The 114,857-nt window shown below is 70.0% G+C and carries 107 protein-coding genes and 2 pseudogenes (1 of these 109 running past the window's edge); 48 read left to right on the top strand and 61 right to left on the bottom strand.

What is annotated here, in order from left to right; all coding sequences use genetic code 11:
- A protein-coding gene (locus ACGRHY_RS28270) for an AlbA family DNA-binding domain-containing protein (RefSeq protein ID WP_394638502.1) crosses the window boundary here: on the bottom strand, positions 1-374 show its 5' end (the start). Its footprint begins 910 nt before the window's first position; the window shows 374 of its 1,284 coding nt (coding positions 1-374); its start codon is at positions 372-374; the stop codon falls past the left edge of the window.
- A gap of 457 nt (positions 375-831) precedes the next feature.
- On the opposite strand from ACGRHY_RS28270, the gene ACGRHY_RS28265 reads away from it, so the two are divergent.
- Positions 832-1,104 (top strand): hypothetical protein, encoded by a 273-nt coding sequence (locus tag ACGRHY_RS28265; RefSeq protein ID WP_394638501.1) that lies wholly within the window; start codon positions 832-834, stop codon positions 1,102-1,104.
- Position 1,105: 1 nt separating this feature from the next.
- A complete protein-coding gene (locus tag ACGRHY_RS28260) occupies positions 1,106-2,005 on the top strand; it encodes a helix-turn-helix domain-containing protein (RefSeq protein ID WP_394638500.1) in 900 nt (299 codons plus the stop codon).
- A gap of 387 nt (positions 2,006-2,392) precedes the next feature.
- Here ACGRHY_RS28260 and ACGRHY_RS28255 read toward each other — a convergent pair whose 3' ends face one another.
- From ACGRHY_RS28255 to ACGRHY_RS28190, 14 genes and pseudogenes are all read right to left on the bottom strand, one after another.
- Entirely contained in the window at positions 2,393-4,810 is a 2,418-nt protein-coding gene (locus ACGRHY_RS28255; protein WP_394638499.1) for a DEAD/DEAH box helicase, read from the bottom strand.
- A 32-nt stretch (positions 4,811-4,842) separates the two neighbouring features.
- A complete protein-coding gene (locus ACGRHY_RS28250; RefSeq protein ID WP_394638498.1) occupies positions 4,843-6,111 on the bottom strand; it encodes an AlbA family DNA-binding domain-containing protein in 1,269 nt (422 codons plus the stop codon).
- Positions 6,112-6,449: 338 nt separating this feature from the next.
- Positions 6,450-6,812 carry a hypothetical protein gene (locus ACGRHY_RS28245; RefSeq protein WP_394638497.1) on the bottom strand — a complete coding sequence of 121 codons (363 nt, stop codon included), beginning with the start codon at positions 6,810-6,812 and terminating at the stop codon, positions 6,450-6,452.
- Positions 6,813-7,283: 471 nt separating this feature from the next.
- Positions 7,284-10,034: an RNaseH domain-containing protein gene (locus ACGRHY_RS28240; protein ID WP_394638496.1), complete on the bottom strand. Its 2,751-nt coding sequence runs from the start codon at positions 10,032-10,034 to the stop codon at positions 7,284-7,286.
- On the bottom strand, positions 10,031-13,408 hold the full coding sequence (locus tag ACGRHY_RS28235; RefSeq protein WP_394638495.1) for a hypothetical protein: 3,378 nt from the start codon (positions 13,406-13,408) through the stop codon (positions 10,031-10,033). Before ACGRHY_RS28235 ends, ACGRHY_RS28240 begins: the two co-directional genes overlap by 4 nt.
- Positions 13,405-14,601 (bottom strand): restriction endonuclease-related protein, encoded by a 1,197-nt coding sequence (locus tag ACGRHY_RS28230; RefSeq protein WP_394638494.1) that lies wholly within the window; start codon positions 14,599-14,601, stop codon positions 13,405-13,407. The genes ACGRHY_RS28235 and ACGRHY_RS28230 overlap by 4 nt, the downstream gene beginning before the upstream one ends.
- Before the next feature lie 1,406 nt (positions 14,602-16,007).
- Positions 16,008-16,733 carry an HNH endonuclease family protein gene (locus tag ACGRHY_RS28225; protein WP_394638493.1) on the bottom strand — a complete coding sequence of 242 codons (726 nt, stop codon included), beginning with the start codon at positions 16,731-16,733 and terminating at the stop codon, positions 16,008-16,010.
- 211 nt (positions 16,734-16,944) lie between these two features.
- On the bottom strand, positions 16,945-17,604 hold the full coding sequence (locus ACGRHY_RS28220; RefSeq protein ID WP_394638492.1) for a DUF6417 family protein: 660 nt from the start codon (positions 17,602-17,604) through the stop codon (positions 16,945-16,947).
- 336 nt (positions 17,605-17,940) lie between these two features.
- Positions 17,941-18,684 (bottom strand): ComFC family protein, encoded by a 744-nt coding sequence (locus ACGRHY_RS28215; protein WP_394638491.1) that lies wholly within the window; start codon positions 18,682-18,684, stop codon positions 17,941-17,943.
- A complete protein-coding gene (locus tag ACGRHY_RS28210) occupies positions 18,681-19,646 on the bottom strand; it encodes a DNA-processing protein DprA (RefSeq protein WP_394638490.1) in 966 nt (321 codons plus the stop codon). Before ACGRHY_RS28210 ends, ACGRHY_RS28215 begins: the two co-directional genes overlap by 4 nt.
- A 176-nt stretch (positions 19,647-19,822) precedes the next feature.
- Positions 19,823-21,073: a hypothetical protein gene (locus ACGRHY_RS28205; protein ID WP_394638489.1), complete on the bottom strand. Its 1,251-nt coding sequence runs from the start codon at positions 21,071-21,073 to the stop codon at positions 19,823-19,825.
- A gap of 146 nt (positions 21,074-21,219) precedes the next feature.
- Positions 21,220-21,450 (bottom strand): annotated as a pseudogene (locus ACGRHY_RS28200) (transposase); the annotation flags it as partial.
- A 201-nt stretch (positions 21,451-21,651) separates the two neighbouring features.
- Entirely contained in the window at positions 21,652-22,842 is a 1,191-nt protein-coding gene (locus tag ACGRHY_RS28195) for an ISAs1 family transposase (protein WP_394638488.1), read from the bottom strand.
- A gap of 115 nt (positions 22,843-22,957) precedes the next feature.
- A complete protein-coding gene (locus tag ACGRHY_RS28190) occupies positions 22,958-23,092 on the bottom strand; it encodes a hypothetical protein (protein ID WP_394638487.1) in 135 nt (44 codons plus the stop codon).
- A 400-nt stretch (positions 23,093-23,492) separates the two neighbouring features.
- Here ACGRHY_RS28190 and ACGRHY_RS28185 point away from each other — a divergent pair, with 400 nt between their 5' ends.
- Positions 23,493-23,723, top strand: coding sequence for a DUF397 domain-containing protein (locus ACGRHY_RS28185; protein WP_394638486.1), 231 nt, complete (start codon positions 23,493-23,495; stop codon positions 23,721-23,723).
- Between the two features lie 90 nt (positions 23,724-23,813).
- The gene (locus tag ACGRHY_RS28180) at positions 23,814-24,764 is read left to right on the top strand and encodes a helix-turn-helix domain-containing protein (RefSeq protein WP_394638485.1); all 951 of its coding nucleotides are present in this window, start codon (positions 23,814-23,816) and stop codon (positions 24,762-24,764) included.
- Here ACGRHY_RS28180 and ACGRHY_RS28175 read toward each other — a convergent pair whose 3' ends face one another.
- The 3 genes from ACGRHY_RS28175 to ACGRHY_RS28165 form a co-directional block, all read right to left on the bottom strand.
- The gene (locus tag ACGRHY_RS28175) at positions 24,765-25,586 is read right to left on the bottom strand and encodes an SAM-dependent methyltransferase (protein ID WP_394638484.1); all 822 of its coding nucleotides are present in this window, start codon (positions 25,584-25,586) and stop codon (positions 24,765-24,767) included. It lies immediately after the preceding gene.
- Between the two features lie 170 nt (positions 25,587-25,756).
- Positions 25,757-26,248, bottom strand: a complete 492-nt coding sequence (locus ACGRHY_RS28170; protein ID WP_394638483.1) for a hypothetical protein — start codon at positions 26,246-26,248, stop codon at positions 25,757-25,759.
- Positions 26,249-26,467: 219 nt separating this feature from the next.
- Positions 26,468-26,734 carry a hypothetical protein gene (locus ACGRHY_RS28165; protein WP_394638482.1) on the bottom strand — a complete coding sequence of 89 codons (267 nt, stop codon included), beginning with the start codon at positions 26,732-26,734 and terminating at the stop codon, positions 26,468-26,470.
- Between the two features lie 1,052 nt (positions 26,735-27,786).
- Here ACGRHY_RS28165 and ACGRHY_RS28160 point away from each other — a divergent pair.
- The gene (locus ACGRHY_RS28160; RefSeq protein ID WP_394638481.1) at positions 27,787-28,089 is read left to right on the top strand and encodes a hypothetical protein; all 303 of its coding nucleotides are present in this window, start codon (positions 27,787-27,789) and stop codon (positions 28,087-28,089) included.
- Between the two features lie 18 nt (positions 28,090-28,107).
- Here ACGRHY_RS28160 and ACGRHY_RS28155 read toward each other — a convergent pair whose 3' ends face one another.
- Genes ACGRHY_RS28155 through ACGRHY_RS28145 form a run of 3 tightly spaced genes read right to left on the bottom strand, consistent with a single transcriptional unit; the run spans position 28,108 to position 33,988 of the window.
- Complete coding sequence (locus ACGRHY_RS28155) at positions 28,108-31,185, bottom strand: type I restriction endonuclease subunit R (RefSeq protein ID WP_394638480.1); 3,078 nt, start codon at positions 31,183-31,185, stop codon at positions 28,108-28,110.
- Positions 31,186-31,188: 3 nt separating this feature from the next.
- Positions 31,189-32,409, bottom strand: a complete 1,221-nt coding sequence (locus ACGRHY_RS28150; RefSeq protein ID WP_394638479.1) for a restriction endonuclease subunit S domain-containing protein — start codon at positions 32,407-32,409, stop codon at positions 31,189-31,191.
- A 4-nt stretch (positions 32,410-32,413) separates the two neighbouring features.
- The gene (locus tag ACGRHY_RS28145; RefSeq protein ID WP_394638478.1) at positions 32,414-33,988 is read right to left on the bottom strand and encodes a type I restriction-modification system subunit M; all 1,575 of its coding nucleotides are present in this window, start codon (positions 33,986-33,988) and stop codon (positions 32,414-32,416) included.
- A 1,140-nt stretch (positions 33,989-35,128) separates the two neighbouring features.
- Between ACGRHY_RS28145 and ACGRHY_RS28140 the strand changes: the two genes are divergently transcribed.
- A complete protein-coding gene (locus tag ACGRHY_RS28140; RefSeq protein WP_394638477.1) occupies positions 35,129-36,292 on the top strand; it encodes a methyltransferase domain-containing protein in 1,164 nt (387 codons plus the stop codon).
- Between the two features lie 160 nt (positions 36,293-36,452).
- On the opposite strand, the gene ACGRHY_RS28135 is transcribed toward ACGRHY_RS28140, so the two are convergent.
- Entirely contained in the window at positions 36,453-36,866 is a 414-nt protein-coding gene (locus tag ACGRHY_RS28135; protein WP_394638476.1) for a hypothetical protein, read from the bottom strand.
- 557 nt (positions 36,867-37,423) lie between these two features.
- Here ACGRHY_RS28135 and ACGRHY_RS28130 point away from each other — a divergent pair.
- Genes ACGRHY_RS28130 through ACGRHY_RS28120 form a run of 3 tightly spaced genes read left to right on the top strand, consistent with a single transcriptional unit; the run spans position 37,424 to position 39,338 of the window.
- Positions 37,424-38,029 (top strand): PH domain-containing protein, encoded by a 606-nt coding sequence (locus ACGRHY_RS28130; protein WP_394638475.1) that lies wholly within the window; start codon positions 37,424-37,426, stop codon positions 38,027-38,029.
- On the top strand, positions 38,023-39,060 hold the full coding sequence (locus ACGRHY_RS28125) for an AAA family ATPase (RefSeq protein ID WP_394638474.1): 1,038 nt from the start codon (positions 38,023-38,025) through the stop codon (positions 39,058-39,060). The genes ACGRHY_RS28130 and ACGRHY_RS28125 overlap by 7 nt, the downstream gene beginning before the upstream one ends.
- Positions 39,061-39,113: 53 nt before the next feature.
- The gene (locus tag ACGRHY_RS28120; protein ID WP_394638473.1) at positions 39,114-39,338 is read left to right on the top strand and encodes a hypothetical protein; all 225 of its coding nucleotides are present in this window, start codon (positions 39,114-39,116) and stop codon (positions 39,336-39,338) included.
- A 41-nt stretch (positions 39,339-39,379) separates the two neighbouring features.
- Here the strand turns inward: ACGRHY_RS28120 and ACGRHY_RS28115 are convergent, their stop codons facing one another.
- Positions 39,380-40,252, bottom strand: a complete 873-nt coding sequence (locus tag ACGRHY_RS28115) for an IS3 family transposase (protein WP_394638570.1) — start codon at positions 40,250-40,252, stop codon at positions 39,380-39,382.
- A gap of 17 nt (positions 40,253-40,269) precedes the next feature.
- The gene (locus ACGRHY_RS28110; protein WP_394638472.1) at positions 40,270-40,557 is read right to left on the bottom strand and encodes a transposase; all 288 of its coding nucleotides are present in this window, start codon (positions 40,555-40,557) and stop codon (positions 40,270-40,272) included.
- 148 nt (positions 40,558-40,705) lie between these two features.
- On the opposite strand from ACGRHY_RS28110, the gene ACGRHY_RS28105 reads away from it, so the two are divergent.
- A complete protein-coding gene (locus tag ACGRHY_RS28105) occupies positions 40,706-41,197 on the top strand; it encodes a hypothetical protein (protein WP_394638471.1) in 492 nt (163 codons plus the stop codon).
- On the opposite strand, the gene ACGRHY_RS28100 is transcribed toward ACGRHY_RS28105, so the two are convergent.
- The 7 genes from ACGRHY_RS28100 to ACGRHY_RS28070 form a co-directional block, all read right to left on the bottom strand.
- Positions 41,143-41,460 (bottom strand): hypothetical protein, encoded by a 318-nt coding sequence (locus ACGRHY_RS28100; protein ID WP_394638470.1) that lies wholly within the window; start codon positions 41,458-41,460, stop codon positions 41,143-41,145. The genes ACGRHY_RS28105 and ACGRHY_RS28100 overlap by 55 nt on opposite strands.
- A gap of 456 nt (positions 41,461-41,916) precedes the next feature.
- A complete protein-coding gene (locus ACGRHY_RS28095) occupies positions 41,917-42,447 on the bottom strand; it encodes a GNAT family N-acetyltransferase (protein ID WP_328336574.1) in 531 nt (176 codons plus the stop codon).
- A gap of 208 nt (positions 42,448-42,655) precedes the next feature.
- Positions 42,656-43,480, bottom strand: a complete 825-nt coding sequence (gene istB, locus ACGRHY_RS28090; RefSeq protein ID WP_394638469.1) for an IS21-like element helper ATPase IstB — start codon at positions 43,478-43,480, stop codon at positions 42,656-42,658.
- Positions 43,477-45,114 carry an IS21 family transposase gene (gene istA / locus ACGRHY_RS28085; protein ID WP_394638468.1) on the bottom strand — a complete coding sequence of 546 codons (1,638 nt, stop codon included), beginning with the start codon at positions 45,112-45,114 and terminating at the stop codon, positions 43,477-43,479. Before istA ends, istB begins: the two co-directional genes overlap by 4 nt.
- A 206-nt stretch (positions 45,115-45,320) precedes the next feature.
- A complete protein-coding gene (locus tag ACGRHY_RS28080) occupies positions 45,321-45,851 on the bottom strand; it encodes a hypothetical protein (protein ID WP_394638467.1) in 531 nt (176 codons plus the stop codon).
- Positions 45,852-45,920: 69 nt separating this feature from the next.
- Entirely contained in the window at positions 45,921-46,139 is a 219-nt protein-coding gene (locus ACGRHY_RS28075) for a hypothetical protein (protein ID WP_394638466.1), read from the bottom strand.
- 113 nt (positions 46,140-46,252) lie between these two features.
- A complete protein-coding gene (locus ACGRHY_RS28070) occupies positions 46,253-46,468 on the bottom strand; it encodes a hypothetical protein (RefSeq protein ID WP_394638465.1) in 216 nt (71 codons plus the stop codon).
- An 802-nt stretch (positions 46,469-47,270) separates the two neighbouring features.
- On the opposite strand from ACGRHY_RS28070, the gene ACGRHY_RS28065 reads away from it, so the two are divergent.
- The 5 genes from ACGRHY_RS28065 (at position 47,271) to ACGRHY_RS28045 (ending at position 52,102) form a co-directional block, all read left to right on the top strand.
- Positions 47,271-48,266 (top strand): DUF932 domain-containing protein, encoded by a 996-nt coding sequence (locus ACGRHY_RS28065; protein WP_394638464.1) that lies wholly within the window; start codon positions 47,271-47,273, stop codon positions 48,264-48,266.
- Positions 48,267-48,363: 97 nt separating this feature from the next.
- Complete coding sequence (locus ACGRHY_RS28060) at positions 48,364-48,918, top strand: hypothetical protein (RefSeq protein WP_394638463.1); 555 nt, start codon at positions 48,364-48,366, stop codon at positions 48,916-48,918.
- A 540-nt stretch (positions 48,919-49,458) separates the two neighbouring features.
- A complete protein-coding gene (locus ACGRHY_RS28055; protein ID WP_394638462.1) occupies positions 49,459-50,085 on the top strand; it encodes a hypothetical protein in 627 nt (208 codons plus the stop codon).
- 256 nt (positions 50,086-50,341) lie between these two features.
- Positions 50,342-51,199 carry a hypothetical protein gene (locus ACGRHY_RS28050; protein WP_394638461.1) on the top strand — a complete coding sequence of 286 codons (858 nt, stop codon included), beginning with the start codon at positions 50,342-50,344 and terminating at the stop codon, positions 51,197-51,199.
- Between the two features lie 255 nt (positions 51,200-51,454).
- Positions 51,455-52,102, top strand: a complete 648-nt coding sequence (locus ACGRHY_RS28045; protein ID WP_394638460.1) for a hypothetical protein — start codon at positions 51,455-51,457, stop codon at positions 52,100-52,102.
- Between the two features lie 615 nt (positions 52,103-52,717).
- On the opposite strand, the gene ACGRHY_RS28040 is transcribed toward ACGRHY_RS28045, so the two are convergent.
- Positions 52,718-53,956 (bottom strand): MFS transporter, encoded by a 1,239-nt coding sequence (locus ACGRHY_RS28040; RefSeq protein WP_394638459.1) that lies wholly within the window; start codon positions 53,954-53,956, stop codon positions 52,718-52,720.
- A 630-nt stretch (positions 53,957-54,586) separates the two neighbouring features.
- Between ACGRHY_RS28040 and ACGRHY_RS28035 the strand changes: the two genes are divergently transcribed.
- Genes ACGRHY_RS28035 through ACGRHY_RS28025 form a run of 3 tightly spaced genes read left to right on the top strand, consistent with a single transcriptional unit; the run spans position 54,587 to position 57,357 of the window.
- The gene (locus tag ACGRHY_RS28035; RefSeq protein WP_394638458.1) at positions 54,587-55,186 is read left to right on the top strand and encodes a hypothetical protein; all 600 of its coding nucleotides are present in this window, start codon (positions 54,587-54,589) and stop codon (positions 55,184-55,186) included.
- A 40-nt stretch (positions 55,187-55,226) separates the two neighbouring features.
- Positions 55,227-56,507, top strand: coding sequence for a hypothetical protein (locus tag ACGRHY_RS28030; RefSeq protein ID WP_394638457.1), 1,281 nt, complete (start codon positions 55,227-55,229; stop codon positions 56,505-56,507).
- Between the two features lie 22 nt (positions 56,508-56,529).
- Positions 56,530-57,357 (top strand): hypothetical protein, encoded by an 828-nt coding sequence (locus tag ACGRHY_RS28025; RefSeq protein WP_394638456.1) that lies wholly within the window; start codon positions 56,530-56,532, stop codon positions 57,355-57,357.
- 79 nt (positions 57,358-57,436) lie between these two features.
- On the opposite strand, the gene ACGRHY_RS28020 is transcribed toward ACGRHY_RS28025, so the two are convergent.
- Positions 57,437-58,117: a nuclease-related domain-containing protein gene (locus ACGRHY_RS28020; RefSeq protein ID WP_394638455.1), complete on the bottom strand. Its 681-nt coding sequence runs from the start codon at positions 58,115-58,117 to the stop codon at positions 57,437-57,439.
- 435 nt (positions 58,118-58,552) lie between these two features.
- On the opposite strand from ACGRHY_RS28020, the gene ACGRHY_RS28015 reads away from it, so the two are divergent.
- Together ACGRHY_RS28015 and ACGRHY_RS28010 are read left to right on the top strand one after the other, a co-directional pair.
- A complete protein-coding gene (locus ACGRHY_RS28015) occupies positions 58,553-59,401 on the top strand; it encodes an IS5 family transposase (protein ID WP_394638454.1) in 849 nt (282 codons plus the stop codon).
- Entirely contained in the window at positions 59,398-59,796 is a 399-nt protein-coding gene (locus tag ACGRHY_RS28010; protein WP_394638453.1) for a hypothetical protein, read from the top strand. The genes ACGRHY_RS28015 and ACGRHY_RS28010 overlap by 4 nt, the downstream gene beginning before the upstream one ends.
- Before the next feature lie 425 nt (positions 59,797-60,221).
- Here ACGRHY_RS28010 and ACGRHY_RS28005 read toward each other — a convergent pair whose 3' ends face one another.
- From ACGRHY_RS28005 to ACGRHY_RS27975, 7 genes are all read right to left on the bottom strand, one after another.
- Positions 60,222-60,956, bottom strand: coding sequence for a hypothetical protein (locus ACGRHY_RS28005; RefSeq protein ID WP_394638452.1), 735 nt, complete (start codon positions 60,954-60,956; stop codon positions 60,222-60,224).
- A 38-nt stretch (positions 60,957-60,994) separates the two neighbouring features.
- Positions 60,995-63,148 (bottom strand): Mucin-19, encoded by a 2,154-nt coding sequence (locus ACGRHY_RS28000; RefSeq protein ID WP_394638451.1) that lies wholly within the window; start codon positions 63,146-63,148, stop codon positions 60,995-60,997.
- A gap of 3 nt (positions 63,149-63,151) precedes the next feature.
- A complete protein-coding gene (locus ACGRHY_RS27995) occupies positions 63,152-63,715 on the bottom strand; it encodes a hypothetical protein (protein ID WP_394638450.1) in 564 nt (187 codons plus the stop codon).
- Between the two features lie 130 nt (positions 63,716-63,845).
- On the bottom strand, positions 63,846-64,304 hold the full coding sequence (locus tag ACGRHY_RS27990) for a hypothetical protein (protein ID WP_394638449.1): 459 nt from the start codon (positions 64,302-64,304) through the stop codon (positions 63,846-63,848).
- Between the two features lie 118 nt (positions 64,305-64,422).
- Positions 64,423-65,223, bottom strand: a complete 801-nt coding sequence (locus ACGRHY_RS27985; RefSeq protein ID WP_394638448.1) for a DciA family protein — start codon at positions 65,221-65,223, stop codon at positions 64,423-64,425.
- A gap of 9 nt (positions 65,224-65,232) precedes the next feature.
- Positions 65,233-66,615, bottom strand: coding sequence for a helix-turn-helix domain-containing protein (locus tag ACGRHY_RS27980; protein ID WP_394638447.1), 1,383 nt, complete (start codon positions 66,613-66,615; stop codon positions 65,233-65,235).
- A gap of 125 nt (positions 66,616-66,740) precedes the next feature.
- Positions 66,741-67,157, bottom strand: a complete 417-nt coding sequence (locus ACGRHY_RS27975; protein WP_394638446.1) for a hypothetical protein — start codon at positions 67,155-67,157, stop codon at positions 66,741-66,743.
- A gap of 621 nt (positions 67,158-67,778) precedes the next feature.
- Here ACGRHY_RS27975 and ACGRHY_RS27970 point away from each other — a divergent pair.
- Positions 67,779-68,660 carry a helix-turn-helix domain-containing protein gene (locus ACGRHY_RS27970; RefSeq protein ID WP_394638445.1) on the top strand — a complete coding sequence of 294 codons (882 nt, stop codon included), beginning with the start codon at positions 67,779-67,781 and terminating at the stop codon, positions 68,658-68,660.
- A gap of 5 nt (positions 68,661-68,665) precedes the next feature.
- On the opposite strand, the gene ACGRHY_RS27965 is transcribed toward ACGRHY_RS27970, so the two are convergent.
- The 3 genes from ACGRHY_RS27965 to ACGRHY_RS27955 are packed head-to-tail and all read right to left on the bottom strand — an operon-like array spanning position 68,666 to position 71,034.
- Complete coding sequence (locus ACGRHY_RS27965; protein WP_394638444.1) at positions 68,666-69,265, bottom strand: phosphatase PAP2 family protein; 600 nt, start codon at positions 69,263-69,265, stop codon at positions 68,666-68,668.
- Positions 69,262-70,485: an MAB_1171c family putative transporter gene (locus ACGRHY_RS27960; RefSeq protein WP_394638443.1), complete on the bottom strand. Its 1,224-nt coding sequence runs from the start codon at positions 70,483-70,485 to the stop codon at positions 69,262-69,264. Before ACGRHY_RS27960 ends, ACGRHY_RS27965 begins: the two co-directional genes overlap by 4 nt.
- 12 nt (positions 70,486-70,497) lie before the next feature.
- Positions 70,498-71,034: a hypothetical protein gene (locus ACGRHY_RS27955; protein ID WP_394638442.1), complete on the bottom strand. Its 537-nt coding sequence runs from the start codon at positions 71,032-71,034 to the stop codon at positions 70,498-70,500.
- A gap of 815 nt (positions 71,035-71,849) precedes the next feature.
- On the opposite strand from ACGRHY_RS27955, the gene ACGRHY_RS27950 reads away from it, so the two are divergent.
- The 4 genes from ACGRHY_RS27950 to ACGRHY_RS27935 all read left to right on the top strand — a co-directional run bounded on the left by ACGRHY_RS27950 (position 71,850) and on the right by ACGRHY_RS27935 (position 75,678).
- Positions 71,850-72,335 (top strand): helix-turn-helix domain-containing protein, encoded by a 486-nt coding sequence (locus tag ACGRHY_RS27950; protein ID WP_394638441.1) that lies wholly within the window; start codon positions 71,850-71,852, stop codon positions 72,333-72,335.
- 50 nt (positions 72,336-72,385) lie between these two features.
- Positions 72,386-72,892 (top strand): ImmA/IrrE family metallo-endopeptidase, encoded by a 507-nt coding sequence (locus tag ACGRHY_RS27945; protein WP_394638440.1) that lies wholly within the window; start codon positions 72,386-72,388, stop codon positions 72,890-72,892.
- 6 nt (positions 72,893-72,898) lie between these two features.
- Positions 72,899-74,107 (top strand): MAB_1171c family putative transporter, encoded by a 1,209-nt coding sequence (locus ACGRHY_RS27940; RefSeq protein ID WP_394638439.1) that lies wholly within the window; start codon positions 72,899-72,901, stop codon positions 74,105-74,107.
- A gap of 95 nt (positions 74,108-74,202) precedes the next feature.
- On the top strand, positions 74,203-75,678 hold the full coding sequence (locus ACGRHY_RS27935) for an amidase (RefSeq protein ID WP_394638438.1): 1,476 nt from the start codon (positions 74,203-74,205) through the stop codon (positions 75,676-75,678).
- Between the two features lie 196 nt (positions 75,679-75,874).
- On the opposite strand, the gene ACGRHY_RS27930 is transcribed toward ACGRHY_RS27935, so the two are convergent.
- The 17 genes and pseudogenes from ACGRHY_RS27930 to ACGRHY_RS27850 all read right to left on the bottom strand — a co-directional run bounded on the left by ACGRHY_RS27930 (position 75,875) and on the right by ACGRHY_RS27850 (position 90,827).
- Complete coding sequence (locus tag ACGRHY_RS27930; RefSeq protein ID WP_394638437.1) at positions 75,875-76,093, bottom strand: hypothetical protein; 219 nt, start codon at positions 76,091-76,093, stop codon at positions 75,875-75,877.
- Between the two features lie 13 nt (positions 76,094-76,106).
- A complete protein-coding gene (locus ACGRHY_RS27925; protein ID WP_394638436.1) occupies positions 76,107-76,532 on the bottom strand; it encodes a DUF3592 domain-containing protein in 426 nt (141 codons plus the stop codon).
- A 19-nt stretch (positions 76,533-76,551) separates the two neighbouring features.
- Positions 76,552-77,130 carry a hypothetical protein gene (locus tag ACGRHY_RS27920; protein WP_394638435.1) on the bottom strand — a complete coding sequence of 193 codons (579 nt, stop codon included), beginning with the start codon at positions 77,128-77,130 and terminating at the stop codon, positions 76,552-76,554.
- 424 nt (positions 77,131-77,554) lie between these two features.
- Positions 77,555-77,965 carry a hypothetical protein gene (locus tag ACGRHY_RS27915; RefSeq protein ID WP_394638434.1) on the bottom strand — a complete coding sequence of 137 codons (411 nt, stop codon included), beginning with the start codon at positions 77,963-77,965 and terminating at the stop codon, positions 77,555-77,557.
- Positions 77,962-78,621 carry a hypothetical protein gene (locus ACGRHY_RS27910; protein ID WP_394638433.1) on the bottom strand — a complete coding sequence of 220 codons (660 nt, stop codon included), beginning with the start codon at positions 78,619-78,621 and terminating at the stop codon, positions 77,962-77,964. Before ACGRHY_RS27910 ends, ACGRHY_RS27915 begins: the two co-directional genes overlap by 4 nt.
- 1,103 nt (positions 78,622-79,724) lie before the next feature.
- Positions 79,725-80,072, bottom strand: coding sequence for a hypothetical protein (locus tag ACGRHY_RS27905; protein ID WP_394638432.1), 348 nt, complete (start codon positions 80,070-80,072; stop codon positions 79,725-79,727).
- Between the two features lie 570 nt (positions 80,073-80,642).
- Positions 80,643-81,314, bottom strand: coding sequence for a hypothetical protein (locus ACGRHY_RS27900; protein ID WP_394638431.1), 672 nt, complete (start codon positions 81,312-81,314; stop codon positions 80,643-80,645).
- 239 nt (positions 81,315-81,553) lie between these two features.
- Positions 81,554-82,162, bottom strand: coding sequence for a hypothetical protein (locus tag ACGRHY_RS27895; RefSeq protein WP_394638430.1), 609 nt, complete (start codon positions 82,160-82,162; stop codon positions 81,554-81,556).
- Positions 82,163-82,260: 98 nt separating this feature from the next.
- Positions 82,261-82,563, bottom strand: a complete 303-nt coding sequence (locus tag ACGRHY_RS27890; protein ID WP_394638429.1) for a hypothetical protein — start codon at positions 82,561-82,563, stop codon at positions 82,261-82,263.
- Between the two features lie 7 nt (positions 82,564-82,570).
- Positions 82,571-85,000 (bottom strand): DNA translocase FtsK, encoded by a 2,430-nt coding sequence (locus ACGRHY_RS27885; RefSeq protein WP_394638428.1) that lies wholly within the window; start codon positions 84,998-85,000, stop codon positions 82,571-82,573.
- 102 nt (positions 85,001-85,102) lie between these two features.
- Positions 85,103-86,464: a hypothetical protein gene (locus ACGRHY_RS27880; RefSeq protein ID WP_394638427.1), complete on the bottom strand. Its 1,362-nt coding sequence runs from the start codon at positions 86,462-86,464 to the stop codon at positions 85,103-85,105.
- A 967-nt stretch (positions 86,465-87,431) separates the two neighbouring features.
- A complete protein-coding gene (locus tag ACGRHY_RS27875; protein ID WP_394638426.1) occupies positions 87,432-89,168 on the bottom strand; it encodes a DUF2637 domain-containing protein in 1,737 nt (578 codons plus the stop codon).
- Positions 89,165-89,359 carry a hypothetical protein gene (locus ACGRHY_RS27870; protein WP_394638425.1) on the bottom strand — a complete coding sequence of 65 codons (195 nt, stop codon included), beginning with the start codon at positions 89,357-89,359 and terminating at the stop codon, positions 89,165-89,167. Before ACGRHY_RS27870 ends, ACGRHY_RS27875 begins: the two co-directional genes overlap by 4 nt.
- Positions 89,360-89,594: 235 nt before the next feature.
- Positions 89,595-89,789 carry a hypothetical protein gene (locus tag ACGRHY_RS27865; RefSeq protein WP_394638424.1) on the bottom strand — a complete coding sequence of 65 codons (195 nt, stop codon included), beginning with the start codon at positions 89,787-89,789 and terminating at the stop codon, positions 89,595-89,597.
- Positions 89,790-89,835: 46 nt separating this feature from the next.
- Positions 89,836-90,095, bottom strand: a pseudogene (locus tag ACGRHY_RS27860) (WhiB family transcriptional regulator).
- Between the two features lie 130 nt (positions 90,096-90,225).
- Positions 90,226-90,708 carry an ATP-binding protein gene (locus ACGRHY_RS27855; protein WP_394638423.1) on the bottom strand — a complete coding sequence of 161 codons (483 nt, stop codon included), beginning with the start codon at positions 90,706-90,708 and terminating at the stop codon, positions 90,226-90,228.
- Positions 90,705-90,827: a hypothetical protein gene (locus ACGRHY_RS27850; RefSeq protein WP_394638422.1), complete on the bottom strand. Its 123-nt coding sequence runs from the start codon at positions 90,825-90,827 to the stop codon at positions 90,705-90,707. The genes ACGRHY_RS27855 and ACGRHY_RS27850 overlap by 4 nt, the downstream gene beginning before the upstream one ends.
- Before the next feature lie 726 nt (positions 90,828-91,553).
- Here ACGRHY_RS27850 and ACGRHY_RS27845 point away from each other — a divergent pair.
- The 4 genes from ACGRHY_RS27845 (at position 91,554) to ACGRHY_RS27830 (ending at position 95,155) form a co-directional block, all read left to right on the top strand.
- Positions 91,554-92,042, top strand: a complete 489-nt coding sequence (locus tag ACGRHY_RS27845; RefSeq protein ID WP_394638421.1) for a winged helix-turn-helix domain-containing protein — start codon at positions 91,554-91,556, stop codon at positions 92,040-92,042.
- Between the two features lie 29 nt (positions 92,043-92,071).
- Positions 92,072-92,923, top strand: coding sequence for a DUF5919 domain-containing protein (locus ACGRHY_RS27840; protein ID WP_394638420.1), 852 nt, complete (start codon positions 92,072-92,074; stop codon positions 92,921-92,923).
- Positions 92,920-93,717 carry an inositol monophosphatase family protein gene (locus ACGRHY_RS27835; RefSeq protein WP_394638419.1) on the top strand — a complete coding sequence of 266 codons (798 nt, stop codon included), beginning with the start codon at positions 92,920-92,922 and terminating at the stop codon, positions 93,715-93,717. The genes ACGRHY_RS27840 and ACGRHY_RS27835 overlap by 4 nt, the downstream gene beginning before the upstream one ends.
- Before the next feature lie 280 nt (positions 93,718-93,997).
- Positions 93,998-95,155 carry a methyltransferase domain-containing protein gene (locus ACGRHY_RS27830; protein ID WP_394638418.1) on the top strand — a complete coding sequence of 386 codons (1,158 nt, stop codon included), beginning with the start codon at positions 93,998-94,000 and terminating at the stop codon, positions 95,153-95,155.
- A 245-nt stretch (positions 95,156-95,400) separates the two neighbouring features.
- Here the strand turns inward: ACGRHY_RS27830 and ACGRHY_RS27825 are convergent, their stop codons facing one another.
- The gene (locus ACGRHY_RS27825) at positions 95,401-95,601 is read right to left on the bottom strand and encodes a hypothetical protein (protein WP_394638417.1); all 201 of its coding nucleotides are present in this window, start codon (positions 95,599-95,601) and stop codon (positions 95,401-95,403) included.
- Between the two features lie 489 nt (positions 95,602-96,090).
- On the opposite strand from ACGRHY_RS27825, the gene ACGRHY_RS27820 reads away from it, so the two are divergent.
- The 19 genes from ACGRHY_RS27820 to ACGRHY_RS27730 all read left to right on the top strand — a co-directional run bounded on the left by ACGRHY_RS27820 (position 96,091) and on the right by ACGRHY_RS27730 (position 113,863).
- Complete coding sequence (locus tag ACGRHY_RS27820; RefSeq protein ID WP_394638416.1) at positions 96,091-97,320, top strand: helix-turn-helix domain-containing protein; 1,230 nt, start codon at positions 96,091-96,093, stop codon at positions 97,318-97,320.
- Between the two features lie 115 nt (positions 97,321-97,435).
- Entirely contained in the window at positions 97,436-97,789 is a 354-nt protein-coding gene (locus ACGRHY_RS27815) for a DUF6415 family natural product biosynthesis protein (RefSeq protein WP_394638415.1), read from the top strand.
- Positions 97,786-99,117 (top strand): SAM-dependent methyltransferase, encoded by a 1,332-nt coding sequence (locus ACGRHY_RS27810; RefSeq protein ID WP_394638414.1) that lies wholly within the window; start codon positions 97,786-97,788, stop codon positions 99,115-99,117. The genes ACGRHY_RS27815 and ACGRHY_RS27810 overlap by 4 nt, the downstream gene beginning before the upstream one ends.
- Positions 99,118-99,253: 136 nt before the next feature.
- Positions 99,254-100,546: an ATP-binding protein gene (locus ACGRHY_RS27805; protein WP_394638413.1), complete on the top strand. Its 1,293-nt coding sequence runs from the start codon at positions 99,254-99,256 to the stop codon at positions 100,544-100,546.
- Positions 100,543-100,965, top strand: a complete 423-nt coding sequence (locus ACGRHY_RS27800; protein WP_394638412.1) for a roadblock/LC7 domain-containing protein — start codon at positions 100,543-100,545, stop codon at positions 100,963-100,965. Before ACGRHY_RS27805 ends, ACGRHY_RS27800 begins: the two co-directional genes overlap by 4 nt.
- A complete protein-coding gene (locus tag ACGRHY_RS27795; RefSeq protein WP_394638411.1) occupies positions 100,962-101,342 on the top strand; it encodes a DUF742 domain-containing protein in 381 nt (126 codons plus the stop codon). Before ACGRHY_RS27800 ends, ACGRHY_RS27795 begins: the two co-directional genes overlap by 4 nt.
- Positions 101,320-101,922 (top strand): GTP-binding protein, encoded by a 603-nt coding sequence (locus ACGRHY_RS27790; RefSeq protein WP_394638569.1) that lies wholly within the window; start codon positions 101,320-101,322, stop codon positions 101,920-101,922. The genes ACGRHY_RS27795 and ACGRHY_RS27790 overlap by 23 nt, the downstream gene beginning before the upstream one ends.
- A complete protein-coding gene (locus ACGRHY_RS27785) occupies positions 101,919-103,214 on the top strand; it encodes a cytochrome P450 family protein (protein WP_394638410.1) in 1,296 nt (431 codons plus the stop codon). Before ACGRHY_RS27790 ends, ACGRHY_RS27785 begins: the two co-directional genes overlap by 4 nt.
- Positions 103,211-104,479, top strand: coding sequence for a cytochrome P450 family protein (locus tag ACGRHY_RS27780; protein ID WP_394638409.1), 1,269 nt, complete (start codon positions 103,211-103,213; stop codon positions 104,477-104,479). Before ACGRHY_RS27785 ends, ACGRHY_RS27780 begins: the two co-directional genes overlap by 4 nt.
- Positions 104,476-104,892 (top strand): hypothetical protein, encoded by a 417-nt coding sequence (locus ACGRHY_RS27775; RefSeq protein ID WP_394638408.1) that lies wholly within the window; start codon positions 104,476-104,478, stop codon positions 104,890-104,892. The genes ACGRHY_RS27780 and ACGRHY_RS27775 overlap by 4 nt, the downstream gene beginning before the upstream one ends.
- Before the next feature lie 71 nt (positions 104,893-104,963).
- Entirely contained in the window at positions 104,964-105,764 is an 801-nt protein-coding gene (locus ACGRHY_RS27770) for an STAS domain-containing protein (RefSeq protein ID WP_394638407.1), read from the top strand.
- Positions 105,761-106,816, top strand: coding sequence for a Scr1 family TA system antitoxin-like transcriptional regulator (locus ACGRHY_RS27765; protein WP_394638406.1), 1,056 nt, complete (start codon positions 105,761-105,763; stop codon positions 106,814-106,816). Before ACGRHY_RS27770 ends, ACGRHY_RS27765 begins: the two co-directional genes overlap by 4 nt.
- Complete coding sequence (locus ACGRHY_RS27760) at positions 106,813-107,673, top strand: SAM-dependent methyltransferase (protein ID WP_394638405.1); 861 nt, start codon at positions 106,813-106,815, stop codon at positions 107,671-107,673. Before ACGRHY_RS27765 ends, ACGRHY_RS27760 begins: the two co-directional genes overlap by 4 nt.
- 75 nt (positions 107,674-107,748) lie before the next feature.
- Positions 107,749-108,660 (top strand): endonuclease/exonuclease/phosphatase family protein, encoded by a 912-nt coding sequence (locus ACGRHY_RS27755; protein WP_394638404.1) that lies wholly within the window; start codon positions 107,749-107,751, stop codon positions 108,658-108,660.
- Positions 108,661-108,814: 154 nt separating this feature from the next.
- Positions 108,815-109,855 carry a thymidylate synthase gene (locus ACGRHY_RS27750; RefSeq protein WP_394638403.1) on the top strand — a complete coding sequence of 347 codons (1,041 nt, stop codon included), beginning with the start codon at positions 108,815-108,817 and terminating at the stop codon, positions 109,853-109,855.
- A gap of 161 nt (positions 109,856-110,016) precedes the next feature.
- The gene (locus tag ACGRHY_RS27745; RefSeq protein WP_394638402.1) at positions 110,017-110,442 is read left to right on the top strand and encodes a hypothetical protein; all 426 of its coding nucleotides are present in this window, start codon (positions 110,017-110,019) and stop codon (positions 110,440-110,442) included.
- Between the two features lie 42 nt (positions 110,443-110,484).
- A complete protein-coding gene (locus tag ACGRHY_RS27740) occupies positions 110,485-111,330 on the top strand; it encodes a hypothetical protein (protein WP_394638401.1) in 846 nt (281 codons plus the stop codon).
- 1,371 nt (positions 111,331-112,701) lie between these two features.
- A complete protein-coding gene (locus ACGRHY_RS27735; RefSeq protein ID WP_394638400.1) occupies positions 112,702-112,875 on the top strand; it encodes a hypothetical protein in 174 nt (57 codons plus the stop codon).
- Between the two features lie 214 nt (positions 112,876-113,089).
- On the top strand, positions 113,090-113,863 hold the full coding sequence (locus ACGRHY_RS27730; protein WP_394638568.1) for an aldo/keto reductase: 774 nt from the start codon (positions 113,090-113,092) through the stop codon (positions 113,861-113,863).
- Positions 113,864-114,857 lie beyond the last annotated feature (994 nt).

Raw genomic sequence — 114,857 nt, 5'->3', positions numbered from 1 at the left:
AGCACGCTAGTGGCGCGGTCGGCCGAGGTGAGGACCGTGAAGGTGAGGTCGGGCAGGTAGGGCTGGACGTGGTTGCGGACCCACTGGGCGTACTGCTCGATGTTCACCTCGTCTGGGTCGATTCCGACCAGCTCGCACGTGGCATCCCGCACGCCGAAGATGATCAGGCCGCCGCGGGTGTTGGCCATCGCGGCGACGTCCTTGGCCAGTTCGTTCCAGCGGCCCTCCCGCGGGGGCTGAGGAAGCTGTTCCTTCCAGTCCAGGTCGTCGGATTCCGCCAGCCGGTCGGCAGCGGCCTTGGCTACCATGCCGAAGTCCAGGGGGCCGGGCGCAGCCCCGAGGTGCTCATGCAGTCGTGTCCAGGAGCGGGCCATGGCCGGCACCCTACGGCGCGGCACTGACAGCGCCGGCCGGCCGAGGCGAAGGCGCATCCCTGGCTCACCGCCGGTTGGGGTACTGCGGACCGGCGGCCCGCACGAGGGTGGCGAGTTGTCCGTGCTGTTTATCCGTGGTGACCGGCAGGGCGTGTGGGGCGGACCGGGCGGTCTCGAGGGGTGTGGCTGAGGGTGCTACCGCTTCGGGCCTGGCGAATTGGATAAAGAGACGGAATTCCGTGTCCGCACTGCCGCTGACCTGCGGTGGGGCGAGTTGAAGGCCTCGCGCGACGACGGTACGTCCGTGTGGACACAGGTGTCGGAATGCGTGTGATCGGCCTGGCCCGCCGGGCTGGTCAGGTGCCACGATCGAGGCCTCGCCAAGGGCTGCGGGCGCTTCGCCCCCAACAGTCGTGCGGCGAGCTGCGTCTGTTGTGCCATCAGTTCGAGGAGCATCATGTTCGTCTTCTCCGCCCGCCTGGCCACGGCCGGTGCGGTCGTCGCGGTGACTGCCGAGTGCGGCATCGCGTACCCGCTCGCCGACCGTCTCCCGGCCGGCGACGCCGTCGTCATCGTCATCGTCGTCCTGGCCGTCACCGCGCTGGCCGCGACCGGCCACGAGGTGCCCGCCGTGCTGGGGGTGCTGGCGGCCGCGGCCGCCGGCCAGCTGGCGCGGGCCCGGCCGGGGCTGCCCCTGGACGTGCGCCGCGCGTTCGTCGGGGCGCTCTGAGATGGCCGGCCGACCGCTCGGCCCCATCCCGGCCAGCACGCCCCCCGAGCTGCGGGCTCTCGTCGTGCGGCTGCGCGACGCCAAGGAGGCCTCGGGCAAGACCTTCGAGGCGCTCGCCAAGGATGGCGGGGTCTCGGAGAGCGTCGTACGCCGCGCCCTCGCAGGTAAGGGGGTGCCCCCGCTGGAGACCGTGAAAGCCATCACCCACGCCTGCGGCCGCACGGTGGACGACATGGCACGGGCGTGGCATGCCGCGAAGGCGGAGGAGGTCCTGCCGGGCACGCGGGAGCTGGGCCCGAAGATGGTCAGCTCGCGTGCCGAGCTCGTCGAGTCGATGATCTACATGAGGATCACGGGCGGGTATCCGCCGCTGCACCAGCTCGAGAAGGACGCGGGCAGCGACGAGAACGGCCGGACGCGCTTGCCCCACTCGACGCTCCATAAGGTCCTGAAGGGACGGATACCTCCCACCGAGACGCTGTTCACCGCCTTCATGGAAGCCCTGTCCGTGCCCGCCGCCGACAGCCAAAACTGGCTGGATGCCCATCGCCGCCTCTTCGCCGACGCCCCCGCGCGGCGCCCCTTTGGACAGCCGCCTCCCGTCGTACGCGACGAGCCGCCTGCAATCACCTCGTGTGAGGCGGCCGAACGCGCACTCCCACGCATGGAGCGCGACGAGGAGATCAAACGGAAGACCGGACAGCTGAAGGAGCCGGACGACTACGAACTCCTCGGCCTCGGCTACCTCAACGCCCCCGCGCCCGACTTCCTATGGCCGGAGTACGACGAAGACGAGCTCGCCGCCTTGGAGGCCGAGGCAGCAGCCCAGCAGCCCGCTCAGCAGCATGTCGACCTGCGTGAGAAGCTGCGCGCCATCATCGACCGCAGCGCCCCGGCCTGACCCCCGGGCACGGACAGCCACCTCGCACCAGCCGGCCTCAGCACAGCGGCTCCCAGCCGCATGCCAGCGCCGCGCGGCTCGGCGAAGGTGCGGGCAGCATGTCGAGGGTGTGCCGGGCTGGCCCCCGCGGGCGGCCCGGAGACACCGGTCGGCACGTCTGCGTCGACCGTGAGAGGGATCCATCAGCGACCTGCGCTCCTATCAGCTCGACGACACCGCTCACAGCCTGCGCAACAACGACACCCCCTGCGGCGCCTGACGGCCACCCGAAGAGGGACGGGCCGATATGCCGCCTGCGCCCCCGGCCGTCCAGGTGGTGCGCGTCCGGCGGCGCGCGGAGGTCCACCGGTAGATCGGCGGAGGGCGTCACCCAAGTCGGGGCAGGGTTTACGCCAGGACGGCCGGGACGACGTCCTCGGCTGTCCAGTCCCCCTCGAACAGGGCAGCGATCAGGCGTACATGGTCCTCGGGAAGCTGGCCAGCACGGTGCTTGGTACGGGCCTTGGCGAGCCAGGCGCCGAGGTTGACGGTGTCGCCGTCGACGCGGATCGTCTCGCGGGCGGCGGGGGCGCGGCCTTCGCGGTGCAGGAAGAGATCCAAGAGCTGGACGGTTTGGGCGAAGGTGCGGCGGGCCCGGCGGGCGGGGGCGAGCGGGTTGGCTTCGGGGGTGAGGCCCAGGGCGGTCATCAACTGCTGCTGACCGTCGGCGAGGGCGTGCCAGGTGGTGAGCTGGCGGGCCAGCCAGGAGCCGATCCTCACCCCGGCCAGGGTCGTGTCGCGGGTGAGCGCGGCCGGGTCGGCGCCGGAGGCGAGATGGGCGCGCAGCAGGTGGTATTTGCGGTGCCAGTCCGCGCCGTGCGGCAGGCGCCAGTCCGGTGCGAGGGCGGTGAGGGCGTCGGCGCGGGCGGCATCGAGGGTGTTCCTGGCGGCGAGGTGGCGCTGCTCGGCGAGCCAGGCGCCGACAGGGGTGGTGGCGGGAGCGGCGAGGTGACCGTGCGCGGCGTGGTAGTCGGCTGCTTGGGTGAGGCGGGCGCGCCAGGCGGCGTCGTGCTTGTCCCAGATCATGCCCAGCGCGTCGAGTTCGGCGATCCAGTCCGCCTCGAGGCGGCCGGCCCTGCGGGCGTCGCGCAGGGTGGTGATGAAGGTGCCGAGACGAAAGCCGGTGGGGTCGGTGTGGTCGGCGGGGACGTCGAGGTGGCCGTAGTGGTCGCGGTAGGCCTGGGCGGCAGCCAGCCCGAGGCGGCGGGAGCGGGAGACGCCTTGGTCGCGGGGGTCGAAGGAGGCCAAATCCATGGCGCGGGCGATGCGTTCGGGGTGGACGGTGAAGTCGAAGTGCCAGCGGCGTTCGATGACGGTGCTGGTCTCCTTCGGCAGGCGGTTGGCCTTGTCCGGGAGGCGCTCGAGGATGCGGTGGTCGTGGCTGGCCAGGGCGCAGGCGATCGCCCACACCGGCTCGTAAGGGGTGCCGAGGATGTTCTCGCCGTCGGCGCCGGACGGAACGTAGACGGGCACGATCAGCGAGGCGGTCTTGCCGGAGACGTCCAGGCGCAGGGCGCGGCCGAGGGCCTGGACGCAGCGGATGACGCTGCGGGTGGGGTCGGCGAAGACGACGGCATCCACGCTGGGGATGTCGACGCCCTCGGCGATCAGCCGGGAGTTGGCGAGGATCGCGCAGTCGGCGGCGGCGAACGCGGTGAAGGTGTCGGCGCGCTGGGCGGGGGTGTGCTCGCCGTGGGCGAAGAACAGCTGCGGGGTGAGGTCCGGGACGAGGCCGGGGTCGGTGCGGGCCAGCAGACGCAGCGTGTGCGGGAGCTCGCGGGCGAAGCGGCGGGCGTCGGAGACGAGGTTGAAGTAGACCAGCACCTTGTTCAGGCGGTGCTCGGTCATGGCGCGCAGCACCGCAAGGTGCAGGGCGGTGGTGCGCAGCGCGCTGTCCGGCTCCTCGCCGCTGCCGTCGCCGGGAGGGCGGGCGGTGGGGAGGTTGAGGCGGCGGCGCAGGTCGGCGTCGGTGAGGGTGGGCACCACGATGCGGTAGTCCGCTGCCCGGCCGTCGGCCACTGCCTGTGCGAGGGGATACTCGAAGATTTTTTTGCCGTACACCTGTTCGTTGTCCATGGAGTTGGCGAACGCGTCGACGCCCCGCCCCGCGGCGGGGCGGCGGCGTGGGCGGGCGGTGTCGGCGGACTCGGCCAGCTCGGGGGCGGCGAAGATACGGGGGGTGGCGGTCATGTAGAGGCGGCGGTCCGCGCGGATGCGTCCGTTGTCGTTGACGATCGCCCACTTCTTGTCCGCCCGGCCGGCGATGCGGTGCGCCTCGTCCATGACCGCCAGGTCGAAGGCGGGGACGTCATCGCGGGTGCGCTGGGCGGTTTCGACCTTGGGCAGGGAGTCGTAGGTGCAGATCACCGTCAGCGCCGCGAGTGCCCCCTCGCCCGCCGCGGCCAGGGCCGCGGCCAGCCCGGCCGCGTCCCCGGTGGAGCCGACCCCGGCGGCGGCCAGGTCCGGGCGGGCGCAGGCGTCCATCGAGGAGACGATCACCATCGGCTCGCGGCGGTGGTCGGCGCGCCAGGCCAGCGCGGTCTGCGCCGCCAGGTCCAGGGTGGGCACCGTGAACAGCACCAGACGCGCCCCCAGCTCCTCGCCGATCCGGCTCGCGACCAGGGTCTTGCCCGTCCCCGTGGCCGCCACGTACAGCCCGCGGCTGCCCGGGCGGCGCAGATGCCGTACGGCCGCATCTCTGCCCCGGATCTGGTCCGGGCGCAGCACCGCCCGCTCCGGTCGGGCGGGGAGGTCCACCAGGTCCATGGTCGGTGTCGTCCTTACCGGGTGAGCGGGGGTCAGGGGGCGGTCGGCGGGGCGTCCTGGAGGAGGGCGGTGTAGCGGTGGTGGGTGTCCAGGGAGCGCAGGAGGGGGCCGGTCAGGCGGGCGGTGACCGCGCCGGGGGTGGAGGTGATCTCCGCCCAGGTGGCGAGGGTGGCCTCTTCGTAGGTGTCCTGGTCGTAGCGGGCCGTCGGTCCGTCCAGGGGCCGGGTGTTCTGCTGCTGGATGGGGCGGCGGCCGCGGAGGCGGGTGGCGCCCACCGCGAGCGCCCAGTTTCCGCGGTAGCCGGCCTCGGCGGCCGCGGCCTGGACCAGGGCCAGCAGGCGCCGGGTGAGGTTGACCACGGCCGCGTCCAGCAGGATCTGCTCGCCGGAGGGCAGCTGGTCTGACAGGCGGCTGGAGAAGAGGCGCAGGCCGCCGTCCTCGAAGACCTGGACCTCGATGACGTCTGGGTCGTGGCCGTCGCGCGGGGCGTTGTAGATGCGGCCTTCTCCCAGGGCGGGGCTGGCCTTGGCCACGCCGCGGGCGCGGCGGTGCCCGTTGGTGGCGTGGGTGAGGCCGGGGGCGACCTGCACGTCGCGCAGCAGGGTCTCCAGCCCGGGTGTGGAGGCGTTCTGGATGAAGTGCCACAGGCGGGTGTTCCAGTTCGGGTCGCTGGTCAGGTCCAGCAGCATGTCGCGCCGCCCGGCGGCCGGCTGGGCCAGGAGGAACAGGTGCGACTGGTCGCCCGCCCCGGCCAGGGGGTCGCGGCCGATCTCCTCGCGCAGCAGGGCCAGGGCGTCGTCTTCGGCGGTGCGGCGCCGCTGGTGCAGGCGGACGACGTCGGCGTCGGCCAGGGGGTGCTTGGTCTTGTCGCCGCGGCCGAAGTAGCGGCCGTCGACCATGTGGGGGGCGGCGGGGCTGGGCGGGATGTGCACGATGAGGTAGCCGCGGGCGGGGTCGGTCTCGGAGGGGATGGGGTCGGTGAGTACCGGCAGCGGCGGGTCGGGCAGGGTGCGGGCGATGTTCTCCACCCGTTCGGCCAGGCCCGCCAGCGGCTGGGGGGCGAGGGTGAGGGTGCGGTGCTCGGTGTCCTCGGCGACGCCGATCAGCAGGGTGCCGCCGTCGACGGCGAAGGAGGCCAGGTCCCGGGCGAGTTCCTTGTTGGAGCTCTTGCCCGCTGCCAGGGCCTCCTTGGCGTCCAGGTGGTGCGACTCGCTGATCAGGCCCTGTTCCAGGGCGGCGCGCAGGTCGGCTTCGGTCTTCGGCGCCCAGCGGGGGGTGTCGGGTGAGAGGTAGATCGACATCGGCCGGGCCTTCCTCACGAACGGGTCGGCGCTGTGCGCCCGGACCGGCACGGTAGCGGACCGCACCGATAACACCGCCGGGACCGTTGCGGCACAGGCCCCCTCCCCCGTTCCTGCCGGCCGCCCCCCGCCGGTGCGGGGGCAGGTGAGAGGGGCGCCGGTCTCCGCCAGGGGGTTACCAGTTCCCGGTGCTGTCGCGCCACGCCGTCCCCAGCGCGGTGAACTCCTCCAGCCTCTCGGCCGGAAGGCCGTGGGGGCGCTGCTGCCGCACCTCGGCTGCCCCAGGTGCGGGGTCCGGCAGCGGGGAGGGCTAGCAGGCGGCACTGCACCTGGCCGGGTCACCGGTCTGCCGTGCTCCGTGGAGACGTTCGTATCCGGTGCAGCCACCGTCGGCAGGTCTCGGCGGTGACCGGTTCGAACAGCTCCGGGGTGGAGATCTCGAGCAGGAACTGCGTCAGCAGGTCCTGGTGCGCCTCGTCGATGTCGACTTCCTCCTGGAAGTGCACCGCCTGGGCCCAGGCGGTGAGCTGGTCCGGGCCGGCCAGTCCGGCGAGGGTCTTCTCCAGGGCGGCGGCGGCGTGGCCGCGGGTGAAGGCGGCGGGAGTCGACGCCCTGTAGCGCCGGGCCGCCCGGAGAAGCGCGGGCAGTTCACCACGCCAGTACAGGAGATCCTCGGTAGGGCTGCATCGGTCGGCGTCCACGGCTCCCATCCTGGCCCAGCACACCAGCCGGCAGGTTTCCGCCACCGGTGGGGCCCGCGCCGGGGCAGGCCGGTGGTCAGGGCCCGGGGAGCCGTCCGGCCGAAGAGGGGTGGGCGGGGTCAGGTCCTGTTCCAGCGGTAGAAGAGCTGTTCTCCCGGTCCGGCGCCCAGGCCGATCGGGCGGCCGGTAAGGACGTATCCGATGTCGGTGCTCCGGCCGGGCGGGAGCACGGTGAAGCCGGAGCGGGCGTAGAAGGGCCCCAGCGCGCGGCCGACGTCGAGCTGCCCGTAACAGCATCATGAAATCCAGCTGCCAGTACACCTGGACGCAGCGCGTGAGCAGAGGGCCACCCCGAGTCCCTGGCCCCGGGTGTCCTCGGCGACCGCGAGTGCCTTGATCTTGGCGTACTTCAGCATCGCCAGCAGGGCGTGCTGCTCTTGACGCCCTCTCCCCCTTCAGAGGGAGAGAACATCAAGTGTCAGTGGTCCCAGACGGGTGGATGGACTCTCCCGGTGCTGTGCGGCTGCGCCGATAGTAGGGGTGATCTGTGTCGATTTGCCTTGCCAGGCGGAGGGGGGTGGGTTCGATTTGGCGGCCGTCCCAGCCGACGCCTTGGTTGATGAGGACGACGCCCGTCTTTCCGATGAGGTCGGCGTCAGCGTCGTCCGAGGTGGGAATGACGGTGAGGCGCACGGCCGTGTGCGCGTATCCGTTCTTTCCTTGTCTCTTTTCAGCTTGTGGGGTGAATCGCGAGAAGTCCGCGCCGAATCGGCCTGGGGGGCCTGCGGCCCAGGGGCGGGGCACGGTGACGAGGAGGAAGTCGGGGAGGTAGCTCGTGCCGTCGTCCGACACGAGTTGGAAGGGGGCTTCGGTGGTCTTGGTGCGGCGCCATACTCCGGTTTTTCCCCGGATGTAGGCGCCGGTTGGTCGTCCGATGCGTTCGAGGTCGTTGATGGTGCGGACGACGGCGAGTGGTCGTTGGGCTCGGGGGAGGCCGTGGCCGGGCAGCCAGGAGGCGGGACGGGGAGAGGCTGCGGGGGGCTGCTGTGCGAGGTTTTCGTCGCGGAGGCCCGCCCAGATGTACTCGGTGGTATCGCCGTTCACGTAGATGACCATGGGGCCGGGGAGAGGCAGTTGGGTGCGGGCGGTGATGAGCGCGGCTTCGGTGATCTGCGCCGCTGCCGAGGCCTGGTGGCTTTCGTCGCCGATGGTGGGGAAGTCACAGACGTCGAGTCCGAGGTTGGTCGAGTGGACGGCAAGGCGCGTTTGCCGGTAGGGCTCCCACTGTGAGGTGACGGGCGAGTAGGCCCATGCGGTCCATGGCTCGTTCGGGCCTGCGACCGGCCGGATGGCTGTGAGGGTGATGGTGAGGGGGGCGGGTTTGGTGTTCCGCTGGCCGTATCGGTGCGGCTGGGCGTGTCGGCGGACGTGGATGCCGATGTGCCACCAGGGGTGGAGTGGGAGGTTGCCGAACGCGGTGCCGAGGCGGTGGTCGATGACTCCGAGGCCGCGGAGGGCGTCGCGGAGCGCGTTCTCCGTCGCGTTGGCCAGTCCGCTCTCTCGTGCTTCGGTCGCCTTCTTGATGTAGTACGGCGAGCAGGGTTCGCCGTTCTTCTTGAGCGTGGGCACGGGGGGTGGGGCCTGTTTGATGTATTGGGAGCTGACGTTGAGCCGGGCCAGCGCTGCTTTGGAGGGCCACTTGCCGTCCTCGGCCTCTGCCCTTTCCTTCTCTTCGGGGGTGGGGTACTTGCGGGTGGGGTCCCATTGCGTCTCGCAGAGGGTGGTGATGACCCGGCCTTCTTCGCGGAAGGGGTCGAGGAGGTCGGCGAGCTGCTGTTGCCGGTGCTCTGCGGTGGCGGGGCCGTGGGCGAGGGCGCCTGCCTTGTCCTGGAGGAAGAGCACGTCCACGCGGCCGGGGATGACGTCGGGCTGCACGCATCCGTCGGGGGCGGTGAAGTCGTCGCCCAGGTGCCATTGGCGTGCGATCTCGCGTTGGATCCGTGAGCGGACTTCGTCGGTGTGCCACAGCACCGCCAGGAGCAGGCGGTCGATGCCGGCGGCGTCCAGTGCGGGGGGCAGGTGCTGGAGGAGGATCGGGCCGCTGATGCGTACACCGGTCCTGGTCGTGGGGACTGACAGGCCGGGTACCTCGATGTACACGGGGGTCTTGTCCCGGTAGCGCTCGCAGTGCTGGTCGATGTGCTCCTCGATCCGGCGGAACATCTCCATTCCGTGGCCGCGGCCCAGGCCGGGCGTGGTGGTGTTCTCGGGAGCCACGGCCCGCACCGCTCCCAGCTCGGCCGTGGCCGCGATGGCGTTCTCCTGGAGTGTCTCGGGGAAGGGCGGCACCCGGCGGGTCAGCCGCGGTAGTCCGGCCAGGCGTCGGCTGGCGGCCACGGTGGGCACGTTCAGGCGCCGTTTCCAGGGCGGCCCGTCGGTGTGGGCAGCGACGGCGAGGGGCTGGTCGGGGTTGGAGAGCAGGACCGTGGCGACCCCGTACCAGCGGGTGGCCAGCAGGGTGGTGACGGCGGTGACGGTGACGGCGTGGCGCGTGGAGTGTCCCGACGCCGCGGTGCCGATCTTGATGCGGGGAAGCAGGCGGCGTACCCGTCCCTCGGCATCCGGTGCGCTGGGCAGTTCGTGGCCGATGGCGGCGAGGGTGCCGTCGGTGCACAGCGTGAAACGGATCGGTTCCCTGCCGCCGAGCTGCCATGGGATGGTGGCCAGGGCCTCGGCCAAGCGCCAGCGGGCCAGTTCGCCCGGCCACCAGCTCGCCGCGCGCCGCCCGGCCACATGGCGCGGCAGGGCGGGGTAGGGCAGGGCGGGGGCGGCGGCGATCAGGTCGGCCAGGCGCCGGACGGCTTGGGATCCCGGCCCGTTGGGAAGGACGGCCTGCCCCCAGGCGAGGAAGACATCCCGACGGTCCTGGTCGGGCATCTCAGCACCGGTGAGCAGCTGCACCTGTCCGCTGCCGGCATCCCAGCGGGCCCAGGTGCCCGCGACGGCGCGCAGGATGGCTTCCAGTGCGTGGTAAGGCGGTTGGACGTCCTGCTTTCTGTCGCCGATCCGTTGTTTGTAGGCGTGGCGCAGGTCGTGCCACAGCTCGTGGGCGGCCGGGCCGGGGCGGTAGGCGAAGACGGTGCCCAGGACGTCGGGGTGGGTGCGGTACTGCAGCAGGCCGGCGCGCTTGCGGTGTTCGTCGCCGGGCGGGCATGCGGTCATGCGGCCACTCCGAAGTGGTCGGGGTATCCCTTGCGCAGCCCGGTGAGCAGGTGGGGGGCCTGGGCGTAGTGCAAGAACTCCTCGGCGGTGTGGCCGTAGGTGCGGCCGGTGCCGGCGAGTTCCTGTGGGCTGTAGCTCTCGTACAGTTCGCGGACGAGGGTGGGCAGATCGGTGTTCCAGGTGGTGTCGTGGAAGGCGCCGTCGATGAGGTGCAGTTCGACGTGGGTCTGGCCACGTCGGCCGCGTCCGGCGAGTTGGATGCACTGCCCCAGGAGCGTGGCGATCAGTTCGCAGCGCAGGTCGTTGGGGAGGGCGGTGAAGCGCTTGGGGGCGGCGAGGATGGCCCCCAGGCGGGTGCGGGCCGTTGCGCGGATGGCGGCCAGGCGGGCGGCGGGGGTGCCGCGGCGGGGTGTGGAGCGCCAGGCGCAGGCGGCGATGCTGGCGGACAGGGCGGCGGGTTCGTCGACCGGCATGACCGGGCGGATGGCGAGGCCGATCAGGGTGATGGCGGATTCGCGTTTGCCCGAGGGGGCTGTGGTGAGGATGTTCAGGCCTCGTTCGGTGCGGGGCAGGGGGGAGATGAGCACGTCGCCGCCCCGGTCGGCGAGCTGGGAGAACTGGTCGCGGGTGACCAGGGTGACGGCGTCGGGTACCGGCGGCAGGTCGGGGTCGTCCCTATCCGGGGTGGCCACGAAGATGTTCAGCTTCCGGCCGAGTGCGAGGGCGGCCTCGTACAGGGCGGCGGCGAACAGGCGGGCTTGGGCGTAGGAGTTGACGGCGATCAGAGCGCGGGCGCGGTGGGCCGTGGCGGTGTCGGTCGCCAGGCGTTGGAGGTCTTTTACCAGGGTCGGTGCGTAGCCGCGCGCGAGGGCGGCGACGTGGTGGGCGCGCTCGCGGTAGGGCGTGCTGCCCACGGCCAGGGGGAGGTTGTCGGCGGTGGGGGTGCTGCGGAAGATACTCAGTCCGCCGCGCTGGGCGTCGGGCATGGCCCATTGCGGTTCGGCCAGCAGGTGGGTGCGTGCGGCTCGCGGGAGGTATCCGGTGGCCGACATCCCCAGGACGACCCGGCGGTGGCCGGCCAGCGCCAGGGACACGATGTCGCCCAGGTAGGCGGTCTCGGTGTGCGGGTCGCCGCGCAGGACCTCCATGAGCAGGCGCGGCTTCGCGGTGGGGTCGTCGAGGCCTTCGAAGCGGAAGCCGCTGATCTGCCGGCCCAGTGGCCCGAAGGGCACGACGTTGCCGGTGTCGCGGTGGCCGATCGTGTCGGCGAGGGTGGAGGCGCCGTCGATGGCGTGCCCGGCGAGTTCTCCGGCTCGGTCGGCGAGGTCGAAGAGGGTGTGGTTCAGCGCGCTCAGCCACGCTTTCATCATCACCGCGTGGAACACGCCACCCGCGAGGACCGGGATGGGTGGTTCGTGGGGTGGATCTTCGTCGTTGCGGTCACCGTCGGCTGCGGGCGGAGGCCGTCGGCTTTCCTGCGGGGGGTGTGCGCGGTCCTTGGCGAGTTGCCTGACGGCTTTCTCGATGACCGTCCGCAGTTCTTCCTTGACCGCATCGAGTTCCCACCGGCCGCTCTCATCCAGGCTCAGCATTCTCTGCAGCAGGTCGGGGATGGGGCGGAGCCGTCCGGTCAGGGCGGCGGGTGGGAGGCGGTCTTCGGGCCGGGTGGCGACCGGCGGCAGGAGTGCCTGCAGTTGGTCCATCTGCTGCGCGCCGGCGGTGGCGTCACTGTCGACTCCGATGAGGTTCTCCAGCAGTTCCCGGTCCCAGCGGTGGGGCTGGTACCAGCGTCGCCGGTCCCGCAGGATCTGCCGCATCCGGCGCGGGTCCTTCCCGGCGGCCAACGCCCGGGCCTGGCCGGTCTCGGTGCAGATCTCGCCGCTGCCGACCAGGTCGAGGAGCTGCTCGGCGAGCCAGACGGCTCGGGTGAGTGGCCCGCGTACCTCCACTCGCAGGGCCGCGGGGGCGCGGTGGACGTTGTCGCGGGCCTGGCGCAGAGCTGTGTTCGGTTCGCCGCTGGATGCCAGCACCAGGCTCTGTGAGGATTCGAAGCCCCTGGACTGGTAGGCGTCGACCTCGTCGATGATCACCAGGTGGGCGCGGCGCAGCAGCAACTCCCGCACACTCATCTGCCGGCGCATCTCACCGTCGACGAGCACGGGGATCTTGACCATGCCGCGCTGGAAGCAGGCGTGCGTGGTCACGATGATCTGGGCGGAGCAGGCGGCACGGATGTGTGAGAACTTGTCGCACCGGTTCACATACGGGCACAGCGCCGCCCCTTGTGGTCTGGTGGGGTCGGCGTGGCGCAGGCTCGCGCACGGTTCCCTTCCGGTGCCGAATCGGTCGTGTCCGTCCAGCTGGGCTGCGGCCGCGCAGCCGTAGCCGGCTTCGGCCAGCCGGTCCATGAGCTCGTCCGGCATCTGCGACAGGGGCGTGTGGTCATCGACGGCCTTGTGCGCGGTCTGCAGCGTGAACTCGTGGCGGCTGCCGGGTGCGATCAGCGGTGTGGCCGCGACATCCAGCCTCAGCGCTGTCAGCTCCCGGCGCAGCGTCGCCACCTCGGCGAAGACGTCGGCGTTGTCGCTGACCAGCAGAGCAACGGTGTGGCCCTGCCGGGCGAGCTGCGTGGCCTGGGCGCGGGCGAAGACGTTCTTGCCCACCCCGGTCGGTGCGCTCAGGTGACGCATCGGCCCCGGGTTCATCCGGACTGAGGACTGCGGCACTTTCGTGCCCGTGCCCATCGTGCCGCTCAGCAGGAGGCCGACTTGGTGCTCGCGGAAGGCGGGGCCTTCCATCGCCGCGTCGGTTGTGCGGGTGAGCCACCCCAGCACGTTCGGATCGAGGGGGATCGGCCCCGTGGCGTCCGCGGTGGTGACCACGGGCGGCACATAGCCTGCGCCGGCCGTGTCGAAGGCGAGCTGGATCGGTCCCCGGGGGCTCGCGGCCACCCAGCCGCCGCCAGCGGCCATCTCGATGCGTACCTTCCGCTCCTCGGGGACCAGCAGCCGGTCCGCCGAGGTCAGCGGGTGCTGGCCGTGTCGCGGGTGGACCTCCAGCATGCGCCCGTCTTCGCGGGCACCGGGGGCGTAGCGGTGCACGACCGGGTCGTCCCACTGCTGGTCGAACCCTTTGCGGACCCGCCGCTGCAGGGAGGCCAGGTCGGCCTCCCCGCGTGAGCGTTGGGCGACGAGCCGGCCGAGGCGCTGCTGCTCGTCGTACGGCAGGCGGTCCCACCGCGGCCACACCCGCGCGGCCTGCCCCGACAGCAGGACGTGCGCGTCGGCGAGCCGGACCACCGCCCGACCTGCGGTGTCCTTGGCCGGGAAGTAGTGCTCGGCCAGGGCGAGTGCTGCGGCCAGGACCCGGCTCATGCCGCGCTCACCTCGTCGGTCAGCGTCACATCGGTGATCACCCGGGCGCCGTGCGGGCCCAGCACACGTGTGAGGACCTTGGTGTATCCGCCCAGGTGCTCGGGGATGACCACAGTCAGCCCTGCGCACCCCTCGGAGTCCTCTCGCATCCGCTGCGCGATGCCCTGCGGGTCCGCCCAGGTCTTGACATCAACACGCCAGACGGCGCCGTTCTTCGTGATGTGCAGGTCGTAGCTGTCGCCGTACGGCCACAGACGCACCTGCGCGCCAGCCTCCTCGGCGCGTTCTTTCAACTCGATCTCCAGCAGGCCTGGCAGGACGATCCACTGCCACAGCCCGTACGACAGGGCGACCCGTCCCTCCACCGGCTGCAACTGCGGCGCGTGGCGGATCTCCCCGCCGGCGGGGTCGAGCCGCCACTGCCCGTCCTGGGAGGTCATCGCGAACCGGGCGCCGCGTTCGGTGTGCCGGACGTCCTCGCACCGCAGGTCGGCAGCATGGTGGCCCCGGGGGACGGCGCGCATGGTCCACCGGCACAGCGGGCACGGGGCCCACCATCCGGCGAACTGCCGCATCGGCGAGATGGCCGTGTACACCCCGAGGTCAGCCAGTTGCGCGTGCCGGGCCAGGGCGCGCCGTGCCATCACGGGCGTGGTGACCAGCGCTTCTCGGCCTTCGGTGTACGCGGTGAAGCCGGCCTGTCGGAGTGTTTGGAACACCGCGTGCTGCACCACCTCGGCCGTGATGCGTGACAGCCGTGCGCCCGTCGGGAGCTTGCCGAGCGCCCGCAGCACGCTGTGTACGTGTCGCAGATCCGCTCCCATTCCGGGCACCTGCTGGGCCGGGGCCGAAGCTTCCATCGCCAGCCGCGCCAGAACCGGTGCCGCGGTGCCGTCGTCCTCGAGCAGCCGCACGTCCCAGATCCTCGACCACGATCCCGGCCCGGGTAGCAGCTCGCCGACCGGGGCCCGGCGCAACCGGCCCAGGAAGTCGGGGAAGGACGCGGCCCTCCCCGATACGCCGCACGCGCGCAGGTAGCGGCCGTAGCACTCCATCAGCAGCCGAGCCCGGGCACGCACATCCCCGCCCGGAGTGCACCACGTCATCGCCGCGATGACACACGCATCCAGGGCGTCCTGTTGTTCCGGGTCCAGTTCCCCGAGCTCGGCGGGAACGACATCAGCAGTAAGCACAGGAGTTCCTCACCCGTTGACGGGCCGTCGGGCACTCGACGGCCTCCCATTATGGAGGAAAAGATCATCATTGTGTGCTTTTGCGTGTTCGGGGAAGCGGCGGCGCGCCGCTGTGAAGCGCGGGATGGCCTGGTAGAAGAGGACCACGTCGACGGCAGGGGACGACAGGTGGGCGAATGGACGTGTGAGGCATGCGGGCGTCCTGTGGCACAGGCCGAGGGAGTAACGACGGCCGCCGCGGTACGGGCCCACGCCCGGCAGGCAGGGCACGGTCAAGCGAGTGTGCGGCGTGTGACGCCCTCAGGCGCAGTGCATCGCTGGCGTACCGAAGCCGAGCGGGAGCGGGAACGGGAGAAAGCCGAGGAGCGTGCGCTGCGGGCTGAGGAACGGCGCCGTTGGGCGGAGTTACGGACGGAGGGACAGGGACGGCGGACGAACCGGATCGCGTCCCCGAAGCGCTCGGCCCTGCCGGTGGCCCCGACGCCTCCCCACGTATGGCCTGCGCTAGGTGGCCTATGCGCGGTCGTTCTGGGGTTCATTCTGCTTGAGGTGGGCGGCGAAGCCGGACGGTGCGCAAGACACTCGGGCAGCGAGAGCAACCACATGTTCGCGTTCGAATCATGTTCCCACGCCTTGGGGAACGCCTCCGCGTTCGAGGTCTTCGCTGGCCGCGTAGGGGGCTGGGTACTGCTCGCGGGCATCATGTCCCTGGTCATAGCGGTGGTGCTGTGGGTACGGCACCACATTGCACCGGGAGACCGAATGCAGTTCAGCATCGTCGTACTGTTGGCAGTCATCTCCACCGGAAGACAGCTCAGGCGCAACGCACGCGGCTCATCATCCTCGGCGCAACGGCGACGCGCTCCCCGTGGTCGCGGGTACGGCGACGGCGATGTGAATGATGACGGTGGCTATTGGTGACCAGCGCAGGCACGACGACTGAACTGTCCCGAGCGCTGGGGAACCCGGTGGTGCGCCCAGCGGACGGATCAAGGTCTGAGCAGTACGTCGAGGCCCGGCTACCGCCACGGGTTGCCGGGCCTCCGCACGCCGTCAGTCTGAGAAACTCAGCGGCTGGAGCGCTCATCCACGCTGAGATAAGACCGCCAGCCGTCCCCCCGGGACTCGGAGGCCGGTGGGCGAACTCGACGGAATCGATGCCGGTGAACCCCGCCAGCGCCGAGGTGCGGTGGACGCCGCCATAGAAGCAGATCTCCTGCAGGCCAGCGGCTGCTTCCCGGGTGCGTCGACCTCTCGGCCGTGATCGCACCGATTGAGGCTCTTCCGTACGGCCGGCTTCCGCGCCCGCAGTCACACCCACCGCGGGGCTGCAGTGCGGAACCGTTGACCGGTCCCGTCCTGGGACCAGGCACAGCGCAGGCCTGCCTGCTTCGGACCGGCGAAGGTCAGGGGGCGGGGGTGTAGGAGAGGCGGGTGTCGGGGCAGTCGGCGGCGAGGTCTTCCAGCGCCGACCGTTCGGCGGTGTCGGCGGTCAGGGACCAGCGGAGCTTGGTCGCGACCCAGTCGGCCGCATAGTCACAGTGCGTGTCGGTGGCCGGGGGAAGCCATTCGGCCGGGTCCTGGTCGCCCTTGGAGCGGTTGGTGGAGGCGGTGACCGCGATCAGGGCGTAGTCGGCGTCCAGGTCGTTGGCGAAGGCCTCACGCCGCTGGGCGTCCCAGGCAGAGGCGCCCGAGTCCCAGGCCTCGGCCAGGGGGACTGTGTGGTCGATGTCGAGACGGGCGGGGTCGGTGACGGTCTGCTGGTCGTAAGGAGAGTGCCAGCGGCCGCCGGTCAGCGCACACCCCTCGCCCTGCTTGGGGGGCTCGGTCGCTTCGGCGAGCAGGACCTCCCGCCGGGTATCGCAGCCATCCTGGTCGGTGTCGCTCCAGTGGCGGAACTTCTCCCGCTCGTAGCCGTCGCGGGACTCTGGCGCGGTCTCCAGCCGGGCGAGGGCCTCGGCCAGTCCCAGCCCCTCCCCCGCCCCGCCGGTGTCCGAGGTGGCGGGTGCGGTGGCCGGCGCGGACGGTTTGGCGTCATCGACCACCCCGCCCGGTTCAATACCGCACCCGGCCACCGCCAGCAGCAGCGCGGCGGTGGCGGGCAGAACGGACAGGCGGCGGGGTGAAAGCACGTCACATCTCCAGGACACGGGCAGTTTTGGCTGCCTTATCGTCCCAGAGCACCCTGGTGGCTCTCCATCCCGCATCCCGCGGTGGTCGGCCTGCCGCGAGGCGCTGTGCGCACCCGGCCAAGCCGAGCTGGCCCAGGTTAGGTCGAGCCGAATCGGGCCGGGCGTGCCGGTCTTGAGCGGTGGCGCGCCCGGGGGCTTCGGCCGCCGGTGGTCATTCCAGGGCCGCCGCGTCGACCGTCGCGGGCCCGGCGGTCGGGACGGCGACCGTGGTGGTGGGGTGGGGATGGGTGAGGCCGCAAGTGCGGTGCAGGCGGTTGCGGGCGGTCACCTGCCCGGCCAGCGCCTCCAGATGGACGGCGTGGGCCAGGCCCGCGAGGCCGGTGTCGTCGAGCTGGAGGCGCCAGCGGTTGGTGGCGGTGTCGTAGTGGGCCTCGATCAGGGCCTCCCATAGGGTGCCGGCCGCCGCCGGGGCGGCGGCCAGGCCGGGCAGGAGGTGGGTGTAGCGGCGCAGCAGGAGCATCTCGTGCGGCTGGAGGGCGACCTCTTGGTAGGCGGGGTCGGCCGCCTTCGTCGTCCAGGCCGGGCACGGCCGGTCGGCGTTGGTGCGGTGGTGGTGCCAGGCCAGCGCGTCCATGCCTTCGGGGGTGATGCGGGCGGCCCGGGCCTCGGGCGGGCGGGCGGTGTGGGCGCGCAGGACCTCGTGTGCGGGGACGGTGCGGCACAGCCCCATCCATTCCAGCGCCCGCACCGCCCGCTCCTCCAGGGGGCCGCCCACCGGCAGCCAGGCTTGCCGCACCGTCTCCCCCGCCCGCTCCGCAGCAGCGAGATGCTCCAGCACCGCCCACTGCCCGCCGGTGATCTTGTCGGTCATCCCCGCCCGCTCTCCTTCCTCGCCGACACGGTGGGGCCGCTGCCCCGAGCCCACCCGGGGGATCATGGCCCACCACGCACCGGCCGGGTGGTGTTTTCGCCCGTACACCACCTGTACAACTCCCACCTGTCCGCGCCGTCACGCCGCACCACGGCAAGGTGGCGGTCAGGCAGTCACCCGGCGTGGCCGTCTTCTCGTGGCAGACCTTGCGGGCCGGGCGACCGCCGGTGCCAGGCGCTCCACAAGAGAGGCCGGATACTGCCGTCAACGGGTGCACTCATCAGTCCGACGTGACGGCTGGGAGTGAGTCGACAGACCCGCTCACGACGGGTGAGGTCATCCACTCCAGGGGACTCTTGCGAGAACGAGTCCCCGGACGTCGGCAGCACCGGTCGCCCGGAGCCGGCGCGCGACGTACTGGAGTTGCGATCCGCTGGTGAAGACATCGTCCACGAGGAGGATGGTGGCCCCCTTGATGTCGCCGGTGTCTCCGGTCCAGGTCAGCGCGGCGGCATGCGCGACTGCGGCCGCACGCTTCTCGTCCAAAGTCCGGTTCGCGGACCGGGGCGTCTCGGCATGCTTTACCAGCCGGTGGTCGCCTGGCGGGCTGAGCGGGAAAGCTCGGGTCATGTCCTCTGTGTAGGCGGCGTCCATGATCGCCTCAATGTGCTGGAGAGGCTGGCGGCCCGTGTGGGTGGGGTTGCCGACGACGTGGTCGACACCTCGCATGGCCTCGGGGTGGCTTTCCATCCAGCCGACGAGGAGCCGACCGAAGATCATCGCCCAGCTGGCCTTTCCTTCGTACTTCAGTCTGTGGATCTTGTCGCGCAGGGCTCCGGAGTACATGGCCACCGCGTCGACGCGGGAGAACCCTCGCTCGGTTTCCGGCAGCGCGCACACCCGGTTGCCGCACTGCCTGCCGGGCGTGAGGGCCTGGGAGCAGACCGAGCAATGGGGCTCGGCGACGGGCTGGAGGGTGCGGCCGGCACAGCCGGAGCACAGGCGGGCGGTGCCGGTGACGGCGTAGGCGCACACTGGGCAGTCGGGGAAGCCTGCCGGGTCGGGGAGGCCTGCCGTCACAGGTCGGTCAGGGCGAGCTGCTGGCGCTGCTGTCCGGCGGCCTGGATGTCCGCGGCCTGGCCGAGGCGGTCGGTGATGTCGCTGGAGGCGGTGACCAGGATCGCCCGGTCCTCGTCCAGCATCTTCTTGGCCCAGGGTTGGGTCTCGGCGAGGGAGCGGATCAGGAAGACCAGCTTGCCGTGCTCGGCGGCCAGGCGGGCCTGCATCTTGGCGCCCGACGTGCTGGAGGCCTCGATGACGACACTGCCCAGGGTGGTGCCGGAGGTGACGATGTTGCGGCGCGGGAAGGTGTACCTCGCCGGGGGGCTCTTCGGCCAGAACTGGCTCAGCAGCGCTCCGCCGGAGGCGAGGATCGCCTTGGCAAGCGGCCGGTTCTCGGCCGGGTAGATCGGGGCGGCGATGCCGGTGCCCATGATGGCGAAGGTCCGGCCGCGCGCGGTGAGGGTGGCCTGGTGGGCGGCTGCGTCGATGCCCTTGGCGAGGCCGCTGGCGATCACGACGTCGTGCTCGACGAGCTCGCGGGCCATCCGGGCGGCCCGGCGCAGCCCGGCCTCGGAGGCTTGGCGGGTGCCGACGATGGCAATGGAGCGGGCATCGCGCTGGTCGAGCTCGCCGCGGTAGAAGAGGAACGGCGGCAGGTTGCCGATCACCCTGAGGTTTGCCGGGTAGTCCTTGTCCAGGACCGTGACCAGGCGCGCGCCGGCCTTGCCGGCCGCGGCCAGCTCGTCGTCGACGCGGGCGCGGGCGTCGTCCAGGCCTGTGGCTAGGGCCTGCTGCAGCAGGGGCCGGTTCTTCGTCGCGGCACGCGAGTCCTCGCGCACTTGTCCGTCCATGAGCGCGGCCAAGCCCTCAGGGCTCTGGGCGCTGCGGGCGAGCAGGCTCCAGTCGAGGGTGGCGTCGCCGGTGCGCAGCGCGCACAGGGTTAGCAGATCGTGCTGCTCAGCGGTGATATCGAGGTCCATCAGGGTTGTCCTTCTACTCGTGGCCCCGGGATGTTCGAAGGATGAAGCGAGGTACTCGGGCCACTTCCATCATGGCGTACGCGGTCCGCGTACGGGAGGCAAGGGCACGGTCGACTCGATCCTCGGTACCGGTCGCCCGGGCCGCGCCGGCTCCGAAGGCCGGACAGCGGGCAAGATCATTCGGTGCTCTGCGCGGCGGCGATGAAGTGGGACATCGTGGCCTTCAGAGCGTCGTCGGGGCCCGGGCCTGCGGCTCCGGTGACGGGCGTCGTCACGAAGTTCGTGGCGGCCAGGTGGTAGCTGACCTGGAAGGGGTCGATCGTCGTGCCGGGTCGCAGCTGGTAGGCGGTGTGGCGGGAGGCGCCGTACTTGCCGATGGTCAGGGCGATGACCTGCTCCGCCTTGGCGCTGGTCAGGAGGATACGGGCCCATTCGATGGACTTGCCTTCGGTGGTGAAGTCGTCGAAGACGATCACGGTCTTGCCTTTGAGCCTGCCCTTGTACTTGGGGTTGATCCGGACGGTGCGGGCCTGGGCGCCGATCGAGATGTCCGCCGTGCTCACCTCGCCGCGGCTCCTCCTCCACCGCTCCAGGCTGGTGTCGGGGGCCTGGCCGGTGCGCTCGAGGAGGTCTTCGCGGTAGTAGGAGCCGACCATGACCTTCGCCTTGGTGAGGAAGCCGGCGAGCTGCTGGCTGACCTGGCCCGGGGAGCTGCTGGGGTAGACGCAGAAGAGGCTGCGGTGGGGCAGGGTGCCGTCGAGGTAGGCGGAGGAGAGCAGCCGCAGCATCAGGATGTCGCGGGCGTCCTGGGTGCCGACGGTGATGCTGCGGCCGCGGGTGAAGACGTCCTGGAGCTCGAAGGTCCGGCCGGAGGCCTGAGGGAAGCGCACGTTGGGAGGCAGCAGCGAGCGAATCTTGAAGGAGCGGGTGTCATCGTTGTGGCTGAAGGCCCAGCGAGGCTCGTCCAGGAGGAAGTGCTCCAGGAGCTCACCGACATCGGTCGGCTGGTCCGCCGACAGGGTGATCATGCCCTTCGCGTTCCGCACATGGTTGGCCCAGCGGGCGAAGACGTGGACGACGCCGGCGTTGATGCCGGTACGCCAGTCCAGCTCGGAGGTCCCCACGATGACGAGCTGGTTTGCGCGCAACTTGAGGCGGTCGGCGACCGTCAGCAGCCAGGCTGCGCCGCCGCGGGCCGGCTGGCCGGGGATGTCGTCACGGCACAGGTGGAGGGCGGGCGCGGGCAGACCCGCGGCCCTCATGGCAGCTTCGGCGTCGAGGGAGTCAGTCGTGAGCAGCACGAAGGAGATGCCGTGTTCGCCGAGCCACTGCAGGAAGTCAGCGATCCCTTCGTAGGCGCGCCCGGGCGAGCGCAGGATCGCCTTGTAGTCGATCGCGACCGCGCGCACCGTGTTCTTCTCGTCCATCGCCGCCCCCACTGCCGTGCCATGGTCATCAGCTGACCCTCTTGCCATGATCTCAGCCGGTCTGACCGCGCACCTGAGGTTCCCAAATTTCCCGGCTCCAGCTCCCGTGGCAGACGGCCTTGCGGCCCCGCAACGTGGCCGAGGCGTCAAGCACGGGGGTGTGTCAATTTGCTGGCTCTGTCTCGCATTCGGTGGCGAAGAAGGGTGAAGCCCGCTCGTCCGTGCATCTGGCGCGCGATCCGCTTGGTCTTGGTGTTGACGCCTTCGGTGGGGCCGTTGTTGTACGGCAGTGTGAGCGTGGCGATCACGGTGTCACAGTCTCGGCCCAGGCTTCGGGTGAAGGCATGCAGATGGGGCAGATCGACTGCGCTGGCCTGGGGCCGAGGCCTGTGAAAGCGTCGGCAGATGGGGGCGGGCTACGGGGTGTTGGTGGTCAGGGAGATGTGCGGGCCGCTCTGGCGGCTGGTGAGCTCCGGTTTCGGCGCCTCGGTGGGTAGGCCTCCAAGCCATCAGCGCCATGAGGGTGACGGCCATGGTGCCCAGGGCTTCGGCGTAGTCGCGTGACGCCCGGTTTGTGATCACCCGAGGCCGAGGACTGCGAGGGGCCGTCGGGGGTCGCGGGCGTTGTGCCGGAGGCTGGCCGCGATGTTCTTCACTCCGGCTGTCCGGAGGGCGCCGATGGCGAGGTTGCGCCAGGTGGCCATCGCGCGGGGTGCGCTGCCGGTCCGTACTTGGGAGGCGTCTTCGGCGAAGGTGGTGTCGCGGACGTGGTGCAGGGCCTCGATGGTCCAGTGATCGCGGACGAGTCGGGCGAGCTGGGACGGGGTGACCTGCCCGGCGGTGAGGCTGGTGACGGCGTAGACCGTCTTGACGGTGCTCTTGCCGGTCTTGCGGTCGGTGCGGCGGCGCTTGATCTGGACAGCCTGGCGGGCTCCGGGAAAGAGGAGGTTGTTCACGGTGGCGACCTTGATCCGGCGGATCTCCGAGCGGCCGTGGCCGACACCCTTGGTGCGGCCCTGGAGCGGGATGTCCTTCCAGGGAAGGGACTTGAGCTGTCTGCGGAGCTTCCTCTGATTGCCCTTGACGATCACGATGTAGTGCGCTGCACGGCCCAGAAGGTAGTCGGCGTGTTCGCGCTGGGTGTGCATGGCGTCGCTGGTGACCACGGTGCCGGCCAGGTCGGCGACGGTGTCCAGCAGCGGCTGGAAGCACGTGATCTCGTTGGTCTTCTCACCGACGTCCAACTGGGCAAGGGCGAGGCCGGTGGTGTGCTCCAGCGCGGCGAGCAGATGGATCTTCCGGTCGTTCGCCCTGGCCGCGCCGCGCAGGCTCTTGCCGTCGACCGCCAGACCGCGCAGCCTGGTGGCTCCGGTCGTCTTCGGCCGGCGGTCCGCGAGCCAGCTCCCGACAGCCAGGTCCAGCGCATCGCCGTCGATGCGGGCCAGCAGCCTGCGGACCGTGGTCTCGGCGGGCAGGGCCCGCCCGGGCAGAAGCGGATCGGGGTCGGCACCGACCCGTTCCAGCACATGTGCAGGGGCATCGGCGATCCACTCGCCAACCGCCAGCAGTGAGGTCGCTCCGGCCAGCACCGCGCACGCGGTGAGCGCGAGCACGACGGACAGGCGGTGGCGCACCCCGCGCGGATCACGCGGGTCCGGCACCTCGGCCAGCCTTTCCAGCAGGCCCGGGACCTCTGAGGGTCCGACCTGCGGCTTCTCGCGCAGTTGATCAAGGGCGGGCGGGATCAGCGATGATGCGTCGGCAGGCACGGTCTTCCACTCGGATCACGGGACGTAGAGAACTCCATGATCTTGGAAGCCGTGCCTGTCACGTTCCGGCCCCGCCACTCACCTGACGGATCACCACGAACCGGGCGTCACGCGACTACGCCGAAGCTCTGCCATGGTGCCCGGCAGCCAGGGCGTGGGCGGCGCGCAGCCCGTAGCCGGACAGCGCCCAGTACCCGGTCAGCAGAGCCTGCTCGGTGCGGGAGGTGTCGTCGGTGTCGTGGCGGCGCATCTCGCACTCGCCGTCGGCCCGCGAGGCCAGGAGGCGTGCCCGTCAACTTCGCGCATTGCGCGAGCGTGCCAGACGCTGCCGCTGTTTACCCATTCTCACCGGACCGCCCCCCGGATGCGTGACGGAAGATCCTCCATGGAACAAGTCCGGCCATTTTTTGACACGCCAGCCAGAAGCCTTTGAAGGCTCATGCGATAATCGTACTAATGTTTTTCCCTCCACTGGGAACGCCCATTTGAGGGACACCGCCGCCGACCCCGCTGCGCCTAGAATTCCAACCATTCTCACGAGTCTGTGAAAATTTCACGGCAGTGTGAAAACAGGACCATGCATTGAGATCAGGAAGGTCGGCGGCCAGGTGTTGCCGTCGCCCGAGGCGGAAGGCAGGTATGACGCGTTCATGATCCACAACGGTATGGCGGCCGATGAGATGACCGGAGCGCTGTGGGTGAAGGCGACCGCGAGCGATGCGTTGAACGACTGCGTCGAGCTTGCACGAGTCGGCGAAAACGAGATCGCGGTGCGTAACTCTCGGTTTCCCGGCGGGCCCGCGCTCGTCTTCACACGCTCGGAGGTCGCAGCGTTCATCGACGGGGCGAGCAAGGGGGAGTTCAACGAGATGACTGTCTGAAATGAACAGGTCGGTACTTGCCTTCGGACCCGTGAGCCGTCCACGCTGAGCGCGCGGTGGGAAACTGCCGCCGACACGCAAGGAGTTCACATGTCCGGTCGGATTCTGGCCCTGGTGGGCCAGGAGGGGCAGACGCCGCCGTCCACGCCGAGGGCCGCAGCACAGCTCATCGGAGCTCTGCTGCGGCACCTGCGTGTTCAGCAGGGTCTGAACCAGGGTGACGTCGCCGGCAGGGTCCCGGGCATCGGATCGGTGCCGACACTGAGCCGCTACGAGAACGCCACCGTCGACCAGAGGGCGGAACGTATCTTCGCGCTACTCCGTCACTACTCGGCCTCGGAGGAGATCCTGCGGGAGGTGGAGGTGTTGATGCGGCAGTCCCAGGGACGGCAGTGGTGGTCCAGCTTCTCCGATGTCGCCGGGGAGGTGCTCACCACCCTGTTCGCTCTGGAGTCCACCTCCAAGGTCATCCGGACCTACCAGGAGCTCAATGTCCCCGGGATGCTGCAGACCGCTTACTACGCGCGGGCCCTGATGGAGGACTACTTCCGCGCGCAGCACAATCCCGAGATACGGCAGAAGAACTTGGCCACGGTCGGCCGCCGCCTGGAGTTGCGGTGCCGGCGGCAGCACCTGCTCGACCAGCCCGACGCTCCCGTCTTCCAGGCTCTGATCGCAGAATCGGTTCTGGCCAAGGAACTGGGCGGTGCCCAGGTCATGCGGGAGCAGCTGCGGCAGCTGTACAGCCTGGCGGAGAACAAGCCCAACGTGCACATCCGCATCCTGCCGGGCTCCGCGATGCGGCAGAACTCTCCCATGCACCCGGCGATGACGCTGCTCAAACCGCATGACAGCGAGACCGGCCGGACCGTCTACCTGGAACACAAGAACCGCGGCGGCGAGTTCCTGGCCGACCCGAGCGACGTGGAGACCTACCAGGCGTCGATGGACGACTGGTGGGATCGGGCGCTGCCGAAGCAGGAGACCATGGAATGCCTGCAGAGGTACATCGACCGGCTCGCCGCCGAGCCCCAGGCATAGTCATCCGATACGGGCGACCCCGCCGTACTCGATCCACTCCTGGGTCCGCTGCCGGGGAGCGAGGTCGCTGTCCGGCAGCCAGCGCGAGACATCGACCGGCCTGTCGGCCTCCAGCAACTGGAGTCCCTCGAAGAACTCGCCGACCCTGTCCACCGACCGGACCTCTCCCCAGGCGCCGCCGGTGATGTCCTGCATGAACTCGGTGAGACCGCGGCGGATTTCGGGGTCGTCACTGGCCAAATGCGAGATCACCAGATAGCTGCCGGGCGGAAGCCGGTCGGCGACCTTGCGTACCAGCCCCCACGGATCGTCCTCGTCGCGGATGCAGTGGAGCACCGACACGAACAGAGCCGCCACCGGCCTGCCGTCCCGCAGCAAACGCTTCGCTTCCGGACTGCGGAAGATCTCGTCGGTCTCGCGCATGTCGGCGTTGAGGACGGCTGTGGTACTTGGATCCTCCGCCAGCATCATCCGCCCGTGGGCGAGAACGATGGGGTCGTTGTCGATGTACACGACCTGGCTTGTGGGGTCGATCTCCTGTGCGACCTGGTGCACGTTGGGCCGCGTCGGTAGTCCGGAACCGTGGTCCAGGAACCGCCGCACGCCGCAGTCGCGTGCGAGGTATCGCACGGCGCGGACCAGAAAGGCCCGGTTGACCCGTGCCAGCTCACGTGTGCTGGGAGCAAGGCGAAGCAATTCGTCGCACGCGTCCCGGTCGACCTGGTAATTGTCCGTGCCGCCCAGGAGGAAATCGTACATTCTGGCAATGCTGGGCTTGCTGAGGTCAAGGATGAGGCGCTCCCCATGCTCGCGGCCGCGCACGCCCCTCTTGGGCGCTGCGGATCTCCAGAGGCAGAGATCCCATGCTAGAAGGGCGCTTCACCTCAGGGCTACCCCCGCCCACCAGCGAACGAAACACTCCGAAGCAAATCAACCGCGCCCGCAGGACCGAGCGCCCCGGCGCACACCTCCGGCACTCGACAAAGGCATATTCACGCGGCGGCGGGAGAGGTGAGATTACTCAAGGCGCGGTTGCGTAGTAGTTCGAATTGCGCTTCCGGCAGCCCCATCGCACGACCGGCCTGCTCGTTCGACAGGCCCAGTTTGTAGCGCAGAACAAGTGCATCCGCCTCGAGTCGGTCGAGCAAGCGGTGCAGCCTGCGGACGGAATCCGTCTGCCAGGGAGCTGTTTCCACCGACAGAAGGTTCCAGGCGAGTGCAGCCGGCGAGCTACTGCCCAGCGCTGTGTGCCAGTGCGCGGCGAGGCCGCACAGCGCGACCACGGCGAGCTCGCCGCCCCGCTGGAGGGATCCTGCGGCAACTGCGCCAAAGCGCCGATACACCGGCCAGCGGTCATGGCAGAAAGCGGCATAGGAGACAGGCAGGCTTGGTGTTCCCCCGCCAAGGGGAACCGCCAACTCCGGGTGCCACTCGCCAAGTTCGACATCAGCGCGCAGCCGGGAAGGACTGTGGCGCATCAGCATGTCGCCTAACCTCGCAGATGTAGAGGGAATGCCGGTGTGATGCCGCCCGCAGGCGGCATCACACCGGAGAAGATCCGCCCCGGCCCGGCTCGGAGGCGGGACCGGAGTCGGCCGGGTTGCCGGATACCTCGCCAACCGAGCCGGCACACAGCCCGCACCCGGACCCCGCCTCCCACAAGGAAAAGGAGCCCGGGCACGTATCAGGACATGCCTGATGCATCAGACGACATGGCGAACCCTCAGATAGGAGACCGCGCTGCGGTCGGACCACGCGGCGACCGTCATCGTCATCAAAGCCTCGAGCGAGACAGCCTCCGGCCGCACGACCGCCGCCACGGCGACGCCGGCGACGAGCACCGAACCGAATCGGAGCGTCAGCAAAAAGATGCCGGCAACAGTAGTTTGCAGAACAGCCGACAGCGGAATGCTAGCCTCGGGCGCTGCCGGAATCATGCTTGCGAGCTTCCGGCGAACGTGCTCAATCATTCTCGTACTCCTCGGTGTGCGAATGAGTGGGCACGGAGGAGAAGGGCTCCGACGCTGACGCCAACCAACTCGGAGCCCTTCTCCGTGCCCGTTCGCACACTAGTAGCGCTGCCCGACTCCGGCACGGGCCGACAATCGTGAAAGCGGAGCCGGGAACTCCCCATGGAACACCGCGGCCGGCCCTGCTGCGCAGCATTTTCCAACCGATCCGGTCCACCAGCGGAAACCAAACCGCCAGCTTCGGTCGACACCGATCAGCAACAACGAAGCACTCCTGAAAACCACATCCGCCCCTGTCCGAAGAAGCCCCCCATTCGGGTGAAGGTGCCCGCAGCGGCAGCACCCGCACTGCAAACCCGCCAGCCGCCCCGTCCATCTACTGAAGTCGAATTCGCGGTGTCATCTGAACTGACGGTCCTTGATCCCTGCGGCATGCCGGTGAGACGCGGTACCCAGGCGCCCCGGCCACCGAGCGGCAGGGGCTCCGGGAACGGTTACGGCTCCAGGCGGCCGAGCGGTTCACCTGGGGCGAGACGAACGCGGGGATCGCCCATGAGCTGCGGATCAGCGCGCGGTCGGTGCGGTCTCCACCCACACCGGCAAGCACCCCCAGCCCTCGGACCGGGCACAGCGCCCTCCGGCCCGCTGTGACGGCTTGCCCAGGCGGTACCGTCCGGGCCCACTGCCACTACCGCCAAGGCCGTCGCCGGTACCGGCCGATAGCCTGACCGGCATGAGTGGCGGCATCGCGTGGATGGGCGCACACCACCACACTCCTCCATCGGCCGGGCCCGGCATGCTCGGCCGTATCTCGCTGACCCTGGCTCGAGGCGTGGAGACGGACGAGTTCCTCATCAACCTGGGCGCCGACCTTGACGAGCTCGCCGCGCGCACCCCGTGCGGGCGGCTGCGCGTACCGGCCGGGCAGCCGGGCCGGCCCTCCCCTGGCCTCAACCGTGCCATGTACGGCGCGTGCGGTGCGTGGACGTACGTGCTGGAAGACTGGGGCACGGCGACCTGGGCGACCGACTTACCAGGGCAAGGTGGAGTCGATGCTTCCCCGCGAGGGCGAGGAGTTCCTCTGCCTGACCGCCAACCGCTTCAGCCCTCCGGCCCAGATCATCCATGCGCCCGGTGCCCGCGCGTACCGGGCCGACTTCGGCACCGACACCGGGCAGGGATCGACCCTCGATACCGCCCTCGGCGCCGCGGGAGCGGTGTTCCCGTCGATGCCCGAGACCGGTGGCGCAGCGGTCGCGATGCTCCTCGCCCTCTTGCTCACCCTTGGGTCCGGCCAGCCGCCAGCTCCCGCCGCACCGCCTGCGGCTCCGGCTCCGGTCAAGTCCGCCCGGTAGGCGACCATCGGCCCACTGTCAGTCGACGAGGTAGTGGGCTTCGATGTAGGCGACGGTGGAGTCGTACGGCTCCCCCACTGGTTTCAGGGCGTAGCGGCGGAAGACCGCGGCGGTGGCGCGGCGGACGCCGCGGTTGCGGGCTTCGGCGTTGTCCCAGGAGCGGGCAAGGGTGTGGGTGACCACTTGGTCGATCTCTTCGGCCAGGTTCCTCTCGGTGATGGTGAGGCCGGGGGGTGCGTGGTCGTGGATGATCCGCGACAGGACGCCTATGTGGTCGTCGTCCAGGACGACGGGTTCGTCGGGGTGTTTTCCGGCGTCGACGATGGCGCGGGCGACCCGGAGGGCTTCGGCGAGGAAGTTCAGGGCGTCCTGGGCGTTCTGGATGAGGCGTTCCCGCAGTTGTCTGATCCGCTCGGCGAGGGCGGTGTACTTCGCGGAGTTTGGGTCGATGTCCTTGTCGAGGGCGGCCTTGATGTGGTCCAGGATCTCGGCCGCGGATGGCGGCCTGTTGTCTTCGTCATCGTTCTTGCTGGTTTTGGGGCGGACGAGGGCGAGGAGTTCTTTGAGGATGGCGATGCCCTGGGCGTCCAGGACGAGGGGGTCTTCCTGGGAGGCGACCACGGAGAAGGAGTGGACGTGGGCGTTGATGATGTCCAGGACCATCGGCCCGAGCTCGCTGAGGCGTTCCTTGCGCTCCTGATCGGAGGACTTTTTGAACAGGGTGGTGTAGACGGAGCCGAACAGGGCGAAGCCGTCGCGGTACTTGGCGGTCCGCTTGTCGGTGTTGATCAGTGGGTACAGGCGGGCCAGGAGGCGGTAGTCCTGGGCGAACACCTCGGCGGCGCCGGGGTGGGTGTCCAGGAAGGTGTTGATGGCCCGCACGGACTGGTAGCCGTGGGCGGTGGGGTCGAGGCCGTCCACGTCCGCGAGGAGGTCTTCGAGGCGGGCGAAGGTGGTGCGGAACTCGGCGACCAGCTCGGTCAGGTCGGTGACGAACCCGCCGCCCCTGCCCGCCGCTCCTGGCGTGGTGGGGTCGGTGACGGCTCGCTGGACCTCTTCGGCCAGGCCGATGTAGTCCACGACCACGCCGGTGGTCTTCACGAACCCGGTCGGGGAGATCCAGGTGCGGTTCGGGCGGGTGATCGTCTGGAACAGGGTGTGGGCTTTGAGCGGCTTGTCCAGGTAGAGGACGCCCTCGTTGGGGGCGTCGAACCCGGTCATCAGCTTCGCGGTCACCACCAGGAAGCACAACGGATCATCCGGGGCGAGGAACCGCCGCTTCTGCTCCTCCTCCTCGGCCTCCGAGAGGCGGAAGGGCCGCAGAGCGGGGTCTTCGTCCTTGGCGTCGGAGACGGAGATGTTGACCTCGGCGGTGATCCGGTCGTGCTGGCCGACCTCGGCGAGGACCTGGGAGACCTCGAAGCCGGCCAGCAGCTCGTTGATCTTGTCCGTGTAGGCCACGGCCAGCTCACGGTTGTAGGCGACGACCTGGGCCTTGAGTCCGTTGCGGTAGGCGCCGGCCAGGTAGTGGTCCACGATGTGCTGGCAGACCGCGTGGATGCGGTCGGGGTTGGCGAACACCGACGTGAGGCGCCCGAACTTGCGGGACAAGGTCTCGCGGTCGGGGTCGTCGAGGTCGAAGTCGTCGGCGAACTGGTCGAATTCGGCCTGCAGCGCCTGGTCGTCCATCTCGAAGGCGACCGGGTGCGGTTCCAGCATCACCGGGACGGTCGCCTCGTCCCGCAGGGACCGGGTGACCGAGTAGCGGTGCATCACCCGGCCCGGGTCGCTCTCCTCGCCGAAGAGGGCGAAGGTGTCGGTGGCGAGGTTGCGGACGGGGGTGCCGGTCATGCCGAAGAACCTCGCGTGCGGCAGCGCCGCGCGCATCTGCCCGGCCAGCGACGTCGACCGGGCGGACTGGGTGCGGTGGGCCTCGTCGACCAGCACGATGATGTTGCCCCGCGCCGACAGGTCTTTGCCGGCGCCGGCGAACTTGTGGACGGTGGTGGAGATGACACCACGCACATCATCGGCGAGCAGGGAGCGCAGCTCGGCGCTGGTGGCGGGCTGGTGGAAGTAGGCGTCCCCCATCGCGGAGGTGAACACCCCGGAGGTCTGCCGGACCAGCTGGGTGCGGTCGGACAGCAGGATGATCGTGGGTGACTCGGTGCGGGTGTCGGCCAGCAGCAGCGAGGCGGCGAACACCATCAGCAGCGTCTTCCCCGACCCCTGGTGGTGCCAGATCAGGCCCTTCGACCCGCCGTCCAGGACCCGCTGGTGGATCAGGTGCGCGGCCTCCATCTGCGGGTAGCGGGGCAGGTACTTCTTGTCCACCCCGCCCCCGGAGGTGTCGAACAGGACGAAGTTGGCGAGCATGTCCAAGACCGTGGCCGGGTTGAGCAGCAGCTCGATGGAGCGCTGCACGTCGGTCTGCCCGGACAGGTTCTCGTCGTCCGCGGTGGAGCGGAACGGCTGCCACAGGTTGGTGGGCGCGCCGGCGGCCCCGAACCGCAGCTTCAGCCCATCACAGGCGACGGCGAAGACGTTGGGGGTGAAGAACCACGGGTACTCGGCGGCGTACACGTCGTTGATCTCCCGGGCGGCATCGGCCCACCCGGACTTCGCGGTCGGCGATTTCACCTCCACCACCACCAGCGGCAGCCCGTTGACCCAGTACACCAGGTCGAACCGGCGGGAGGTCTTGCCCGGCACGGTGATGGTCACCTCGTCCGAGACGATCAGGGTGTTGGCGGCCGGGTCCTCGAGGTCGATGACCTTCAGCGCGTGCCACACCCCGTCACGGTCGCGGAACTCCTTCCGCCCGCGCAGCAGGCGCAGCACCTGCTCATTGGCCCGCACCAGCCCGCCCTCGACAGCGTTGACCGTGGCGACGATCTCCGCGACCACCGCGTCCACGTCGAACCCCCCGACCACCTCCGGGTTCAGCCGGACAATGGCCTCCCGCAACTGACCGACGATGACCGTCTGCGTCGTCTCACGCGGCAGTAACCGGCCCGCCGTGAAACCCCACCCCATCGGAAGGGACCACTGGATCACCAGATTCTGGAACTCACGCTCCCGAACACCCCCCGCCACCACTCACGCCCCCAGCTCGGCAGACTCAACCTCGACAGTCCCGTCCAGCAAACCCGACAGCAGCCCCGCCCGCACAGAACGAAGACGGGCAACCTCGGCCCGGATCGCCGCGACGACCTCGCTCACCGCATCGAGTTCTGCCGCAATGCGCTCCTGGTCGGCGAGACTCGGGAGTCGCACTGGCATGCGGGCCGCCCGCTTGGCTCCGATGTGCTTGATGTTGGTTCCGCCTGCGACCTCACGAAATTGCCCGGACTCGTATGCCCACAGACACCAGTGCTTGACGAACGCCGGAATGCTGACGCCTTCGACGGCGCGGTAGCGGAGCAGAGTGTTTTGGAAGCAGATCGGAGCGGATATTTCACCCCGCCACATGGCTGGCATTCCGACTGCTGTCTCGCTCGCGCTCCCTTCAGAGACGAGGACATCTCCGTACCGAAGCCCGAAGCTCTCACGCTCGATTGGGTTGAAGTCCATCTCAAGTATGTCGGAGAGGTCGAGAGTTCCATAGCCGACATTGGCAGACCGGAGGTAGGGAGTCATGTACGGGCCGGTGGCACGTTGTGGTGAGCGCTGGCGTCCCATCATGATGCAGAATGCCTCGTCCGCTCGGATTTCATCGGTGGAACCGTATGCCATCAAGTCGGCACGAAGGCGACGAAGAACGTCTCGCATCGCATTCGCCTCGGTGTCGAGCGCGGTGATCTGGTCATCGACCGCACCGACGACCTCGACGATCCGCTCCTGCAGCGGCAGTGGCGGAATGTCCATGACGATGTTGAGGAAGTCAGCGGGCTTTACCCGCTCACGCCTGCCTCCCATACCCTTGGACGCTCCTTGAAGGGCTTCCCACATGTGCCGCGTCGTAGTGAGAATGCGAAAGAATTCGGGGTCCGCTTCGGGTGCGAAGGTGAAGGTGGGGAACTCCTGTGAAGCGAACATTTCTGGCAGGTCGTCAGGCGTGACGGTAATCGCGCCCTCGAATGCCTTGAGTCGACTGTAGACGAGCACACCTGGGCCGATCCGGTTGAGTTTCTTGTAGGAGGTCGCTTTCCCGGCGACAGGATCGCGGTAGAGCAGCCCTCGCCCCCTGTTCAGCACTCCCACGGTTGGGTACGTCTGTTCCGGGTCCACGTCTACGGTCTTCACGTTCAGCTTGAGGAATCGTGACAGGGGTGCTCGAACCCAGCCTTTCGCCGTGTTAACGACCTGCTCGCTTTGCACCGCGTTACTCATTGAAGCCCTCGATCCCGGCGGCGGCGAGTACGGCGAGCATGCGCTGCTCGGTCTTCTGTCGCTCGGCGCGGGCAAGGTTGTACGCATCAATGAGGGTGCCGAGGTCTTCGGCCTCGGCGGCGGCCTGCTTGATGTAGCGGCCGATGTTGAGGTCGTACCCGTTTGCCGCGATCTCCGTGGTGGGCACGAAGCGTGCGGCCAGGCTGCCCTCTCCGTCGGGGTCTGCCGGGTTGCCGTCGGCGTCGAAGTCCGAGTGGTAGGCGGTCACCACATCGGCGATGTCGGCTTCGGTGAGGATGTTGCGGTTCTTGGCCTTGGTGAACCGCTGGGAGGCGTCGATGAACAGCACGCCGTCCTTCCGCTCCGGGACCTTGGTGCCGGGGGCGCGGAATACCAGGATCGCCGTGGGGATGGAGGTCGAGTAGAAGAGGTTGGGCGGCAGCCCGATCACGGCTTCCAGGAGGTCGTCGTCCAGGGCGCGGCGGCGGATGGCGGCTTCCTGGCCGCCGCGGAAGAGGACGCCGTGGGGCAGGACGACGCCGGCGCGGCCCTTCTGCGGGTCCATGCTGGCGATCATATGCTGGACGAATGCCCAGTCCGCCGAGGACTGCGGGGCGACGCCGCCGATGGCGCGGGGGTCGTTGGTCCAGGGCTTCCACTTCAGGGAGTAGGGCGGGTTGGCGAGGATCACGTCGAACTGCGCGACGGACCCGTCCGGCTTTGTGAAGCGGGGGTCCTTCAGGGTGTCGGCGACCTCGATCTGGAACTGGGTGAGGTTGTGCATGAAGAGGTTCATGCGGGCGACACCGGCGGTGTCGGAGACGGCTTCCTGCCCGTACAGGCTGAGGGTGTAGCCGCGTCCGCCGCGGGTCTTGAGGAGGTTCGCGGAGGCGATGAGCATGCCGCCCGATCCGCAGGTGGGGTCGTATACCGACTCGAAGGCCTTGGGGTCGAGGATCTCGACGATCAGCTCGACGACCTCGCGCGGGGTGAAGAACTGGCCGGCGCGGGTGCCGGAGCCGTCGGAGAACCGCTTCAGCAGGTACTCGTAGGCATCGCCGAGCACGTCGTGGGAGAGGTTGCCCTCGTGCATCTTCGGGGTGCGGTCCATCGCCTGCATGACCGCGGCCAGGACCTCGGGCGGCAGGACCTCTTCGGAGGTCCAGGTCATGGAGCCGAACAGGCGGGAGAACTTGTCGGGGTTGGCCGTCTCGATGGCTTGCAGGGAGGAGCGGACCCGTTGGCCGAGGCCGGGCTGGGTGATGGTGGCGAGGATGGATGACCAGGAGGCGCGGCGCTCGGCGGCGGTGCCGGGGTAGATGAGCGGGATCTCGAAGCTCTGGTAGTCGCGGTACTCGATCTCGCGGGCTTCCTGTGGGGAGAGGCCGTCCAGGCCCGCGTTCTCGGCCAGGAACTCCTGGTGGCGGTGCTCCCAGGTGTCCGACAGGTACTTCCAGAACATCAGCGGGAAGACGACCGAGGCGTACTGCGCTTCGGGCATCGCCACGCGCAACTCGTCGGCGGCGTCCCACAACCGGCTCTCGATCTCCTGCTGCGTCACTGCCATCAGTCGGGGGTGTCCTTGCTCGTCAAAAAAAGGGGGCGGCGGCCCGAGGGCCGTGGTGTTCCTGCTGTCGCCCTGCTCCGGGAACACGCCGGCGCGGGCACGCGGGACGTGGCGTCCTCGGCGGGAGCGACTCGCCAACGGTATCCCCCTCCAGGACCATGGGACATAGTGAACGGTCCAACTAGAGGACGCAGCACACAGCAGTACCCCCGGTTGTTGATCTTCTCCCCCGCTACATCGGTCTGCCCATCGGAGTCACGCCGCCACGCTCCCGGACCAGGTGCGCGCCACGGTGACTGTCCTGCCATGTCAGGGCTCAACGACCGCGCTGGTCTCGGTGGCCGACCGCCGCGATCGAAGCCCTGTCCGCGAGCGTCGTCGCGATGTAACCGACAAGACCTGCGGGGCGCCGGACACCGTCGTCACCGTGCCTCTGGCAGAACCTGTACACGGCGGGACGGAGCCTGGGCTATGGTCGTGGCCTTCTACCGCTGCATCGCTGAAGTAACCAGGCCCGCCAGCGAGGTGCCGACGACAGGTCAACCGTGTACAAGGGTGGTCTTTGGCCCCTTTGGAACCCCGTCTCCTCCCCTGCGACCTGGCCGTTTACCAATGTCTCTCATGGGGACAGTTGTGGCGGCGGAAGGCTGAAGGTGGGGACGGATCTAGGCACGGTGATGCTGCTGGTCTTGCTGGATGCCTTGGGCTCGTGGGTGGCGTTCGTTATCGGCGAAGCAGGACTGCTCCAGCTGGTCGGCGCGGCGGCCGTTGCTCTGAAGGTATACCTCCTTCACTCGCTGACACTGGCCGTGGCGTACTGCATGGCGGGCTGGTTGTCGCTCTCCTGCAGGACCCGTAGGGCGTTGTGTGGTGCTACGGAGCCTGGTGGGGATTGCGCTTCTTGTGCCGGTACACGGCAATGCGGCGGAGGTTTTTCGGTCAGATCGCCGGGTGCGGCGGACTCGGGCATCGGGAGTGGACCATGATGGAGTGTCACTTATTCGATACGGGAGGTTACCGTGAGTGATCACCGGAAGCCGGAGCCCGACCCCGGGCAGGGCACTCCGCCGCCGGGGAACGCCGACGGGCAGGTGCCCACCCCGCCGCCGGGCAGCGGCAAGCACAAGAAGGACTGACCCGGTGCGCCTCGACGAGCGGTCCGCCCATCTGGCCGAGGCCATGGCGGAGCGTGGTCTGTGGCCCGAGCGCTCGCCGTGGATCCGCCGGGCCGTCGGCGCTCTGCCCCGGCACCGGTTCGCCCCCGACCGGCTGTGGTCCTGGGACGGGTCCGCCGGTGTCTACGTGCCGGTGGACCGGGCGGCCGATCCGGGGCGGTGGGCGGCCGAGGTCTACGCCGGGCCGGACGCCCCGGCCGTCATCCAGATCACCGGCGGCCGGGCGTCTTCGAGTCTGTCGTGTCCGGCGGTCGTGGTGGACATGCTCGACTCGTTGCTGCTGGAACCCGGCCGACGGGTGCTGGAGCTGGGGACGGGCACCGGCTGGAACACCGCGCTGCTCGCCCACCGCGCCGGCCCGGACCGAGTCACCTCCGTCGAGGTCGACCCGCAACTGGCGGCCGCGGCCCGCGAGCGGCTGGCCGCGGCCGGCACCAGGGTGGAGGTGCGAGTCGGGGACGGTACGGCCGGGTGGCCGCAGGGCGCGCCGTATGACCGGGTGATCGCCACCTATGCGGTCGAGGAAGTTCCGTGGGCGTGGGTGGAACAGACCCGGCCCGGCGGTCGGATCGTCACCCCCTGGGGCCGCCTGGGCCACGTCGCACTCACCATCGCCCCCGATGGGCGGTCGGCGTCGGGGTGGGTGCAGGGTCTGGCCCAGTTCATGCCCGCCCGCGGCACCGACCCAGGCGCACCGTTCCACCACGTCCGCGACCGGCAACCCCCCGACATCGAGGGCCCCTTCCCCCGCGCCCTGGGGCCGCTGACCGGGCCGGAGCGAGGGCACCTGCTGTTCGCCCTGCGCGTGCTGCTGCCCGACATCCACGTCACCGCCGGGGCCGGGCAGGCGGGGACGGTGGTGTGGCTGCACGACGGCCACACCTCCTGGGCCACCCTCACCCCCCGCACAGGAACCGACGCCGGCCCGGACGCGGACGTAGTGGCCCGCCAGGGCGGGCCCCGCCGCCTGGCCGACGAAGTACTGCGCGCCTGGACGGTGTGGGAGGAACGCGGAGCGCCGGTGCTGTACGACTTCGGCCTCACCCGCACACCGAACGAGCAGTGGGTCTGGAGCGGCGACCCGGACGGCCCCCGTTGGCAGCCGATGGCCCCCGCGGCGGTGCGCTGACCTCCGCGGGCGGGCGGGCCCGTGGCCGGGCGGTTTCTGTGCCGCCGCCTGGATTCGTCGCCTTCCGGCAGCCCAGCGGTCGAGGAGGGTGGCTTTGCTGCTCCCGGCGCGTAGGTGCCGGTTGCCGGGGTAGCAGCAGGGCCGCCGTGCGGTGCCGGTCCTAGACGGTGGGGTTAGAGGTCGGCTTGGGGGTACCGACGAGCTGGATCAGCGGTTCTGGGTTCCCGTGCAGGGCGGTGTGGAGCGCGGCGGCCAGGTGGCGGGCTCGTGCTTCGTCCGGCACGCCGTAGAGGGTGATGTGGACCGGGCCCGGTGATGAGCCGGAGTCGATTGCGCGGTCGCGTACTAGGTGAGTGACGGCCGTGCGGATGGCCTCGCTGGTCGCGTCATCGAGGGTGTGGCGCGGCGCGGCGGTGAGAGTGTCGGCGCGCACCGTCCACGCTCGGCCGCTGCGCTCGACTGCGATGAATACCGCCGACTGGGTCCGGGCGGCCCGGTAGGCGGTGTTGAAGGCGTCGGTTGCGGTGACGTCGGGGACCTGCGGGGCGGGGCAGGGGATCGGCAGTGGGCGCATGGGGGCATGGTGCCAGGAGGCAGGGGTTTCTGGCATCGGTGTCTCCCGGAGGGCCCGCCATCGGCCCCGCCCCTCGGGGCGGGGCTGCCAGGGCTGAGCCCACACGGGCCACGAGTCGGCCTCATCCGCACGCTGCGGTGGTTGGGATACCACCGGATAGCGGTGCCGTTGATGGTGATGGAGGAGCTGGTTGCCCAACCCCAGGTCCTTCTGCGACGGAGAGCACTCTCGGGTCGCTTCTCACCGTCCATCCCGAACCCGGCGTTAGTGGTGTGATGAATCGGAACATTGCTGAGCAGCTCATGTCGTCTCCGCCCGGGGTCAAGCGTTCCGGAGGAGATCGCCGAGATCATCGCCTCCTAGCAGAGGTGCGGCCTCGGCAGCCTATTTCTGCGAACGCGGGTGAACAGCCGTCTTCAGGCGCCGGCGGCAAGGGCAGCATGAGGGACTGCGTCTGAGCCGTCCCCTGGTCGCTTCTGCGGCCCAGGGGTCCGAGCGGGAGTGTGCTGCCCGGGGTGGCGGGTGGCGGTTCGGTTTCGATTCCACGGGAGGGACGCATGCGGTTCATCGTGTTGGGTGACGGCGAGCGGGTGCAGGGCGGGCCTCGAGCCTGTCTTCTGGTGCCGCGGCGGGACGCTGGGGATGACGGCTACATGACGCTGTACCGCCTGTGGTTCCGGGACGGTGGCGGGGCGGTTGTCGAGCTGGGGTCGGTCAAGATCGGCTATGCCGATCTGCTCCGGGGGGAATGGCCGCTGGAGGCGGGGGAGTTTCCCCGTCTGGAGGGACTGGGGCGCCGGCTGTACTGGTTCTCGGTGGGACAGAACGATCTCTACTACGAGAACATTCGGCGGCTCGGCCCTCGGGTGGGCAGGGAGATCCTGGACGGTCTGTGCGATATCGCGCTGAGCCCGGGGCGCTTCGGGCAGGCGGTGCAGTGGGACGTGACTCAGACGTCGTTGCTGCGCAGCGTCGAGCCGCAGACGGTAGAGGTGCAGTTCCGGCGGATCGCCCAGGGCGGTACCCGGCTTACCGCGTACCGCTTCGACTACGTCGCCTCCTTGGCGGACACCGGACAGGAAGACGAGGACGGGTCCGGGCGGTGGCGGCTGTCGTTCTCCGTCACCCCTCATGCGCAGCCCCCACCAACGTGCATGTGCTGATCGGCCGCAACGGGGTGGGCAAGACCACCCTGCTCGGTGATATCGCCGCGGCGGTGGTCGGCTGGCAGGAGCAGCGGGAGGGAGCCGGGGAGATTGTCTGGTCCGGCGGGGCGGCTGGGGCGTTCACCAACCTGGTCTTTGTGACGTTCAGTGCTTTCGATCCGGCCCGCAAGCAGGAGGAGGACGAGGTCGGGTTGCCCGGCTGGGACGCGGACAAGGACGTCAGCGGTGGTCAGGAGGCGCCGCCGGCCGAGGCCGGTCCTGCACCGGTGTCCTTCACCTACGTGGGTCTGGCCACGGTGGACGAGTTGGGGCGCCCCACGCGGGAGCGCAAGACGCGTAAGGAGTTGAGCGAGGAGTTCGGCCGGAGCGTGGAGGAGGTGGTGGCCGCCGAGCGGGTCGGCCGGTGGATCACCGCGCTGGACACGCTCGGCAGCGACCCGTATTTCTGTCACTCCCCCGTCCACGTCTTCGCCCGGGGTCTGGCGACGCGCGGGGCGTTCTGTGAGGAAGACCTGACCACTGCGCGGGAGATCTTCTCCGCGCTGAGTTCGGGGCATGCGATCGTGCTGCTGACGCTGACCCGGCTGGTGGAGACCGCCGCCGAGCAGTCGCTGGTGCTCATCGACGAACCCGAGGCTCATCTGCATCCGCCGCTGCTGGCCTCCTTCGTCAAGGCGCTGTCGGATCTGCTCACCGACCGCAACGCGGTCGCGGTGCTGAGCACCCATTCCCCGGTGGTCCTGCAGGAGGTCCCGCGCTCGTGCGTGTGGAAGATCGGCCACTGGGACCGCCGCCGGCCCGAGCGGCCCGCGATCGAAACCTATGGGGAGAACGTTGGGGTCCTCACCCATGAGGTGTTCGGGCTGGAGGTCCGGCAGTCAGGCTTCCACGCCGAGATCGAACAAGCCGTGGGCGAGCTGGACACCTACGAGGAGGTGCTGGACCGCTTCGGCGGGCAGCTCGGCGGAGAGGCCAAGGGGTTGGTGCGGATCCTGCTGGCGCACCGGGCCGCGCGGGGAGGGGCCTGATGTGGCCGCTGGATCCCCCGGTGATCTCTGCCCGCTCCAGTTACGAAACCTGCGTGGGCGGCACCCGGGATCCCGGTCGGCGCGGGCGGCTGCTGGCCGCCGCCGACCATGTCGCCGACGCAGGTGAGCGCTTCCGGGACGCGGCCCGGGAGGGTCTGCTGCACGCACTGTGCAGCGCGGCCTTCGCCGTGCCGGGCATCCCAGCCGCCGATGTGGTGGCGTGGGCGTATGAGAACGGCATGGTCGGCGCCAAAGCCGGCCGGGCCTTGTACGAATGAGGGGCCTCGCGTTTTCCGGACAGGTAATTTAGCCGGTTATTTCATGCGGCGAGGCGGAGTCGTTCATGCTCGGCGCGTGCTTCTCGTGGCGGGCGATAACCGATCGCCGAGTGAAGACGCTTGCGATTATACCAGAACTCGATATACCGAATAATGTCCCGCCGGGCCTCCGCTCGGGTGTGATACGTCACGCGTGACACACGTTCGTTCTTCAGGGCGCCGAAGAACGATTCGGCCATGGCGTTGTCAAAACAGATTCCGGTCCGGCCGGCCGAGCGCCGCAACCCGAGTCTCCCGAGGACCTTCCCGTACTCGGCCGACATGTAGTTGCTGCCGCGGTCGGAGTGAAATATCGCGCCCTTTGCGAGCTTCCTGTTGCGGGCCGCGTTCCGGATCGCCCGGGATATCAGCGGTGTCTGGTAGTGGTTGTCCATGGCGTAGCCGATGATCTCTTTGGTGCAGCAGTCGATGACGGTCGCCAGATAGAGCCACCCCTCACCGGTCGGAATGTAGGTGATGTCGCCGACGAGTTTTTCTCCGGGCGCGTCGGCGGTGAAGTCGCGCCCGACGAGGTTCGGCACCGGGCCCGGCGCCGTCCGGGTCAGCGCCCACCGCTTCGGCCTCGGTTGGCAGGGCACCAGGCCCGACTCCCGCATCAGCCGGCGGACCAGTTCCGGGCCGGCGGCGACGCCCCAGCGCAGCAGCTGGGCACGGACGCGCCGGTAGCCGTAGGTGCCGTCGGACATCTCGAACGCTTTGGTAATGAGGAGCCGCAGTTCCTCGCGCCGCTGGGCGGTCGCGGAATCGGGCCGGTTTCGCCAGTCGTAGTAGCCGGAGGTGGATATGCCGAGTTGTCTGCACATGAACTCGACGGAGTAGGCGTACTCCGCGTTTCCGAGTCGCATCGTTTCGATGAACTCGTACTTGCTCGCTACCGGGGATCCTTCGCGAAGTACGCTGCGGCTTTTTTCAGGAAGGCGACTTCCATCTCCAGCTCACGGTTACGGCGTTCGAGTTCCTTCAGTCGGGCCCGGTCGTCCACCGGCAGCGGGCCATCCTGCCGTCCGTTCTCGCGCTCGTGCTGGCGCACCCAGGTGCGCAGCGTCTCCGGGTTCATCTCGAGTTCCCGGGCCACATGTGCGATGGGCTTGCTGGATTTCAGCGCCAGCTGGACCGCTTCTTCACGGAACTCTGGCGAGTACGGACTTGGACGTGCCACGTGCTTCTTCCCTCGATTCCCTACAGGACAACCCTATTGGGTCCCTGTCCGGGATCTTCGGGGCCCCTCAGAACGGCTGCTGGCGGCTCCGCAGGACGAGCGGTGCCCGCTGTGCGGCCACGGCGTGGTGCGCACTCTCGATCACGTCATGCCCAAGAAGGTGTTCCCCGCGTTGTGTGTCGATCCACTGAATCTGGTGCCGGCCTGCGCCGACTGCAACCGGGCCAAGGGGGAAGCGGTGCCCTCGAGCGCGGAGACCACGCCGCTACACCCCTATCTGGACCGTATCGATCACGATTCCTGGCTCAATGCGCGGGTGGTGCACGGCGATCCTCTCTGGCTGGAGTTCTTCGTCAACCCTCCGCCGACGTGGGACCGGGTCCTCATAGGCCGGGCCCAGTACCACTTCGAGCTGTTCGGGCTGGGCCGGCTCTTCGCGACCCAGGCCAACCGCACGCTGAGCGGTATCCGCGGCCAGCTCACCGCCATGCTGGAGGCCGGAGGCGCCCAGGTGGTGCGCGCCTACCTGACGGGCGAGGCCGCGACCCGTCTGGCCGACCGGCCCAATGGCTGGGAAGGCGTCACCTACCGTGCCCTGGCCGGGGACGACCGGTTCTGCAGCGGCACCTTCCGTGCATAAAGCCCATCGGCTGCCGCCCCGCTCGGCCCCGGCCACGCACAGGTGTCGATCGCCTCCCTGATCGGGATGCGTTCGTCGGTGCGCTCGGGCCGGGCGTGCAGGCGCTGGGTGATCTCGGCGGTCCGGATGACGCCGGTCTCGGGGTCCGGCTCCCGGTAGGGGCGCAGCTCGAACTGGTGGTGGCCTGGTGCGCGGTGTCCGCACGCGGCGGGAACGTAGCCGGCCTGCGCGGCGGTTTCGGCGAACTGCTCGACAGTGATCACGGAGGTCTCCCGGATGTCGGTCGGCGGCCGCCCGGCGGTGTCGCCCGTGGTGGGCGGGGGCCGCCTGTTTGTGGCAACTTCAATTGGCCCCACTCCGGCACTGGAGTTGGCCCCACTCGCTGGCCCTGACCGGTCGCGTGGGGTGCGTCAACCTCGCTCCGGCAAGTTGATTTGGCCCCACCCCGAACGAGTGGGTTCCCTGGCCGTGGGGAGGGGCCGGAGCGGTAGCGTGAAGCACATCGGATCCGGACTGGACGACGGGCCCCGACAGCCCGCCGGACCACAGGATCTCGACCGTGTTCGATCCGGGACCGACGGATTCTCCGATCTGTGGTGGACGACGAGGACGGGCATTGGCACGACCGGCGGAGAACGGCTCGTGCCTAACCGGGCCGAGGCCGGCGCCCCGCATGGGCGTCGGCCTCGGTTCTTGAAGCGGGTGGGGTCAGCTTGTTTTTAACCTCGGGAAGCCGGAGCCGGATGTTCCCAGGTGAGCAAGTCGTAGGTCCGTCCCTTGTCGGTGACTGTCTCGGGTTTGACGTCGGTGAGGCGGAAGCCTGCGGATCGGGCGACGGCGATGCTGGGGTGGTTGTCGGGCTCGATCTCGAGGATCACCCGGGTTAGGCCCGCGGTGTGGTGCGCGTACTCGGTCATGGTTCGAAGTGCTCGCGCTGCGAGGTGCTGGCCTCGGTGGGCGGCGCCCACGATGTAGCCGATGCCACCAGTGGTCAGGTTGAGTAGGACTTCTCCCATGGCCTGTTGCCCGTCGGTGGTGATGGCCAGGTGGATGCGTTCGTGTTCGCGCCGTGCCTGGTGCGCGCTGTGCAAGTACCGCCGTGCGGCGGCCTGGTCGAACGGCGACGCCAAGGGGGTCCGGTAGGCGACGTCGGGGTCGTCGAACAGTTCTTGCAGGAGGGCGAGGTCGTCGCTCGTCCATTCCCGGAGCAACAGGCCGTGAGCGGTGAGCCGGAGGGGATGCATGTCCATGGGCCCGTCATTCTGCCCTGAAGTCGATTGCTCGTTCGGGTGATCACGGGACTGGCGGGCGGTCTTTGGCTGATCCTGTAACCCGCACCTGATCAATGTGGGGGATGGGTCTGCTGCATCATGCTGCCCAGCGCGAGACGCTCGCGGTGGCGTCGTGCGGCGAGACTGAAGCCCCGCGCAACTTGGCATGCGGGGCTCAGACACCTTTTCAGGACTTGCGGTGCTTCTCCTGGGTCTTCTTGAAGCGGAAGCTGTCGGTGCCGGTCTCGACGATGTGCGCGTTGAAGGTCACCCGGTCCACGATCGCCGCGCAGAGCCGGGGATCGGTGAACGTCTGCTTCCATTCCGAGAACGGGGCGTTCGAGGCGATGGCGATCGCGCGTCGTTCCTCGCGTTCGGTGAACACCTGGAACAGCAGCTTCGCCCCGGCCTTGTCCAGGTCGAGGTAGCCGAACTCGTCCAGACAGAGCAGGTCAACGCGTCCGTAGCGGGCGAGGGTGCGGCCGAGCTTCTTCTCGTCCGCCGCCTCGGCAAGCTCGTTGACCAGGTTCGCTGTGGTCGTGTAGCGGACCCGCATCCCGGCCTCGGCGATCGCGGTCCCGATGCCGATCAGCAGGTGTGACTTGCCGGTGCCGGAGTCCCCGATCAGGCAGAGCGGCAGGCTGGCCTTCACCCAGGCGGGGTCGGCCAGGGTGCTGACCTGCTCGGGGGTCACGTTCGGGTTCTTCTCGAACTCGAAATCCTCCAGCCGCTTGGGGCGGGGGAAGTTCGCCTCCCTGACCAGCCTGGTCTTCTTCCGCTCTTCGCGCTGGAGACACTCGGCTTCCAGCAGGTCGGCCAGGAAGTCCTTGTAGCTGGCCCGCTCCTTCAGCGCCGTGCCCGCGATCTCCTCCCAGCGTGAGCGAATCGTGGGCAGGTGAAGGGCCCGGCAGGCTTCGTCGATCACGGTCTCGACGGCGCCGGCGGCAGAGGCGTCCTTGCGAGGCCCAGGGACTCGCTCACCGACGTCGAAGAGGGCGGTGCTGTCGTTCATGCGGAACCTTTCGGAAGACGGGTCAGGAGCTGGTCATAGACGTCCACCGACGGCGGGGGACGGTTGTCCTCGGGCAGTTCGGGCCGGCGGGTGGGAAGCGTCAGCAGCTGCCCGCCGGGAATGTCCGCCCAGGGCGGAGGATCGTTCTCGTCGTCCTCCGGCTCAGGGTCGCGGGCGGCGGACTCGGCCTTGCGGGCCTCAATGGCCACCACGTCCGGGCTGACCGACCCGGCCTTGATCGCGGCCGACATTCCGACCTGGACCGCCTCGGAGGGCATCCGCCGGTGCAGCAGCAGGACCTCGATCAGGGCCCGGGTGCCGGCCGCGTCCCCGTGCGCCTTCAGGGCGGCGGCCCAGAACGCCTCATGGATGGCCGTGAAGGAGCCCTCGGCCCGTGCGGCGGCCAGCGCGGTCGACCCGGCCATGGCACCCGGTTTGACCAGCAGGATCTCCAGGTAGTGGTCCAGCACGTCGCGATATCCGTAGCGTTTGGTCAGCCGCGGATGCCGGGCGACGATGTTCCGGCGCTCGAAGACCAGCAGCTCGTTGCCCCGCAGCAGAACGCGTACCCTCTCGCCGATGAATCGGGCGGGCACCGAGTAGTGGGACTGGCGGACGGTGATCCGGCTGGTCCGGTCGACCTTCGGAGTCAGCGTGATGCCGCACTCGAAGTCCTCGGTCGGTAGCGGGGCCAGTTCTTCGGCCTCGATACGGAAGTTGAAGCCGATCGAGGTCAGTTTCCCGCGCAGGATCCGCTCGTCCTCCGCCTCGTCGATCGTGGCGATGCGGGCGTTCAGCTCCTCCAGCGACGGGACGTCGGGGACCGGGACCAGGTGGGCCCGGCGGAAGCGTCCGCCTTCCTGCTCGACCCCGCCCTTCTCGTGGGCGCCTTCCTCACCGGGAATGCAGTAGAAGGCATCGAACCCATAGTGCGAGCGGAAGGTGGTCCACCGCTCTGATTCCACCCGGTTACGGCCGGTGCAGACCTGCCGGACCGCGGGCTTGAGGTTGTCGTAGCGGATGTGCTTGGTCGGGACACCGCCCAGCACCCGGAATGCTGCCGCATGGCCTTCCAGGAACGATTCCTGGGCCTGTGAAGCGAACACCCGGTGGACGGCCTTGCCCGAATGCGACAGCCGCAGCGTGAACAGATGGCACTTGACCACCTCGCCGGCCACTCGCACCCACACGTCGGCGAAGTCGACCTCGGCTTCCTCGCCGGGCAGGTGTGCTTGGGGCACCATTCCCTCCAGATGCTGGCGGCCCTCACGGTCCTCTGCCACGATCTCCGGCCGCCGTTTGCGGACGTAGTTACGCAGAGTGGAATACGACGCCAGGTCGAAGTCGTGCTCCTCGGCCAGACGCTTCTGGATCCGCTCGATGGTGTGCTTCTGCTTCCGCGGGGCCTTCAGGTCGGCCCGCAGCATCGCGTCGATCCACCCGGTGGCCGGGTCCAAGATGCGGAACTGCCGTTGGCCGGATTTGCGCGGCGGCGGGATCGCGGAGGCCATGGCCTGCCGGACGGTTCGGCGGTGAACGCCGTACTTCGCCGCCAGGGCCCGCTGCGAGATCGACGGATCGAGGCGGACGTCCCGACGGATCTGTTCGAACAGCTCGACACGCGAAACACGCAACCCGGCCTCCCGACACGGCCATGACCCACAGCACGGCCTCCGACATGACCGTGAACGACGGACACACCCTGTCGGGATCGGGCAGACAGCCCAGACCATTCACTCGGACGAGGGCATGTCGTCTCAGAGCTGCACAGGTGGGGCCAAATCAAATGCCGATCAACTGGGGCCAGACCAGAGTGCCGGAGTGGGGCCAGCGAAACCTGTCACAAACAGCCGCCGCACGCGGTCTCGGCGAGGGCGGTCCGGCTGGGTGCTCCTGCGGTCTGCGGCTCCCTGCGATAGGGGCTGATGGCGGCCAGGGCGCGCGCCGCAACGGGGACGGGCAGGACGAAGTCGCCGTCGATGGTGGTGTCGGGGTGAACGGTCAGCCGTTGGGTGCGCCGGTGGCGGCGCGCGGTGAACTCGCCGGGGCTGGGCGGGCGGCCCAGGGAGGTCTCGGTGATGAACGGAGTGATGTGCACTTGGGCGTGGTGGCACAGCTCGCGCATCACAGCGGCTGGCAGACCGCGCGCCTGCAGGTACAGGCGGTCGGTCTCGTCGCCGAGGTGGGCCGAGACGTTCCCGCCGCCGGGCAGGTCGCAGGCCAGGTGCCGGTGGGGTTCGACATCACCGTGGCGCGGGCGCAGGGTGGGCAGGGCCGAGCGCAGCAGGGTGGCCGTGGCCAGCCGACAGGCGTCGCGGGAGACACGCCAGGCTTCCTCGGCCGTGGACAGAAGGTCGGAGACAGGGGTCATGGGGCGCCTTTCGCAGGAGGCTGGATCGGGGAGAAGGAAAGGGCTGACGCCGGGCGCTGCCGGTAGCGGTCAGCCTTCGTCGAGTCGGGTCATCGTGGGGGTGCCGTCGACGAGGACGGCCCGCCAGTCGTCTCCGAGCGTCACGTCGTTCGCGCACTGGTGGCACAGGTCGTCGATGTCCACCTGCTCGGTGGCCAGCTCGGCGATCTCGTACGGGTCGGTTGCGTCGGTCTCGACGACCACGACAGTCTCCGCCGCCGTGGTCACCGGCACGCGGTACCAGGCCAAAGAAGTCACCTCCTCGTCATCGCCGCTCCCGGCATGGCCGGGGGCGGCACAGGGGAAGGGGTTGCCCGGCCGCCACGCGACGGCCGGGCAGGAGCGGGTTGCGGCCGCCGGGGTCACAGCTTCTTGACCTCGTCACCGGCGGCGAGGCAGAGCATCAGGCTGCGGTCGTTGTGCGGGGCGTCCCAGTCGGCGGCGAGCTGACGCAGTTGCGGGTGCGGATTCCAGTGGGTGACGGTGCCGGTCGCCCCGGCGGGCAGCGGGTCGTGGTCGTCGGTGCACTTGATGACCTGGATGCGGTCGCCGGGCTCGAACTCCTCCGGCTTCTTCACGGTGGCTCCTTCGGAAGTGCGGGGGGCGGCAGGGCCAAACATCTTATCGACTCTTAAGACAATACATGAAGGTGCACGCGAAAGCAGCCTTAAGAGCCACTCTGGAGTGATGGGCCGATCATGGCGCACGGACAGCGGCATTACCGGCTCGCAAGGAGGCCGACACGAGCGGCCGTAGCGGAGAGAGACCCCGGAGGGGCCGGCAGAGCGTACCCGGTGGCACGCATCCACGCCCGGTGGCCCTGGCGGTCAGCCTTGAGGTCGACATGGCCGGGGGCGGGTCAGGCGCAGCAGGCATCGCCAAGCACTGGGACCCGGATCCCACGAACATCGAGAGGCCCGACGAGGAACCCGGCGGCGACCGCGAGCGGACCGTATGGCGGCTCGGGCGGCATGCACAGAGCGGCGTGCCCTCAGGTGCTGCTCACGGGGGAAGCCGCACCTGAGGAGCACTGCCGTGCCAACGTATCTCGCCCCCAGGGCATCTATCGCACATTTTCGCCAAACCGGCGCGGAGCGGTGCGGCGACGGAATGGAGAGGCTCCTGGTCAGTGCCACGCGGACGCACTGCCACCCGCGGGCCGGCCGCGCCGGGGTCGGCTGCGACGGCACTGCGGGCGAGCTTCGATGAGCCGCCCCCCCCCAGTGGCGCCGACCTGCCTACTTGCCCAGCCGCGCGCGGGGTCGGCCAAACCCCTCTACGAATCTTAAGGCTTGCATTCTGGCGCAGCGCTATGTATAGTCTTAAGAGTCAACAGGGCGGAGCTGGTCCGCCACCCGACAACGGACTGGGAGAGTTATCTTGTCGCACGGCCTTGAGATCCACGCTGACGGTTCGGCTTCCTTCGTCTCCGCCCGCCTGGACGCATGGCACCGGCTCGGCACCGTCACGACGGGCGCCCTCACGGCCGAGGAGGCACTCGAAAAGGCGTTCCTCTCCAACTGGAACGTCCGCAAGGTCGGCGGGGTCCACGCGTACGAGATCACCGAGCACGGCGTCACCAAGATCGAGTCGGACGACTACTTCACGGTCCGGACCAACCCCAAGACCGGCATGACCGAGCGCCTGGGCACCGTCAAGGAGAAGTACAGGCCGGTGCAGAACGAGGAGCACTGCGAACTGCTGAACCTGCTGGTCGATGAGTCGGGCGCGCACTTCGAGACTGCCGGGTCGCTGCGCGGCGGCCGGAGCGTCTTCGTCACGATGAAGCTGCCGAAGGCCATCTCGATCGCCGGAGCGGACGACATCGACCTGTACCTGGCGGGTCTCAACAGCCACGACGGATCGTCGGCCTTCCGCTTCAACGTCTCCCCCACCCGGATCGTCTGCGCCAACACCCAGCACATGGCGATCTCCAATGCCGTCTCGCACTACCCCGTGCGTCACACCGCCGGTGCCAAGGCGAAGATCGCCGAGGCCCGCAAGGCGCTCGGGATGGTCTGGGAGTACGCCGTGGCGTTCGAGCGCGAAGCCGAGAAGATGATCAACGAGACGCTGAGCCTCGGCGCGTTCGAGCGGGTCTGCGAGGAGGTCTGGGGTCCTCTGGAGCCGAACCCGAGCGTGCGCACCCGGAACAACCACACCCGCCGCATGAACACTCTGCGCCACCTCTTCGAGAACGCCGACACCCAGGCCAACATCCGGGGCACCCGCTGGGCCGGTTTCCAGGCCATCGGCGAGTACCTGGACCACTACGCCCCCGCCAAGGACGCCGAGGTCCGCGCCCACCGCGTCCTGACCTCTTCGGACATCACGAAGAAGAAGCAGGCGGCGTACGAGCTGCTGATGGCCGCCTGACCGGACTCGGAGCCTCCGGCCGGTCCGCCCCGCGGTGGCGGACCGGCCGGGCCCGCCCCTCTCCCCCTTTCCATCGCCAAGGAGCGCACCGCCCCGCATGACCGCAACGCACGTGAACGGTCTCGCCGTCGTTGAAGACCAGCCCGCCCGGTCCGGCATCAGCCGGCCCGGGGTGAACGTGGTACTCGAACAGACCCGGCATCTGTTGCTCGCCGACGGCTCCGAGGTGTACGGCTGCCTGCATTGCAACTACACCTCCGAGAACAAGCACTCCATCAGGCCGCACCTGAAGAAGCACAAGAACAGGGCCGAACCGCGCAACCCGGTAAAGCGCCGCAGCAGCGTGACCGCCGCCGAACCGCCGAACCACCGCGAGGCGGCTCGCCCGCCGCGCCGTGCTTCGGAGACGTCCGGCCCGGCCGCGCGTGACCTCGCTTCCTTGAACCTGGGCCAGCTCGTCGAACGCGCTCAGCTGGCGGAGCGGATGCGCAGCCAGCGCGACACCGCCCGCACAGAGGCTGCGGCCGCCCGGCGTACGGCGGAAAACTGGAAGGAAAAGGCCGCCGACTACCGGAAGCAGTGGCTGGAGGCGAAGAACCGCGCCGAGCGGGCAGAGAAGCGGCTCGCAGCGCTCCGCGCATTGCTGCGGTAGGCCGAAGTTGGCTGCCACTCCTGGTGGTTGCCGTGCAACCCGCGCGGCGCGACAAACACACTAGTTCCGGCTCTTAAGACTTGCATTCGCCGCCGACATTCCATATAGTCTTAAGAGTCAGATACGCTGCCGCTCTCAAGGAGGTATGCAGCATGCACCGGCAGGCCAACCGCGCCCGCACCGCAGCTGTGCAGAACCGGCGCCGCTCCAACGCCGCAGGCACGCACGCCAGTGGCCCTCGGCGCGCCCGTGGCCGCAGGAACGCTCGCCGGGCGGCCATTCGCGACTCCGCCGCCGATTGAGCGCCCGGCGACTCGCCGATACCTGCTCTCACCGCAGCACGTCGCCGGTGGGGCGTCAGAGGTCTTCACGGCCACGATGGGCGGCTGCGGCCGTGATGACGCATCCGCTGGCACCGGCCGGCCTTGGGCGCCAGGCGCGGCAGCCGGGACACACCAAAGCCATGCGGGGCGTCCCGCTCCCGGCCGCCGCGCTCGCCCTGCCCGTTAGCGCCTTCCCCCTCTACTCGTCTGGAGTTCCATGCCCCCTCCCGCCCTCGCTGCCTCCGCCTCCTGGCAGCCGCTCACCCGCGTCGACGGCGGTCTGCTCCGATCGCCCGCCTACCGCATGAACGTCGCCGGCAGCAACGGATACCCCTACTGGGTGATCTCCCGCGCCAACCTGCTGGCACGGGTGAAGCAGTACGCATGGGACCAGGGCGGCTCGGCCGTCTGCAACCCGGGCACCGACACCGTGCGCTACCGGGGCAAGGCCAGGAACGCCGACACCTGGGAGTTCCAGCCGGCGCCGGCCCGCAGCGGGGACGCGGAATGCTGCACGTGCGGCCAGTACGCGCGGGAGCACGGGAACCTCTTGGAACTGTCGTGCGGCGACTTCCGCCTGGCCGACCCGCCCCACGACTCGGCCGACATGCCGATCCTGCCGTACAGGACGCGGCGGTTCGTCGTGCTCCACGGCGACGAGGTTCTGGACAACGTGGAGTTGCCGGTGCACGACCGACCGTTGGAACGGTTCTGCGTTCGCCGTGTGATGGAGAGGACTGGCCCGCACACGCCCGGCACCGTCTACCTGTACTTGCAGCCCGGTGAGATGCGGTCCCCCCGCTGGACCGGTGACGCGCGTCTGCGCGGCACTTGGGGGAACTGACGGCCCCCGGCCCCTTCCGCTCCCGGGCGTGAGCACCGCCCACCGCGGTCCCGTCCGGCCGCCCGCCGCGTGGTCTGCCAACGCGGAAGATCATCCGCGCGACCGCCTTGGCGACCGGACAGGAGCCGCCCCGCCGACCGCCGCCGATCGCCAAGGCCGGGGAGGATCCGCCCGGCCCCGCCCTGTCCCCCATGCAGCCGAAGTGGGCCCGCATGCTCACCCCCTCTTCTTGTCCATCCCCCTTGAGGAGCACCTCGTGCCTGTCTTTCTCGCCCAGCCCAGCTACGGCCCTGGCGGCCCGGACGGCCAGGGCTGGAACCGGCTGTCCCTGTGCGCGCATTTCGACGAGCGCCACCAGTGCGGGCTGCTGCCGACCACCTACGCGACCTTGTACGAGTCCATGACCGGTCGGCAGGGGTGGGGCGACTTCGAGCGCTGCCCGAAACTCGCTCCCGGCCACTGCCCCGCCTGCCCCGTCCAGCGCGGCCACCTCGAGCACCAGGGCATCGCCTGGCCCTCGGGCACACCGCTGCTCCTGGTCCGCGTCTGCCCTCTGCCGCCGACCCCCGAGGCGATGTTCGCCGACCCGATGGCCGGGCGCAGCATGCTGCATCTGCACTCCTGGCAGGGCGACGCTGTGGACGTTGAGGCCGACTGGCAGACGGTCCGCAACACCCCTGGTATCCGCCTGGGTCGCGCCTTCTGGGACCGGCAGGGGCAGGCGTTCTGGCTGGTGCGCAACAACCCCGCCGCAAAGTCCGCGACCGTCCGCAGCAGACGGTACAAGACCCATGTCCGCCACGCGCTGTACGGCGGCGAGGGGAAGCCGCGCCTAGCGCTGCTGACCTGCCATGACCGTTGCACGCACTCGGCCGACGATCTCCAGCACCTGGCCGCCGATCTCGCCGACCGCTCGTCCAGCCACGTGTCGGCATCCGCCCCCGTCCTCCCCAGGCGACTTCCCGGTGCTCCCGGCATCGACTTCCGGCAGGAGAGCGGGCGGGCCGCGATCCAGCGTCACGGCAGCACGGCCCACCTCAGCTGGGACGTGCCGGACGACGCGATCGTCATGACCGCCCTGGCAGCCCATGCCGTCCGCCTCACCTCGGCCTGACCGACATCGACAGTCCCTCAGTTCCACCCCATCTCATTCACGAAGGAGCATCGTTTGTCCATGAGGACCTGGCATCAGCAGTCTCCGAGGGATTCTGCCGCCGGAGGCGCCCCCTCCGGCCCGGCCAAGCCGCGAAGCATCTGCCGTCGCTGCCGACACCCCATCGATCGCTTCAAGGGGCTGTGGTGGTCCGGTGACGATGACTTCCTGTGTCCAAACGGTGAGCGCCAGCACGCCCCTTCCCGGGAGCCGCGCGTGTCGGGCCTCGACGAGCAGTTGGCCGCCGTGGTCGACCGCATCGCGCGGACGAGTGACAGCGCCGCTCTTGCCGACCTTGTGTGCAGAGCCGCTGACCTCTTCGCCGCGCTGGAGGGCCACGGCACCGTCGGTGAGGTGCCGGAGGCCTTCGCGGCCACGATGGCAGCCGTGGCCGCGACGTCACACCTGCCGACGCTGGCCGACCTTGCGCGCCGGGCGCGGCAGTTGTGGAAAGACCCGGCCACCGTCGCGGGCGATTCTGCCTGTGCGTTCGTCGGCTGCCTGCCCGAGTACGCCCACCACCCGGCCGTCGTGGCGGCCTCCGCCGCCGCCCGCCGGGCGGGCATCCCGCTTGCGGTGTTCCGCCATGACTGGCGTGACGCCTACGGCCAGCACGGCGCCCAGGGCCTGTATCTCTCTCCCAGCGGGGAGCGCGGTGTCGAGGCTTTCTGGTGCATCGACGGCAGGGACAACGAACGGGCGCTCGGGCGCAGCCGCATTACGCGCGACCGCGCGACGCGCAACACCGCCCTGATGACCGTGCACGACACCCTCGTCGCATCCGGCTGGAGCGTGTACGTCAAGCAGAGCACGAACACGGCCACCCGCCGGATCCTGAGCATCCCGGCTACCCTCCCGCGGTGATGACCAGGCGCGAGCCGCGGCCTCGTGCGGCAGGAGCACGGAAGCCGATCAGCGGTGCGGGCAGGGACGTGCTCTCACCTGGAGGGCTGGTGCGCGCTCCCTCAACCGGCGAACTGCACCTTCTGGCGGTCGGGGAACCGCCACCGCGCGCTCTGACAGCCGATGTCCAGCTGCTGTGCAGCGGCCGCGGGCCGACGGTGCCGGCCGTGCGCCCGTACTCCGGCCCGTTCGACGAGTACAGGACCTGCCGTACCTGTCTGGCCGTCGCACGCGGTGAACCGCCCCAGGCTCGCGGAGTGCCCCAGCAGCTACCGGGTAGTGAACCCGCTCTCCCTGAGGGGCGTGCTCCCCTGCGGCTGCCTCTGGAGCACCGCGGCCGGCCGGTGGCCTGGGGTCCTTGGAAGGACATGCCGTGGATGTCGCACGTTCCCCGGCACTGCGAGGTGTGCGCCGACCCCGGGCCGGTGCAGTGGGCGCATGGAACCAGCAACCAGCCGCCCGCCCGGTACTTCGCAGTTTGTTACGCCGTGTGCGGTCACGCTCAGGCTTTCGCCTATCGGGCCGATGGCAGCCCGGTGCCGATCTGGGCGCAGCGTAGAGGCCGGCGGTGATTACTCAGGTCGTAGAAGCCCGTGCGATGCCGCGCTGCCGGGGCGCGCGGACGGCGCGGGCCAGTGGCCAGCACAAGGCGGCGCCTAGCGCACCGGTGGCGAGATGCGACGCACCGACCAGGTCGGGGCCGCCTTGTTCGAGGGCGAGAGTGGCCAGCATCGGCGCGACGACAACGGCGCCGGCCAGGGTCGTGCCCCAGACACCGGCGTACAGGCCGTGAGCGCCGGGAGGAGCTATGCGCATCAGGATGTCGCCTGCGGCAACGAACGCGATGATCTCGCCCGGAACGACCAGGGCCGCGGACAGACTGAATCCGATCACGGTCGAGGCAAGGGCCGCGGAAGCCATACTCGTGCCCAGGACGAGCGCGCTGCCGGCAAGCAGGCCGGTCATGGGTTGCCCGTTCCCCGCTCGTCTGCTGAGCCAGCGGTTCATGAAGGGTGAGAGAGCCAGGACAGCGACCGCGTTGGCTCCTTGCGCCCAGCCGTAGTCCGCAGCACTCATACCCGCCTGGGTCATCAGCAGGGGGAGGCTGGAGAACAGGCCTGCGGCGGCGGTGAGGGTCGCCAGACTCACCGTCAGCAGGAGCCACAGCCGGCGGTCGCGCAATGCGGTCTGCAGGGGCGTTCGGTTGGAGCGGACACCTTGGGGGTCGACATGGGTCCAGGCGATGAACGCGCACACCGCGCAGGCGGCGGCGTTGGCCCACAGCAGGCCTGGTATGCCAATGGGGTCGGCAAGCAGGCCACCGCTGGCGCCGGCGATAGCGGCGGCGACGTTGACGGCGAAGTTTCGGTGCGCGTTGACGGCGGCACGGGACTCGTCGTCGGGATATCGCGCCGCGATGGCCGCTGAGAAGACCGGGCGGGTGGCGTCGTAGACGACGCCTGCGACGCAGGCGGCGGCCATGACGCTGTTCGTCTCTTGGGCTTGGGCAAGGAGAGCCAGGGTGAGGGCGGCCAGCGCCATTGCGGTGACCAGGGTGTCACGGCGGCCGATGCGGTCGGCGAGCCATCCCCACAGGACGGAACCGATGAGCCAGCCGACACCGAAGCCGGTGAGGGTCATGCCGATGGCTTGAGGGTCCAGGTTGAGGGCGTCGAGGTGGTAGGGGAGGAATGGGTAGCAGAAGCCGATGGCTCTGGCGATGAACGTTGCCGCCAGCAGCGCGCGGATTTCGGCGGGCCAGGTCGTCAGACGAAGGGCTGCTGGGCCCGCTGGATGGTGAGCGGTGGTGGTCACTTCGCTCCAACAGGTGTCGGATATCGGTACCTCGCGGGCGCCGTGGAAAGGTGCGCGGGTTGGTGCCAGCCACGCCGAGAGGCCAGTTGCTGAGGTGTGGCTTACGTCGGTGATGGGTGCCGCTCACTCGAAGGCGGCGCCAAAGGACGCTAGGACGGTTTGCCTGTGGATAGATTTCGCCGTCGTCTGCTCCGTAGAGAGGGAGCGGCGGAGGGCGGCAACCCGACATCAGCCGGTTCTTAAGACTTGCGCTAACGAATCCCATGACGCATGGTCTTAAGAGTCAATAAGTGGGTTGCCTCGAAGGAAGGAGTCAGCGTGACGGCCGTGGCCAGTTTCAAGGCCACTGCGGCTGACGGCCCGTTGCGAGACCTCCCTCTGGGCTGCCCGGTGGCACGTCGCCGCCCTGCGGGAAACCGACCTCGTCGAGGACGGCCTGACCCACTGACCCACCGGACTGCCGCCACAAACGCGGCGCTCCAAGTCGCGCCCCTGCCTGGGTGCGGCGCAGCGGCTGGCTCTCCCCTGCCAGCCAGTCGGTGCCCATCGGCCCGCCCGCGTACTCCCCCTCCTCGGCGCGGGCGGGCCATGGCCACACGCCCGCCCCCTACACGGCAAAGGCTTCATGGCATGCACGACGACCGCTGCGCAAAGCGCGACCTGGGCCGCTTCGGCCTGCTGCAGATGACCTCATCGGCCGACTCGGCCACCGGCGCCGTGCGCTACTGGTTCACCGCTCCGCACATGCGAGGAAGCGTCGTCCTCGTCCCGGCTCTGCTGTTCGCCGACCCCACCCGGCCGGAGAAGTGTCCCTGCGACCTGTACATCTTCGCTCGCCTGGACGGCCCCGGACGCCCCGAGCGCCCACTCACCGTCAACGGCATCGAGCTCGTCGGCCGCAGCGCCGTCCGCACCGACGCACTCGACCAGATCAAGACCTTCCGACTCGGCAAGACAGGAGTTCCCGAACAGCTCCCTCCACGCTCCCGCCTCCTTGCCCGCGCCGTCCTAGGCGCAGCCGCCGAGCACTGGAGCAAGCGGAGCGACCGCGACGTCCTCGACGCCCTGGCCGTGCGCTCGACGGCACAGCACTTCCTCGGCCGTTACGAAGCAGAGCTTGAACGGCGGGAAGAGGCCGTCCGCCGCGCGCAGCAGGCCCTGGCCGACACTCGCCTGCGCCTCAGCACCCTGCGCGGCCTCATCGAATCCGCAGAAGCCGTCTCGCGGTAGTTCCCGTCCGCAGATCGAATCCCCCGCTCCCAGGAGACCCTTGACCTTCCAGAACGTCGCCGCCCGAGCTGACCTACCCCTGCCGGGCATTGGCACTCTCGCCGCCCGTGTAACCGTCCTCGAGCACGGCTGCGTCCGCTACGTGGTGCATGGCCCTCACATCCGCGGCACCTTCGTCCTCATCCCCGAGCACTTCCGTGACGGGACCATCCTGCCCAGCACCGTGCGTGTGCAGTACGGCGACGGCACCGGGCCGTGCGGCTACGCCGAGCACCGGCCGGACGAGCCCGTCATCTACGGCGTTCGCCTGCACGGCTGGACCGGCGGTATCGATCCCGCCAACGTGCCCAACGGATACTTCCTCGGCCGATACGCCACCAGTCTCCGCGCAGGCGGCGTGCACCGGGAACTGACCAGCGCCGTGCGTCGGCGTACAGAGGCGGTGATTCGCTCGGTCACCAGACACTGGCGCAACTTGCCGCACCTTCACGATCTGCTCACGGCCGCCGCCCGCCCGAACGCCAAGGCTCTGGCCAGCCACGAGGCCGACCTCGCCGCCCAGGCCAAGGCTGAGGTGGCTGAACTGCGGCAGGCCCGTGCTCGCGCCTGCCACCAGCTGAACGTCATCACCGGCATCATCCGACGCGCCCCGCGGCCGACGCTCGCCCCTGACCCTTCCCCTGTGCGTCTGCCGCTGGTCGACAGCCGGAAACGCCCCATGGGCACCGTGACGGTGCGGGAGGTGGCTGTCAACGACGACGTGGCCGGAGCCGTGGTCTACGAGGTGCACGGCGCCCGCGTGCATGGCCGGTTCACCGTCGGACGGGACATCTACCGGCCGCTTCCGATGCCCGAAGGGATCTGGGTGGCCTACGGCCATGCCCGGCAGCGGTACTTCGAGTACGAGCGCTCCCATGAGCCGACCGTCAACGGTGTGCGGCTCGACGGCGAATGGAACCGCAGCACCACCGATGGTCTGACCGCGGCGACGCCCGCCGACCTGCCGGCCCACGTACGCCTCACCCGGACGACGGGGCACTCCGCTCCTGCGGCCACGGCACGCCGCGCCTCAGCCGTACTGCGCGCCCTCGCTCTTCACTACCTCAGGCGCCCGGACGTCGAGGCCCTGCGCTTGGCAGCCGCTCAAGACCACGCTCCCCCACATCTTGGGAACACCCGCACCGAGATCCGCGACCTGCGCCGCCAGCAGGAAGCCGCCGAGCGGCGTGTCCGCCGGCACCTCGCGCGGGAGGAGCAGTACCGCGCCCTGCTGACCGCCGACGCTGCGGCCTCGTCCCGCCCGCAGACCTCCGCTGCCTGACACCCACCACTCGAAGGAGACCATGCACCCCACCGAAGAGATGCAGCACGTGCATGACCACTACGACGCCCTCGGCCGCGCCCTGGCCGAGGTCCTCAACCACCGCAATATCCAGGGAGGCGGCTGGACACACGAAGCCAGCTGGAACATCCACGGCTCCGTGTCCCTCTCCCATCCGGCGGAGCTGGGCTTCTTGCTCCACCGCACGAACACCCACCGCAGGGGCGATGCAGGCCGGCGCCTGACCATCGACGGCGTCTACCCGAGCTGCTGGGGTGGGCCGCGGGCCGCCTCCATCACCGTCGGCATGAACCGCCCCGTGCCCCGGATCGCGGACGAGATCGTGCGACGTCTCCTGCCCGACTACCTGACGACAGTCCAGGAAGCCCTGGCCCAGTTGCGCGTCGACGAGGAACACCGCCGGGCCCGTGCCGCCATGAACCGGCGCATGGAAGCCATCCTCCCGGGGCTGGGCTCCGCAGGTGGGCCGCGCCATCCGGAGCCAGACCGGACCCGCTCCTACTGGCATGGCGGCCGGTACGGCCTGAGGCCCCGGTCAGCGGTCGCCTCCGGGAGCGTGGCGCTGAACGCTGATGCGTCACACATGGACATGAAGCTCAGCGGTGTCCCGGCAGATCTCGCGCTCACCATCCTGGCGCTGCTCGCCTCCACTCCCGTACCGGAGGGCACCGTTGCGGCTGGCACGTTGCCGGCGGAGCGGAAAACCCTACCTTCCGTCAGCCGGGCCGTCTGCGGGGAGGGCATCAGCAAGTCGCCGGCCGGCCGGCAACACGCAGGCGCCACGCTCAGCATCGACGCCGATTCTGCGGCCCGGGCGCATCCGGCCTAGGCCGGATGCGCTTGCCCGGCCGTCTGGGCGCTTCGGCCGCCGGCACGGTTGGTGCATGGTGGGCCGGAGCCAAGCCGCTCTACGCGGACGTCGCAGGCGGGAGCCGGGTGTCCGCAACGCGAGCGGTCTCGCGGACCACCTCGCGGTTCCACCCGGGAGCGGGCGGGAGCGAGCGAATGTAGCGGCGCAGCTTGCTGGCCTGGACGATGGTGACGTCGCCGAGGTGGATACGGCCGCCGGGCACGCGGGCTCCGTGGACGGCGATGACGGCCCGGACCGGCCAGCCAAGGATCCGCTGTGCCTGATCGGCTTCCCAGCGCACAGTGGCCACCGCCCGACCTTGGGGGAACCTGCCGTACCAGAGCTGCCCGTCCGGTGCGAGGCGCACCTGGGACTTGGTGGAGGTCCAGTTCTTGGTGTCCACGTAGACGGGGCCGGTGCGGCCGATGACGAGATGGTCGAGGTTGGCGCGAGAGCGCGGTATCGCCCGGTCGTGGAGGACTTCGTAGTGGTGCAGCCAAGTCAGAGGAGCGAGTATACGGGCCGTACGTCGTTCGCCGGCCGCTCCGGTGGACCAGGAGTTCACGCCGCTTCGATACACCTGGCGCAGTCCGGTGACCAGCGCCGCGGTCGTGGCTGCGGCTCCTGCGGTGGCCCCCAGGGCCTGGGTGATGAGGAGACCGATCGCAAGAGCGGCGATTCCGGCGATCGGAAGAGCTATCAGGGGCCGGTTGTGTCCGGTGCGGCGCTGACGTGCCATCTGCTGAGCGCTGGCGCCAGCTTTGTTACGGCGGCGGGCCTTGTTCAACGGCGATCCCCCTCGTTGACAGTGTTCCTCGGACCGTACGGCGGCGGACCTGTGGACAGATTTCGCTGCCCGGCCCCAGCAGCGACCGAAGCGACTGGCGCCAGGGGCGTAGCCATCGATTCCGGTCGCTGCCCGGACTCGTGACAGGAGTGCCAGGATCCACCATTTCGAGGTTTTCAACGCATTCCTTCAGGCCCTGGTATTCAGTGCCGGTTGACGAGCAGGCCGCCTCAATCAGTGACTCTTAAAACAATACAAGGCGACACGCTTCGCGTCTAGCCCTAAGAGGGCGGTTCGTGAGTGTTTGAGTGGTTCCGCCGTCGCCTGATGGTGTGAGTGTGAGCGGAACCTGTCGGCCCGAGGCCGCTGATCTGTTGATGTGATGAGGTGAATGGACGCAAGCCGTACCCGAGTGACTTATCGGACGAGCAGTGGTCGTTGATCGAGCCGGTGATCACCGCGTGGAAGGACCGGCACCGCTCGGTCAGCGGCCACCAGGGCAGATACTCGATGCGGGAGATCGTCAACGCGATCCTCTACCAGAGCCGGACCGGCTGTCAGTGGGCCTACCTCCCGCACGACCTGCCGCCGAAGAGCGCGACGTACTACTACTTCGCCACCTGGCGCGACGACGGAACCGACCAGGTCATCCATGAACTGCTGCGCTGCCAGGTCCGCGAGCGGGCCCGCCGGTTAGAGGACCCGACCCTGGTGGTGCTGGACACCCAGAGCGTCCACGTGGCTGCCGGGGTCCCCTCCTCCACGACCGGCCTCGATCCGGCCAAGCGGGTGCCGGGCCGCAAACGGGGCCTGGCCGTGGACGTGCTGGGTCTGGTCATCGCGGTTGTCGTGCTGGCCGCGAACACGCACGACAACGCCGCGGGTATCGCCCTGCTGAACCAGGTCGCCGCGCACACCGGCGGCACCGTCGAGAAAGCCCTGGTCGATCAGGGCTTCAAGAACCAGGTCGTCGCGCATGGCGTCGGCCTGGGCATCGACGTGGAGATCGTCGAGCGCAACCCGCAGGACACCGGCTTCGTGCCGCAGCCGAAGCGGTGGAGGGTCGAGCAGACCTACGGGATCTTGATACTGCACCGGCGCCTGGTCCGCGACTACGAGCACCATCCCGCTTCCTCCGCCTCCCGCGTCTACTGGGCCATGACCCACGTCATGGCCCGCCAGCTCACCGGCGCGAACACTCCCACCTGGCGCGATGCGCAGGCGGTGACCGCGTGAACCTCCGGCCCCTGCTCGACGCGCTGGACCTCCAGGAGGATGCCGCCCGGGCCCTGGCTGACGACCTGCGAGGACAGATCGGCGAACTGCAGGGCCGGCTGCGGGAGGCCGAGACCCACCTCGAACACCTGGCGATCACCCGGAAGACCGTCACCGGCCTTGCCGACCGGCTCCCGGCCGGTCCACCGGACCTGCCCGAGCACCCGGACTACCCCCGCATCCTCGCCGTCTTCCACGAGGCCACCGGCCCGCTGCGGGCCCGTGACGTCTGCGAAGCCCTCGATCATGAGCTGCTGCCGAAGAACGTCGAAGGCACCCGCGCCAAGCTGAAACGTCTGGTCAAACTCGGCATCCTCACCGAGATCGACGCCGGCAGCTTCGCCAGGAAGCAGTAGCCGACGAACACGTGATCAGCAGCCCTGCCCTAACCTCACTTCGAAACGGACATCAACTCACGAACTGCCCTCTAAGAGACAACCAGGGGTTGCGGGGGTCGTTCCCCGCACAGACGGGACACCCGCGGGCTTCGGTGGACTTGCCGACGAAGCAGGCGGTGGGGTACTGCCAACCGTTCAGCTCGCCCCTGCGGAGGTGGGCGCCAGCGGAGTCGCTGGTAGCGCGAGATGGTGGCGTTCGAGGCCAGCCCTTCCTCATGACGTGCGACCACGGAGAGCCGCGGTCTCCTCGGGGAGGGGTTCCCTGAGAGGTTGAGGGGTGCCGTGAGGCTGACCTGCGGCGCATTGCCTTCAGGCAATGGGACACCGCCGGACACGGCCAGCATCGCAGGGAGGCCTGACAGGCGCGGAAGCGGAGTTCGGGATCAGCTACCGGCCTTCCATCCCCTGAGCTCGAGGTGGGTGATCTTTGATCCCTCGGCGAGGCGGCCGGTTTCCACCATCCATTCGGCGATGGCCGCGGCGACGTCTCCCCCGTTGCGGGTCACGCGTTGCTGCCACTCGCGGGCGTTGAGGCCGGTGCCCCCGTTGCCGTAGCTGCGTTCCTCGGTTCCGTCGGGACGCTGGACAACGTGGCTGGCGGCGAGCGGCCCTGGGTATTCACGGTCGGCGGCGAGGAGGAAGCGGCCCTTGGAGGCTCGGATGGTGAAGGCGATGGAGCCGCCGGCGTCCGCGGCGGAGTCGACGATGGGTTTGAGCCGGGAGGCTCCAGAGGAGATGTGCTGCCGGCCGGCGCGGGCGATGCCGGAGGTCCACCGGTTATCGGTGGCGTGCTGGACGGAGTCCTTGCCCCTGACTCGGGCTTCGCGTCCGGACTTGGTGCGGCGCCGGGTGACGTACTGGCCGGCGAGGTTCCTGAGGGATTCGGGATCACGCGGACCGCCAGCCTGGACCTCTTGGACAACGGCGTGCAGAGCTTCCACATAAGCCTGCCCGGATCCGGGGCCACGGGTGTAGAAGTGGCTGACGATCGCGGAGTTGCGCCCCAGGATCGTGGCGACCTGGCGCTTGCTGAAGCCCTCTTCAAGGAGGATGTTGGTCAGGCGGGCGGCTTCGCTGGGGGCCGCGTTGTTCCGGCGGCTGCGCCTGCGCGGGGGCATGGTGATCGGTCTTCCTCGTCGTAGCGGTCTGGTCCTTCTCAGCTGTGTTCGTGCTGCTGCTCCTGGAGCAGGGCCCGGCCGAGGGATTGCAGGGTGTAGAACTCGCTCTCTGTGGTGGGGGCCGCCACCGGGTAGGGCAGCGTGCCTTTGAGGCGGTAGTCGCCGGGTTCCCCGTTGTACGGCCAGTCGGGCATGGCGGTGGTGTAGATGGCGTCGGTGCGGAAGGCGACGATACTGCCGGGTGGTAGGTGCAGTGCGCCGACATGGAGGGTCCGGCCGTCGGCGCTCTTGGCGCGGGTGGACAGCAGGGCGGCGCGTGCTGCGGACCAGACGCCGGCCGCCCACTCGGGGTGGGCGTTGGGGTTGCGGCTCATCTGTGTCCGTTCCCAGGTGACGGTGTCGTCGCTCATGGATTTGATCCGGGCGCCGACGGGGATCTGGGTTTCGCTGCCGATGGGCACGGTCCCGGTGGTCGTGGTGGGGCGCTGAGCGAAGCCGCCGATGCCGTACAGCAGGATGCTGCGCACGGCGCGGGAGGCGAGTTTGTATGCCTGGCGCAGCTCGTCGTCGCCGGTGACGGCGGCCGCGGTCGACAGCCCGGCCCAGGCCTTCTTCAGCTTCTCCGACCACTCCTTGAGCGGGGTGCCGCTCTCCCACAGCAGTCCGTCGAGGATCTCCACTTTCCACGGGGTGATCGGGTTGCGCAGCGCTGCGTTGACCTCGGCGCCGCCGGCCCAGGTGACAAAGGTGCGGCCGGCTTCATGGGGGTAGATCCATGCTCGGTCGCCCTCGATGGCGAAGGGCAAGATGCCGACATGGTTCCAGTCGTCGGGGATGGTGACCTTGACCTGCCAGTGGCTGGGAGCGAAGAGCGCGTCGGTCTGCTGCTTCTGGCTCCAGGAGGCGAAGGTGCTGGCGGTGACGCGCTGAGGCGCGCCCACTCCGCTGGCCCAGGTGTGCTTGCCGTAGGCCAGGGTGCGGTCGAGCTCGTGGAGCTGGGACAGTTGGTCCGGAACGCGGGGCGGGGTGATCAGTTCGGTGCGGCCCTGCCCTGAGGTGGCGTGCAGCAGCTGGCGGATCTCGTCCGACATCACAGGGTAGCCGTCGGCCCACTTGGCACCGGCCTTGGTGGGGATGGTGCGGGCCCACAGGTCGCGTCCGGTCTGGCTCGGCGATCCCATCAGCACGACGTCGGGCCAGTCCTTCTTCAGCGCCTGCCACAGCAGGGCGAAGGCGTGCCGGATCGTGGCGACGTCGGCGCCGTCGGGGTCGAACCATTCGGCGACGCTGCGGATCTCGACGTGTTGGTCGCCGCGTTCCCATCGGCCGACCGGGTTGCGCTCGTGCAGGAAGTGGCCGGCCATGCGGTCCTGTCCGCGCCGGGACTCCACCTTCCAGCCACCGGGCATGGGAGCGTCGAGCCAGGCGCGCACGGCGTCCTTGAGGTAGGGGTAGCGGTCAGCGTCGTGGTGCCAGGGGTCGCCGGCGGTGATGTAGATGCGCTCGACGGTGTCGGGGACGTGGGCGTAGACCGCGGTGAGGATCTCGTCGGCGCTGCCGTGGCCCAGGTCGAGGCGGATGCGCTGGTCGCGGTGGATGAGATCGCCGGTACTGGCGTCGAGGAAGACCGTGGGGCGTGCCTGCTGGGTGAAGTTGGGGCGCTTCGAGACGAGGTTGGAGGCCACGGCGAACCAACGATCGCCGGCCTCTCCGCCCGGGATGGTGGGCAGCTCGCGCGGAGCGGTGGCGACTGCCGGAGCGGGAGGGGCGGGCTCGCTCGCGGCCGGGACGGGGGTGGTGTCGCCGTCGTATGCGGCCGGGGCCGGTTCGGCGGGTGCGGAGGTCGGCGTGGTGGTGGCGGGCTGAAGGGCGACCGGTGTCATGGTCGGTGCGGCGGCCCCGTTCTCCTGCATAGCAGCTTCGTCTGCGACCGCTGCGGAGGGGGTGGGCTGCTGCGTCTGACCTGCGGAGGGCTGAGGGGCCAGGTGCGGGGCGCGCTCAACGACCTCCTTGACCGACAGACCGGCGGCCGGGGCAATGCGCTCCGCCTTGGCCTTGTCGTAGCTGGCCACCGTCTTGAGCTGGCGGTCGCGCTGGCCGTACAGCTTGTTCAGCGCCTTCTCGGCCTTCTTGATGTCGTCGCGCAGACCGCGCAGCACTGCCAGGCCCTCGTTGAACTGCTTGGTATCCATGGCTCAGTGGCTCCTGTCGTGAGGCGCGCGGGTGGTGACGGTGATGCTGTACTCCGGTGGGATCGAGACGGTGAGGTGGCTGGAGCCGCTGAGTGTGATGACGGCTTGTCCGACTACCACATGTCGTTGTGGTGGTTCGGATGCCTCGCGGTCCTGCGGCTGGTCGCCCTGGAGGAGGGCGTCGAGGCCGAGGACCTTCACAGGGGTGCCCTCGCCCGCTTTCCAGGTGGGGGCCGGAGCGTGCATCTGTGCGGCGTAGCGAGCGGAGGGACGTCCGTGGAAGATGATGCGCTTGCGCGCGCCGTCCCCGGTCCAGTGCCAGCGCTGGCCCTGCTCGTCGGGCAGGACATCGTAGACGGCCATGGTCTTGCCGCGTCGGCAGGCGACAACGACGGCGATCCGGTCGGGGTCGAAGTGGCGGATTGTCGTCGACCGGCCGACCCAGGGCGACCAGGCTCCCAGGACGACGTCGGATTCGGCCGCGCGGCCGGCTTCGACCTCGCTCCAGCGTCGGTTGACGTTGACGGCCAGGACCTGGTCCTGGCCTATGGGCTGTTCCGCTGGCATCGGCGCCTCTTCAGGTCAGGTGTGGGCACTCCTCACTCTAGAATACTCAGGAATGGCTACGCAATATGTATTGATAGGTCTCTGGAGGGCTCTCGGCCTGAAGAGGCCAAGCCCGCGCGTGTGGTCGCCGTCAGATGGCGGAGGGCTCCTCCCCTTGCGTCAGGCCAAGCCGACGGCTGGACTCCAGTGGGGTGACGGCTTCTTGCGGCAGGTCCAGGACTCCGGTCAGCAACTTCCGGACCTCCGTCATCGCCACGGGCTGCTCGTGCGGGCCACCGCTGGAGTCCTGAGCCCGGTACAGCAGTTTGTGGAGCTTGGCGTACAAGCCGTCCAGGACGGGGTCGGTGATCGTCGACGCGGTGTAACGGGACCCGACATCAGCCAACGCCGAGGCAGCCGGTGGTGCTGTCTTCTGCTGGAGTTCGTGGAGCTTGGCGTACAAGCCGTCCAGGACGGGGTCGGTGATCGTCGACGCGGTGTAACGGGGCCCGGCACCGGCCAACGCCGAGGCAGCCGGCCCGCTGGTCACCTCGGTGACGAACGTGCCGCTGCCGTGTGCGGTATGGGCGCGATCTTCGCCTTGCCGCACGTGGATTGCGCTGCGGGAGTCAGGTCCGTGTGGAACGCCGGACCGGTGTGTGGATCGATCGTCGGTGGTTTGCCCGTGCCGGGCGCTGGCGGTGGTCCGATACGGAGGCTGGTCGGTGTCAGCCACGGGAGTTCCCCTTACGGTCGGTTCGGTCAGCCACTGCGGGATTGCCGCGCTCGGCCCGCTCGCTGCGGGCCCGGGCGAGTGCCTGGGCATGGCTGCCAGCGCACGACAGTGCCGCACGTCGACGAGCGAGTTCTTGGGCGAAGGCCTCGACCGGCTCGCGTATCGGTGTGCGGGGCGCGTGTTTGTCCGGTGCCGACTCGGTGGACATCGCATCGCGGGTGATGAGGTAGGCGGCGAGGGCCCGGCGATAGCCCGGCGACGCGGTCTCGCGGGTGACCACCGGCCCGACGGACGGCGTGGGGAGGGGTGCTGGACCCGGTGCCGGCTCGGTGGCCTCGGGGGGTGGGCCGGGCCTGCTCCGTACGATGTCGCGGACGACATTGGGGCCAAGCGCGCTGCCGAAGCGGGCCAGTAGCGCGGGGCGCTCCAGCCGCAGTTGTGTGTACCAGACGTCGGAGTCGGCCCGGACCTCGAGTGCGCCCAGGTCCGCGCGGAATCGGACCGCGTGGACGTGCGCCGCCAGCTTCTCCCCCGCGATGGAAGGCCACCGGTCTACGGCACTTCCGCCGGCGGCCGGGATTTCCCAGGCCCGGTCTGCGATCAGGCCTTGGATGACCGCGCCGAACCCCATGGGATCGCGGCCGTCCGCGTGCCGCCGCGGCGGCCGGGGGCGGCGGCGTGGCCTGCGGGACTCGGTGGCACCGCCGTTCTTGCGCGCTGCCTCTCTCGCTGCGTGCAGAGCCACCCGAGCCAGGTCGACGCCCGAGGGCTGCGCACTGGTGTCGGTGGTCATCAGTGCCTCCTACCGGTGGGTCAGGGACATTCGAGGGCTGCGGCGTGACAGGTGCAGCGCGCGCTGGACGAGGTCGAGCCCGTACATCGCCTCAGCGGCAGGGCGTCCGAACGCCTCAACGGCGGAAGTGACGAGGGCGGTATCGCCCTGCATGTACTCCGCCCAGGCCGCATCCCGCATCGCCTGCAGTTCTTCGACGGTCAGATCCTGCGGCCCGTCGAGGGCGGGGAGCGTCTCTGCTGCCGTGTGGGCTTCGGGTCGGGGCGCGAAGGCCTCGGCGACCAGTCGGCGGACAGCAGCACTGCGGGGCGCTTGCCAGTCGCCGTCGTAGCGCTCCGCGCGCGCCCGTACCTGCCGGATGCGGGCACGGCGGGCTGCCTCGACGTCTTCCCGCCAGCGGTTGACCGCGTCGGCGCGCTTCGCCGCCGTGCCGAGCACGCGTTCGGCACCGCGCAGCAGGACGGCCAGCAGCCCGGAGGCCCGGTGCACATGGGTGGCTTCTCCGCGGAAGTGCAGCCAGGCACGGACTTCCTCGGCGCTCCAGCCAGCGTCGGCGAGGTCGCGTGCCACCCAGGCGATGCGGGCCACGGAGCAACCACGTAGCCAGTCGACCTGCTCAACCAATTCCCGCGCCAGCTGGTAACGGCGGCCGACCGCGTTGAGGGTGCGGCGCCGGTTGTTCCTGGACTTCTTCGGGGCGGGGCACTTGCTCGCCCCGTGACCGAGCTTCGCCTCAGGGGGGAGAGGAGTAACACCCGCAGTCGAAGAACTTTCTGAACCACCCTCCATTGGGGTGCAACGCGTGGTGCTGCGTGAGCGAGTGCGGGATGGGCGGGTGGCGCGGCTCCGGCGGGGGCGCCGCATCAGCTTGCGGGCCATCTTCCCGAGCCGCTTCATCAGCGTGCGGCCTTCCTCGGCGATGCCTTGCAGGGCCCGGATGTATCGGTCGCAGGTTCGGGTGGTGAGGCGGAGAGCGGTGTCGAAGGCGGGCGGGATCGTCCAGACGAACTCGCTGGCGCGGCCGCCTTCGCCGCGTACTCGGGTGCCCTTGGCGCGGTAGGCGAGCAGGCCTGCCTCCCGCAGGATGCCCAGGTGGTACTGGACGGTCCGCTTGGAGAGCTTCAGGACGTGCACGAGGTAGTCGATCCCGGGGCGGCAGGGTGCAAGGCGGGCGAGTTCAACAGCCACGCGCAGGGTGGTGTCGCCGATGTGCTGGGGGCCGTGGCCGCGGGTGGCCCGGTAGGTGCCGTCGATGTGTGCCCAGCAGACGGCCTGCATCCACGAGTAGCCGTCTGGGGCGATACGGCCGGTGGTCGCCGAGACCCACTGGTGGGCTGCGGGAACATACAGCGGGGCGGGCAGGGTGACCTCGGTCGGGCAGGAAGAGTGCAAGGGTGGCGTGGTGGGCACGGAGGTCCGTTTCCGGGTAGCGCGAGATAGACCCGCGGCGAGCAGAGCTGCTGCGGGCCTGGCAGGGCCTGGGGAGGTAAGGCCGCCGCAGGCGGCTCAGGGAGGTCTCAGATACAGATCAAGGAGAGCTGCTCTGGTTTAGAGTCTGCGTCGACAAGGGCCCTCGGCTCGGGGGGCGGGGACGCGGTGCTCTCGCTTTTCGGGATGTCGTTGCTCTCGGAGATCAGCCCATGCGCCGGCTTCGGGACGACTCGGATGCGTGCCGGGCGGCGCGGCCGCCTGTCGCGCAGGACGTTGCGGGGCTTGGCCGGATTCTGGGCTTCTTCGGCAACCAGCTCAGCCAGGCGCTTCAGATGTGCCCAGCTCAGGTGGGTGCGCTGCTTGATGCGGGGCAGAGGAGTTCCTGCGACAAGCATCTGCATGGCGGCGAGCTCAGCGCGGGCGTGGTCGGCCTCGTACGTCGGCCAGGTGGCGGCCGGCTGCACGGTAACCATGGCGGTTTTCTTCGTCTCGCCATTCGTCATGTGGCACCACCCCCCGCTGAGGTGAGGCCGGTTTCAACGACGACGTGCTTGCTGTGGCCAGTAGCCGGTCCGTACCCGTCGGCCGCTTCGTATCTGCCGGGCTCGGCATCCGCGCGGTAGGCCAAGCCACCGACGCCCGACAAAGTCTGTCCCGGAGGGCCGTAGACAACGATGTGGGAGGCACCGGGGATGCCGAGACTGGCTGGCATCAGACATCCCGGGCCCCACTTATCCGCCGCGGTCGCCGAGAGGGCCAGGAGCAGATCAGCTCCCAGAGCCACCGACGTACCCAGCACGATCGGGTATTGAAATCTGGCGATCGCCTGCCGGGAGGCAGACGATGGTGTCACACTCATGCACGTCTCCTGCGAAGAGGGACACCGGGTCCGGTCAGCGGGTTTTCCAGGCCAACAGTTGACCGGATCCGGCATCTAGCACCTGCAGCGGCACCGATGTTCTGATGGGAAGTGCCTTGGACGGCGCCGCACAGGGCATGATGTGCAGGGCCACCAAGATCCTCGATAGAGCAAGGTACGTTAGGTGCCATGAGCTATCAAGTCGGTGGCTAAGGTTGTTCACCAAACGTTCAACAAGATCAACCGTTGCATCAGGAGTTCCGTAATGCCCGCACGCCGTTTCGAGGGTCGCGTTCTGCGCCAAGCACGCAGGGCGGCGGACATCACCGCAGCCACTCTGGCGAACCGGATCGGCGTAGCGCGTCCTCAGATCTCGAAGTGGGAGTCCGGCAAGTCCTTCCCCGCCCTGGAGAAGCTGCCCGCCATCGCCGAGGCCCTGGGGAGGGACCTGGACGACATCTTCCCTCGGTCGGGCGAGCCGGACCTGCTGGATCTGCGCTGCGACGCCGGCCTGACGCAGAAGGAGGCCAGCGCCAGAATCGGAACCAGCCACATCCCCGTGATCAACGCGGAGAAGGGCCGCCGGCGGCTGGATCCGCAGTACGTTCCCCTGCTCGCGCAGGCCTACGGCGTGACCGAAGAGGAACTCCTGGGAGCTCAGGACCGAAGTTTCGGAGTCGTCACCGCCGCGCCGAACATCGCTTCCACACCGCTGCCGCGGACGCTGGCCGAGAAGATCGACTATCTGTTGGCCAGCACCTACGCCCCAGCCGACGTGCCGGGGGACACCGACCTCACCGAGTGGGTCAACGCTCGGGTCGGCCGTGCCCTGCTGACACCTGAGCAGTTCACCGCACTGCGGTGCGGCAGGCGTACTCTGGCCGAGGTTTTGCCCGAGCACAGGGAACAGTCGGCCTTCTACGGTGCTCTCGGTGAGACTCTCGGGGTCTCTCCGCTGTTCTTCCAACCCGACGACGCGGTCGCCCGTCAGGTCATGGAGGGCATCAGGTTCCTGGCCGCCGGTGGCAGAGATTTGGCCCTGGCCGCCCGTGGCGCGGAGGAACTCGGGGTGTCGCCAGCGATGCTGGCGCAACTGACCGCTCTCATCGAGCAGGCCAAGCTGGAGAACCCGTCCACCGGTGACTGACCCGGCTACAGCAGCCACAGCGTGGCCGTCGCCGTGCCGAGTGCGGAGCCGGCCGCCGTCTGGGCGATGGTGTGGTAGGAGAGGGCCGTGCGGGTCCAGCACACCAGGGCAACCAGGCTGTAGGCCAGTGTCCACCAGGGGGTATGCACCACCGCCAGCATCGTCACCACGGACGAAGCGACCGCGGCATCCACGCTGATCTTCCATTTGCTGCCGTCATTGACGGCCAACAGGCCGACCGTCATCGCCCACAGGGCCACCATGGCCACAACGACGTCGCGTGGGGCGTGGGCCGGCAGCATCACTGCCAAGGCCACACCGATCGAGGCAAGGATCACCAGGAAGATCGGGCGGCGCTGGGAGCGGTCGACGACGTGCCGGTCACCCCAGGTTCCCCGCTTGCGTTCCCAGTTGATGTACGAGGCCGGAACGACGCCGGCGAAAACGGCGGCGAACAGCCCCCATGCGGCTCCGCTCCAGGTACCGGCTGAGGCCGCGCCGATGCCAGTGAGGCCGGCCAGAAGCACGTGCATGGGCTGCAGGATGTCAGTGATCCTGCGTGCTGCTCTCTGCCGGGCACTGACCAGTTGGGCGGTGGTGGTCACAGCGCGGGCTCCTTCGCGGCGTCCAGCAGGACTCGGCCGTCATCGGGGGTGAGGGCGGCGCGGGCGGCCTGGACACGCTCCAGCCAGGCAGCTTCGGCCTCAGGGTCGGCGATCGGTTTGGGCGGCAGTGCCTCGGAGGCTTCCGCGTAGCGCTCGCTGGATGCAACGCCGACCAGGACCGCGTTGATCCAGTGGGCTTCGGCGGCTGCGGGGGCGTCCTCCTGGTCCGCCACTTCCGCCTCCGCCACATCCAAGAGGAGCGGGGGTGCGTAGTGGCGCAGCTGATCGACTGCGTCGGCGATGTCTTGGACCCAACGGTCCAGGCGCACGCCCACCGGCGGCGTGGCACGGGCGATCTCCCGCAGGCGGGAGGTAGGGGGGGTAAAGGAGATCCCGGGCACGGCTTTCATCAGGTCCCGCCACAGCGGGTATAGCCTCCACAGTGACCGCCATGCACGCCACCTCGATGCCGCAGCGCTGGTGGTGGGGATGCTGGCGCCGGCGGCGAAGAGGAAGAACAGCGCGATCTGCAGGCCCTCGGTGGCGCTGCCGAAGGTGAGCTCGGTCTCGGTGCTCAGTGGCACGGCGATGGCCACCCACATGAACGTCACTCGGGAGACCACGTAGGTGACTCCGAGCGCCATGGCGATCGACATCAGGATCAGGCCGGTGCGCAGCAGGCGGGTCTCAGCCCGCCGCGCGGCGCTTGTCCACTGGTAGCCGCAGACGGCGCTGGCCGCCCCCAAGTACAGGTAGAAGACGGACATGTAGGCGGTGGCACCCCACTGGCCGGCGTGTTCGGCCACGAAGTCGGTGCTTGGCCGGCTCCGGTCGACCACGGTGAAGAACAGCACGGTCATCAGCACCATCGAGGCGATGGAGGCCTTGTAGGCGACGCGTTCGATCCACCGTGCGACAGCGACGTGGCGGGGGATCTCGTCCTGATCGGACCTGCCGTAGCTGGCTACGACATAGGTGAGGATCGCCAGGATGGCGGCGGTTGATACGTAGTGCTTGATCAGGATCGACAAGTCCGTGATGGGCGAGTGGTTCAGAGCATGCTTGATGGCCGGGGTCTTCAGCCACAGTGCTGCGGCGAACCCGGCGTAGCAGCCCCACAGGGCCCGGCGGTGGGTGTCTCCGTAGAGCACCGCAGGAAGCCGCCACACAGCGACCGCTGTCATCGTGGCCGCGACGGCGTAGGCGAAAAAGGCGAGCATGCGATTCCTCCGCTACTTCCGTCGCCGCAAGGGGGCAACCGGGTGGGACAGACTGTTCTCCAGCAGGCTCACCATGTCGTCTCCTTGCGGTCCCTGCCGACGGACCAGGTCCTTGATGAGAGAGGCCGACAGTTCCGCCTCGCGCTCCTCCACGGAGTCGTAGCGGGCCCGCGCCTGCACGACAGCAGGCGCGCCCAGCCGGTCGATGAGGTTGCGGCGGATGTGGCTTGGCACCAGACCCTCGAACTGCTCTGAACTCAGATTGGTGCCGTGGTCAAAGAACTCATGAGCCAGCTCGTGGAGGACGGTATGGCTGGTCTGATTCTCGGTGGGGCGGCGTCGATAGAAGATGTAGGTGTGGCTCTCGGCTCTGGCTCTGAGCCCGCACGCGGTGCGCAGGTCCGTCGCTCTGTCGTTGAGCTCGATGAGCGTGATGCGCCGACCTGACTGAGCTTCCAGATTCGCTACCAACCCATCGATGCTGAACGGTTCGGGCAGCGGGAAGTCGGTCAGGCGCCTCCGTAGCCTCCGCATCGACAAAAAGCTCATTTCCCCTCCAACCAGAGCTTGCTGGCTGCGTGCACTTTGCGTCTCCCCATGCGATGCGGAACGGCAGCCGAGACCTGTCCGGCGCGTGTGGTCTGTGTCCTGGTGGCCCGCCCGTCACTACCAGGGCAGGTCCGAAAACGAGAGATCAACGTCTGCAACGCCTTCTCGCTCGGCCCCGGGGGCCACGCGCGAAGCAACGCCCTGCAGGCAGGGGGGCGGACGTAACCACCTCGATACATGCACACGGCGCCGCAACGCTGGAACCCACCTCAAAACGCCGAGGGAAGCGCGGCAACCCGACTTGTGCGCCAGGCCACACCAGCCTAGGTACCTAGATGAAAGGGCAAAAAAGGTCTTGCAGTGCACTGATGCTCCAAGGTCTCCCGCCCGGGTCGACCGCTGCTCCACCTCGTGTCGCGAGGCAGTAGTGGAAGCCAGGCCGGCGCGCGCGATCGGCTCTGCAGCGGTCGGGCCCACCCCCGTGAAGCCCGGCCAAGTCTCAGCGGCCGGCGCCCTGCTCATCCTCTCGTTCAGGCAGGAGGAGTCGACCGGGCCTTCCGCGATGCGCCGTCTGACCAGTAGTCCACTTACGTCGTCAACTGGCGTGGATCCGATCGTGAACACCTAGCTGCCTGTCCCCCGTAGCAACGGTCCCCGCTTCTTATGCCACCGGGGAGGTGTAGTTCTCCGTGCGCGGCGGCGGTCCTCACCGACGGTAGGTCTACACCAGCTTTCCGGTGATGAGTCGAACGTATGCAGATCACTCTGGCATAGTCAACTGAGATGGATGAGGAGTGAGAGGTGACGCTGATCCCATGAACCCCCAAGACCCGACGGCCGCCAGCGGTGGGAACGAGGGTGCAGAACCTGTCTGTGATGGAAATCCCTCGCTCGCGCAGAGGCTCACCCACCTCTTCGAGAGCATCTACCCCAAGGGCCGGGGCCCGTACAGCACACAGGAAGTGGCCGAGGCGCTGCAAAAGCGCGGAGGGCCGACCGTGTCGGGTACCTACATCTGGCAGCTGAAGACCGGGCGACGGGACAACCCGACCAAACGCCACTTGGAGGCTCTGGCTCAGTTCTTCGGGGTCCCAGTGGCCTACTTCTTCGACGACGAGCTCGCCGAGCGCCTCGGTGAGGAACTCAAGACCTTGCAGCTGCTCCGCGACGGAGGCGTGCAGCAGGTCGCGCTACGCGCGGTGGGCCTGTCGTCGAAGAGCATGGACACGGTCCTGGCCATGATCGACAGAGTGCGGGAGTTGGAGGGGCTGCCCGTTGAGCATGACCGCCCCGCCGACTGAACCGGCACGGCCACTACCGTTGTCAGGTCCTCCTGGAAGGAACCCCCCACATGAGGCCTACACGACGCGCCAGCAAGGCTTACGTGCGCGACCTCGCACTTCCCCCAGCAGCGAGCATCCGCGACCTGATCCCGGAGATCGAGCGGCGGTCAGGTCGCTCGGTGTGCCTGCTGCCCGCAGAACTCGAAGGATCCGCACCCTGCGGCATGTACGTGGCGACAGAGGGCACCAACTACGTCTTCTACGACCCGCGGACGAGTCCGGCCCACCAAGACCACATCATCGCCCACGAGTTCGCCCACATCCTGCTGAACCACCAAGGCGGCACGACGCTCCCGAACGCCGGCGCCAGCGGCCTGATCACGCTGATCGACCCGGCTGTGGTGCAGATGGTTCTCGGGCGCACCGACTATGACGAGGAGGACGAGGCGGCGGCAGAGTTCGTCGGCTCTTACCTCCAGGCCCACGTTCGCTCCGTCGGCCCGGTAAGGCCGCAGACACCAGAAGGATCCGACGTTGACCGAGTCGCGTATACGCTGCTGCGTCCGCAGAGGTAACACCGCATGAAGGACCTCCTGCACCCGCTGTGCCTGGCCATCGCGAGCGCGGGGTTCCTGTTCCTCCTGCGGGATCTGGGCAAGGGCCGCAGAGACGCATCCGTGGTCGCCTTGAGCCTGGTCTTTCTCTCGTCCGCCCTGAGCTTCGTCTTCTCCATCACGCCCGTCTGGGTACGCGTCGACCACTTCTTCGGGGTCACCAACATCGCGGCTCCCATCGCACAGAGCTGCGTCATCGCGGTGCTGGTCTTCCAGATGAACCTGCTGGCGCACTGGGGCAAGCCTCCCGCCAAGGCGCGGCGCCGGATCCGATGCCACGCCATCGCCGGAACAGCCGTAATCGCAGGGTTGTTCACGCTGTTCGCGATGCTCTCCCCGGCCGTCCAGCAGCCGACCTCCTTCGCCCTTTACTACGCACACGACCCCTTCTACAAGGCGTACCTGACGCTCTACATCAGCGCATACGCCGCCGGAGAGATCCTGCTCGCCCGCGCCTGCTGGACCTACGCCCGCCGGGCGCAAGACGTCTGGCTCGTACGCAGCCTGCGCATGGTTGCCGTCGGCGCCTCCATCACCCTGGTCTACAGCGCGATCCGCCTCAGCGCCCTCGTCGGCGAAGTGGTCGGCTTCAGCGTTCACTCACTCGACCCGATCGCCTGGGCGTGCGGCGACATCGGGGCTGCCCTGACCTTGATCGGTTTCTTCCTTCCCACCCTGGCGGCGCGGGTCAGGAACGTACGCGGCTGGGTATCCGGTCACCTGGCCTACCGACGGCTCGGCCCACTGTGGGAGGCGATGCACCGCGCTGTGCCGTCCATCGTGCTCATGGAGCCCCCTTCGCAGCTGGCGGAGCTGGCTCGCCTTCGATCCGTGGACTTTCTCCTCTACCGGCGAGGAGTGGAGATCCGGGACGGTCAGATCGAGCTCCGCCCCTACCTGGACCCAGACGTCCGTGAGGCCGCCGAGCAGCAGCGCCGCGCTCAAGGTCTCACCGAACCGGACCTGACCGCCGCGGTGACCGCGGACCAGATCCACCACGCGCTGATCCGTAAGGAGCACCGACAGCCGGTCGATACACCAGCCGAGTACGCCGACGAGCGCCTGCCGGTCCCGCCGAAGCAGGAGAGCCAGCACCTTCTGCGCATCGCGTCCTTCTTCACCCCGCCCATGCCGAGCCAGCCTGTGCACCAGCAGAAAGCCAACGCACCTCAGTGATCCGTCGAACCTTCCTGACCACCTCGCTCGCCGCAGCGGCCTGCCTGCCCCATGCGGCCATCGCTCACACTGTGCCCCGACGCGGACGGACTTCCATGCCCAGCACACTCCACCTTGCCCCCGCAACCGACCAGGTCTGCGCCCTGCGCGAGGGGCGTATTACCAGCCGGGAACTTCTGGAGCGGCAGCTGGAGCACATCGCCAAGATCAACCCCGCCCTGAACGCAGTCGTCACGTTGGACGCCGACGGCGCCCGGGCGGCGGCCGATCGCGCCGACCGGCACCTGGCCCGCACCGGCAAGCCACTGGGCGCCCTGCACGGTCTGGCGATCACGGCGAAGGACGCGCTGGAAACCGAGGGCATGCGCACCACCTGCGGCACCCCCGACCTCGCCGACCACATCCCCACCACCGACGCGGACGCGATAACCCTCCTGCGCCAGGCTGGGGCGATCATCCTCGGCAAAACCAATACCCCGGCCTTCTGCCAGGACATCCAGACCTCCAACCCGCTGTTCGGGACGACCGCGAACCCCTACGGCCAGGGCCGAACAGCCGGCGGATCCTCCGGCGGGCCGGCCTCCGCCGTCGCCGCCGGACTGACCAGCCTCGACGTCGGCAGCGACCTCGCCGGTTCCCTGCGCCTGCCCGCCGCCTACTGCGGGACCTACGCCTTGCGTCCCAGCCACGGCCTGACCTCCACCCGCGGCCACATACCCCGCCTGCCAGGCTGGCTGACCAGCAGCGACATGGTTACCCTCGGGCCCATCGCCCGGACCCCAGCCGACCTGGACCTCCTCCTGGGCGTCCTCGCGGCTCCCGCGCCGGCCGACGCTGGCGCATGGCGCATCGAACTTCCCGCTCCCCGGCGCTCTCGGCTGCGGGACTACCGCATCGGCATCTGGGCCGACGACCCGTACTGTCGCGTCGACGCAGCCACCCGGGAGCTGATGCGCACCCTCACCGACCGGATCCGCACAGCCGGTGCCCGCGTGGACGACACCACCCAACCGGTGGACATGGGAGAGTCCGACCGGGCCTTCCAGAACCTGATGTACGCCACGTCGACGGCCACCACGCCCGACGGCGCCTTCCAGAACGAGGTCGACCAGGCGGATGCGCTCGCCGAGGACGACACCTCACCGCGCGCCTTTTACCTGCGCGCCCGCACCCAGCGGCACCGCGACTGGCTGATCGCCAATGAGGCCCGGGAGAAGCTGCGGCAACAGTGGGCCGCCTACTTCGACGACCATGATGTCCTGATCACCCCTGCCGCTCCTACCGCGGCCGTGGAGGACCAGACCTCCCTCCCCATCTCCCAGCGCTCGATCACCGTGGACGGCACCCAGCGCAGCTACTACGACCAGACGACCTGGGCGAACCTCACCAGCCAGGTCAAGCTGCCTGCCGCGGTCATCCCCGCCGGAACGACGCCCGATGGACTCCCCTTGAGCATTCAGATCATCGGCCCCTACCTCGCCGACCGCACCGTCACCGCGGCAGCCAGCCACCTCGCCCGACTGCTCCCGAACCCCGCCACCCCGCCCGCACTCGTAGAGTCCGACGGCTAGCCATCAACGAAGTACAGCTCCAGGGGCCCGCGGCCGACCCGGACGGCTGCGGGCCCCTGGACTCGTCCTTCAGGAACAGGTCGGCGCGATTGGCTACGTTCACGACTTCAGGTTCTGGCTCAGCCTCTGTTTGCACCGTGAGGCGCTGCTCCACACCTGCTCACACCCGTCTGACCGGGGAGGAAACCTGGTGCTCCTAGAGGAGTTCGTAGGCGTACGCCCCCGCGGTCGCCGCGGCCGCGGCGACGACGGCCCAGAACACCAGCGTGAAGCCCCTGCCCTCCCGTGCCGCGCGAACGCCCCGCCGAAGGCATATGAGGAGCAGGACGAGGACGAAGAGGCCGAAGAGGCCGGGGCTGAGTTCGTCGTCGAACCGCGAGGGCGGCAGGGAGGCGAGGATCGCCGGAGCCGTCATGTGATCGCCCTTCTCATCCGAGGCCGTTGTGGAGTGCCAGGGCGCGCAGGAGCACCACGGCGAGAAACCCGGTGGGCGCGGCGACCAGGGCCGGTACGTACAACGGCCCCCAGGTGCCGCCGCCTGCGACGGTCGCCCGGCGGGGGCGGGCCGGATCGTAGCGGACCCCGACCGGCGCGCCCTCCTCGTACCCGAGGGCGCCCGGCCGGTCCCTGAACTCCACCGTGTCCCCGTCCGGGGTCCGGAAGGCGAAGACGAACTCCGGACGGTGGCCGCGGACACCGTCCGTGCCCGCTCCCCACGCGGCCATCCGGCGCCGCGCGCACCACCCCCGGGCCCGCTCCCCGCGCGCCACCAGCCACAGCACCACCACGATCCTGCGCAGGCACAGCAGGCACACGGCCGCCGCCGTACCGGCGATCAGGAAGACCGCCTCCATCCCGCCCCCTCCCGGACGCCTACTTCAACTCGACACTGCCGGCGATGTCCGCGACATCCCGCTCGGACAGGGCGCCCTTGACGGAGTTCACCGTGATCAGGTAGGGCCGCTGCTCGGTGTCCACTCCGGCCAGCATCACCCCGTCCATCTCGGTGCCCTCGGGCGGCCCGCCCTCCTTGCCCCGGAAGGTGAAGGAGTAGTCGATGCGGCGGGCCTCCTCCCGCCCCCCGGGGCCGGCCACCTCGATCTCGGTGGTCTTCACCGGGGTCGCTCCCAGCTGGATGCGGGCCTTGGCTCCGCCCGCGGCCATGTCCGCGTCGTTCAACCCCTTCCCGAAGTCGAACTCGACCGTCATCGAGGCCGTCATGCGCCCCTTCTCGGTCAGAGTGGCCCGGGCCACCTCGTACGGACCGCCGTCCCGCGAGGCCGTCTCCTCGAACCCTTGCGGATAGGCGACGGTCAGCCGCTCGGTCTTCAGCGTGCCCCAGCCCTCGGGGACCTGGGCCGCCTCACCACCGCCACCGCAGCCGGTCAGCAGCGCACCGACGACTCCGGTTGCCGTCAGGGCACGCAGCCCGCAGCGGGTTGTCTGTCTCATAGCTGCCTCTTGTGGTCTCAGTTGCCTACGTGTCGGTCCGGCCATCGCGGGGAGTTGGGTTCGCCGATCACCGTCGGCGGGGGCCGGGCGCCGGAGGGAAAGTAAGGCGCGTGCCTGCTGGGTCAGGTGCGGCACACTGGGCCGCTGCGTTCTACGGCCGTGAGCCGGGCGCGCCGGTGGCAGGCCCCACGCTTCGGCCATATCGTCCTGCCGCCCCTCGGGCAACTCTCCGTCAATTCCCAGCTAGCTGGTGCCACCGGCTGTCACATCAGACCGTCGGAGTCCCCTGCGGGAGGGGATCCGTCCCGATGTGCATCCCGCACTTCCTGCTGTGCCGCGCCGAGATCGGGATGCAGATCGCTGCCTCCCCAGATGGAATCGCTCTCGAACGCGGACTCGAAGACCGTACCAAGTGGAAGAGTGGTCATCGTGATTCTTCCCCCAGGGTGCAGCGGTCGCCGGTGTGCCGGTGGATCAGCGGGAGGCTTCCGCGGTTGTAGAGCCGGGGCCAGGCTGGTTCGGGCGCGTCGGCGCTACGGGCCAGAGCATGGGCCAGAGCTTCTTCGAAGGCGCGCACGTACGCACCGCGCATCGCGGCGCGTCGCCGCCATGCCCTTCCCATCGGGGTGCGGGCGGCCGTGACGTACCGGTCGATGATGGGCTGCATCAGCGCCTGCCCGGCCCTAAGGTGGTCGGCCGCGCGGCGTGCGCCGTCCTGGGGCTGGAGGCCGTACGCGCGCGGCATGAAGATCAGGTCGAAGGCCTGCAGACTTTCGCGGGCCACGGCCCGCCATGCGGCGGTCTCGTCGCGTGCCTCGGTGTGGTGTCGTCTCACAGCGGTCGGCCCCCCGCATCGAACAGCTCGCCGGTGCCGCCGCGGTGCGGCCGGAACTCCACTTGGTCGGTCTCGGCCTCCTCGGCCAGTCGCCAGGCGAGATACTCCTGCCGGACGTAGGCCCGCGCCTCTCCGACGCCACCCCAGGACCGAGAGTCGGCGCTGATCGGCCCGAGGGTGTAGGCGCCCTGGTGGCGGCTGTCGAATCGGAGGAGCTCGTCGGCGGCGTGCGCAGCCTTCGCGCCGGCGTCGTCGGCGCTCTCGGTGGTGTACCTGCGGCAGAACCAGCCGAGTTCGACCTTGTGCGCGGCACGGTCCAGGTAGGCGGCTTTGCGCAGGAGGAAGTCTCGGTGCTCGCTGCTGTCGACGGCGGGGCCGCGGCCAGCAAGCGCGGCGGTGGAGCGTTCCTTGATGTCCTCGGCCAGGAGCAGCAGCGCCAGTTCCTCGTCCGTCAGGTCCGGCACGCTAGAGGAGGGGTAGGCCTGTTCATAGCTCGGTCCGTCGCACGCTGGCGTGTCGGAAGCCTCCCAGCAGAGGCCGCAGAAAGTGCAGGTCAGCGTCGAGACGTCGGTGCTGCCGTCGGAGCGGTGGGTGAGGACGCCGACCAGGTCGGCCCCATGGCACTGCGCGCAGCGGATGGACGGATTGTGCAGCATCTGGTTCTTTCTCCTCGGTGAGGCGGGACGCGAGGTGGCGACTGCGGTCCGGCGGCCATCTGGTTGCTCACCTCGTGGTGGCCTGGGTGGTGTCGACGAGAGCAGCGAAGGCAGCCGCCTTGCTGTGCGGCATGTGAGAGGTGCTGTTCTGTGGGCGGGCTGCCAGCGGGTTCATCGGGCAGCGAGGCGGATGTGCGCGGAGAAGTGGTACGTCAACCACCGTCGGTGCTGTTGCGCCAGTGATGTCCGGCCGGGCACTGGGGCACGTGATTGCTCAGCAGCTGATGTGGACCGCGGTCGTCCCAGTGATGGGTGCCGGCCGAAGCCGTCCGGCCGCAGTCGTCGTGCGGGCAGCGCCAAGCGGCCAGCTCGTACGGCTCCAGAGGGCGCGGCCCGGACGAGCGTGACGGGGCCGCGGGCGGGGGAGATGCGCTGGGCGTGCTGTCCGCAGGCCGGAGGTGGAAGGCCACCGTTCCGGTGCCGATGCCGCGCTCTTCGTACGGGATGCCGGAGGCGTCGAGCTGGGTGTGAGTGAGGGGGAGTTCGGAGGTCTTGCCGGACCCCGTCCGCCTTCTGAGGAGCGCGTTGTGAAGGGGTGTGGGCAGGATCGGTCCGAGAAGGCGATTCACGGCCTGTCGGCTCCGACGGGACCGCTTGTTCTGGCTGTCCATGGCAGTTCTCCTAGGCGAGGTAGGTCGTCAGGCCGCACTGCAGGTGGGTGGTGACGATCAGGTCCTGAAGCTGGATGGCCTGCAGAGTCACGCCTGGTCGCCGGCGGTGCCGGCCAGGTGTTGGCGCAGTTCGTCGAGGCAGACCGCAGCGCTGAGCGGGAGGCGCCGGGAGAGCGCGGACTTACCGGCTCCGGCCGGGCCCACAGCGCAGACGAGGATTCCAGCCGGGGGTGGACAGGGCGCTGGAGGTCATCGCTTCACCGCGATTCCGATGGCGAGGCAGGCTGTGGCGAGGATGCTGGCAGCCAGAAACAGGGACAGAGGGTCGATGTGACCAAGCAAGGAGGGCTCTCCCGAGGAAGGGGCGGGTGGCGGGGGCAATGAGTCTGAAGCCCTGGTGAGGATGGCCCTGGTAGGCCGTCCATCCGGGGTTCAGGCCTTGGTGATGCGGCCGTTGCGCGAGCCGGTCGCCGCGTTCCGTCCAGTGACTCGTCCGGCCGCTTCTCTCATGATCTGCCTGCCGTCGGGGTGGGCGTGGACAGTGGTGATGATGCTGTCCGTCCATTCCCGCAGACCTTGGTAGTGCCGCCGGGCTGTGTCACGTTCGGAGCGAGCGGTGGCCAGTTCATCGGCCAGGGTGGGGCAGTCGCAGGAGTCGGCGTCGGGGTCGTGCATGCGCGCCATACAGCCTGGGACGAGCCAGCGGGTTCCGTCGGGTTCGTGCACCCACTGGCACCGCAGTGGCGTACCGCCGGTGGGCTTGTCGGAGCGGTCGGCCACGAGGCCTACCTCTCGCGCCGGCGGGCAAGCACCACGCCGAACCAGAGCATCACGGCTGCGGTGGCGGCTACGGCCAGGCCTCCCGGCCCAAGAGCGGCGAGGCCGTCTCGAGCTGCGAGGAGGACCGCGCGCGCGGGTGCGATCAGCGCGGCCAGGAGTGCGGCTCCTAGGCCGTAGAGCACAAGCCGCATGGTGATGCGCACAAGCGCGCGAGCGATGAGAACGCGGCAGATGAAGCACATAGAGTTCCTCGTCGCTGCTTCCGCCACTTCGGCGGGCGCAGCAGGTCGTGTTACCGGCCGGTTCAGGGCCGGCTTGAACGGTCACTGGCGGCGCGGGCACGCACGATGGGCGGGTGTACGGAAGATGACCGCCGATCGGTGCACCCGTGCGTATGGGCTCCGAGTCGACGCTAAGTCGTCCGCGCTGTGGATAGATTTCGCTGGCTCGGACCGGCCTCTGGAGGCTTTGGACTTCCACGGGCGGGGTGCCCTCCCGGCCTGGCAAGAGGATCTGATTGACCACCGTGCCGCCCCGGCTGGGGCGGGCCGGGGCGACACGGGCTGTCCGTCAGACCGTGTGCAGGCCGGTGAGGTCGTCGGCTCCCTCGGCGGTCACAGTCGCGGCGGCGGCCGGGAGGCCGACGGCGCGGGCGGCGATGTGGTGGCGGATCTGGTCGATGCCGGTGATGGCCACCGGCTGGTCACCGTCACCAGTGAGCAGCGTGAAGCTGTGCTCGCGGCTGTACTGGCCCTGCTCGGCCCGGTAGTGAAGCCAGACGCCGGGGGCGAGGTAGAAGGAAGCCTCACCGTTCTCGTAGCCGCGCCAGCGGCCCTCGTCCTGCAGGAAGCCACCCTGGCCGATGCGGAACGCGGCGCTGGCGGCGCGGCGTGCGGCGTCGTCCTCGGTGGCGCGGATCACTTGAGCCAGCCCCTCGTCCAAGGTGGCCGGGACCTGCGAGGCAGAGTGGGCGGACGCGCTCCGGGCAGTGGAGTTGGCCTTGGCGAGCAGGCGGCGCAGCGGTGCGAAGATCAGGTCGGTCAGGCCGTTGACGGTGATGGCGCCGATGACCGCGATGGCCCCGGTGGCCACGAGGCGCCAGTCGCTGGACCAGGTCTCGGGGTAGTAGGTGTAACCCGTCCAGGCGCCGATGGCACCGCCGGCCAGGACGGTGGCCATGTCAGCGCCTTCGATCGCCGAGTCGGCGACGGTGAGGGCGGCGCGGCGTACGGATGCGTTCATGATGGTGGGGCTCCTTCTTCTGTCAGTTGCGCTCTGGGAGGGGGAAGGGGTAGCGCTCCGAGGCGGCCGAACCTGCACGCTGGCGGCCGTTTCGGGCGCTTCATCGGCCGCTGGCCAGGTGCTGCGGGCTCAACTCTCAGGGGGTGGGCCGCCGGTGCATCTCCTCGGGTGTGGTGGGGCCAGGCGGCCTGGCCCGCGCCCGGCGCGCCACGTCGGAAGCCGGGGCGAGGCATCCGGCCTCAGCCGTTGAACCGGTTCCGTTTGAAGACGGCCTTGCCGATACTGACGACTGTGCCGCTCGCGGCCTTCTGCGACGGCTTGGCGCACAGTGCCAGGCACAGGACGACCACGAGCGCCGTGACGCCCATCACGACCTGGCCAGCGGCAGCGAGGACATCGTCGAGGACGGACAGGCCCGGGGCAGCGGCGCCGACGCCGTAGCCAGCCAGGGCGATGCCGCCGCCGGTCGACAAGGTGATGGCGCTGTACTTCCAGACAAACGCCGGGGCGGTCGCCCTTTCCGGCCGCGGCGGGGCGGAGTGGGTGAGTGCGGGGCACTGCGCCTCCTGCGCGGGCGCGGCACGCATGCGCAAGAGGCGTGCCTCCTGCGCGATCAGGTCGCGGACACGGTCCAGATACTGCTCATCCGGCAGTGCCCGAGCCGTCTCCGGTGCTACCAGTGGATGCGGGGCAGGCAGCGTCTGGCCGGTGCGCAGGTGCTCTTCCGCGAAGAGTTGCGCGATGCGCTGGAGTTCCGTGTACGGAAGGCCGCTGGCAGAACTGGACTCGGCCAACCGGGCGCCGAAGGTGGTCTGCGGGTCGGGGACGGTGAGGTCGCGGGTCTCCACGGCGGGCTCCTTGAGGGTATGGGCAGACGGAAAACCCGCCCGGCTTCGGCCGAGCGGGTCTGTGGAGGCGGCCGCATCGGCCGCTGGACAGGTGGGGCTTACCCCAGGGAGAGGAAGGCGAGGAGCAGCGCGAAGGCTCCGAGAAGGGCCTTGGCCCACCCCGGCCCAACCTCGAACGCGGCCCACGCGGCGCCGGCCGCGACGGCGCGCAGAGCCGACCGGGCGAAGAAGCCGAGCGGCCGCCGTTCTTGCAGTTCCCTGATCCGGGCCGTCCGCCGGTCCATCTCCTGCTGAAGGTGGGCGCGGGTGACGGTGTCCGCCTCGGAGGTGTTGGCGAAGGTCATGCTGTAGCGGTGCCGTTCGGCTTCGAGGCGCGCGATCTCCTCGTCTGCGGTTTCCACTGTCGTATCACTCCCCTGCAGCGGCGGCGCTGACGGAAGCCAGCCCGAGGGAGGCCAGGTCCGTCTCGGCGACGCCGAGGTCGGCAGAGAGCTTACTGATGGTCTCCGGCAGGTCCTGCTGCTTCACCAGGACCTGCCGTGCCTTGGAGCCGTCCGCCGGACCGACGATGCCGCGACGGTACAGGTGCTCCATGAGGTTCTCGGCGGCGGCGAAGCCGATGCGCAGCTTGCGCTGCAGCATGGCCGCCGAACCGAACTGCGTGGAGACCAGCAGCTCGGCGGCGGTGAGGACCAGGGTCTCGTCGACTCCGTCGGGCAGTTCCTCCGAGTTCGACGGTGCGGTGGCTGCGGAGGGCTCGGTGCGGGCGAAGTAGCGGGTGTACTGCCCGGAGGTGTCGGCGAGTGCCTTGCCCTCCTTCGCCCAGTTGGACAGCCAGCCGCCGACCGTCCGCGGGGCCGGCACGCTGGCGTTCTCGCCGGCCGTCTTGTGCACGGCCTGGGTGAGGGCGGTGTGCAGTTCCTTGGGCGCGTAGCCATCGCTTCCGGCGGCGACGAGGAGTTCCCACCCCAGCTGCCGGACATCCAGCGGCCGGGTCGGCCGCGGCACGGCGGCCGCCGGGACCGGCCCGGGACCCGTGGACGATGTACCGGTGGACTGCGGCGTGGGGGTGGTGCCGTTGATGGACGCCTCGACTGCGGCGAAGAGTTCAGCGGCGCCACCGAACCCTTCGTACCCCTGCGGCGCGGCGGCTGCCGGGGTGCTGCTGGCCGGGCCCGGTGCGGGATGGTGCTCGGCCAGCAAAGACGCGGTCTCGACGATCTCGCCGGCCTCTTCGACGGCGCGCTGCGCAGCCTCGGTGAGCTGTTGCCCCTTGTACAGCACGGGCAGGGTGCGCGCCCAGCGGCCCGGGTAGGCCGCTGCGCTGGGGACGTCGAGGGTGATGGCATCGAGCTTGGGGCGTCGGGCGGCCGTGGCGGCGCAGACCCTGTCAGTGAGCTCGTCGTAGATGTGCCAGCCCTTGAAGGGGGTGGGCTTCTTCGGTCCGAGCCGGGTGTGCAGGTTCCAGCCCGATCCGGCGACCGGGGCGTCCTTCGGATCGATCTTGACGTAGCCGGGGAAGAGGTAGGCGAGTTCCTCAGGGTCGGAGACGGTCATGCCGACGCGCCATTTGGCCTGGAGTTTCATGGCGGCGGTGATGACGTCCTGGGTGGCGCGCAGGCCGCAGATGAGGACGCGGATGCGCATGGCGCGGCCTTCGTTGATGATCCGGTCGAGCATCTCCTTGATGTCGTGGGGCAGGGAGGCGGTTTCGTCGACGAGGAGGACGATGGCGGGGATCTCGTGGCTGACGGGGAGCTTGTTGTCGGACTTCTTCTCTCGCATCAGCTGCTGGTAGCCGGCCTTGCGTGCGGCGGTGCCCTCGATGGCCATCGTGCACATCAGGCGGGCCTCGTCCTCGTTGTGGGCGATCCAGTCGACGATGGGCGCCTCTGCGGTGCCTTCCGTGGCCCACGGGGTGATCCAGGGCAGGGCGACGCCGCCGCCGGTGGTGTCGATCGCCCAGATCAGCACGTCGGGCATGCGGGCGAGCTGGGCGGTGACGACACGGAGCTGGTTGGTCTTGCCGGCGTCGGTCTCGCCGATGAGGATGCCGCAGTCGTTGCACAGGGCGCCCAGCGCGAAGTCGCCGTTGCGGTGAACGCCTATGGGGAAGCGCTCGGTGATGGTGAGCTCGCTGAAGTCCTCCGGGTAGCGGATGTCCTGGGACATCACGTCCTTGAGGGTGACCTCGATGAGAACCGTGCCGCGGTTGGCGCCGGGGAAGATCTCCACTCCGCAGCCGTCCGGGAGCCGCATGTCCGCGGCGAACTTGGGGCCGTATCCGCCCAGGTCGTCGGCGGTCGTCCCGCCGGCGGGGAGGTTGATCTCGACGGTGTAGCCGACCTTTCCTGGCCAGTGCACCACGTCGACGCCCTGACTCCCCTCGATCCGGGCAACGCGGGCGAGACGGTCCTCCCAGTCGCGCAGGATGCCGACGGACTCGCGGCGCAGCCTCAGTAGCGCCTTGCGCTCCTTGCGGCTGTTCTCGCTCGTAGTGGCGCTCGCGTTGAGGGCGAGGCCGACTGCGCCGAGCCCGAGTCCGGTGGCCCAGCCGGTGATGGACAGCGGCGCGGTGGCCAGCGCCCACGAGCTCCAGGCGGCCGAGGTGATCCAGGTCAGGGCACGGGTGGCGATGGTGCCCGCCGTGGTGCCGTGTCGAGCGTCGTACGCGGAGCCGGCCAGTGCGGCGCTGGACAGCGTGATAGCGGCGGCCTGCCACGGCAGGCCGGTGAGGGGGGCGAGCATCACCATCGACGCTGCCGTTTCGGTGGCGTAGCCGAGGAGGGCAGGGTGGCCGCCGCTGGGCTTCGACCAGTCCCAGTGACGCATCGACATCAAGTTCTCCATCCAGATCCACACGGGGCGGGTACGGGGAAGCCGCAGGCGCCCCGCACCTGTGGGTGAGAGGCGCCTGCGGGCGCGGGGCCAGGCGGCGGGTCAGCGGGAGGTGTTCCACATCGACTCGGCGGCGGGACCCTTGCGGGGGTGGGTGTTGTGGCTGATCTCCTGGTGGTGGTCCTCCACGAACAGGGTCGCGGCCATGGCGGCGAAGTCCGCGGCGGCCCGGAGGTTGCCGGTGATGACGCCGATCTCGTTCGTGACGCGGTCGTCGACCGGGTAGAGGTCACGGGTGCGCTGGTGCAGGACGCCGACGGCCTCGGCCAGGGCGGTCAGGCCGTAGCCGATGCCCTGGAACTCAGACCCGGCCTGCATCATGTGCACCGGCTGGTAGGAGCGGTAGAGCACGCCCATGAGGACGCATCCGGCCTCCAGGCGGCCGGGCAGGTACATGGCTCCTTCGGGGGCGTCGACACCCGTGGGGGTCACGTTCCACATCCACTCGTTGGTGCGCGGGTCGCGGAGGCGCTGGATATCGAATCCGTGCGCGGTCCGGAAGAGCGTGACCATGTCCTCGCTGCGGCGGGCGGTGGTCAGCAGAACCGAGTAGGTCTCGGTGAGCTTGGCGATGGCCCGCTTCGAGCAGGGCATCTTCTCGTCCGCGGAGACGGCCATGTAGCGGACCGCCTCGGCTACGGCCCGGATGCCGTTGGGCAGGCCCGCGTACTCGGCGGCGACCTGCGTCATGTGATGCGGCTGGAAGCCGGTGTAGCCGTCGCGGGCCGCGTTCATGGCGAGGGCGAACTTGCTGTTCTTGCCGTCCAGCACCGCGGTGCCGGCGACGAGAGCGGATCCACTCACGGGATCGGAGTCCTTTCGGGGGTCGTTGACGGTCAGAGTCAGGGCGTCCGCCTGGGCCTCGTTGTCGTGCCGGGCCTTGGAGCGGCGGACGAAGAACCGCCAGATGCGTCCGGCGATGCGCACCGGGAAGGCGAAGCCGCCGAGCGAGTTGCGGTGTTTGGTGAGCAGGCGCAGCGAGCCCCAGGTGATGCCAAGCGGGAGTGTCAGCAGACCGCCGAGCACAGCCAGAAAGCCCGCACCGGCGCAGCGTGCCCAGTGCCCCAGCTTGCGGGCCGCCAGACGACGCAGCCGGTGAAGACGGCCACCCGCGCGGTTGCCCTGGGCGCCGTCTGCGGCGGCGAACCGACCGATGCGTCGGCGCAGCCGCCCGCCGGCGTCGTGGACACGCTGCCACAGCCGCCGGCCGCGGCCGCCGTGCGCGGTGTTCGAGCCGGAGCTACCGGTTCCCGCCCCGGCCGCTGTGCCGGTGCCGGAGGTGCCGTCGGAGCTGCTCGCGCCGTGTCCACGCCAGGCCTTGTTCGCCCACCTTCGCAGAGTCTGCCACGCCCTGCCCCTCTTGGAGGAGGCGGCACCAGGCCGCTTGGCGGAGTTCGAACCCACGCCACGGGGCCCCTTGTCGGAGCCCTTCGTACCGGGGGCCGGCCCGCGAGAGCCCTTGCCAGCCTGGCCCGCACCGCCAGGCGACGGGCGGGGAGCGGTGTGGCGGCCCGCTCCCCGCCGACGCCCACTGCCGCTGGTCTCCCCGGTGGTCCCGCGCGGGCGGCTCGACCCGCCGGTGCCCGAGCGGCTTCCCCGGCCGGTCAGCGCACCGCCTCTGCTCCCGCTGCCGGTCCGTCTAGTGCCGCCAGAGTGCCGCAGGCCCGAGCCCGGGGATCGGTTGGCGGCCGTATGGGCAGCGGCCCTGCGCCCGGCCGTCCCCGCACCGTGCCGCTTGCGGCCGGTCAAAGTCGCGGCGCCGATCGCTCCCCCGGCCAGAGTGGCGGCGACGAGTCCCGGCACGCCCGCAGCCGTGTAGGCGGCCCCTATGGCGATTCCGGTTGCGTTCGCTCCGTGGATGATCAGTGGCACCGCTCGAGGCCTGCCGCGCCGTTCTGCCCGGGGCTCGGCGATCGGCTGCTCAGGCTCTTGCGAGGCGGGCTGAAGGAGGTGCTCCTCCGTTGTGGAGGCGTTGGGGGAAGGAGGCGCCGAGGCGCTCTCGGGCTCGGTGGTCGCGGTGTCTGCCACGACGAATCTCCTCACTTTAAGTAGCGGAAAGTAGCGGCGAGGCGAGGCGAGGTAACAGGAAGCACCCCCGGAATCCCTGATGAGGGGCCAGAAAGTGGGGGCGGAGGGGGTCTATCCACGTGCGTCGCGTCGCGTCGCCTCGCCTCACCGCTACTTTCCGTAGTGGGGCTTGGGGAGGGCTTGCAGGCGTTCCGGCTGGGTGATGAAGCGCTGCGCCGCACCGTACTGCCCGGCTTCCCCACCGCTCGTCGGCGGCCTGGCAGAGGCGCTCGCCTCCCCGCGGGCGGCAGGGAGGCGAGCGGTCGCGCCGGGGTGCTGACCAGGTCAGGTGGTGCGGTTCCGCTTATGCCAGGGCAGGCAGGAGTTCCCGGGCCTGGGGGTCGGCCAAGAGCTCCTGGGCACGCTGGATGCGGTTGTGCGCGGTGCCGGTGGACACGCCGAACTCCTCAGCGACCATCTCGACCTTGACTCCGTCGGCGCCGCGGGCCTGGATCATCGCCGCGACGCGGTGGGCCTGCCACTCGGCCGGCGACATCTTGGCCCAGGACGCGGCTTCAGAGGCACGGGCCTCGTATTCAGCGGCGCGGGCGCGGTGTTCAGCAGCCTCCTTGGCCGCTTGGGCTTCCCGCAGCTGCGAGGCAGCGATCTCCTCGCGGGCGCGCTGCGCCTCCTCGTCGGCCTTCAGCGCCTTCGCTTCCTGTTCAGCGGCTCGGGCACGGTGTTCAGCGGCCTCCTCGGCCGCCTGCGCACGGGCCTTCTCGTCCTCGTCGACCTGGCGCTCCTGGCGGGCGGTGGCCGCCTTCAGATCGGCCTCCTCCTGGGCGGCCCGGAGTCGGTTTTCAAGCGCCATCCGACGCTCTTCCTCGCGGGCCTCGTTGATCAGTCGCTGCTGCTCCACCTGCCACTTAGCCTGCGCCTTCTCCGCCTCGATGGTGGCCAGCGCCTGGCGCTTGTCGGCCTCGGCGGCCAGTTCCTGGGCTCGGGCCTGGGCACGCTCTTGAACGAGTTCGAGGTCGGCCTGACGCTCGGCCTCGGCCAGTTGAAAGGCCGCCTCGGCCTTCTGAATCTCGGCTCGGGCAGCCTGTTCGGCGGCCGTCTTGGCGATCTCCAGTTCGCCCTCCGCCTGGATACGGCGGACCTCCGCTTGGATCTGCGCGTTGCGGATCTGAACGTCGGCGTCGACCTGCTGAATCGCCGCTTCGGCCCGCTGAAACGCCGCGTCGGCCTGGCGCTGCTGCTCACGTACTTCTTCGAGCAGCGGCTGCGCGAGCGCCTCCTCGACTGAAAGTCCGACCCGGGCCAGTTGAAACGGAGCGAGTTCCTCCTGAGAGGCCTTATGGCGCCACCAGCGGGTCCCGTACTTCGCGGCCAGGCGCTGCCGGTACACCAGCCAGCTCTTGTGGAGGGCGAGCGCCTGCGCGTAGGAGGTGATCTCATCCAGCCGCATCAGGCGCCAGATCCGATACGTCGTGAACGGCGCGAGGACCCAGCGCTCCAGCCGGATCTTGTCCATGCGGCGCACGCCGTCGGCCGCGCCGATGTGCGCGGCGTACAGGTGTGCCGCGATCTCGCTGAAGACCACCCACAGAGCGGCGAGTGCCGCGTGCCCGATCTGAGCGGGGAGAGTGTTGGCCGCCTCCCAGTTCAGGTAGATCGTGACGACGGTCCCGCCGCGCGGGACCCACTTGACCCACCACAGCTTCTTCCTGGCGCGGATCAGCAGCAGGTTGACGATGCCGAAGGCGAGGATGCTCGCGTCGATGCCGACGGGCAGGATCCACGGGTCGGACCACTCCCAGCCGCCCTCCTCGGCCGGCAGGGCGGCCTTGGTGTAGAGAGCGCCGAAGCTGCTGTAGAGGCCGATGGTGGCAACGCCGGTGCCCACAAGGACGCCGAAGACCGCCAGGGCGATCTCCCAGCGGGCGTACGCGCGAGCAGCCGGCGCCGACTGCCAGTCGTCGGCAGCGATCTCCTCGGCCGGCTCCTGGTACTCGGCGACATCGGTGGTGGCCCGGGCGGCGGCTCGGTGCTGCGGGTGCTCGCCGGTCTCCGGCGGGCGGATGTCGACGGGGGTACTCATGAACTGCTCTCCGGGACGTCGTCGGGCAGAGGTGGGCGGTAGGGATCGAGAGCGAGGCCGACGCAGAGGCGGACGGCGCCGAAGACAACCAGAGCGACGGTCAGGTGGACGAGGGTCTCGCCGATCCCGTTGGCGAAGAGGTCGACGAGGGCGAGCACCGCGGCAACCAGCGCGATGAGCGTCGCCAGCAACGGTGCGAGCGGACCGTGTGAGGGGGATACCTCGGGTGCTTGCTCGCTCAGGTCGGGAGTGGCTGCGGCGGCGCTCACTGGGCACCTCCGCTGGTAGCGTTGAGCATGCGATTCGCTCCTTCACAGCGGTCGCGAACAGGAACAAGAAGAGGCCCCCTTGCCCGGGGCCTCTTTCTCTTGTGGTGGTGCAGCGCGGTGCCTGGTGCGCACGCCCCTTGGAGAAGGTGGGCAGTTGTCAGCCGCGGTGCTCGCGCAGGTAGATGGCGAGCAGGGTCTTGGCGGTGGCTTCGCTGCTGAGCGCGTTCATCGCCTGCCAGACTCCCCGGTGCTGGGGGATCTCCTGCAGCAGCTGGTAAGCCTCGAGGACCAGGTCGTCGGGGTCGGTGTCGATGCGCCGAAGCGGCGAGGTGAACCGGCCGATGATGCTCATGCGGAGATGTTCCTTCTGTTCGGGGTTCCGATGTGGGCGGGGCCGGTCAGGCCGAGGCGTTCCGGGCCCGCCGGCGGGCGGCGCGGTGGCGCATGACGCGGCGCTCGTCCTCGGACAGGCCACCCCATACGCCGTGGTCCTGGCCGTGGTCGAAGGCCCACTGCAGGCAGGTCTCCATCACGGGGCAGCGGCGGCAGACGGCCTTGGCCCCCCCCCGATCTGCAGCAGCGCGGGGCCGGTGTTGCCGATGGGGAAGAAGAGCTCGGGGTCCTCTTTCCGGCACGAGGCTCGGTGGCGGAAGTCCATGAGAGTGCCTTTCATTCACAGCGAGGGATCGGCGGTGGGTGGTGCTGGTGTCCCAGGTGGGGCGGAAGCCGGTGATCGCGGCCGCTGGCTGCGGTTGACCTGCCTCTCCCGCCCCGGCCTTGGGGAACGGCTAGGAGGCGATCAGGCAGCGGACCCGCTTGCCGACGGCGATGATGTCGGTGTCGATGTATTCGCACAGCAGGCCAACGATGGACAGGCCCCGACCGGACTCCGCGTCCGCGCTGTCCAGCCGGGCCGCGCCGGGCCGGGGCAGGTGGTCGGGGTCGGGGTCGGTCACGCTGACGCTGACACGGCCGGTGTCGGCGCGGACCTCGACGATGAGCGGAGCGCCGTCGCCGCAGGCCCGCACGGCGTTGCCGACGAGTTCGGAGAGAACCAACTGCGCGGTGTGCGCGGTCTCTGCGTCGATACCGGCGTCCTGCAGGACCTGGACGGTGGCAGCGCGGAGACCGCTGAGGACCTCGGGCCCGACGGCCATATGCGCCAAGAGCGTGCCCGCGCGTATCTGCATCTCCAGGTCGAGGCCGTCATGCTGCGGTTTCGGCTGCTCGGTGACCATGGGTCCGGTTCCGTACGCCGTCGGGTTGGTCACCGCGCACCTCCGCTCTTGCCGGCGAGCACGCGGCGCAGCGCTTCCTCAATGGTCGGGTCGTGCGGTGTGTCGTCGTCCTGTGCGGTGTTCAGCTGGGCGGATGCCATGCTGGAGGTCACGGGCGGGGTCCTCTCTCGCGATGGGGTCGACCGACAGCGGCCCCGGGGTGCCTCCCGGGGCTGTCGCCGTTGGGGCTGTGCAGGGTCTGGCGGTCTGGGGTGTCACGAGTGGCCGCGGCCGTCGGCGCCCTCCGCCAGGGCAGGCGTCGGCGACCGCGGTTACTGGTGAACCGGTGCGCGTTTCCAGCGCGCGTTGACCTCAGTCGGCGCGGGCCGCTCGCGCCCAGGGAGGCCAGTCCCAGGCGGTCGTGGCAGCAGAAGGTATGCCGCACCGTTCTTTCAAGCCGGTTGCGCGATACGTCGTAGGCGGGTGCCTTTCTCGGCCGGCTGGTCTCCACTCGCCTGGGCCGGTGTTCGCGGCCGTCGTGATGCGGTGGATCACGCTGTGGAGTTTTCAAGGTGCGGCCGCTTCCTTCAGGCCCCGGCCGTGGCTGGGGCCCTCCGGGCGGATAGCCGCCCCGGCGGTTGGCCGGGGCGTAGGGCGGGGCCTTGCCCGCTCCCGATGCGGAGTTGGCTTGGCGGCCGTCTCCTCGGTGGCGCTGGTTCGGTGGCGAGCCGAACCATGAGCTACCTTGTGCACAAGGTTCAACCATGTGCACAAGGTTGTCAAGGAGGAATCTGATGGCGGAACAGTCCGTTCGGCTGGTAGGGCCGTGTCGCGTGTGCTGCACTAGATGCAGCTTGCACATCCATGTGCACAAGGACCACGCACTAGAAAGGCGCACAGTGGGCGAGACTCTCGGCCAGCCCGAGTACCGCAGAGTCCGGGACGACCTGCACAGGAAGATCGCGGACGGCGAGCTGAAGGTCGGGGAGCCCATTCCGTCGACGAGCAAGTTGCAGGAGGAGTACGGCGTCTCGGTCACGGTGGTGCGCCGTGCGGTCAACGAGCTCCGCAGTGAGGGCCTGCTGTACGGCCAGTCCGGCAAGGGTGTCTTCGTCCACGCCAAGCCCGACACAGCCCGCGGTGAGCAGGCGACCCTGGAGCGTCTCGCCGAGGGCTTCGCCAACCTGGAGCGGCGAGTCGGCGAGCTGGAAACCACCAACGCCGACGGAGTCGCCGCGCTGCGGGCCGAACTTAATGAGATGAAGAAGCACGTGGCGTCCTTGCAGGCCCATCTCATCGATCTGTACGGGCGCACGGGCCAGCCGTACCCGCACCACATCCAGCCCGCTGCCACCGACACGCACGGCGACCAGGCCGCCGGCGCGTAGCCGGCCTTCCGAGCCAGGGGGACTCGTCCTTGTCATCCGAAAACGCAGCCGTCGTCCCGCTCCACGGCCGCCAGACCTACCGGCCCGACCTGCAGAGCATCGCGCGTGGACAACTGGCCCAGGCCCGGGCGGCCAAGGGCCTGTCCTACGAGGACTTCGCGCACCTGCTGTCGACCATGCTGGGCTGGCCGGTCAGACCCGACACGGTCAGGGCCTGGGAGACCGACTCCGTACCGCCCGGCGACGTACTCGTAGCAGCGGAACTGATCGTCCGGCAGACGCCGAGGAGCCTGACCGATGGCGAACCGCACGATGCGCTCACCCAGATCGTGGGCGACCAGTTCGCTGACCTCGCAGGCGTCTTCGCCAGCCGCTCCGAGTTCCAGGCGAAGCTGTCACCATCCGAGCTGCTGGACGACGCACGCGAGATCCGGGCCTGCGGCCTCAGCCTGAACCTTCTGTGCCAGACCTACTCCGAAGCCCGGCTCAGAGAGATCATCGAGAGCGGGACGAGCCTGCGCTGTCTCTTCCTCAAGCCGGACGGCCGCTACATCGCAGAACGCGAGAAAGAGGAGGGCTACCCCGCGGGCCGACTCTCCGCGCTCACGGCCATGAACCTGACCATCCTGCAGGAACGGGTCTACGACCGGCTCTCCCCCGCTGCGCAGGGCAGGCTCGAGATCGGCGTGTACGACGAGCCGATTCGCTTCAACGTGCTCCTCATCGACGGCCAGCTCTGCGTAGCGCAGCCCTACCTGCCGGACGTCCGCGGTGTCGACTCCCCTACCTTCCTCATCCGCAAGCGCCGAGTGTCAGGCGGCCTGTACGCCACCTTCGACCAGATCTTCTCAACGCTCTGGGAAAGGCGGCTTGACCAGTGACCGACCTGCGCGCACTGCTGGACATCGCCAGCCAGGCCGTCGACCAGGCCGCTGCGGTCGTCTCGCAGAAGGCGGTCGGCACGGTGACCGCCAAAGGCGACCGGGACATGGTCTCGGAACTCGACCTGGCGGTGGAGGAGCGAGTGCGGACCTTCCTGCACACCGAGACTCCCGAGATCGGGTTCCTGGGAGAAGAACAGGGCGGCCAGCGCCTCGGCAACCTCACCTGGTCCCTTGACCCGATCGACGGAACCGCCAACCTCGTCAGCGGCATCCCGCTGTGCGGCATCTCCCTCGGACTTCTCCGCAACGACACAGCCGTCCTCGGCGTGATCGACCTGCCCTTCCTCCAAGACCGCTACCAAGCCGCCGAAGGCCAAGGCGCCTACCGCTTTGGACAGCGCATCCACCCCAGCCGCACAACCCGGCTACACGAGGCCATCGTGGCAGTCGGCGACTACGCCGTCGGCGAGAGGGCCGCGGAGCACAACCGGCAGCGCTTGAAGATCACCCAACTGCTCGCGGAACGCGCCCTACGCGTACGCATGCTCGGCTCCGCCGCCATCGACCTGGCGTGGGTAGCCTCAGGCCGGCTCGACGCGAGCATCGCCCTGAGCAACCACCCCTGGGACACGGCCGCTGGCATCGCCATCGCCCGCGAAGCCGGCGCCCACACCATGGACACTGCCGGCCGACCGCACGAGATGACATCGACGGCCACCATCACAGCCGCGCCCGGCCTGCGGGACGAAGTCCTGCGGCTTCTCCAGGACAGCGCGAACACCAGTGCCTAGCCGCGTGACCAGAACCCCGGGGCCACAGCGCCTCTCATGCCGCCTGAGATCCGGCCGCTCAAGGCGCGCGACCTTCACGACGGATTCCAGCCATAGTCACGGAAAGCTTCTCTCTTTGAGCTATCCGTCACGTTACGGTCTGGAGGATCGGACTGACCATCGGGAGGCGCCTCATGGGTAAGCACCGCTCTCCAGTCGGGGACGACGGCCACCAGCCCGGCCGTCCGATCCCTCCGGCGGAGCCGACTCCTGCACCGCCCCAGCCGGAATCGGACGAGGAGTGACAGCGCACACCGCGCTGTCGCCCCCGGCGAACAGCAGGAACGACGGGCTGGCGGCCGAGATCACCAAAGCGCTGGGGCACCCGGTGCCCGCAGAGTGGCAACAGGCGCTGCACGCTGCCCCCAGACACCTGTTCCTGCCGCAGGTGCTGTGGCTGCGGGACGGCAACGGCGGCTACGCCCCGTGCGACCGCGGCAGCGATCCCGAGCGATGGTGGGCGGCCGCGTACTCAGATGCGCCGCTGGTCGTCCAGTTCACCGAGGAGGAGGACGGATACCAGGTGCCGTCCTCGTCGGCGTCCGCGCCGAGCACGATGATCCGGATGCTGGAGCAGGCCGAACTCGGCGATGGGATGCGGGTGCTGGAAATCGGCGCCGGTACCGGGTTCCACGCCGCGCTGCTGTCGGCCCGACTGGGCAGCGAGCGTGTGGTCTCCGTCGAGATCGACTCGGAACTGACCGCCCAGGCCCGCACGAACCTCGCCGCGGCCGGACACGCCCCCACCGTGCGATGCGCGGACGGCGCGCAGGGCTGGGCGGCAGGAAGTCCGTACGACCGGATCATCTCCACCTGCGCGGTGCGGGCGGTACCGCCCGCCTGGCTGGAGCAGACCCGGCCTGGGGGCCGACTCGTCATCCCGTGGAACACCGCATGGGTGGGATACGGCACGCTTACCCTGACCCGGCACCCGGACGGCAGCGCCTCGGGCCCGTTCGCGCCGTTCGGTTCCTACATGGTGATGCGTGGCCAGCGCTCCGGCATCGAGCTGGGTCGGGACGTGCTCCGCGCGGGGCAGGTCCCGCAGGTCTCCCACACCACGATCTCGCCCTGGGCGGTGGCCGGCAACGACCTTGACGCCCTGTTCGCGGTTGGCCTGGCCGTACCGGATGTGTGGCACTCCTGGGATACCGAGACCAACGCGGCGCACACCCGGCTGTGGCTGGCCGACGACGACGCCACCTCCTGGGCGACCGTCGACTACGACGGCCACCAGACCGACACCTTCCGGGTGTCTCAACACGGGCCACGCCGACTGTGGGACGAGGTGGAAGCCGCGCACCGGTCATGGGAAGCGGCCGGTCGGCCGAGCGTTGACCGGTACGGGCTGACCGTCGCCCCGGACGGCACCGCCACAGCATCGCTGAACCTCCCCTGACGGACGCCGCCGCACTCCCGCATCCCTGTCTCCCGCCGCCTGGCAGCCAGCCGTCATCGCACCAGCGGACCGGTGTGTTCGGTCTCGGTCGGCTTCCGCCCGTCGGCCGAGCCGGGCTCGCATACCACCGTGACGCAGCTGTTCGGCGGGCGGCGGATCACCGCGGCTGGTTGCGGCAGGTACGGCCGGGGCGGGCCGGTGATCAGGACCCGAGGAGCCGTCCGGCCGAAGAGGGGCGGGCGGGGTCAGGTCCTGTTCCAGCAGTAGAAGAGCTGTTCCCCCGGTCCGGCGCCCAAGCCGATCGGGCGGCCGGTGAGGACGTATCCGATGTCGGTGGTCCGGCCGGGCGGGAGCACGGTGAAGCCGGAGCGGGCGTAGAAGGGCCCCAGGGCGCGGCCGGCGTCGAACTGCCCGTACAGCATCATGAAGTCCAGCTGCCAGTACACCTGGACGCAGCGCTTGAGCAGGGCCGGCCGCCCCGAGTCCTTGACCCCGGGCGTCCCCGGCGACCGCGAGTGCCTTGATCTTGGCGTACTTCAGCATCGCCAGCAGGGCGTGCTGCGGATAGCCGGTGTCCCACACGGCCTGGACCACCGTTTCCCGGCGGCAGCGCGAGCAGCGCACCGGCGAGGGTGCCGTCCCGGTCCTCGGCGACCAGGGGGAGGGCCAGTGCCAGGGCGGCGTGGGACAGGTTGCCGTCGGCGTCGGCGCGGACCAGCGGTTCGAGCAGGGCCCCGGCCGGCACCGAAGGGCCGCCGCTCGCTGTCGGCCAAGGTGCCCGCCGCCGCGCAGACGTGACCGCTGGCCGGGCACGTCGGACCAGAACCTCTGTGAACGCGCAAGGCCCCCGCCTGAATTGGGCGGGAGCCGAGTGCTGCACCCCCACCACCGGGCGAGGGTACCGTTCTGGTGTCGAGTCAGAACGGAGTACCAGTATGCCTGAGCATGCCCACACCAGCGCCCTCACCTTCGGTCAGCGCGTCCGCCGGCTCCGCGAACGCCAGGGCCAGACCCGCCCCGTCCTCGGCGGCCTCGTCGGCCGGTCCGCCGAGTGGGTCAAGGCCATCGAGACCGGACGCCTCGGCGTCCCCCGCCTGCCCCTGCTGCTGCGCCTCGCCGACGTCCTCGGAGTGAAAGACCTCGCAGAGTTGACCGGAGAAGAACGCCTGACCGCCTCCTCCTACACCAAGGCCGCCCACGACGCGCTCCCCGCCGTCAAGGGGGCCCTGACCACCTACCAGTTCACCAGCCCAGACGAACAGCCCGAGACCGTCGAGTCCCTCCTCGGCCGTGTCCGCGACGCCTGGTCCCTGTGGCACGGCACCGGCCGGCACCGCACCCGCATCGCCGTGGTCCTCCCGGACCTGCTGGCCGACTTGCAGCACGCTGCCCGCGTCTACGGCGGCACCGACCGCCGCCGCGTCCAGGTCGCGCTGGCCGAGACCTACCACCTCGCCCAGCTGTTCCTATCCTTCCAGCCCGCGCCCGAGCTGGTGATACTCACCGGCGACCGGGCCATGGCCGCGGCCCAGGACGCCGACAGTCCCCGCGCCATCGCCTGCGCGGCCTGGTACATGAACCACGTCTTCCGCGACGCCGGGGAGCGGCACGAGGCCCGCGTCGATCTGGCCATGCAAGCAGCCGACCTCCTCAACCCCGACCGGGACCGGGAAGACCTCGCCCGGTGGGGCCTGCTGCAGCTCGCCGCCGCCCTGTCCTACGCGAAGATCGGAAAACGAGGCGACGCCGAACGCTACTGGGACCGGGCCAACGACGCCGCCCGCCGCCTCGGCGACACCTACGCCCACCCCTACCTGATCTTCGGACGGAGCATGGTCGACGCCTACGCCATCACCATGCACACCGACCTCGTCCGCAGCCGGGAAGCGACAGAGACCGCCGACCGCATCGACGTCGCCTCCATGCCGTCGGCCACCCGCCGCTCGTTTCACCTGATCGAGACCGCGAGGGCCTACAGCCTGCAGAACGAGCCGATCGCTGTGGTCCACCTGCTGAAGAAAGCGCACCGAGCGAGCCCGGAGACCGCGCGGTTCAACCTGTTCACCCGCAGCGCGGTCGCGGAACTGGCCGACACCGGGCCGGCCGTCGTACGCGACGACGCCCGGGCGCTGCGGCGAGATCTGGGCCTCCCCATCGCCGCGTGATCACACAGGGGTACAACCTGTACCTCTCCGCGAGGGGGTACAGGTTCTACCCCCCACCTCACCACAGCCCCCGTACGTTCGGTGATGAACCGATCACCGACGCTCGGGGGCTTTCGTGCAACCCGCTTCTGACACGCTCACACCCGCGCCTGCCTGCGCGAGCGGAGGCCCCGCTCCGGTCGATGTCACCGCCATCACCGCGACGATCAACCGGGCCCTGGCCGCCCACACGGTGCCACCCCGCTACGACGAACTCGTAGACCTCGAGACCTACCTGCGCGGCCACCTGCAGCTGCTGCTGTCCACCGTCCGCACCGCCGGCCCGGCCCGGCGCGCCACCACCGCCGCCCAGCTCGACCGCGGACTCGGCCCGGGCCTGCGCTCGGCCATCGACCAGGTCCTCCTCCTCGCGCTCGACTGCCGCTGGCTGCTACGGCACATCCCAACCGAGGGGAGGCCCGCACGATGACCGCCCCGCCCTGCACCCTCGGAGACCGGATCCACCGCACCGTCCTCGCGGCCGCCACCGACGGCTACCTGCCGCTGGACTGGCTGCACGGAGCTAGCCGCACCGACGCCGTCACCGCCGCCTGGGCCCGCGGCGCGCTCGCCGAAGTCCCCTCCGGCCTCGCCTGGGACGTCGTCCGCATCCCCCTCACCCTGGCCATGGAGACCGTGCGCCTGCTGCGCGCCGCCTGCGTATCCCTCGGCCCGGTCCTCGTCGGCCCGCCCGGCGCCGAGTTCATCGTCACCAGGGGATCCGCGCACGGCTGGACCACCGAGGACGGAGAGGTCCTCGCCCCCGGCCGCCTGGTCCTGCTGCCCCACCCCAGCTTCGTCGACCCGTTCCGGCTCGGCGACCGCGGCTGGCTGGTCGGCCCCACCGACCACGGCCTCACCCACGGCCCCCACCTCGAAGCCGCCTACCGCACCGCATCCGAAGGGTTACCTGTGCTCCCGCCCGTACCGCGCCTGTCGACGGTCACCTCCGCGGCGTCCACGCCCCACAGCCTCCCAGTCGACTGGGCCAGCCGCTCCAGTTCGGCCCGCCTGTCCAACCAGCTGCTGGGCGGGAAGGACCACTACGAGTGCGACCGGCGCCTCGCCGCGGAGCTGTTGGCGGTCGCGCCGGGGCTGGAGACGGCCGCGCAGATCAACCGATCCTTCGGCCATCGAGCCGTTCGGCTCATGGCCGACCGGGGCATCGATCAGTTCCTCGACTTGGGGTGCGGCCTGCCGTACGGGGAGAGCCTGCATGAGACGGCCGCCGCCCGGCATCCCGGCGTGCGGTTCCTGTACGTCGATCACGACCCTCATGTCATCGCCCATGCCCGAGCCCTGATGACCGCGCAACGGCCTGCGGTGACCGCGCACCTGCTGGCCGACATCCGGCAGACGGAGACGGTGCTGTCCTCGCCCGAGGCTGCCGAGGTCCTCGTCCCGGGCCGGCCGGTGGGGGTGTTGGTGCACGCGGTGCTGCACCTGCTCGGCGACGATGCGGTCGCCGCGCTGCTCGGCGCGCTGCGGGGCTGGCTGCCGCCCGGGAGCTGTGTATCCGTCACGCACCCAGCTGCGGACCTGCGGCCCCAGGACGCCCGGCACGAGGCCATGCTGTGCGCTGCCGAGGGCCTACCCCTGTGGCACCGCACCCGGCAGGAGGTCGCCGATCTCCTGGGCGGGCTGGAACTGCTGGAGCCCGGCATCGCCCCGACCGGGGCGTGGCTGCCCGACCACCTGGTCGGCCACCTGGGGCTGTCCGCGCCTGCCGCGTGGGCCGCCATCGCCGCCGTGCCCTGAACAGCGGCTCTTCTCGAGACCGGCCGCCGGGGCGCGATGCGCCCCCGGACCGTGCGGCTTCCCCCGTGGCCCACGGCACGGACACCGCTCGCTCCCCGGCGGCCTCCCATCCGACCCCAGCTTCGTGAGGACCTTGATGAATCTCCTGGTGACGGCCGTGGTGCTGGCCGTCCTTCTCGCCGCCGCGGTGGTGGCGCTGATACGGCTGGCTCTGGCCCGGCGCCGCCTGGAGCGGCAGCACGCCGCCGATGTGAAGCGACTCAGCCGCATGCTGGGGCTGGCCGAGGGCGAGGTGTGGCACCTGGCCCGCGAGCGGGTGCCGGCCATGGTGGCGGGACTGTGGGACAGCCAGAGCCGTGAGGTGCCCGGGCTGCTGCATCCGGAGCTGGAGGGCACCCGGTTCGTCGCCGCGGTGGACGCGGTGCTCGCGACGTTCGGTGAGGTGCCGGAGCAGGCCGCCCGGCGGGCGGAGGACGCGGCGCGGGCGGCGGTGGCGACCACCTCGCGGTCGATGGCCGCTCTGGTCCAGGAGGTCCAGGCGGCGGTCTGGGCGATGCTGGAGCGGCACGACGACCCGAAGGTGCTGGAGGACGTCAGTCGGATCGACCACACCGCCAGCCAGCTCGGCCGCCGCGTGCAGGTCATCTCGGTCCTGGCCGGGTCCTGGCCCGGGCGGCAGCGCGAGGACTCCCCGCTGCTGGACGTGGTGCGCGGCGCGGTCTCCCGCATCCGGGACTACCAGCGCGTCAGGGTCACTGGCGAGCCGCCGGTTCTGGTGAGCAGTCAGGCGGTCGAGGCGGTGATCCTCGCGCTGGCCGAGCTGCTGGACAACGCCGCCCGCCACTCCAGCCCCAGCACCCATGTCCAGGTGGCGTTCACCACCGGCCACAACGGGGTCACGATCGTCATCGAGGACGCCGGGATCGGCCTCACACCCGAGGAGAGGACGCGGGTGGCGGCGCGGCTGTCGGGCCAGGCGCCGGTGCTGCTGACGCAGATGCCCAACCCTCCGCGCTTCGGGATCCCGGTGGCCGGTGTGCTCGCGGCCCGGTACGGGTTCCGGATCAGCGCGGACCAGGAGTCCGCCTACGGCGGGGTGCGGGCCGTGGTCTACCTGCCCAACGACCGGCTGGTGACCTCCACCGCCCGGCAGGCCCAGCCGTCCCCGCCGCCGGCCGCTCCCGGCACTCCGCCGGCCGAAATCCCTCAGGCTCCCGTGCCGGTCCCGGAGCGTCCCGACGGTCTGCCGCAGCGTCGGCGCCGGGCCCGGCATGCCGCCGGACCGGTACGGCCGCAGCGTCCGGTCATGCAGCCCCCCACCGGGGCGGGCGAAACCCTCGGGGCATTTACCCGGGGCCGCCGCGCCGCCCAGGACAGCCCCTCGGACTCGCCCGCCTCGCTTACCGATGAAGGGAACACCACGCAATGAACGCACACGACAAGTCCGCGGACCTCGGTCTCATTCTGGACGAGGAGCTGGTCAAGGCGCTGCCGGGTGTCCTGCGCGCCGTGCTGCTCTCCCGGGATGGCCTGGTGGTGACCACCTCCGAGGGCGTGGAGCGGGACCTGGCCGACACGATGGCCGCCGCCGCGTCGGGGCTGCTGTCCCTGAGCCGGGAGGGGGCGGCCTTCGCCGACTGCTCCGACAGTCCTCTGGAGTTGACCCTGATTCAGTACGGGGACGGCTACCTGGTGGGCATGGCCGCTGGCGCGGACACCTATCTGGTGGTGGCCGCCGGCCGGGAGGCCGACGTCGGGGCCCTGTCCTACACCGCGCAGAAGACGGTTGACCGGATCGGCCGCGTGATGGGCGTGGGCGCCCGGAGCGCAGCGGACCCGCGGTCATGACCCCGCCCCGGCGGGACCGGAATACGGGGCTGGTGCGGCCGTATGTGGTCACCGGCGGCCGGTTCGCTCCTAGCCGTAACCATTTCGACCACATCACGCTGGTGGTGCGCGGCGCGCGGGGCCTGTCGCGCGCCGAGCTGGGCCCCGAACAGTGCCGGGTGCTGGACCTGCTGGGGTCCGGGGCGCTGTCGGTGGCCGAGATCGGCCACCACCTGGGCCTGCCGATCAGTGTTCTGCGGGTGCTGCTGTCGGAGCTGATGGAGCACGGCCACATCACCACCCAGTCCACCATCCTCACCCCCTCGGGGCCCCTCGCCGATGGCCCTGACCGAGAACTGCTGGAGGCCGTCCTTGCTGGACTCCGCGCACAGCTCTGAACCGGCCGCCACTCACCTGCGCGGTGACGAGACGACCGTGAAGATCCTGGTCGCCGGCGGCTTCGGGGTCGGCAAGACCACCCTGGTCGGTGCGGTGTCGGACATCGAGCCGCTGCGGACCGAGGAGACGATGACCGCCGCCTCCGTCGGCACCGACGACCTGGCGGGCCTGCCGGACAAGGAACGCACCACCGTGGCGATGGACTTCGGCCGTACCGCCCTGAGCGACAGGCTCGTGCTGTATCTGTTCGGGGCGCCCGGCCAGGAGCGGTTCTGGCCCCTGCTGACCGACCTGGCCTACGGCGCGCTGGGCGCGCTGGTGCTGGTGGACACCCGCCGCCTGGCCGATGGCTTCCCCGTCATGGACCGGCTGGAGCAGCTCGGTCTGCCGTACGTGGTGGCCGTTAACCAGTTCCCCGACGCCCCTCACTACGGAGAAGACCAACTGCGCGGCGCGATGGACCTGGAGGAGCACACTCCGCTGCTGCTGTGCGATGCCCGCGACCGCGCCAGCTCGATCACCGCCCTGATCGGCCTGGTGTCCCACCTGCTCAAGCCCACCCCGGAGTCTTCCCGATGACCACCCCGCGCGCCTTCGACGTCTCCGGGCCGCCCGCCGGCTGCCCCCACCGCAGTGACCGGGCCGTGTCCGCCGCGGTGTGGCCGCTGCCGATCCACGGCCCCGCCTTCAGCGCCGACCCGCACGCCACCTACGCACGACTGCGGGAGATCGGGCCGATCGCCCCGGTGGAGATCGCCCCCGACGTCCACGGCTACCTGGCCGTCACCTACGACGCCGCCCTCCACCTGCTGCGCAACACCCCGGGCAAGTTCGCCAAGGACCCCGCCCAGCACTGGCGGGCGCTGCGCGACGGGCAGATCCCTCCCGACAGCCCGGCGCTGATGATGATGCAGCCCCGCGACAACGCGTTGTGGAAGGACGGGGTGGAGCATGCCCGGCTGCGCGGCGCCATCACCGGCAGCCTGGCCCGGGTGGACACCCACGCCCTGGCCGCCACCGTCGCCCGCATCGCCGACACCCTCATCGACCGCATCGCCGCCCAGGGTCATGGCGATCTGATGGCCGACTACGCCGACCCGCTGCCCATGCAGGTGCTCATCGAGCTGTTCGGCTGCCCGCCCGAGCTGGGCATGAGGATCGTGCGGGCCATCGCCGCGCTGTTCGACACCGCCGCCGACGCCGCCGCCATCAACGCCGAGCTGGGGGCCGCCTGCCTGGAGCTGGCCGACCTCAAGCGCCGCCGGCCCGGCGCGGACGTGACCTCCTGGCTGCTGGCCCACCCCGCCGCCCTGACGGACGCGGAGATGGCCCAGCAAGTCCTGCTCGTCATCGGCGCCGGCACCACCCCCACGACCAATCTCATCGCCAACGCCACACTGCTGATGATCAGCGACGAAGAGTTCAGCGGAGACGTCTTCAGCGGTGTGCGGCCGGTGTCCGACGCGCTGGACCACGTGCTGTGGACGGACCCGCCGGTGGCCACCTACTGCCCGCTGTACGCGCGGGAGCCGGAGACCTACCGCGGTGTCCGCCTGGAGCCGGGCGTCCCCATCCTCGTCTCCTTCGCCGCCGCCAACACCGACCCCGGATTGAGGATCGACCCCCGCCAGCGGTCCGGGAACCGCGCCCACCTGGCGTTCAGCGCCGGGGTGCGCGGCTGCCCGGCCCCGAACCTGGCCCGCGTCATCGCCGAAACCGCCGTCGAGCACCTGCTGGACCGCCTGCCCGGCCTGGACCTGGCCGTGCCCGCCGACCAGCTCACCCGCCGCCCCGGCACCTTCCACTCCGGCTGGGCGGCCCTGCCCGTGACCTTCCCGACCACCGCGCCCGCCCCTGGAGGCACCTCATGAGCATCCAGCCCACCACGCCCACACCCGGCTGCCCTTACCGCCTCGACCCCGACGCGGCCGACATCCACGCCGAGGCCGCCGCCCTGCGCGCCGCCGGCCCGGCGCCGCTGGTAGAGCTGCCGGGCGGCATCACCGCGCGGCTGGTCACCGACCCCGGCCTGATCAAACGGCTGCTCACCCACCCCCAGGTCTCCAAGGACGCCTACCGGCACTGGCCCGCCTACCGCAGCGGCCAGATCCCCGAGGATTGGCCGCTGCGGGCCTGGGTGGATGCCCGCAATGCCCTGACCGCCCACGGTGAGGAGCACACCCGGCTGCGGCGCCTGATCGCCCCGTCCTTCAGCGCCCGCCGCATCCGCGCGCTGGCCCCGGTCATCGAGGAGATCACCGCCGACCTGCTGGACGGCCTCGCCGTGCTCGACACCGGCGGTCCGGTGGACCTGCGCGGCTACTTCGCGTGGGTCCTGCCGCTGACCGTGGTCAACACCGCCCTCGGTGTCCCCGCCGACCTCCACGACGGGCTCCGCGACACCATCGGGAACCTGTTCGCCACCAACCTCAGCCCCCAGCAGGCGGTGGAGAACGTCAGCGCGGTCTACCGGCTCCTGGCCGAACTGGTCGAGATCAAGCGGGCCCGGCCCGGCGACGACGTCACCACCGACCTGATCCGCGCCCGGGACGAGGAGACCGGCACCCGGCTCTCAGACCAGGAGCTGCTGGACAGCCTCATGCTGCTCATCGGCGCCGGCCACGAGACCACCGTCAACCTCCTCACCCACGGCACCGTCGATCTCCTCACCCACCCCGGTCAGCTCGCCGCCCTCCGAGCCGGCTCGGCCCGGTGGGAGGACGCGGTCGAGGAGATGCTGCGCCACCAGCCGCCCATCGCCAACATCATCATGCGCTTCCCCACCGAGGACATCACCGACGAGACCACCGGCACCCACTTCCGTACCGGCGAGCCCCTCGCCATCAGCTACGCCGCCGTCGGCCGCGACCGGAGTCTGCACGGCGAGAGCGCCGACACCTTCGACATCACCCGCTCCACCCGCCGCGACCACCTGTCCTTCGGCCACGGCCCCCACTACTGCCTGGGCGCGGAGTTGGCCCGCCTGGAAGCCCGCATCGCCCTGCCGGCCCTGTTCGACCGCTTCCCCGACCTCACCCTGGCCGTGCCAGCCGAGGAGTTGCGCCCGCTGCCGTCGTTCATCTCCAACGGCCACCAGACCCTGCCCGTCCACCTCACCCGCCAGGCGGCACGATGAGCGCGGCGCCAACGGGTGATGGCAGCGGCATCCTGGACGGCCACCGTTTCCACCACCAGGTCCAGGCGAAGGGGCCGGTCCGAGTAGTGCTCTACGCCTGCACCAAAGGCGGCGAGTGGCCGGGGATGTGGCCCCTGCGAGACCACGCCCACCAACAGGGCTGGACGGTCGTCCACGAGGTACGCGAACCCGCCCCTTGGCACACGCCGATGGCAGGCCGCCACGCGTGGGACCGAGTGCTCGAACTGATCGTTCCCGGCCGGGTGCGCGGCGTGCTCGTTCCCGCCCCCCGCCACATCACCGGCGGCCTGCCCCCGGGCGACAACCTGACCACCTGGTGCCGGCGCAACAGAGCGTTCGTAGCGGCCCTCGCCACAACGGACCGTGTGCCGGACCTACTCCCAGCGCCCTGAACAGCGCCTCTTCGCAACCAAGCCCGCGCCCTCCAACGCCATCCCCGACCGCAGCAGCAGAAAGACCTCCCATGCCGACCGCCGAGCCCGCCACGCCCCCGGACACCGTCAACCGCGCCGAGCTGAGCCGCTACGCCAGCATCACCTGGCGCACCGACGGCCCGCACACCCTCGTCACCGTCACCGGCTCCCTGGAGGTCCACGAGGGCCCTCCCCTCCGCAAAAGGCTGTGGACACTGGTCGAACAGGAATCCGGTGACCTGATCCTCGACATGCGGGGCGTCGATTTCATCGACTCCACCGGTCTGGGAGCGCTTGTCGGCACGGTGAAGAAGGTGCGGCCGCAGCCGGACCGGAGCGTGCGCATCGTCCCCAGCGACCACGTCCGCAAGGTCCTGCGCCTCACTAGCCTGACCAAGGTCTTCCCCATCCACGAGACCCCGGATGAGGCTCTGACCGCCGCGGCCTCCGCTCCGGCCGATGGTCCTCCACCACCGGCCGAGGTCGTCCTGCTCGGCGAGAGCGAGTTCACCGCGACCGGCCCCTACACCTCCGTCCACCTGCGGATGCGGGAAGGAGCAGCGGCGGTCAACGCCGTCCGCGGCCGCGGCGGCCGCGTCGGCCCGGTGCTGGTCTGCCACGACCACGGCCTCGTGCAGGTCCTCCTCGCTCCCGGCGCGGCCGAGATCCTGCACGGCCTGCCCGCGGTCGTGGCCCTCACCGAGAACAGCGCCGAGTGCGGTAGTCCCCATCGGCGCCCGCCCACCTGGGCCGTCCCCCGCCACGGCCAGGGGGCGGCGGACCGCACCGACGCGGACGCGCTGCGCGCCGCCCTCACCGGTCCGGCGCCCGCCACCGGGAGGGCCGCGTGACCTCTCCGTCCGCCGCCCCGGCCTCCTCATCGCAGGTGTCGGCGGTCCTGCCGTCCGCCGGGCCGTGCGGCCCCGCGCTCGGGCATGGCCATCGCGCGCCCATAGAGCTCGTGGTCGGCCTCTACCTCAAAGCGCTCCGCGAGGCCGCCCGGATGACGCTGCACGAGGCCGCCCACGCGGCGCGCACATCCGCCGCGACCATCAGCCGCCTGGAGAACGGCAGAACGCCGCTGCGCGGCGACGCGGTTGACTGCCTGCTGCGCGCCTACGGGGCGGCGGACTGGAGGCTCTCCGCGTACTTCCAGCAGCACCTGCCGCCGGTGAACCCGCGCGAGCGGGAGAGAGAGGAGAAGGCAGCCGACAAGGCGTTCCGCAGCGCGCCGTGGGACGTCTTCGCGGACATCGCCCCAGGCGCGAGTGAGCGGTATGCGCTCTGCCACCGGGCGGCCACGGCCGTGATGACCTACACCCTCCAGACGATCCCCGAGCCCTACCGGACCGACGCCTACGACGCGGCTGTCCGTACCTCGGAGTGGTCGATGCCCTCCCTCGACGGCATCGAGCCGTCCCCGGTGCCGGTGGAGACCGGCGTGCCGGGGCCGGGGAGCGGGCAGGAGATGACGCTCCTCTTGGACGAGCAGGCGCTTCGGGCCCCGGTCGGCGGGGCGCGGGTGATGGCGGGACAGCTCCGGCACCTCCTGAAGATCATCGAATCAGGAGCCGCGACCATCCGGGTCGTTCCGTTCGGCGCCGGGTGGCTTCCCTCCCCCACCCACGTGTCCGAGCTGGTCGTGCACGGCCACCGCCTGATCGCCGCGCACTCCCTGACCCCGTGGTACAGCACACGCTCGCGGCACGCCCGAACCATGAGCCAGATGCTGCGGGAGCTGCGCGAGGACCTCACCGCCAGCGACTCCTACGACCAGATCAAAGCGGTGGCCGACGCCATGGCCGCCCAGGACGCGCGAACCGGACCGACCGGCGGGCCCTCACCCGGTGTCCGGGCCTCCGCCGCGGATACAGCCGACGAGGAACGAGGCCGACGGCCATGAACAGGCAGCCCAACGACTTCGCCCGGCCCTCCGTGGCACGGGTCTTCGACCACCTGCTGGGCGGCAGCGACAACTACGCGGCGGACCGGGCCCTGGCACAGCGCCTGGCCCAGATCGCTCCCGAGCTGCCGGACATGATCAGGATCAACGCCGACCACGGGCCCCGTGCCGTCGCCACCCTGGCATCCGACCTGGGCATCCGGCAGTACCTGGACCTGGGATGCGGACTGCCGGCCGGCCTCTACGGCCACCGGACCCCGCACGAGGTCGCCCGCGCCGTCCACGGCACGGCCCGGGTGGTCTACGTGGACAGCGACCCGGTGGTGTACGGCCACGCCAACATGGTCCTGGCAGAGGAACCCGGCACTGCGGCCCTCCGCGCGGACATCCGGGAGATGGACGCGCTCCTGGGCGCCCCGGCCGTCCGGGCCCTCAACCGCAGCGAGCCGATCGGCGTGCTGCTGCACGACGTCCTGCTCTGGGTCACCGACGACGAGGCGCTGACCGTCCTGGAGACGCTGCGCGCGTGGCTCCCCGCCGGGAGCGCCATCTCCCTCACCCACGCCACCGCCGACGCGGCTCCCCAGATGATGCGAGACCTGACCAGCTGCTACGCCGAGGCCGGCATCACCTACCGGCCCCGCTCCCGCCACCACATCCGGGCACTCCTGGACCCCTGGGCGCCCACCCCGCCGGGCATCGTCCCGATCCCCCAGTGGCGGGCCGCCGAGCACCTCCGCCACCTCCCCGCCACAGGGCACGCGCACGCCCACGCCGCCGTGGTCCGGGAGAGGACCAGAGCACCGGACGAGCCGCGCGGAGCCGGCACGGAGCGTTCTCAGCCAGCCGCCCCTTGAGCACAGGGAAGCCACGGCCGACACCCTGCCAAACCCCGACCCGCACCCGCCCTTGGACCTGCAAGGAGGCCCCCTGTGTCCCGCCCCGCTACCGGCCTGAGCCACGGAAGCGACCCCGTCCGGATCCTGTCGTGGAACATCGAGCACGGCCGCGCCGTAAAGGAGGCGAGGCGCTGGATCAGCAGACTGTCCGCCGAACCGGACGTGGTGTGCGTGCAGGAACTCCGCCCCGGCGACGAAGAACTCCTGCAGGAACCCTGGGGCACGGGCTACGTGGCCGAGCCCCGGCCCGGCTCGTCCCACGCCAACGCGATCTTCGTGCGCGAGGACGGTGACGCGGCGTTCGTGGTGACCGATGCCTTCGATCACCCGGCGGTACTCGGGCATGCCCCGGCCAACGTCGCGGTCCGCCTGCGCGGTCCGGACGGATCCCTCAGCGACCGCGCCCTGAGCCTGTTCTGCATCCATGCCTCCTTCAACTCGCCCGCCACCCGGCTGATCGAGGCCGAGTTCCTGAACCGATTCGCGCAGCCCGGATGGCTCACCGTGGTCATGGGGGACTTCAACGACGCGCCCGCCGGCACCGTCGTGGACTGGGATGAGGTCACCGACCGGGCGTTCTACGCCCACCGCACCTACCCGCTCGCAGGCGGGGAGCGCCCAACCGATGACCGGGCCGACCGCACCCTGCGCGCGGCCGGGTACATCGACCCCGCTGCCTGGGCCGCCGAGCACCTCCGTCTGGAGAAGGATCCGCTGGCGCCGACGGCCGGATACCGCCGGCCCGACCAGGGCGGCCTGCGCCGGGTTGACCGCGCCTACGTGACCGGCCCGCTCGCACCGGCCATCTGCGGCTACTGGGTCGGCGACCGCATCGAGGACCCCGAGCTGGAGGACATCTCCGACCACCTGCCGGTGATGCTGGAACTCGACCGTACGGAGCTGTCCCGGCTCATGAGCAACCGGCAGGCGAGCACCGCCGCATGACCCCTGTCCCCGGCCGCGACACCTGTTCTCCAGGTTCTCCCACACCCTGCGGCCGGGGACAGGCACCGACCCTTTTCCCTGTCGTGGCCCTGACGCCGCGGCGGCACCACACCCGCGCGGGCTTCCCGCTCTGCCGACCGACAAGGAGACATCTGTGCCGGACACGTTAGCTCCGCACCAGTTCCCCCATTTGGAAGCGGCCTACCTGGCCGTTCTCGGCCACATCAGCCGGACCTACGAGTACCGCAATGCACCCCGCAAGAACGCCGCCCGGGAGTGCCTGGGGCTGAGCTTCCAGATCGCCAATCCGCGCGAGCGGCTGCCGTACCTGGCTGCCCGCCGGACCAATCCGGCGTTCTGCTTCGCCGAGGCGCTGTGGTATCTCGCTGGCCGGGACGACCTGGGGATGATGGCCTACTACGCGCCGCAGATCGCCGCGTACTCCCCAGACGGCCGGACGCTGGTCGGCTCCGCGTACGGGACGCGGATGTTCCGCACTCCGCCCGGTGCGGCGATGGCGCCGTTCGACCAGGTGCTCAGGCTGCTGGGCAAGGAGACCGACAGCAAGCGGGGCGTGCTGCCGATCTTCGGCGCCGAGGAGCTGGCGGTGAAGGGCAACCCGGATGTGTCGTGTGTGGTGGCGCTGCACCTGCTCGCCCGCGAGGGCCGCCTGCACATGGTGTGCTACATGCGGGCGAACGACTGCTACCGCGGGCTGCTGTCGGACGTGTTCTCCTTCACGATGATCCAGGAGTTCGCGGCGGTGCGGCTCGGGCTGCGGATGGGCGCCTACACCCACCACATCGGGTCCGCGCACATCGGCGACCGCGACTTCGACCGCGCCCAGACCGTGCTCGCGGAAGCCGCTGGCCCTGGGCGGCCGGCGGTGCAGCATCCGCCGTTCCGGGCCATGCCGGCTGACACCACCTTCGACACCCTGGCTCGCGTGCTGGAGCACGAGGAGGCGCTGCGCACCAACCAGGCGCAGTACGGGCCCGCCGAGGTGGCCGCCCTGGGGCTGGATGTGTACTGGCAGCAGGTGCTGCTGGTGTTCGAGGTGCAGCGGCAGATCCGGTACTGCACGGCCGACCCGGTGGACGCCGACGTGCTCCAGACCCTCGATCCGGGGCTGCGGTGGCTGGTGGCCCGCCGGTGGCCCACGCGCATGCCGGACGCGGCGGGAGCGGCCCGGTGAAGCGGCGCCCGCGGACGAGCGGCGGCGTGCTCGCCGGGATCGACTGGTCTCGTTGGAGTGTGGTCCTGTGCAAGCCCGACTGCGTCCGCCGCGGCCTGGTGACGAGGTGCTGGGGCGGATCGACGCGGTGGTGCCGGTCATCGGCGGCCAGGACGTTCGTCGTGGCCGACTGGCAGGTGTTCGTCCACTACTGGGACTTGCTGGTGGACCGCGACTGGTACGACGTGGACACTCCGGCCGTCCTGCGGGAGATGTACGCCGGGAAACGGGTGACCGTCGCCCTCGCTCACGGCCCGGCCGGGACCGACACCCCGGCGCTGGTGCTGGTCCCTGCTCGGCCACTTCGACCCCTCCCAGGCCGCCGACTCCATCCGGCGGCGCCCTGGGGCACCGAACAGCCTCACCGCGGCCCGCGCCGCCGGGCGCCTGGTGGAGACCTGGTCCACTCCCCGGACGATCCGGCGGCCACCTCGCCGGGACTTCCGGCACGTGGTCACGGCGCCGACCGAAGTACCGGCTCCTTGACCCGCCGCCGGGCGCCCTGCCGGGCCCACGACGCGGTCGGCGCTCCCCCGCGCGGCCCCTGAACCGCCCCGTCCCGGCTTCCTCACCTCCTGAGGACTCCCACGATGGCAACTCCTACCCGCGCCCGGCGACCCCTGCCGCTCCTGACCTCCGAGCAGGTCGCTGGCCTCAAGCCGGGGCTGGCCGACCCGGTCGAGTACCGCAAGTCCGGGCTCTCCCTGAATCACGTCGTCGGCTGCCCGCTGGACTGCGGCTACTGCGTGCGGCACCTGTTCGACAACTTCGAGATGAAGGCCCCGCGGGCCCTGATGAGCGACGAGGACGCGGTAGCCGCGCTGGTCGGGCACCGGTACTTCCGGCCGCACCGCACCCCGTTGCAGGTCTTCAACCGGGCCACCGACCCCCTGCTGCCGGTGGTCAAGCCGCACACCTTCAACGTGCTGCGGCTGCTGGACGCGCAAGGCCTGACCAACCACGTCCTGATCATCACCCGGTGGCGCGTCGAGCCCGAAGACTGCGCGGTCCTCAACTCCTTCCAAAACCTGCGGCTGACGGTGCTGGTCACCCACTCCGGCATCACCGACGAGCGGATCGAGCCGGTGGACTCCCGGATCGCCGCGGCCAGCCTGCGGACCCTGTACGAGCACGCCGAGCGGTACCGCACGGTGCTGTACTGGCGGCCGATCGTCCCGGCCCTGAACGACACTTTCCACGCTACCTGGACGGGCGTTTCGAGCTGTCCCAGCACGCGCCACCCCACGATGTTCCCACCGGCCTGTTCTTCCGCCAGGAGAATCGCGCGACTACTACGCGAGCGCACGGCCTGCCGGGCCAGTACCGAGGACACCGCCCGCGCGCAAGGATCAATGCCGCAGGAGTCCGAGCAGCGGGATACCTGGACCGGCTTCACCGCATCCGGCCGACTCCGACTGCCCCGTGGGGGCCGCTGATTCGCTAAGAACCTCCTGCCGTCGGGGTTGCCTACGCCCACGGCGAGGGCGACTACAACGCCACTACGGCTTCCGCGAGCTTGTGCGACATCTGCCCGCCGGCGCAGAATCGCCGCTGTGGCGCCGGCGGGGTCGGTGGCACAATCCCGATCCGCCGGTCCGTCACCCGCCCTAAGCGCGGGAACTCGGCGCGTTCGGCGCGCGTGGAGTGTCACCGACCGGGCCATCATCGTTGGAGGGCTCTGGGACGAGCGCGCCGCGGTACTTCCTCCGCACGGGCATCGGCTACCAGGGTTCCACGACCCCGCCCAGGCCGCACCCGCTTTACTCGCTCGCCACGGCTGCGCGCCGGAGATTCGCTCGCGCCCTGGACCGACTGCGCAGATGAAGTAGGACCGAGTGGACACTGGATGCACCTGGCCCCGCCTGCTTGGTCGGTGCGTGCGAGGGCAAACTGGCGCCACCCGCGCCCGACTGTCTGGTGTAGGCGCGCCGTCTTGCCCGTCGTGGACGGGCTGGCCTGCGACACCGGCACGGCCGGGCACTGGCTCGTCTCGGCCGCCCCGCCCGGGTTGACGCGCCCTTCGCCGCTCGCTGTCCACGGCCCTGACCGATCCTATCCCCTCGCCGTGCTGTCGCCGCCCTGGCAGGCCGTCGCGCCACCGGAGCACGGACCCTTGCTGGCGGTTGCGTGGATCATGGCGGCGCACAACGCTGGCACGTGGCGATCACGGGGCGTCCTCACCCGCGACCTGCCCGGCTGGGCGGCCGGCCGGAGTGGCGTGACCCCACCCTCCGGCTGGTCCCGCGCCACCTTACCGCGTGGCCCGTGCCCTGCCGCTCGCTGCGACGCCGGGCTTGATCGAGCACGAGCGCCTGACCTGGCCGGCGCGCCCCGCTCAGCGGCACCGACGCCACGTTGTCGAACGCCTACGCCACCGCGCTGGCTGCTGCTGTCGGCGGCCCGCTCACTACCCGACCCGGGACGCCATGGCCGCCGTGGCTGGGTCCCCCCGGGCTGCGCGGAGAGGCCCCAACGGTTAGCAGGAGCCTTCACCCCTGTGCGGGTGAAACGCCCTGTGCTATCGGCTCGTCGGTTACGCCACTCCACCGGCAAAAGGACCCTGCATGATGCGCCGCATCGAGGATGAAACTGCCGCGCCCACGGCGTCTCTCGGTCGCCCGCGTCGGCGCCTGGGCAAGAAGGCCGCCGCGCTCGGCCTGCCGAAAGAAGATGCAGCGCCCACACCGAGCTGTCCACCCGAGTGGATTCATCACTCACCGGTGCCGCCGCGGAACTGACCCGCCGCCATCGACTGCGAGGTGGTCTTCCCTCGCCGACCAGGCGCCCCGGGCGCTGGCCGACTACACTTGACGGCGCTCACGTTCCGTGAGGAACAGCCGGCCCCGGAAGTCCTGGACCGGCTGGGCGCCCTGGTCGCCACCCGGCTCCCGAAGTACGACCTCCTGCTGGCCACCGTGCTGGACCCGGACGAGCCGGTGACCGGCCACGGCTACGAACCGCCACCTACCGGACCCTGGTGACACCGAGATCCAGCGGCCTACTCGCCGGCCCACGCCCTGCCCGCAGCGTGCCCGGTCACCAACGACGACGAGGGCCCGCGACCGCGCGCCGTCCCGCGCCCTCGACCTGGTGGACGCCCGGGAGGCCGCCGCGTGACCCGGACTACCCCCGCTGTTGCCGTGCGGCGCCATCGCCCTCGCCGGCCGCGTCGTCTCCCGGCTCGGCCTGGGCACCATGCGCCTGGCCGGCCACCGTTCACCTGGGGGCGCCCCGCGGGGACGCCGACAGCGCCATCCGCGTCCTGCGCGAAGCCCGTCCACGGTCCACGCATCAAGCCACCTCGACACCGCTGACGCCTACGGCCCTCACACCGTCGAAGAAACTCATCGCCCGCGCCCTTGCGGCCCTACCCCGAGCACTGCTGATCGCACCAGGTCGGGCATGTTCGCCCCCGCCGCCGAACGTGTGAAGCCGCTGGGCCGCCCCGAGTACCTGCGGGCGGCCGCCGAGATGAGCCTGCGGCGCCTGGGCGTCGAGCGGCTGGAGCTGTGCTACCTCCACCGCATCGACCCCGCCGTCCCCCTGGAAGACCAGATCGGCGAACTCCGGGACCTCCAGAGCGAGGGAAAGATCGGGCACATCGGCCTGTCCAAGGTCACCGTGGCCCAGATCCGTGCCGCCTCCACGGTGGCGCGCATCGCGGCCGTGCAGAACTGCCTCAACCTGGCCGAGCCGGACGACCCGGCCCTGGTCTACTGCGCGATGCAGGGCATCCCCTTACGTGCCCTACCGGCCGCTGGACGCCGGAGCCCTGGCCACCACCGGTTCTCCCGACAAGGCCTGGGTGGCTGCTGCGCCTCGGCCACACCACCGCGACCGATTCCCGGAACGAGCTTCTCCCCAGCACCTTACGCGAGAGGCTCGCGGCGGCCGTGTACGGTCCGCGTCCGGCTGTGGCCGGCCCCCAACCGTCGACGGGGCGGGCCGCAAGAAGTCAAGTTCGCGTAACATGGCACCCGACAGGATGTCGCGGCCATGTCGGCACACATCGCGCCTGGTCACGCCTCCTGTGGTGGGCGCCGGGTAGCTGGCGGGAGGCCCGTCCTCGACTTTCTGCACGAATGTCCTTCGTCTGGAAGGTGACGCCGGTGTCCACGGCCAGGGGGTGGCGATTGTCGTGCAACCGCCCGCCTCGCTGCGGCTGATTCAGATTCGCGGGCCAGGGTCTCGTAGTCCTGGTGCACTCATGCAGGCGCACCGGTAGCCGCCCGGCCTGCCAAAAGCGAACTGCCGCTTCGGGGAAGGTTCGCCAAGCTCCGGGCTTCCGGGCCTGCCTGCTCAGCCGGTGGGCTGCCCCAGCGCCTTCTTCGCCTGCTGCTTCAGCCGGTGCGGCCGCGACCCGGCCGGCCGCTGAAGGAGTCCCAGAACGGAGTGCGTTGGCCAGCGCTGCGGCGAGGTCGCGCATCTGTGTGCCCGCAAGCCGTGCCTCGGTCTCGGGCGACGGCCTTTCGGCGGTAGTGCCTCCACAATCGGCGGGCGGTCCAGCGCCTCCAGCTCCGCGTTCGCCTGTTTGGAACACGGCCGCGGCCTGTAGTAGATCCGTAGGGAAATCGAATCCCCGCTTTCCGCTCACGGGTTCGATCGTACGGCGCGCCCAGACAGACCGGAGACGGCGCGCCGCACCGCCGGGTTGTCGGCTCGTATCACTCCCGCATGGATCCCACGCCAAGATCCACGGGGAGACAGGATGCTGCCGCGCGCTCGTCGGAATTCGATCCCGCCCCCCGCAGCAGGCAGCAATTACACCGGCGATGCTCCCTGTAAAAAGCAAAACCACGTACGGTAGGCATGTGTCCGTTATCCGCTGCGGACCTGTACTGTGCGCGCCTGCCACACACGCCCTTCAGCACCGCCCTACCCTCTACCGCCAAGGGGCCGTCCCAGCCGATGAGTTGGGCCCAGCCGTTCAGCCACGACACACTCATACGATGCCGCCTCGGTC

This window comes from Streptomyces shinuiensis (assembly GCF_043660855.1).
Lineage (GTDB): Bacteria > Actinomycetota > Actinomycetes > Streptomycetales > Streptomycetaceae > Streptomyces.
The sequence above is the reverse complement of the archived record's forward strand: the minus strand, read 5'-3'. Positions and strand labels throughout refer to the sequence as shown.

Coding starts and splice junctions, on each gene's coding strand:
- ACGRHY_RS27865 (WP_394638424.1), bottom strand. CDS start 89,789: ATGAGCATCATCGGCCGGTTCACCTCGCCGCTTCGGCGCATCGACACC.
- ACGRHY_RS28220 (WP_394638492.1), bottom strand. CDS start 17,604: ATGACCGACAAGATCACCGGCGGGCAGTGGGCGGTGCTGGAGCATCTC.
- istB (WP_394638469.1), bottom strand. CDS start 43,480: ATGAACGACAGCACCGCCCTCTTCGACGTCGGTGAGCGAGTCCCTGGG.
- ACGRHY_RS27740 (WP_394638401.1), top strand. CDS start 110,485: ATGGCAACTCCTACCCGCGCCCGGCGACCCCTGCCGCTCCTGACCTCC.
- ACGRHY_RS27920 (WP_394638435.1), bottom strand. CDS start 77,130: ATGAGACAGACAACCCGCTGCGGGCTGCGTGCCCTGACGGCAACCGGA.
- ACGRHY_RS27775 (WP_394638408.1), top strand. CDS start 104,476: ATGAGCGCGGCGCCAACGGGTGATGGCAGCGGCATCCTGGACGGCCAC.
- ACGRHY_RS27795 (WP_394638411.1), top strand. CDS start 100,962: ATGACCCCGCCCCGGCGGGACCGGAATACGGGGCTGGTGCGGCCGTAT.
- ACGRHY_RS28035 (WP_394638458.1), top strand. CDS start 54,587: ATGCACGACGACCGCTGCGCAAAGCGCGACCTGGGCCGCTTCGGCCTG.
- ACGRHY_RS27875 (WP_394638426.1), bottom strand. CDS start 89,168: ATGAGTACCCCCGTCGACATCCGCCCGCCGGAGACCGGCGAGCACCCG.
- ACGRHY_RS27760 (WP_394638405.1), top strand. CDS start 106,813: ATGAACAGGCAGCCCAACGACTTCGCCCGGCCCTCCGTGGCACGGGTC.
- ACGRHY_RS28005 (WP_394638452.1), bottom strand. CDS start 60,956: ATGCCCCCGCGCAGGCGCAGCCGCCGGAACAACGCGGCCCCCAGCGAA.
- ACGRHY_RS28170 (WP_394638483.1), bottom strand. CDS start 26,248: ATGCTGATGCGCCACAGTCCTTCCCGGCTGCGCGCTGATGTCGAACTT.
- ACGRHY_RS28205 (WP_394638489.1), bottom strand. CDS start 21,073: ATGGACGAGAAGAACACGGTGCGCGCGGTCGCGATCGACTACAAGGCG.
- ACGRHY_RS28135 (WP_394638476.1), bottom strand. CDS start 36,866: ATGCGCCCACTGCCGATCCCCTGCCCCGCCCCGCAGGTCCCCGACGTC.
- ACGRHY_RS28025 (WP_394638456.1), top strand. CDS start 56,530: ATGCACCCCACCGAAGAGATGCAGCACGTGCATGACCACTACGACGCC.
- ACGRHY_RS28060 (WP_394638463.1), top strand. CDS start 48,364: ATGACCGCAACGCACGTGAACGGTCTCGCCGTCGTTGAAGACCAGCCC.
- ACGRHY_RS28255 (WP_394638499.1), bottom strand. CDS start 4,810: ATGGACCTGGTGGACCTCCCCGCCCGACCGGAGCGGGCGGTGCTGCGC.
- ACGRHY_RS28020 (WP_394638455.1), bottom strand. CDS start 58,117: ATGGCACGTCAGCGCCGCACCGGACACAACCGGCCCCTGATAGCTCTT.
- ACGRHY_RS28145 (WP_394638478.1), bottom strand. CDS start 33,988: ATGGCAGTGACGCAGCAGGAGATCGAGAGCCGGTTGTGGGACGCCGCC.
- ACGRHY_RS28235 (WP_394638495.1), bottom strand. CDS start 13,408: ATGAGCCGGGTCCTGGCCGCAGCACTCGCCCTGGCCGAGCACTACTTC.
- ACGRHY_RS28160 (WP_394638481.1), top strand. CDS start 27,787: ATGCTTCCCCGCGAGGGCGAGGAGTTCCTCTGCCTGACCGCCAACCGC.
- ACGRHY_RS28240 (WP_394638496.1), bottom strand. CDS start 10,034: ATGACCGCATGCCCGCCCGGCGACGAACACCGCAAGCGCGCCGGCCTG.
- ACGRHY_RS27820 (WP_394638416.1), top strand. CDS start 96,091: ATGCCTGAGCATGCCCACACCAGCGCCCTCACCTTCGGTCAGCGCGTC.
- ACGRHY_RS27925 (WP_394638436.1), bottom strand. CDS start 76,532: ATGGAGGCGGTCTTCCTGATCGCCGGTACGGCGGCGGCCGTGTGCCTG.
- ACGRHY_RS28105 (WP_394638471.1), top strand. CDS start 40,706: ATGCCCAAGAAGGTGTTCCCCGCGTTGTGTGTCGATCCACTGAATCTG.
- ACGRHY_RS27800 (WP_394638412.1), top strand. CDS start 100,543: ATGAACGCACACGACAAGTCCGCGGACCTCGGTCTCATTCTGGACGAG.
- ACGRHY_RS27970 (WP_394638445.1), top strand. CDS start 67,779: ATGCCCGCACGCCGTTTCGAGGGTCGCGTTCTGCGCCAAGCACGCAGG.
- ACGRHY_RS28095 (WP_328336574.1), bottom strand. CDS start 42,447: ATGGACATGCATCCCCTCCGGCTCACCGCTCACGGCCTGTTGCTCCGG.
- ACGRHY_RS27945 (WP_394638440.1), top strand. CDS start 72,386: ATGAGGCCTACACGACGCGCCAGCAAGGCTTACGTGCGCGACCTCGCA.
- ACGRHY_RS27770 (WP_394638407.1), top strand. CDS start 104,964: ATGCCGACCGCCGAGCCCGCCACGCCCCCGGACACCGTCAACCGCGCC.
- ACGRHY_RS28180 (WP_394638485.1), top strand. CDS start 23,814: ATGTCCGGTCGGATTCTGGCCCTGGTGGGCCAGGAGGGGCAGACGCCG.
- ACGRHY_RS28055 (WP_394638462.1), top strand. CDS start 49,459: ATGCCCCCTCCCGCCCTCGCTGCCTCCGCCTCCTGGCAGCCGCTCACC.
- ACGRHY_RS27910 (WP_394638433.1), bottom strand. CDS start 78,621: ATGCTGCACAATCCGTCCATCCGCTGCGCGCAGTGCCATGGGGCCGAC.
- ACGRHY_RS28130 (WP_394638475.1), top strand. CDS start 37,424: ATGCGGTTCATCGTGTTGGGTGACGGCGAGCGGGTGCAGGGCGGGCCT.
- ACGRHY_RS28265 (WP_394638501.1), top strand. CDS start 832: ATGTTCGTCTTCTCCGCCCGCCTGGCCACGGCCGGTGCGGTCGTCGCG.
- ACGRHY_RS28080 (WP_394638467.1), bottom strand. CDS start 45,851: ATGACCCCTGTCTCCGACCTTCTGTCCACGGCCGAGGAAGCCTGGCGT.
- ACGRHY_RS27940 (WP_394638439.1), top strand. CDS start 72,899: ATGAAGGACCTCCTGCACCCGCTGTGCCTGGCCATCGCGAGCGCGGGG.
- ACGRHY_RS27935 (WP_394638438.1), top strand. CDS start 74,203: ATGCCCAGCACACTCCACCTTGCCCCCGCAACCGACCAGGTCTGCGCC.
- ACGRHY_RS27930 (WP_394638437.1), bottom strand. CDS start 76,093: ATGACGGCTCCGGCGATCCTCGCCTCCCTGCCGCCCTCGCGGTTCGAC.
- ACGRHY_RS27985 (WP_394638448.1), bottom strand. CDS start 65,223: ATGACCACCGACACCAGTGCGCAGCCCTCGGGCGTCGACCTGGCTCGG.
- ACGRHY_RS27885 (WP_394638428.1), bottom strand. CDS start 85,000: ATGTCGATGCGTCACTGGGACTGGTCGAAGCCCAGCGGCGGCCACCCT.
- ACGRHY_RS28165 (WP_394638482.1), bottom strand. CDS start 26,734: ATGATTGAGCACGTTCGCCGGAAGCTCGCAAGCATGATTCCGGCAGCG.
- ACGRHY_RS27730 (WP_394638568.1), top strand. CDS start 113,090: ATGCGCCTGGCCGGCCACCGTTCACCTGGGGGCGCCCCGCGGGGACGC.
- ACGRHY_RS27995 (WP_394638450.1), bottom strand. CDS start 63,715: ATGCCAGCGGAACAGCCCATAGGCCAGGACCAGGTCCTGGCCGTCAAC.
- ACGRHY_RS27805 (WP_394638413.1), top strand. CDS start 99,254: ATGAATCTCCTGGTGACGGCCGTGGTGCTGGCCGTCCTTCTCGCCGCC.
- ACGRHY_RS27960 (WP_394638443.1), bottom strand. CDS start 70,485: ATGCTCGCCTTTTTCGCCTACGCCGTCGCGGCCACGATGACAGCGGTC.
- ACGRHY_RS27955 (WP_394638442.1), bottom strand. CDS start 71,034: ATGAGCTTTTTGTCGATGCGGAGGCTACGGAGGCGCCTGACCGACTTC.
- ACGRHY_RS27950 (WP_394638441.1), top strand. CDS start 71,850: ATGAACCCCCAAGACCCGACGGCCGCCAGCGGTGGGAACGAGGGTGCA.
- ACGRHY_RS28000 (WP_394638451.1), bottom strand. CDS start 63,148: ATGGATACCAAGCAGTTCAACGAGGGCCTGGCAGTGCTGCGCGGTCTG.
- ACGRHY_RS28185 (WP_394638486.1), top strand. CDS start 23,493: ATGATCCACAACGGTATGGCGGCCGATGAGATGACCGGAGCGCTGTGG.
- ACGRHY_RS28190 (WP_394638487.1), bottom strand. CDS start 23,092: ATGCGCCGCCACGACACCGACGACACCTCCCGCACCGAGCAGGCTCTG.
- ACGRHY_RS27810 (WP_394638414.1), top strand. CDS start 97,786: ATGACCGCCCCGCCCTGCACCCTCGGAGACCGGATCCACCGCACCGTC.
- ACGRHY_RS28260 (WP_394638500.1), top strand. CDS start 1,106: ATGGCCGGCCGACCGCTCGGCCCCATCCCGGCCAGCACGCCCCCCGAG.
- ACGRHY_RS27900 (WP_394638431.1), bottom strand. CDS start 81,314: ATGAACGCATCCGTACGCCGCGCCGCCCTCACCGTCGCCGACTCGGCG.
- ACGRHY_RS27975 (WP_394638446.1), bottom strand. CDS start 67,157: ATGACGAATGGCGAGACGAAGAAAACCGCCATGGTTACCGTGCAGCCG.
- ACGRHY_RS28210 (WP_394638490.1), bottom strand. CDS start 19,646: ATGGACCTCGATATCACCGCTGAGCAGCACGATCTGCTAACCCTGTGC.
- ACGRHY_RS28250 (WP_394638498.1), bottom strand. CDS start 6,111: ATGTCGATCTACCTCTCACCCGACACCCCCCGCTGGGCGCCGAAGACC.
- ACGRHY_RS27780 (WP_394638409.1), top strand. CDS start 103,211: ATGAGCATCCAGCCCACCACGCCCACACCCGGCTGCCCTTACCGCCTC.
- ACGRHY_RS27785 (WP_394638410.1), top strand. CDS start 101,919: ATGACCACCCCGCGCGCCTTCGACGTCTCCGGGCCGCCCGCCGGCTGC.